The 115,343-nt window shown below is 60.8% G+C and carries 95 protein-coding genes, 1 tRNA gene and 19 pseudogenes (2 of these 115 only partly in view); 62 read left to right on the top strand and 53 right to left on the bottom strand.

What is annotated here, in order from left to right:
• The 3 genes from VHN57_RS20680 to VHN57_RS20690 all read right to left on the bottom strand — a co-directional run.
• Positions 1–574, bottom strand: the 5' portion of a protein-coding gene (locus tag VHN57_RS20680) for a GntR family transcriptional regulator (protein WP_423285159.1). The gene continues 44 nt to the left of window position 1, outside the view; the window shows 574 of its 618 coding nt (coding positions 1–574); its start codon is at positions 572–574; its stop codon lies beyond the left edge, outside the window.
• Positions 575–790: 216 nt separating this feature from the next.
• Entirely contained in the window at positions 791–1,222 is a 432-nt protein-coding gene (locus tag VHN57_RS20685; protein WP_185706651.1) for a helix-turn-helix domain-containing protein, read from the bottom strand.
• A 193-nt stretch (positions 1,223–1,415) separates the two neighbouring features.
• A complete protein-coding gene (locus VHN57_RS20690) occupies positions 1,416–1,865 on the bottom strand; it encodes a hypothetical protein (RefSeq protein ID WP_423285161.1) in 450 nt (149 codons plus the stop codon).
• A gap of 103 nt (positions 1,866–1,968) precedes the next feature.
• Between VHN57_RS20690 and VHN57_RS20695 the strand changes: the two genes are divergently transcribed.
• Positions 1,969–2,259, top strand: a complete 291-nt coding sequence (locus tag VHN57_RS20695; RefSeq protein ID WP_423285163.1) for a hypothetical protein — start codon at positions 1,969–1,971, stop codon at positions 2,257–2,259.
• Here the strand turns inward: VHN57_RS20695 and VHN57_RS20700 are convergent.
• Positions 2,246–2,719 carry a sigma factor-like helix-turn-helix DNA-binding protein gene (locus tag VHN57_RS20700; protein ID WP_048939328.1) on the bottom strand — a complete coding sequence of 158 codons (474 nt, stop codon included), beginning with the start codon at positions 2,717–2,719 and terminating at the stop codon, positions 2,246–2,248. The two genes, VHN57_RS20695 and VHN57_RS20700, sit on opposite strands and share 14 nt — an antisense overlap.
• A gap of 883 nt (positions 2,720–3,602) precedes the next feature.
• Here VHN57_RS20700 and VHN57_RS20705 point away from each other — a divergent pair.
• From VHN57_RS20705 to VHN57_RS20715, 3 genes and pseudogenes are all read left to right on the top strand, one after another.
• Positions 3,603–3,800, top strand: a pseudogene (locus VHN57_RS20705) (transcriptional regulator domain-containing protein); the annotation flags it as partial.
• A gap of 34 nt (positions 3,801–3,834) precedes the next feature.
• Positions 3,835–4,350, top strand: a complete 516-nt coding sequence (locus tag VHN57_RS20710; RefSeq protein ID WP_423285165.1) for a hypothetical protein — start codon at positions 3,835–3,837, stop codon at positions 4,348–4,350.
• A gap of 311 nt (positions 4,351–4,661) precedes the next feature.
• Positions 4,662–5,477 (top strand): helix-turn-helix domain-containing protein, encoded by an 816-nt coding sequence (locus VHN57_RS20715; protein ID WP_423285167.1) that lies wholly within the window; start codon positions 4,662–4,664, stop codon positions 5,475–5,477.
• 589 nt (positions 5,478–6,066) lie between these two features.
• On the opposite strand, the gene VHN57_RS20720 is transcribed toward VHN57_RS20715, so the two are convergent.
• On the bottom strand, positions 6,067–6,417 hold the full coding sequence (locus VHN57_RS20720; RefSeq protein ID WP_423285169.1) for a hypothetical protein: 351 nt from the start codon (positions 6,415–6,417) through the stop codon (positions 6,067–6,069).
• A complete protein-coding gene (locus tag VHN57_RS20725; protein WP_423285171.1) occupies positions 6,414–7,112 on the bottom strand; it encodes a nucleotide-binding protein in 699 nt (232 codons plus the stop codon). Before VHN57_RS20725 ends, VHN57_RS20720 begins: the two co-directional genes overlap by 4 nt.
• Before the next feature lie 214 nt (positions 7,113–7,326).
• Between VHN57_RS20725 and gmd the strand changes: the two genes are divergently transcribed.
• The 3 genes from gmd (at position 7,327) to VHN57_RS20740 (ending at position 10,037) form a co-directional block, all read left to right on the top strand.
• Positions 7,327–8,364 carry a GDP-mannose 4,6-dehydratase gene (gene gmd / locus VHN57_RS20730; RefSeq protein WP_423285173.1) on the top strand — a complete coding sequence of 346 codons (1,038 nt, stop codon included), beginning with the start codon at positions 7,327–7,329 and terminating at the stop codon, positions 8,362–8,364.
• Positions 8,364–9,212 (top strand): GDP-mannose 4,6-dehydratase, encoded by an 849-nt coding sequence (locus tag VHN57_RS20735; RefSeq protein WP_423285175.1) that lies wholly within the window; start codon positions 8,364–8,366, stop codon positions 9,210–9,212. The genes gmd and VHN57_RS20735 overlap by 1 nt, the downstream gene beginning before the upstream one ends.
• Positions 9,213–9,377: 165 nt before the next feature.
• On the top strand, positions 9,378–10,037 hold the full coding sequence (locus VHN57_RS20740; protein WP_423285177.1) for an ABC transporter ATP-binding protein: 660 nt from the start codon (positions 9,378–9,380) through the stop codon (positions 10,035–10,037).
• A gap of 138 nt (positions 10,038–10,175) precedes the next feature.
• On the opposite strand, the pseudogene VHN57_RS20745 reads toward VHN57_RS20740, so the two are convergent.
• Positions 10,176–10,775 (bottom strand): annotated as a pseudogene (locus VHN57_RS20745) (IS5 family transposase); the annotation flags it as partial.
• An 80-nt stretch (positions 10,776–10,855) separates the two neighbouring features.
• Here VHN57_RS20745 and VHN57_RS20750 point away from each other — a divergent pair.
• Both VHN57_RS20750 and VHN57_RS20755 read left to right on the top strand, forming a co-directional pair.
• On the top strand, positions 10,856–11,944 hold the full coding sequence (locus tag VHN57_RS20750; protein WP_069336548.1) for an IS5 family transposase: 1,089 nt from the start codon (positions 10,856–10,858) through the stop codon (positions 11,942–11,944).
• 43 nt (positions 11,945–11,987) lie between these two features.
• A pseudogene (locus VHN57_RS20755) lies at positions 11,988–12,784 on the top strand (IS630 family transposase); the annotation flags it as partial.
• Between the two features lie 12 nt (positions 12,785–12,796).
• Here the strand turns inward: VHN57_RS20755 and VHN57_RS20760 are convergent.
• The 3 genes and pseudogenes from VHN57_RS20760 to VHN57_RS20770 form a co-directional block, all read right to left on the bottom strand.
• Positions 12,797–12,961, bottom strand: a pseudogene (locus VHN57_RS20760) (IS3 family transposase); the annotation flags it as partial.
• 41 nt (positions 12,962–13,002) lie between these two features.
• Positions 13,003–14,226 carry an IS256 family transposase gene (locus tag VHN57_RS20765; protein WP_423282641.1) on the bottom strand — a complete coding sequence of 408 codons (1,224 nt, stop codon included), beginning with the start codon at positions 14,224–14,226 and terminating at the stop codon, positions 13,003–13,005.
• Positions 14,118–15,251 (bottom strand): annotated as a pseudogene (locus tag VHN57_RS20770) (IS3 family transposase). Before VHN57_RS20770 ends, VHN57_RS20765 begins: the two are co-directional and overlap by 109 nt.
• A 125-nt stretch (positions 15,252–15,376) precedes the next feature.
• On the opposite strand from VHN57_RS20770, the pseudogene VHN57_RS20775 reads away from it, so the two are divergent.
• Positions 15,377–15,634 (top strand): annotated as a pseudogene (locus VHN57_RS20775) (transposase); the annotation flags it as partial.
• A 127-nt stretch (positions 15,635–15,761) separates the two neighbouring features.
• On the top strand, positions 15,762–16,241 hold the full coding sequence (locus VHN57_RS20780; RefSeq protein ID WP_423285179.1) for a hypothetical protein: 480 nt from the start codon (positions 15,762–15,764) through the stop codon (positions 16,239–16,241).
• A gap of 99 nt (positions 16,242–16,340) precedes the next feature.
• Here the strand turns inward: VHN57_RS20780 and VHN57_RS20785 are convergent, their stop codons facing one another.
• Positions 16,341–17,429, bottom strand: coding sequence for an IS5 family transposase (locus VHN57_RS20785; RefSeq protein ID WP_423286078.1), 1,089 nt, complete (start codon positions 17,427–17,429; stop codon positions 16,341–16,343).
• 169 nt (positions 17,430–17,598) lie between these two features.
• On the opposite strand from VHN57_RS20785, the gene VHN57_RS20790 reads away from it, so the two are divergent.
• On the top strand, positions 17,599–18,162 hold the full coding sequence (locus VHN57_RS20790; protein WP_423285181.1) for a glycosyltransferase 61 family protein: 564 nt from the start codon (positions 17,599–17,601) through the stop codon (positions 18,160–18,162).
• Positions 18,163–18,231: 69 nt separating this feature from the next.
• Here VHN57_RS20790 and VHN57_RS20795 read toward each other — a convergent pair.
• From VHN57_RS20795 to VHN57_RS20810, 4 genes and pseudogenes are all read right to left on the bottom strand, one after another.
• Positions 18,232–18,441: pseudogene (locus tag VHN57_RS20795) on the bottom strand (transposase); the annotation flags it as partial.
• Positions 18,442–18,840 (bottom strand): annotated as a pseudogene (locus tag VHN57_RS20800) (transposase); the annotation flags it as partial.
• Positions 18,841–18,986: 146 nt separating this feature from the next.
• Positions 18,987–20,119 (bottom strand): IS3 family transposase gene (locus VHN57_RS20805; protein WP_148564904.1). Its coding sequence is split into 2 segments (ribosomal slippage): positions 18,987–19,858 and positions 19,858–20,119, totalling 1,134 coding nucleotides; the frame shifts between segments, so codons are not numbered across the junction.
• Positions 20,120–20,219: 100 nt separating this feature from the next.
• A pseudogene (locus tag VHN57_RS20810) lies at positions 20,220–20,456 on the bottom strand (IS5/IS1182 family transposase); the annotation flags it as partial.
• On the opposite strand from VHN57_RS20810, the gene VHN57_RS20815 reads away from it, so the two are divergent.
• Positions 20,445–20,687, top strand: coding sequence for an integrase core domain-containing protein (locus tag VHN57_RS20815; protein ID WP_423286080.1), 243 nt, complete (start codon positions 20,445–20,447; stop codon positions 20,685–20,687). The pseudogene VHN57_RS20810 and the gene VHN57_RS20815 overlap by 12 nt on opposite strands.
• Before the next feature lie 253 nt (positions 20,688–20,940).
• Here VHN57_RS20815 and VHN57_RS20820 read toward each other — a convergent pair whose 3' ends face one another.
• A complete protein-coding gene (locus VHN57_RS20820) occupies positions 20,941–21,885 on the bottom strand; it encodes a glycosyl transferase family 90 (RefSeq protein WP_423285183.1) in 945 nt (314 codons plus the stop codon).
• A gap of 31 nt (positions 21,886–21,916) precedes the next feature.
• Entirely contained in the window at positions 21,917–22,864 is a 948-nt protein-coding gene (locus tag VHN57_RS20825) for a UDP-glucuronic acid decarboxylase family protein (RefSeq protein WP_423285185.1), read from the bottom strand.
• A gap of 380 nt (positions 22,865–23,244) precedes the next feature.
• Between VHN57_RS20825 and VHN57_RS20830 the strand changes: the two are divergent.
• Positions 23,245–24,181, top strand: a pseudogene (locus VHN57_RS20830) (IS630 family transposase).
• Here the strand turns inward: VHN57_RS20830 and VHN57_RS20835 are convergent.
• Positions 24,148–25,134, bottom strand: coding sequence for a right-handed parallel beta-helix repeat-containing protein (locus tag VHN57_RS20835; RefSeq protein WP_423285187.1), 987 nt, complete (start codon positions 25,132–25,134; stop codon positions 24,148–24,150). The pseudogene VHN57_RS20830 and the gene VHN57_RS20835 overlap by 34 nt on opposite strands.
• A 262-nt stretch (positions 25,135–25,396) precedes the next feature.
• On the opposite strand from VHN57_RS20835, the gene VHN57_RS20840 reads away from it, so the two are divergent.
• From VHN57_RS20840 to VHN57_RS20855, 4 genes are all read left to right on the top strand, one after another.
• Positions 25,397–27,553 carry a glycosyltransferase gene (locus tag VHN57_RS20840; protein ID WP_423285189.1) on the top strand — a complete coding sequence of 719 codons (2,157 nt, stop codon included), beginning with the start codon at positions 25,397–25,399 and terminating at the stop codon, positions 27,551–27,553.
• Positions 27,554–27,590: 37 nt separating this feature from the next.
• Positions 27,591–28,724, top strand: coding sequence for a glycosyltransferase family 4 protein (locus VHN57_RS20845; protein ID WP_423285191.1), 1,134 nt, complete (start codon positions 27,591–27,593; stop codon positions 28,722–28,724).
• Entirely contained in the window at positions 28,721–30,031 is a 1,311-nt protein-coding gene (locus tag VHN57_RS20850; protein WP_423285193.1) for a glycosyltransferase family 4 protein, read from the top strand. Before VHN57_RS20845 ends, VHN57_RS20850 begins: the two co-directional genes overlap by 4 nt.
• Before the next feature lie 64 nt (positions 30,032–30,095).
• Entirely contained in the window at positions 30,096–31,337 is a 1,242-nt protein-coding gene (locus VHN57_RS20855; protein WP_423285195.1) for a polysaccharide biosynthesis/export family protein, read from the top strand.
• Between the two features lie 42 nt (positions 31,338–31,379).
• Here the strand turns inward: VHN57_RS20855 and VHN57_RS20860 are convergent, their stop codons facing one another.
• Positions 31,380–32,510, bottom strand: coding sequence for a lipopolysaccharide biosynthesis protein (locus VHN57_RS20860; RefSeq protein WP_423285197.1), 1,131 nt, complete (start codon positions 32,508–32,510; stop codon positions 31,380–31,382).
• Positions 32,511–32,886: 376 nt separating this feature from the next.
• Here VHN57_RS20860 and VHN57_RS20865 point away from each other — a divergent pair, with 376 nt between their 5' ends.
• Positions 32,887–33,894, top strand: coding sequence for an FkbM family methyltransferase (locus tag VHN57_RS20865; protein WP_423285199.1), 1,008 nt, complete (start codon positions 32,887–32,889; stop codon positions 33,892–33,894).
• Between the two features lie 16 nt (positions 33,895–33,910).
• Here VHN57_RS20865 and VHN57_RS20870 read toward each other — a convergent pair whose 3' ends face one another.
• Positions 33,911–36,064: a glycosyltransferase gene (locus VHN57_RS20870; protein WP_423285201.1), complete on the bottom strand. Its 2,154-nt coding sequence runs from the start codon at positions 36,062–36,064 to the stop codon at positions 33,911–33,913.
• Between the two features lie 487 nt (positions 36,065–36,551).
• On the opposite strand from VHN57_RS20870, the gene VHN57_RS20875 reads away from it, so the two are divergent.
• The 3 genes from VHN57_RS20875 (at position 36,552) to VHN57_RS20885 (ending at position 38,095) form a co-directional block, all read left to right on the top strand.
• Positions 36,552–37,292 carry an ABC transporter permease gene (locus VHN57_RS20875; RefSeq protein ID WP_423285203.1) on the top strand — a complete coding sequence of 247 codons (741 nt, stop codon included), beginning with the start codon at positions 36,552–36,554 and terminating at the stop codon, positions 37,290–37,292.
• Positions 37,293–37,425: 133 nt separating this feature from the next.
• On the top strand, positions 37,426–37,602 hold the full coding sequence (locus tag VHN57_RS20880) for a hypothetical protein (RefSeq protein WP_423285205.1): 177 nt from the start codon (positions 37,426–37,428) through the stop codon (positions 37,600–37,602).
• 106 nt (positions 37,603–37,708) lie between these two features.
• Positions 37,709–38,095, top strand: coding sequence for a helix-turn-helix domain-containing protein (locus VHN57_RS20885; RefSeq protein ID WP_423285207.1), 387 nt, complete (start codon positions 37,709–37,711; stop codon positions 38,093–38,095).
• A 53-nt stretch (positions 38,096–38,148) separates the two neighbouring features.
• Here the strand turns inward: VHN57_RS20885 and VHN57_RS20890 are convergent, their stop codons facing one another.
• Positions 38,149–39,372: an IS256 family transposase gene (locus VHN57_RS20890; protein ID WP_423282641.1), complete on the bottom strand. Its 1,224-nt coding sequence runs from the start codon at positions 39,370–39,372 to the stop codon at positions 38,149–38,151.
• Positions 39,373–39,442: 70 nt separating this feature from the next.
• On the opposite strand from VHN57_RS20890, the pseudogene VHN57_RS20895 reads away from it, so the two are divergent.
• A pseudogene (locus VHN57_RS20895) lies at positions 39,443–39,985 on the top strand (IS630 family transposase); the annotation flags it as partial.
• A 229-nt stretch (positions 39,986–40,214) separates the two neighbouring features.
• Here the strand turns inward: VHN57_RS20895 and istB are convergent.
• Entirely contained in the window at positions 40,215–40,955 is a 741-nt protein-coding gene (gene istB, locus VHN57_RS20900; RefSeq protein ID WP_423285209.1) for an IS21-like element helper ATPase IstB, read from the bottom strand.
• Between the two features lie 11 nt (positions 40,956–40,966).
• Positions 40,967–41,686, bottom strand: a pseudogene (locus VHN57_RS20905) (Mu transposase domain-containing protein); the annotation flags it as partial.
• 58 nt (positions 41,687–41,744) lie between these two features.
• Between VHN57_RS20905 and VHN57_RS20910 the strand changes: the two are divergent.
• Positions 41,745–42,968: an IS256 family transposase gene (locus tag VHN57_RS20910; RefSeq protein ID WP_423282641.1), complete on the top strand. Its 1,224-nt coding sequence runs from the start codon at positions 41,745–41,747 to the stop codon at positions 42,966–42,968.
• A gap of 33 nt (positions 42,969–43,001) precedes the next feature.
• Here VHN57_RS20910 and istA read toward each other — a convergent pair.
• Positions 43,002–43,823 (bottom strand): annotated as a pseudogene (istA, locus tag VHN57_RS20915) (IS21 family transposase); the annotation flags it as partial.
• Positions 43,824–44,045: 222 nt separating this feature from the next.
• On the opposite strand from istA, the pseudogene VHN57_RS20920 reads away from it, so the two are divergent.
• Positions 44,046–44,276, top strand: a pseudogene (locus VHN57_RS20920) (transposase); the annotation flags it as partial.
• Between the two features lie 113 nt (positions 44,277–44,389).
• Here the strand turns inward: VHN57_RS20920 and VHN57_RS20925 are convergent.
• The 4 genes and pseudogenes from VHN57_RS20925 to VHN57_RS20940 all read right to left on the bottom strand — a co-directional run bounded on the left by VHN57_RS20925 (position 44,390) and on the right by VHN57_RS20940 (position 50,797).
• Positions 44,390–45,478, bottom strand: a complete 1,089-nt coding sequence (locus VHN57_RS20925; RefSeq protein ID WP_423286078.1) for an IS5 family transposase — start codon at positions 45,476–45,478, stop codon at positions 44,390–44,392.
• Between the two features lie 75 nt (positions 45,479–45,553).
• A pseudogene (locus VHN57_RS20930) lies at positions 45,554–45,796 on the bottom strand (IS630 family transposase); the annotation flags it as partial.
• A gap of 325 nt (positions 45,797–46,121) precedes the next feature.
• The gene (locus VHN57_RS20935; protein WP_423285211.1) at positions 46,122–47,204 is read right to left on the bottom strand and encodes an IS5 family transposase; all 1,083 of its coding nucleotides are present in this window, start codon (positions 47,202–47,204) and stop codon (positions 46,122–46,124) included.
• A 182-nt stretch (positions 47,205–47,386) separates the two neighbouring features.
• Positions 47,387–50,797, bottom strand: coding sequence for a glycosyltransferase (locus VHN57_RS20940; protein ID WP_423285213.1), 3,411 nt, complete (start codon positions 50,795–50,797; stop codon positions 47,387–47,389).
• Positions 50,798–51,080: 283 nt separating this feature from the next.
• Here VHN57_RS20940 and VHN57_RS20945 point away from each other — a divergent pair, with 283 nt between their 5' ends.
• Genes VHN57_RS20945 through VHN57_RS20970 form a run of 6 tightly spaced genes read left to right on the top strand, consistent with a single transcriptional unit; the run spans position 51,081 to position 56,631 of the window.
• The gene (locus tag VHN57_RS20945) at positions 51,081–52,271 is read left to right on the top strand and encodes a hypothetical protein (RefSeq protein ID WP_423285215.1); all 1,191 of its coding nucleotides are present in this window, start codon (positions 51,081–51,083) and stop codon (positions 52,269–52,271) included.
• Positions 52,272–52,314: 43 nt separating this feature from the next.
• Positions 52,315–52,893, top strand: coding sequence for a dTDP-4-dehydrorhamnose 3,5-epimerase (rfbC, locus tag VHN57_RS20950; RefSeq protein WP_423285217.1), 579 nt, complete (start codon positions 52,315–52,317; stop codon positions 52,891–52,893).
• A gap of 12 nt (positions 52,894–52,905) precedes the next feature.
• Positions 52,906–53,982 (top strand): dTDP-glucose 4,6-dehydratase, encoded by a 1,077-nt coding sequence (gene rfbB / locus VHN57_RS20955; RefSeq protein WP_423285219.1) that lies wholly within the window; start codon positions 52,906–52,908, stop codon positions 53,980–53,982.
• Positions 53,979–54,866, top strand: a complete 888-nt coding sequence (gene rfbD / locus VHN57_RS20960; RefSeq protein WP_423285221.1) for a dTDP-4-dehydrorhamnose reductase — start codon at positions 53,979–53,981, stop codon at positions 54,864–54,866. Before rfbB ends, rfbD begins: the two co-directional genes overlap by 4 nt.
• Before the next feature lie 21 nt (positions 54,867–54,887).
• Complete coding sequence (gene rfbA, locus VHN57_RS20965; RefSeq protein ID WP_423285223.1) at positions 54,888–55,757, top strand: glucose-1-phosphate thymidylyltransferase RfbA; 870 nt, start codon at positions 54,888–54,890, stop codon at positions 55,755–55,757.
• A gap of 55 nt (positions 55,758–55,812) precedes the next feature.
• A complete protein-coding gene (locus VHN57_RS20970) occupies positions 55,813–56,631 on the top strand; it encodes a class I mannose-6-phosphate isomerase (RefSeq protein WP_423285225.1) in 819 nt (272 codons plus the stop codon).
• A gap of 279 nt (positions 56,632–56,910) precedes the next feature.
• Here VHN57_RS20970 and VHN57_RS20975 read toward each other — a convergent pair whose 3' ends face one another.
• The 3 genes and pseudogenes from VHN57_RS20975 to VHN57_RS20985 form a co-directional block, all read right to left on the bottom strand.
• Positions 56,911–58,404, bottom strand: a complete 1,494-nt coding sequence (locus tag VHN57_RS20975) for a phosphomannomutase (protein ID WP_423285227.1) — start codon at positions 58,402–58,404, stop codon at positions 56,911–56,913.
• Positions 58,405–58,451: 47 nt separating this feature from the next.
• A complete protein-coding gene (locus tag VHN57_RS20980) occupies positions 58,452–59,537 on the bottom strand; it encodes a mannose-1-phosphate guanylyltransferase/mannose-6-phosphate isomerase (RefSeq protein ID WP_423285229.1) in 1,086 nt (361 codons plus the stop codon).
• A 272-nt stretch (positions 59,538–59,809) separates the two neighbouring features.
• Positions 59,810–60,097 (bottom strand): annotated as a pseudogene (locus tag VHN57_RS20985) (integrase core domain-containing protein); the annotation flags it as partial.
• 59 nt (positions 60,098–60,156) lie between these two features.
• Between VHN57_RS20985 and VHN57_RS20990 the strand changes: the two are divergent.
• Entirely contained in the window at positions 60,157–61,380 is a 1,224-nt protein-coding gene (locus tag VHN57_RS20990; RefSeq protein ID WP_423282641.1) for an IS256 family transposase, read from the top strand.
• Positions 61,381–61,413: 33 nt separating this feature from the next.
• Here VHN57_RS20990 and VHN57_RS20995 read toward each other — a convergent pair.
• The 7 genes and pseudogenes from VHN57_RS20995 to VHN57_RS21025 form a co-directional block, all read right to left on the bottom strand.
• Positions 61,414–61,719: pseudogene (locus VHN57_RS20995) on the bottom strand (DDE-type integrase/transposase/recombinase); the annotation flags it as partial.
• A gap of 80 nt (positions 61,720–61,799) precedes the next feature.
• Complete coding sequence (locus VHN57_RS21000; protein ID WP_423285231.1) at positions 61,800–62,189, bottom strand: transposase; 390 nt, start codon at positions 62,187–62,189, stop codon at positions 61,800–61,802.
• A 105-nt stretch (positions 62,190–62,294) separates the two neighbouring features.
• Positions 62,295–62,744, bottom strand: coding sequence for a transposase family protein (locus tag VHN57_RS21005; RefSeq protein ID WP_423285233.1), 450 nt, complete (start codon positions 62,742–62,744; stop codon positions 62,295–62,297).
• Positions 62,745–63,008: 264 nt separating this feature from the next.
• Positions 63,009–64,859: a DUF4214 domain-containing protein gene (locus tag VHN57_RS21010; RefSeq protein ID WP_423285235.1), complete on the bottom strand. Its 1,851-nt coding sequence runs from the start codon at positions 64,857–64,859 to the stop codon at positions 63,009–63,011.
• Positions 64,860–65,060: 201 nt separating this feature from the next.
• On the bottom strand, positions 65,061–66,398 hold the full coding sequence (locus VHN57_RS21015; RefSeq protein ID WP_423285237.1) for an HlyD family type I secretion periplasmic adaptor subunit: 1,338 nt from the start codon (positions 66,396–66,398) through the stop codon (positions 65,061–65,063).
• Positions 66,399–66,406: 8 nt separating this feature from the next.
• On the bottom strand, positions 66,407–68,137 hold the full coding sequence (locus tag VHN57_RS21020; protein WP_423285239.1) for a type I secretion system permease/ATPase: 1,731 nt from the start codon (positions 68,135–68,137) through the stop codon (positions 66,407–66,409).
• A gap of 354 nt (positions 68,138–68,491) precedes the next feature.
• Positions 68,492–69,445 (bottom strand): tyrosine-type recombinase/integrase, encoded by a 954-nt coding sequence (locus VHN57_RS21025; RefSeq protein WP_423285241.1) that lies wholly within the window; start codon positions 69,443–69,445, stop codon positions 68,492–68,494.
• A gap of 195 nt (positions 69,446–69,640) precedes the next feature.
• On the opposite strand from VHN57_RS21025, the gene VHN57_RS21030 reads away from it, so the two are divergent.
• Positions 69,641–70,807: a nucleotide sugar dehydrogenase gene (locus VHN57_RS21030; protein WP_423285243.1), complete on the top strand. Its 1,167-nt coding sequence runs from the start codon at positions 69,641–69,643 to the stop codon at positions 70,805–70,807.
• Here the strand turns inward: VHN57_RS21030 and VHN57_RS21035 are convergent, their stop codons facing one another.
• Together VHN57_RS21035 and VHN57_RS21040 are read right to left on the bottom strand one after the other, a co-directional pair.
• Positions 70,808–71,629 carry a phosphotransferase family protein gene (locus VHN57_RS21035; RefSeq protein WP_423285245.1) on the bottom strand — a complete coding sequence of 274 codons (822 nt, stop codon included), beginning with the start codon at positions 71,627–71,629 and terminating at the stop codon, positions 70,808–70,810.
• A 31-nt stretch (positions 71,630–71,660) separates the two neighbouring features.
• Positions 71,661–73,133, bottom strand: a complete 1,473-nt coding sequence (locus VHN57_RS21040; protein WP_423285247.1) for a mannose-1-phosphate guanylyltransferase/mannose-6-phosphate isomerase — start codon at positions 73,131–73,133, stop codon at positions 71,661–71,663.
• Between the two features lie 243 nt (positions 73,134–73,376).
• On the opposite strand from VHN57_RS21040, the gene VHN57_RS21045 reads away from it, so the two are divergent.
• From VHN57_RS21045 to xth, 19 genes and pseudogenes are all read left to right on the top strand, one after another.
• Complete coding sequence (locus tag VHN57_RS21045; RefSeq protein WP_423285249.1) at positions 73,377–73,631, top strand: type II toxin-antitoxin system ParD family antitoxin; 255 nt, start codon at positions 73,377–73,379, stop codon at positions 73,629–73,631.
• A 118-nt stretch (positions 73,632–73,749) separates the two neighbouring features.
• Positions 73,750–73,881, top strand: coding sequence for a hypothetical protein (locus tag VHN57_RS21050; protein WP_423285251.1), 132 nt, complete (start codon positions 73,750–73,752; stop codon positions 73,879–73,881).
• Positions 73,882–73,893: 12 nt separating this feature from the next.
• Positions 73,894–74,640 (top strand): replication initiator protein A, encoded by a 747-nt coding sequence (locus VHN57_RS21055; protein ID WP_423285253.1) that lies wholly within the window; start codon positions 73,894–73,896, stop codon positions 74,638–74,640.
• 856 nt (positions 74,641–75,496) lie between these two features.
• Positions 75,497–76,474, top strand: coding sequence for an ArdC family protein (locus VHN57_RS21060; protein ID WP_423285255.1), 978 nt, complete (start codon positions 75,497–75,499; stop codon positions 76,472–76,474).
• Positions 76,471–76,899 carry a DUF2958 domain-containing protein gene (locus VHN57_RS21065; RefSeq protein WP_423285257.1) on the top strand — a complete coding sequence of 143 codons (429 nt, stop codon included), beginning with the start codon at positions 76,471–76,473 and terminating at the stop codon, positions 76,897–76,899. Before VHN57_RS21060 ends, VHN57_RS21065 begins: the two co-directional genes overlap by 4 nt.
• A gap of 108 nt (positions 76,900–77,007) precedes the next feature.
• Complete coding sequence (locus VHN57_RS21070) at positions 77,008–77,568, top strand: ParB/RepB/Spo0J family partition protein (RefSeq protein WP_423285259.1); 561 nt, start codon at positions 77,008–77,010, stop codon at positions 77,566–77,568.
• A 98-nt stretch (positions 77,569–77,666) separates the two neighbouring features.
• On the top strand, positions 77,667–78,818 hold the full coding sequence (locus VHN57_RS21075) for a tyrosine-type recombinase/integrase (protein WP_063976798.1): 1,152 nt from the start codon (positions 77,667–77,669) through the stop codon (positions 78,816–78,818).
• Positions 78,811–80,559, top strand: coding sequence for a site-specific integrase (locus VHN57_RS21080; RefSeq protein WP_063976797.1), 1,749 nt, complete (start codon positions 78,811–78,813; stop codon positions 80,557–80,559). Before VHN57_RS21075 ends, VHN57_RS21080 begins: the two co-directional genes overlap by 8 nt.
• On the top strand, positions 80,556–82,397 hold the full coding sequence (locus VHN57_RS21085; RefSeq protein WP_063976796.1) for a site-specific integrase: 1,842 nt from the start codon (positions 80,556–80,558) through the stop codon (positions 82,395–82,397). The genes VHN57_RS21080 and VHN57_RS21085 overlap by 4 nt, the downstream gene beginning before the upstream one ends.
• Positions 82,398–82,401: 4 nt before the next feature.
• Positions 82,402–82,887 (top strand): hypothetical protein, encoded by a 486-nt coding sequence (locus VHN57_RS21090; protein ID WP_063976795.1) that lies wholly within the window; start codon positions 82,402–82,404, stop codon positions 82,885–82,887.
• 52 nt (positions 82,888–82,939) lie between these two features.
• Positions 82,940–84,400, top strand: coding sequence for a chromosome partitioning protein ParB (locus VHN57_RS21095; RefSeq protein ID WP_423285261.1), 1,461 nt, complete (start codon positions 82,940–82,942; stop codon positions 84,398–84,400).
• A gap of 189 nt (positions 84,401–84,589) precedes the next feature.
• On the top strand, positions 84,590–85,018 hold the full coding sequence (locus tag VHN57_RS21100; protein ID WP_423286082.1) for a DUF5990 family protein: 429 nt from the start codon (positions 84,590–84,592) through the stop codon (positions 85,016–85,018).
• 354 nt (positions 85,019–85,372) lie between these two features.
• A complete protein-coding gene (locus tag VHN57_RS21105; protein WP_048939321.1) occupies positions 85,373–85,672 on the top strand; it encodes a DUF736 domain-containing protein in 300 nt (99 codons plus the stop codon).
• 158 nt (positions 85,673–85,830) lie between these two features.
• A complete protein-coding gene (locus VHN57_RS21110; protein WP_278393292.1) occupies positions 85,831–86,061 on the top strand; it encodes a DNA-binding protein in 231 nt (76 codons plus the stop codon).
• Positions 86,058–86,639, top strand: coding sequence for a S26 family signal peptidase (locus tag VHN57_RS21115; protein WP_423285263.1), 582 nt, complete (start codon positions 86,058–86,060; stop codon positions 86,637–86,639). The genes VHN57_RS21110 and VHN57_RS21115 overlap by 4 nt, the downstream gene beginning before the upstream one ends.
• A complete protein-coding gene (locus tag VHN57_RS21120) occupies positions 86,627–87,274 on the top strand; it encodes a lytic transglycosylase domain-containing protein (protein WP_423285265.1) in 648 nt (215 codons plus the stop codon). Before VHN57_RS21115 ends, VHN57_RS21120 begins: the two co-directional genes overlap by 13 nt.
• Positions 87,275–87,506: 232 nt before the next feature.
• On the top strand, positions 87,507–87,842 hold the full coding sequence (locus VHN57_RS21125) for a hypothetical protein (RefSeq protein WP_423285267.1): 336 nt from the start codon (positions 87,507–87,509) through the stop codon (positions 87,840–87,842).
• Between the two features lie 287 nt (positions 87,843–88,129).
• Entirely contained in the window at positions 88,130–90,094 is a 1,965-nt protein-coding gene (rlxS, locus tag VHN57_RS21130) for a relaxase/mobilization nuclease RlxS (protein ID WP_423285269.1), read from the top strand.
• Between the two features lie 49 nt (positions 90,095–90,143).
• Positions 90,144–90,940, top strand: a pseudogene (gene xth, locus VHN57_RS21135) (exodeoxyribonuclease III).
• Between the two features lie 380 nt (positions 90,941–91,320).
• Here xth and VHN57_RS21140 read toward each other — a convergent pair.
• From VHN57_RS21140 to VHN57_RS21155, 4 genes and pseudogenes are all read right to left on the bottom strand, one after another.
• Positions 91,321–92,102, bottom strand: a pseudogene (locus VHN57_RS21140) (IS5 family transposase).
• Between the two features lie 645 nt (positions 92,103–92,747).
• On the bottom strand, positions 92,748–93,923 hold the full coding sequence (locus VHN57_RS21145) for a Shedu immune nuclease family protein (RefSeq protein ID WP_423285271.1): 1,176 nt from the start codon (positions 93,921–93,923) through the stop codon (positions 92,748–92,750).
• Positions 93,924–93,992: 69 nt separating this feature from the next.
• Positions 93,993–95,372 (bottom strand): DUF6538 domain-containing protein, encoded by a 1,380-nt coding sequence (locus VHN57_RS21150; protein ID WP_423285273.1) that lies wholly within the window; start codon positions 95,370–95,372, stop codon positions 93,993–93,995.
• Positions 95,373–95,551: 179 nt separating this feature from the next.
• Positions 95,552–95,638 (bottom strand) — tRNA-Leu (locus tag VHN57_RS21155).
• 158 nt (positions 95,639–95,796) lie between these two features.
• Here VHN57_RS21155 and VHN57_RS21160 point away from each other — a divergent pair.
• Together VHN57_RS21160 and VHN57_RS21165 are read left to right on the top strand one after the other, a co-directional pair.
• Positions 95,797–96,549: an alpha/beta fold hydrolase gene (locus VHN57_RS21160; RefSeq protein ID WP_284112812.1), complete on the top strand. Its 753-nt coding sequence runs from the start codon at positions 95,797–95,799 to the stop codon at positions 96,547–96,549.
• The gene (locus VHN57_RS21165; protein WP_284112811.1) at positions 96,549–97,442 is read left to right on the top strand and encodes a tetratricopeptide repeat protein; all 894 of its coding nucleotides are present in this window, start codon (positions 96,549–96,551) and stop codon (positions 97,440–97,442) included. Before VHN57_RS21160 ends, VHN57_RS21165 begins: the two co-directional genes overlap by 1 nt.
• A gap of 4 nt (positions 97,443–97,446) precedes the next feature.
• Here VHN57_RS21165 and VHN57_RS21170 read toward each other — a convergent pair whose 3' ends face one another.
• Complete coding sequence (locus VHN57_RS21170) at positions 97,447–98,154, bottom strand: SIMPL domain-containing protein (protein ID WP_284112809.1); 708 nt, start codon at positions 98,152–98,154, stop codon at positions 97,447–97,449.
• Between the two features lie 102 nt (positions 98,155–98,256).
• On the opposite strand from VHN57_RS21170, the gene VHN57_RS21175 reads away from it, so the two are divergent.
• The 3 genes from VHN57_RS21175 (at position 98,257) to VHN57_RS21185 (ending at position 99,888) form a co-directional block, all read left to right on the top strand.
• A complete protein-coding gene (locus tag VHN57_RS21175) occupies positions 98,257–98,691 on the top strand; it encodes a VOC family protein (protein WP_284112808.1) in 435 nt (144 codons plus the stop codon).
• Positions 98,692–98,695: 4 nt separating this feature from the next.
• Positions 98,696–99,418, top strand: coding sequence for a hydroxyacylglutathione hydrolase (gloB, locus tag VHN57_RS21180; RefSeq protein WP_423285277.1), 723 nt, complete (start codon positions 98,696–98,698; stop codon positions 99,416–99,418).
• A gap of 68 nt (positions 99,419–99,486) precedes the next feature.
• Entirely contained in the window at positions 99,487–99,888 is a 402-nt protein-coding gene (locus VHN57_RS21185; protein WP_284112806.1) for a hypothetical protein, read from the top strand.
• A gap of 16 nt (positions 99,889–99,904) precedes the next feature.
• Here the strand turns inward: VHN57_RS21185 and VHN57_RS21190 are convergent, their stop codons facing one another.
• From VHN57_RS21190 to ruvA, 4 genes are all read right to left on the bottom strand, one after another.
• A complete protein-coding gene (locus tag VHN57_RS21190) occupies positions 99,905–101,683 on the bottom strand; it encodes an AMP-dependent synthetase/ligase (protein WP_423285279.1) in 1,779 nt (592 codons plus the stop codon).
• Between the two features lie 177 nt (positions 101,684–101,860).
• Positions 101,861–102,883: a Holliday junction branch migration DNA helicase RuvB gene (ruvB, locus tag VHN57_RS21195; protein ID WP_284112805.1), complete on the bottom strand. Its 1,023-nt coding sequence runs from the start codon at positions 102,881–102,883 to the stop codon at positions 101,861–101,863.
• A 58-nt stretch (positions 102,884–102,941) separates the two neighbouring features.
• Positions 102,942–103,247: a GIY-YIG nuclease family protein gene (locus VHN57_RS21200; RefSeq protein WP_284112804.1), complete on the bottom strand. Its 306-nt coding sequence runs from the start codon at positions 103,245–103,247 to the stop codon at positions 102,942–102,944.
• A 75-nt stretch (positions 103,248–103,322) separates the two neighbouring features.
• Positions 103,323–103,928 carry a Holliday junction branch migration protein RuvA gene (gene ruvA, locus VHN57_RS21205; protein ID WP_037513240.1) on the bottom strand — a complete coding sequence of 202 codons (606 nt, stop codon included), beginning with the start codon at positions 103,926–103,928 and terminating at the stop codon, positions 103,323–103,325.
• 141 nt (positions 103,929–104,069) lie between these two features.
• On the opposite strand from ruvA, the gene VHN57_RS21210 reads away from it, so the two are divergent.
• Genes VHN57_RS21210 through VHN57_RS21220 form a run of 3 tightly spaced genes read left to right on the top strand, consistent with a single transcriptional unit; the run spans position 104,070 to position 106,671 of the window.
• Positions 104,070–104,645 carry a hypothetical protein gene (locus tag VHN57_RS21210; protein ID WP_004209285.1) on the top strand — a complete coding sequence of 192 codons (576 nt, stop codon included), beginning with the start codon at positions 104,070–104,072 and terminating at the stop codon, positions 104,643–104,645.
• A gap of 38 nt (positions 104,646–104,683) precedes the next feature.
• The gene (locus VHN57_RS21215) at positions 104,684–105,319 is read left to right on the top strand and encodes a DUF1345 domain-containing protein (protein ID WP_284112802.1); all 636 of its coding nucleotides are present in this window, start codon (positions 104,684–104,686) and stop codon (positions 105,317–105,319) included.
• A gap of 50 nt (positions 105,320–105,369) precedes the next feature.
• Positions 105,370–106,671, top strand: a complete 1,302-nt coding sequence (locus tag VHN57_RS21220) for a methyltransferase family protein (RefSeq protein WP_284114161.1) — start codon at positions 105,370–105,372, stop codon at positions 106,669–106,671.
• Between the two features lie 18 nt (positions 106,672–106,689).
• Here VHN57_RS21220 and VHN57_RS21225 read toward each other — a convergent pair whose 3' ends face one another.
• Positions 106,690–108,063, bottom strand: a complete 1,374-nt coding sequence (locus VHN57_RS21225) for a glutamate--cysteine ligase (protein ID WP_004209288.1) — start codon at positions 108,061–108,063, stop codon at positions 106,690–106,692.
• 101 nt (positions 108,064–108,164) lie between these two features.
• Positions 108,165–108,911 (bottom strand): 16S rRNA (uracil(1498)-N(3))-methyltransferase, encoded by a 747-nt coding sequence (locus tag VHN57_RS21230; RefSeq protein WP_423285283.1) that lies wholly within the window; start codon positions 108,909–108,911, stop codon positions 108,165–108,167.
• 95 nt (positions 108,912–109,006) lie between these two features.
• Here VHN57_RS21230 and ubiA point away from each other — a divergent pair, with 95 nt between their 5' ends.
• Positions 109,007–109,915 carry a 4-hydroxybenzoate octaprenyltransferase gene (gene ubiA / locus VHN57_RS21235; protein WP_284112799.1) on the top strand — a complete coding sequence of 303 codons (909 nt, stop codon included), beginning with the start codon at positions 109,007–109,009 and terminating at the stop codon, positions 109,913–109,915.
• Positions 109,912–111,378, top strand: a complete 1,467-nt coding sequence (locus VHN57_RS21240; protein WP_423285286.1) for a phospholipase D-like domain-containing protein — start codon at positions 109,912–109,914, stop codon at positions 111,376–111,378. The genes ubiA and VHN57_RS21240 overlap by 4 nt, the downstream gene beginning before the upstream one ends.
• On the opposite strand, the gene VHN57_RS21245 is transcribed toward VHN57_RS21240, so the two are convergent.
• Both VHN57_RS21245 and smc read right to left on the bottom strand, forming a co-directional pair.
• Positions 111,375–112,481 (bottom strand): pyridoxal phosphate-dependent aminotransferase, encoded by a 1,107-nt coding sequence (locus tag VHN57_RS21245; RefSeq protein WP_284112797.1) that lies wholly within the window; start codon positions 112,479–112,481, stop codon positions 111,375–111,377. The two genes, VHN57_RS21240 and VHN57_RS21245, sit on opposite strands and share 4 nt — an antisense overlap.
• Before the next feature lie 76 nt (positions 112,482–112,557).
• A protein-coding gene (gene smc / locus VHN57_RS21250; protein WP_423285288.1) for a chromosome segregation protein SMC crosses the window boundary here: on the bottom strand, positions 112,558–115,343 show its 3' portion. Its footprint extends 658 nt past the window's final position; only the last 2,786 of its 3,444 coding nucleotides appear in the window; its start codon lies beyond the right edge, outside the window; its stop codon occupies positions 112,558–112,560.

Below are 115,343 nucleotides of genomic sequence, written 5' to 3' on the forward strand. Positions count from 1 at the left end.
GCTCTTGGTGATAGCGGGCCATGGCTCGGCGTGCCGCGCCGATCGGCGCCCTGTCGATCGTGGCGAGGAGCAGCGAGAATTCGCCGACGACATCGGGGAGCAGGCGGTGCTCCAGGGCCCGCGCGCGTGCCAATGCGCGTGAGACTGCTGCCACTGCCTGCTCCAGCTCCTCATTTTGCGGGACGGATGCCAGGATGCCGAATAGCCTTTCGGACGCTGCGGCCACTTGTCCGGGCTCCAGGGCCTCATGCTTGAGCGCGCCGAGTCCTTTCCTTGCGCTCTCTGGCAAAGGACGCTCGAGAGCGAACTGGATCAAATGGCCATGCCAGCGATAGAGCCCGGCGAGCCGGTCGGCATCGAGCGACCGGACGCGAAAGCCGCCGCCCGGAAGCAGAACGACAAGACGCTCGCCCACCAGCCGGTTCAGGGCATCACGGACGGGTGTAGCGCTCGCGCCGAACTGATAGGTGAGACGGGTGAGCTTGAGCATCGCGCCGGGCGCGAAGGCGCCCTCGACAATTTCATGTCGGATGCGACGATATATATAGTCTGCCGTGATGGGCTCGGGCGCCATCCTACCTCCATCCTGCGCATGGGGACCTCTGCGCCCCGCACTCTGGTTTGCAGGGCCCCTGCCGGTTTCGCCTCCGCTTGCGGGTATCGGCTTGGCGCGCCGGCTGCCCGCCCGCGGGATCGCGCGTGCCGTTCCTGCTGGCGCTGGCCTTGTATCGGGGCATGTCGACGCTGACGCCTCGCCTGAGGCATGCAGGCGCCCGGCAGGGACTGCGCTCTATGCCGACCTGTCGATCCCGTCGCCCGGGCAAGCACCGCCCCAGATGCTGACGAGTCGGTCAAGTAGCCGGCCAATCTTCGCCCTGCCTTCCCGCGTCAGGCTGACGCGTACATAGCGGTGATCGCGCCCTCGCCGGCTTCGCTCGGCTCCGTTTTCCGGGCTCGGGCCGCGGCGGCAGAGGACGAGGCCATCCCGCTCCAGTTCACCGACCTTGCGATGCGCGGTCGACGCCGGCACCTGCGAGGCCAGGCACAAGCTCCAGACGTGCAGCGTGCGATGCTCGCACTCGGCGAGGTAGAGCTGGGCGAGCATGTCGAGGCGCGGGGTGGATACGAAGTCACTGCCGAAGCAATCACTCGTCGCCTCGCGCATGCTGGCGAGAATCCGGCATGCCTGGGCGCGCAGTTCCCCATCCGTCGAACCTGTCATCTGGCCTCCTCCCTACCCTGTCCCTCCCGGACCATGCGCAATCGCCCGTCACTCCGATATAGCACCCAGACGTGATGCCGAGCGGTCATGGTCGGAGCCAGAGCGTCACGGCGGCCTGCGATGTCGCCCACTGGACGCTGGCTGGGCCGCGTCATGGTCTGGGTACTGTCTCGTGCCGAGGTGAGGGCGCTCGTCATCGGCTGGCGAGGCTCCACGGCGGATCCCGGTGGCCCTGACGGCGGCGTCGATGATGCCGCTCCGTGCCGATGATGAGGAGGAGCAGCATGGGATAGGACAGCTTGCCGACGATCCACCAATAGGCCAGCGGCAGGATGTCGGCGTCGAAGGCACGCGCGGCATGGGCAGCGAGTGCCAGGCACTGGATCGCCGCAACCCAGAGCGGCCAGAAGCGATTCGCCCTCAGTGCGATCCCGAGCAGTGCGGCGAGGAGCGCCGCATCGATCCAGACGATCGACCACTGCACATTGCGAAAAGACAAGGCCACCTGCATGTTGGTAAGGCTCGTTGCGATCGTGGCCACCAGCATCGCCGCTGCCGCGAGACGCTCGGGGGCACCGCCACGCCAGCCGGCATGGATCGCCAGGACGGCGACCAGCAGGAGGAAGGCCGCGATCGGGGTCATCGATGTCGCGGACGTGCCGCATCATCGCCGCCGCTCATCCGTCGGCTCCGGATGGCTCCAGGCCGAACGCGCTCGCCGGCGGCTTGAGGACGTCGCCGAACGCTTGCACGTCGATCCCGAGCTTGCGACCAAGCATTTCAAGCATGCGGTGGGCCTCGGCGACATGTCCCAGCGCGCTCGATGTCAGCAACTGCGCGTTGCTGATGGCGGTCAGGACCTGATGGCCCGCCACGGGGGACAGGTTGCGGCCGACCTGTGCGAGGATCGCGGAGGTCGAAAGCTCGCCGCCTTTCGCAAACAGGGCCTGGAGCAGCTTCTCATAGGCGTGCAGGTCGCTCGCGAGGGCCGCGACGCCTGGGCCACCGGCAGGCGGGGCGGCCTTATTCGCCAGTGAAGAACCTGGAAAGGACCTCGAGGCCGATGGCCAGCATTCCGAAGCTTGCGGCGGCGGCAAGGACGAGGAGGATGAACCAGAAGAGGCGGTGGATAGGTCCGAGTGCATTGCGATCTACTCCCTTGTGACGAAAGGGAAGCAGCACCTGCCATTCGCCGACCTGCAACCCTTGACCCGGCACTGGGGGATCGCTCGCGCCGATGGCTACCCCCGCCAATTCGCCCCCCGATTTCCCGGGGGGCGTCATATTCTTGCCACCGAACAGCATTTCGGCCGCCCGGCGTCGGTTGGGTGCGCCCAGGATCGCTACCGCCTCTGAAATATAGGAGTCCACCGTGCCGACGCCGATGCCGAGCTCTCCCGCAATCTCCTTGGATGTCCGGAGCTGGAAGACGTGCCACAGGCATTCGCGATGGCGGGGCGCAAGCCGGTCGGCAAGGGCTTCAGCCTCCTCCGTCACTGCATCGATCCTTCAAGGACTGATTTGGGGAGAGTGGCGGACGCTGCCCGCGCGATGGACGCGGCGGGGGCCGCGAGGATCATCTTGATTGCCGTTCGCACCAGCGTTGCACCTCCCTCCACTCCTTCATGATAGAGCGGCTCGCAGCACCTTTCCCAACGCATCCAATCCCTTGCCGTTTATGGTCAATTCTGGCCACAGGGATAGATAGATCGCGAGTCTGCGGTTTGCCACCCCGACGCGAGGGGAAGACGCACGGTCGCGGCGGGTCGCCGATCCGTTTGATCGGTGCGCGTCGTGCGCACGAAATCAGTGATTCGCCGCGTTCATCCCCTATGTACGGCACCTCGCAATCCCGCATCTTTGCGGCGCTGCGGCTCGATGCCCCGGACCCATCCGCCCGCCAGTCCGCGGCGTTTCTGCGCGTTCCCGGGCGACGAGATCCTTCACCTGGCTCTTGCAGCGGCCTGTAGACTTGCGCAACCTCGAGGCGAGGGCCGGCTGGGGACTGCTCCGCGGCTCAAGACTTGGATTTCCATCATCTCCGTCCCCCATACCCTCATGCCCGCCGCGCCGCCGCGCACGCGATGGCCTCTCCCTGCTCGTCCGGTCGGCCCGCTGGAAATCCCCGCCACGATCTTCGGGGGGTGACCGCCGCGCGCGAAGGCCGCGATGACCAAAGGATGCGCTGTCGTTGCCCGGCTTAGGCACCGCCATCGCCTGGGGCATCGAGATCGACTGCCCTTGCGGAAAGGGGGCATATGCATAGGTCTGGTGATCACCGCTTCGGCTCCCCGAATGTGCGTATCCCTTCCGCATCGCCTCGGCGCCCGTGCGGGGCCCATCCCGTCATGCTGGCGCCTCCGCCGCCCGCCGCCTGGCGATGATAGCCGGGCCGCTGGCTCGCCGTATCGAGGCACTGGTGCGTCGCGGGCGCGCCGGTCTAGCCTGGGAGGTGACGCGGCGCGACCCCGCCTATCGCGCCGACTGGGAGCGCGCGGTCGTCGCTGACAATCTACCATCCGGGCGAGACGACCGCCCGTTGGTCTCGCGCAAGGCTGCCCTGGCGCACCAATGGGGGTTGCACTTTCGCCGAAGATCCAGGGGAGGATTCTATGCAGGTGGTGCCGGTCTGGTCTGCCATCCTCGATCCGTGCGTCCTGCGCGCCCGGATCGCAACTGGGGAGGCCAATGCGTCCTGTCGCTTCGATGCGCCGGCCCGCCGGGCGCGCAGCATCCCGGGGACAGAAGGCGAGCATATCGCCTTCGACTGCCTGGGGGAGGTGGCGCGGATCGATCTTGTCGGGGAGAGGTTGCCCGCCGAACCAGTGCTGCTGAGCTTCGAAATCATCGCCGACGAGCGGCTTGGCTCGCAGTTGGCCGCGCTCCAGCGGATCTACTTCCATGCCGGGGCGGGCGGGCAGGCGAATCGGCTGCGGCGCCAGCATCTGTCGCTTCTCGCCGCAGATGCACGCGCCGCAGGGGCGAACCTGCGGGACGTCGCCGAGCTTGTCCTGGGGCCAGGCAGCTGGCCCGGAGATGGCGAGCACCGCAAGTCGCTGGTCCGCCGCCTCGTGGCGGCAGGCACCCTGCTATGCCAGAAGGGACCTGCCGCAATCCTGCAATCCTGACCCGACGGGAATGGTCGAAGGGTGTTGTCCATCTTCCGCTTCGATTGACGGGGGGTACATGTCTGCATCTGGTTCTGCGCTGGCGCATTGCCTTTCTGTCCTAAATCTCCTGCCCGGAGGGATGACGGGGCAGCGGAGGCTTCCGTGGAAGGTTCGAGGGGCGCATCGCGTAGGGGCCACGACCGCGCTCTAGGGCTCGCTGCCCTCGCCCCCGAGCCCCTTGCGGGTCTCGGCCTTCGGTGACGATCGCTTGCGGCAATGCGATAAGCGGCGCACTTAATGGCGCGCTTCAGGGCGCGCAAGCGGGCATCTTGCCCGGTGCAGGGCGCGCATCGCCCGCACAGGTCACGCGCAAAAGCCGTTCCGGCGCTCCGCATCCGACCGGCGCGCCGGTGCTGCGCGACAGTGTGGAAGCCGGCACGTTCGAACATATCTTCTTTGTCAGCCCGGCCAGAGGCGAAACCCACAGATTATTGCGCGCGGCCCAGCGTATCCTGGACGCAGGGCGTCAGCTGCGCCGTGAAGCGCGCTGCGACGGCCGCATCCTCACCACCGCTGAACAGCGCCTCACCACGCTCACCGCCGCCAGCGTGCGCGTGCTGGAGGAAATCCTCACCCTCGCCCGCCTCAACAAAGGCCGGGTCTTCCCCAGCTATGATTATCTGGCCGACGCGACCAGCCTGGGCCGCGCTACCGTGGCCCGTGCGCTGCGCATTCTGGAAAATATCGGCTTTTTGGTGCGCCAGCGGCGGTTCAAGCGAGTGGAGGGTGAAGGCCCCGGCCCCCGCTATGCCCAGACATCGAACGTCTATCGCGCCTTTTTGCCCGATATTGTCCAACGCTATCTGCCGCGCTGGATGCGCCCTGCCCCCCTGCCTGATGATCAGGTCCAGCGCGAAGCCGACCGGCAGGAAGATATGGCGGCGATGGGCGCGACCCTGTGTCCACACGAACGGCGGAAGGCGATGGAAAAGGGCCAGCTTGCCAAGATTTTGGCGCGGATCGAGGCTGCACTGGATGCCCGCGATGAAGACACTTCGCGTGAGTCTCAAAACCATCCGCAACCGCTTATGAATTCATTTATAAAGAAAAATCAGCAGAGTTGGCCTGGTCGGCCAACATCCTAGCCTCTCACGAGGCGATCACGATGCAAGGTAAAGCGTCATGGAAAAACCATCCAGAACCGCAAGGCCTGAAGCGCCGCTACGCGGCGCATATGCTCCCCAACGGGAGCAGGCGGCATGGGCAGAGCGGAATAATACCGCATCGATGGTCGACAGGCTGCGATCTGCAATGCCAGACATCAATATATCAAAGAACGCCTGAAGATATCGGATAGCTACTAGATATCTTTCTCTAATCTAGCGTGTATATAAACTTGAGCGAGACTTGGCTTGAAGCAAGCATTGCTGCCATGAACCCGATCGAAGATGCCGCCCGCGCTCTGCGCGGCATTCATGGTGACAAGCCTGACGATATGTCGGCAGGCTTGCGTGGCCGCACTAACGCTGATCGGGTAGCGCACACCATGCCGCTAAGGCTGAAGCAGGTCGGTCGATAGGAACAGAGTGCTCCAGTCGCCCGATATCCTCGCCATTCGGACCGATTGGCCTTCAATAAGGATCGGCGGCGAAAGTCTGATCATAACCTATTATGCCCGGACCAACCGATCACACCACTCAATATCTGGTAGCCACTAGATAGCTACCAGATATCCTATTGCTCACGTTGCCGATCTAGCGCCGCCAGAGCTTGCTCTAGCACAGCGCCCAAAGGCAATCCCATATCGTCGGCGATGCGATATAGTTCGGTGATGGTTTCTTCGGTCGCCTTGATATTGATCTGGCGGTTGCGCCCGGTCACATGGCGGCGCGGTTGCCGGGCAGGGGAGGGGGCAGCCGTTTCAACTGTCTCACTCCTTGTCTCACTCACTAAAGGCGCCGCCGCTTTCCGGCTCGGAAAGCCGCTGCTCTCCGCGATTTTCTCGATCGCCGCAGCCGGCACCGGCTTGGCGACATTGTCGGACCCGAAATCATCTAGATCACCGAAGGGATTGGCTCTGCTCATCCTGCCACCTCATCTGCCTTGACGGCGCTTTTCCTGCTGGCGCGCAGCGTTTCGATCACCTCGACCGCAAACTGCTCGGCATTGGCGATCGCCTTGTCCAGATTGGACACGTCCCTTGGGTCCAGCTCCTCCAACGTCTGGCGGAAGGAAAAAATGGCGCAAAATGCCTCGCGCTCATGCAATTGCGTCGTGAACATCGGCACGCCGGCGTCGACCAGCCCATCCTGAATATGCCCCATGGTCCGGGTACGGATGATCGGGCTGGTCCGCGACAGCAGCACGCCATAGGGGACCGCCCTGCCGGTCATTTTCTCATGCTGTTTCAGCACCCGTATCGCCCGGCTCGCCTGTTCCGCGTCTAGCTGCGATCCCTGCATGGGAATGACCACCAGATCGGCCTGGCTGACAGCCAGCAGCACGATTTTGGCGGCCGTCCCTTCGAGATCGACGATGACGAAGGGCGTCTTCGCCGCCGCTTCCTCTATCCGATCCAGAATATTATCCTCATCGACATCGGCGACGATCGACAGGTTGTCGGGCAACTGTGCATCCTTGCCCCAGGCGGCGATGGGATGATTGGGATCGGCGTCGATCACCGTCACCCTAGCGCCCCGCGCCAGTTGAGATGCAAGAAGCAGGGCGGCCGTGGTTTTCCCGACGCCGCCCTTGGGGCTGATGAAAGCGATGGTAGGCATGGGGTAGCAGTATAGCTAGCCCCTATCGTCAGGCAATCCGATAGCTATCTGGTATCTGGAAGATATCTTTCCATGTGATCGCTGCGTTGATGACGGGCTTTTCGGCATAGTTTGGCCGTTGAAGTGCAAAAACGGCTATATGCGCTTCGCGCTTGCCCTCTGGCCATTACGATTTATTAGCTCTACTAGACGGTCAATCCAGCAAGGGACGAATATGTCAAAAAACGCTATAGTTACCGGAATCAGCGGTCAGGATGGAGCCTATTTGGCGGAGAACCTCTTGAACCGGGGCTATACCGTATATGGGACCTATAGACGCACCAGTTCGGTCAATTTCTGGCGTATTGATGAACTTGGCATTGCGGATCACCCGAATTTGAAGCTGGTCGAATATGACTTGACGGACATGGGCTCGGCCATAAGGCTGATCGAAACGTCGCAAGCGACGGAAATCTATAATCTCGCCGCACAAAGTTTCGTCGGCGTTTCCTTCGACCAGCCGATCACTACGGGTCAGATCACGGGTCTTGGCGCGGCCTATCTTCTCGAAGCAATTCGGACGGTGAACAAGGATATCCGCTTCTATCAGGCATCTACGTCGGAAATGTTTGGCAAAGTGCAGGCTATTCCACAGGCTGAAGATACGCCTTTCTATCCGCGGAGCCCTTACGGCGTGGCAAAGCTCTATGCCCATTGGTTGACTGTCAACTATAGGGAAAGTTTTGATATTTTTGCGACCAGCGGCATCTTGTTTAACCATGAATCGCCGCTGCGTGGACGAGAGTTCGTAACGCGCAAGATTACCGATACCGTAGCCAAGATTGCACATGGCAAGGCCGATATTCTTGAACTTGGCAATCTCGATGCAAAGCGCGACTGGGGCTATGCCAAGGATTATGTCGAAGGCATGCGCCTAATGCTTCAGCATGACGTACCCGACACCTATGTGCTTGCAACCAACCGTACCGAAACGGTTCGTCATTTCGTTGAACTCGCCTTTGCCCAGATCGGAGTTATGCTTGAATGGGCAGGCAAGGAAGAAAATGAAATCGGTGTTGATCCCAAAAGCGGTCAGACGCGGGTGCGCATCAATCCGGCTTTCTACCGACCTGCCGAAGTCGACTTGCTGATCGGCAATCCGGGCAAGGCGGAACGGGACCTGGGATGGAAGCCGGTTGTGGAACTGGAGGAACTGGCGCGTCTCATGGTAGAAGCTGATATGCGCCGCAACGCTGCGGGGTGGTCCTTCTGATGCGGGTGGCGTTGACTGGGGCGACCGGATTTACCGGTCGCTTTGTTGCCGCTGCGCTGAAGAGGGCTGGGGCTACGCCGGTCGCGCTGACCGCGGACCTGTGTGATAAGGAGGCTGTTGATAAAGCGGTAGGTGAAGCCGAGTTTGACCGGGTGATCCACCTGGCCGCGCGTGCCTTTGTTCATGCCGCTGATTGGCAATCCTTTTACATTACCAATCAGTTGGGAACCTTTAATCTTCTCGATGCCATTGCACGTAAGAAGGAAGGTGCGCGCTGCATCATCGCTTCGAGCGCTCAGATATATGGGCCTCATGCGGAAGGACTGATTACCGAAACCGCGGCGGCCAATCCGGCAAATCATTATGCAGTCAGCAAATATGCCATGGAACTGGGATCCAGTCTGTGGGCGGACAGGCTGGACATCGTCATCACGCGCCCCTTCAACTATACCGGGGTAGGTCAGGAAGCCAAATATCTGGTTCCCAAGATCGTGGATCATTTTCAACGCCGTGCGCCAGTTATCGAATTGGGAAACACTTGGGTTAAACGTGATTTTGGGGATGTGCGTTCGGTTGCCGATGCTTATGCCGGGTTGGTGATGGCGCCAACCGTGCCTGTTGTGGTGAATATTGCGACTGGCAGCGTATCTTCGATTGGTAACATGATCGAAAAGTTGACGGCGTTGAGTGGTCACGAGATCAAGGTTGAGGTTAATCCGGCCTTTGTTCGCAAGGGCGATGTGGAGATTCTGGGCGGCGACGCAACTCTGCTGCGCAACACCCTGCCTGATTGGCAGCCGCACTTGATCGACGAAACGCTTGCATGGCTGTATGAAGCGGCGGCATGATGAAGATATTGCAAAAATGATCCGATCATTGGCAATCCAATAGGCTTGTCGAAATCATAATGGACAATCAGGGGCCATGAATATCTGTTCTGGGGTAAATGGCATTACAGCAGTCGGATGGGTTTTTATCTATTTCTATGATCGATGCAATTTCATGGTTGGACAATGATAACATTCAGAAATGTTTCAAAAACATATCATATTCGTAAGTTCCAGAAGAATGTCTTCAGTGATCTGAATTTCGACATTCCCACTGGCACAAGCTTGGGGATATGCGGCGCGAATGGCGCTGGCAAATCGACTCTCATGCGTCTCATTTCCGGGGTGGAATCACCAACGTCCGGGAGAATAGAACGTAGCGTCACCTGCTCTTGGCCGATTGGATATGCAAGTTGTTTTCAATCAAGCCTGACAGGGGCTGACAATGCGCGTTTTATCGCAAGAATATACGACAAGGATATCGGTGAACTTCTCGCCTATGTCGAAGAATTTGCTCAACTAGGCGCATATTTCTATCAGCCAATCTACAGCTATTCTGCGGGTATGTTAGCGCGACTGGCGTTTGGAGTATCCTTGGCGATAGAATTTGACTGCTATTTGGTGGATGAAGTTACAGCTGCTGGTGATGATCGGTTCAGGCAACGCTGCGAAGAAGCATTACATTATCGCCGTGAAACAGGAACGTTGCTGATGATCAGCCACGATCCGGGGACTTTACGTGCCTATTGTGAGCGCGGCGCAGTTTTGCATCAGGGACAATTGCTATTCTATGATAGCATTGATGAGGCGATTGACGTCCATATGCATAATCAGGCTGCGCATTAGAAAGGCTTCTAATCGACGGCCTGCTGATTGGAAATACCATGGCGGCAGCAATGGGCTTCTCTGCGGGATAATGTCTCCTTGCTCGGGCATGAGCGTTCAGCGCAGTACAGGCCACTCTTTAAGAGCCTGTCTTGAATCTCATGCGTAACGAGCGATGCGCCTGATGAGGACGACGGCAGCAGCGGCATATAGGAGTGCAGTTGCGGATTTGATGGTTCGCTCGAAGTCCTTTGCCAAGCGTCGATTTCGATTGAGCCATGCGAAGGTTCGTTCGACCACCCATCGTCTGGGATGGACGACGAACCCGGTCTGGTCGGCGAATTTCCGAACGATCTCTATCGTGACGGATGTGGCTTCCCGGACGCGATCGCTGTTGTAGGCGCTGTCGGCATAGGCATGCTCGACCAAGGGGTGCCGCTGGCGTGACTGCCGGAGCAAAGGCACTGCGCCGTCTCGGTCCTGCACGTCAGCGCCATGAACCAGCAGTTCGAGCGCACGACCGTCGGTATCGACCATGGCGTGGCGCTTGCGGCCCATGATCTTTTTCCCTGCGTCATAGCCGCGCGGACCACCCGCTTCAGTGGTCTTGACGCTCTGGCTGTCGATGGCCGCCGCTGACGGCATCGGTTCTCGGCCCGTTCGGACACGGTCGATCTGGACAAGATGGTGATTGAGACTTTCGAATGTCCCATCGTCACGCAGAGTGCAGAACCAGCGGTAGACCGTGCGCCATGGCGGAAAGCTGGACACCTCGAAAAACCCGTGGCGCCTGAGGGCCTGAAGTGATTCACTGCCTTTGCGCGATAGCGGAGGCGATGATGGCAGGGCAGCCGGGTTTCTTCGATCTTTCGGACCGATATGAGGCATTGAGCGCTGCGGGCGATCCGCTGGAGCGTCTGGCGGCCGTCGTGGACTTCGAGGTTTTCCGAGGACCGCTGGTAGCCGCGCTGCGCCGTAATCCTCGCGGCAAGGGTGGCCGCCCGCCGTTCGACCCGGTCCTCATGTTCAAGATCCTCGTGCTGCAGGCGCTCTACTCGCTTTCTGACGAAGCGACCGAGTTTCAGATCAAGGACCGCCTCTCGTTCCAGCGCTTTCTGGGGCTAGGCCTGGATGGCACGGTGCCCGATGCGACGACAGTGTGGCTGTTCCGGGAGCGTCTGGTGAAGGCCAGGGCCATCGACAGGCTCTTTGCCCGCTTCGATGCCGCCCTCACGGACCGGGGCTACCTCGCCATGGGCGGGCAGATCATCGATGCCACCGTTGTACCCGCCCCGAAGCAGCGGAACACCGAGGAGGAGAAGGCTGCCATCAAGGAGGGCCGGATACCCGAGCGCTGGCAGAATAACCCTGCGAAGATCCGGCAAAAGGATCGCGATGCCCGCTGGAGCGTGAAGTACACCAAGGCCAAGGTGAAGGAAGGCGCGGACCCCAAGGCCTTTAAGCCGGTCGACCTGGCCATCCCGATGTTCGGCTACAAGAACCATATCGGCATCGACCGGGCGCATGGCCTGATCCGCACCTGGGATGCCAGCGCTGCCAATGCCCACGACGGCGCGCGATTGCCGACGCTGATCAGCCGGGGCAACACGGCTTCGGGCGTATGGGCTGATACGGCCTACCGCTCGAAGAAGAACGAGGCCTTCCTCGCTAAAGGCATGTTCACCAGCCACATCCACCAGCGCAAGCCGCACCGCCGAGCGATGCCTGAGCGTATTGCACGCGCCAATGCCAAGCGGTCCGCGGTCCGCTCCGCCGTCGAGCACGTCTTTGCCGGGCAAAAGCACCGCATGGGTCTGGTGGTGCGCACCATCGGCATTGCTCGTGCCCGTATCAAGATCGGCATGACCAACCTTGCCTATAACTTCCAGCGCCTGGCCTGGCTCGAGGGGCGAATTGCGCCCGCGTGACGCCAAAGACGGCCTGTGAAGGCGCCGCACCGACGAAAATCAGCAGATCAGACCCCGAAACCAAGGCTCATACTTCCCTCTTGAGCCTTCAAGCCGCCATCATGCCGAAATCAGACGGTTCTTCGAGGTGTCCATCTCGCTCGAAGAGCTGCGCATTGCCTTGTCCGAAGCGGGCCTGACGGTGTCGGTCGCTGGGCTGCACCGCTTCTTCGCGCGGCGGGGCATGACGCGCAAAAAAAGACTGGGCATGCCATCGAGCAAGACCGCCCCGACGTCCTGAGGCAGCGCCACGACTGGTTCGAGAACCAGGTCGATCTGGAGCCGGAACGCCTGGTGTTTATCGACGAGACGTGGACCGCCACCAACATGACCCGCAGCCACGGGCGTTGTGCCAGAGGCGAGCGGTTGCGGATGGGATACCCGCATGGCCATCGCAAGACCACCACGCTGGTCGCGGGCCTCCGCATGAGCGGCATGGTCGCGCCGATGGTGCTGGACGGTCCAATCAACGGTGACTGGTTCGAAGCCTATGTCGCGCAGGTTCTCGTACCGGAGTTGCGGCCTGGCGACGTCGTCATCATGGACAATTTGTCGAGCCATAAGCGCCCTGCTGTCCGCGACCGGATCGAGGCGGCAGGGGCAACGCTGCGCTTCCTGCCACCCTATAGCCCCGACTTCAACCCGATCGAGAAGGCCTTTGCCCGCCTCAAGGCCATGCTCCGAAAAGCAGGCGAGCGCACCGTCAGCGGCCTGTGGGGCCTTATCGGCAGGCTCGTCGACATCTTCCAGCCCGCCGAATGTGCCAACTACTTCAGCTCGTGCGGATATGATCCAGACTGATCGAAAACCGCTCTAGAGCCGGGCGGCTTTGTTGCGCATGAGCGCGGGTTGAGCAATGGCCTGCGCAGCGGAGCCCGTAGGGCGTAGCGAAGCAGGCCATTGCTTATTCAGTTCAGCGGCGAAGGCCGCTGGGGTGTCGTATCCAAGGGATGAGTGCGGCCTCTCCTGGTTGTAATCGGGACTATCAGGAATTTCGTGTGCGGCGAGGCGGTTGACCATCAGGCCGTCATGGCCCTGATGAAACGTTCGCCGAAGAGCACGGCAAATTGCGCCTTCGCCATGTTCCATTCGCGCGGTGGCATTTTCCACTCTTTTTCCGATCGGTTCAAGATCAGATAGAGCAGCTTGGTGGCGGCCTCATCACTGGGGAAATGGCCCCGGGCACGAACAGCGCGGCGAAGCTTGGAGTTCAAGGCTTCTATCGAATTTGTGGTGTAGACGATCCGCCTGACCTCATCAGGAAAGGCGAAAAATGGGATGACCTCGGGCCATGCTCGGCGCCAACTCTGGCCGATGGCGGGATAGCGCTGCCCCCAGAAGCTTGCTTCGAAGGCTGTCAGCGCTTCCTCGGCGGCCACTGCATCAACGGCACGGTAGATGGCTTTCAGAGCCATTCCGAGCGCCTTGCGATCCTTCCACGCGACGAAATCCATCGAGTTTCGCAGCAAGTGTACGATGCATGTCTGGACCATCGCTTCGGGGAAGACCGCATTGATGGCGTCGGGAAAGCCCTTGAGGCCATCGACGACGGCCAGCATGATGTCCTCGACGCCGCGGTTGCGCAGTTCATTCATGACGCGCAGCCAGAATTTGGCGCCTTCATTCTGTTCCAGCCATAGCCCCAAGATTACCTTGGTGCCGTCGGCCATGACGCCCAGGGCGATGTGGATAGCTTTATTGCGGACCATGCCCTCATCGCGGATCTTGACCCGGATCGCATCGAAGAAGACCAGCGGATAGGCCGGGTCCAGCGGGCGTTGCTGCCAGGCCGCGACTTCCTCCAGCACAGCGTCGGTGATCGTGCTGATCAGATCGGGCGAAGCATCAATGCCATATAGTTCGCGCAGATGACCCGTGATCTCCCGGGTGCTCATGCCGCGCGCATACATCGAGATGATCTTGTCGTCGAAGCCGGGGAAGCGCCGCTGGTATTTGGCGATCAGCTGCGGATCGAAACTGCCGGCTCGATCGCGCGGCACCTCGATCTCGATCCGCCCGCTGTCGGTCGTCACCGTCTTGCGACCATAGCCATTGCGGTTGTTGCCGACCTGGTCATTGTGCCCGAGATGATGATCCATCTCCGCGTTGAGGGCCCGTTCGGCAAAAGCCTTCTTCAGGGAATCGAGCAAGCCGCCCTGGCTGAGCGCCGCCGCCGCGTCAGTGCCGGCCAGCAACTGATCGAGAATGTCGTTCGGTATCGAGGGTTCTTTCCGTCGTGACATATTGGGTCTCCTTGTTGCCCATTATGCCTCGCCGCACACGAAATTCCTGATAGTCCCTTGTAATCCTCTGCCCAAGCGGCGATCACCACCCGGGCATGGTCGAGGCTCAGGAACAGGGTCTCGTTCAGCAGCTCGTCGCGCATCCGACCGTTAAAGCTCTCGACGTAACCATTCTGCATCGGTTTGCCCGGGGCGATATAGTGCCACTCCACCCCGACCGCCCTGCACCAGGCGAGGACAGCGTTCGAGGTCAGCCCGGTGCCGTTGTCGCTGACAATCATCCCAGGCCTACCGCGCTCGGCGATCAGCTCGGTGAGCTCACGCACCACCCGACGCCCTGAGATCGACGTGTCCGGCACCGCGCGCAGGCACTCGCGGGTTATATCGTCGACGATGTTGAGCACTCGGAACCGCCGTCCTGTAGCTGATCATGGACGAAGTCCAGGCTCCATCGCTGGTTTGATAGCGCAAGCACCGGAGCCGGTGCTCGCGCGCCAATTGCACGGCGCCGGTTGCGCCTGCGTCGGACCGCCAGCTTCTCCTCGCTATAGAGCCGCTGTGTCTTCTTCCGGTTGATCACCACGCCCTCACGCCGCAGCAGAATGTGCAGCCGACGATAGCCAAACCGACGGCGCTGCTGCGCAAGCTCACGCGACTTCAACCGAAGGTCAGCATCATCTTCTCGCTGTGACCGGTAGCGCATGCTCTTCCGGCCAGCGCTGATAACACGGCACGCCCGCCGCTCGCTTGGCAGAGGGCGTTACCAATTTTTTGCGGAAGATCCTCAGCCCGGCATTATCCAGCATCGCCTCGGCAAGCAATCGCTTCAGCTTGGCGTTCTCGTCCTCCAGCAACCGTAATCGCTTGGCCTCCGAAACCTCCAGACCGCCATACTTGGCTTTCCAGTTGTAGATCGTCGCTTCCGATACCCCGTGGCGACGAGCCAGGTCGGCAGTCTTCGCGCCAGCCTCCTGTTCCTTCAGCACGCCGATGACCTGCTGTTCTGTGAACCTTGCTCGCTTCATTTGTCCGTCCTTCCATCAGGCCAGACTCTAATCAAGCTTGGAGGAAAATCCGGGGGGCACGTCACCCTCTGTCGGATACAGACGAGATATGAGGGACCAAATCCAGTAATATTCCAGCGTGGCTGCCATTAGGCGCAGCGCGTGTCGATGATCGCCGCGTGCTGAACAGCATCTTCTGGGCGCTGCGAGGCGCGCCGTGGCGCGACCTGCCCGAACGCTACGGGCCACGTACCGCCTGATACAATCGCTTCGTGCGATGGCGGAACGCAGGTGTCTGGGATAGGATGATAGATGCCATCACTGCTGCCCACGACAGCGACATCCAGATGATCGACAGCATCACGGTTCGCGGCCATGTCTCGGTAGTGAGCGGAAAAGGAGGGCTTGTGCGCAGAGAAGCGTTCTCATGGCCGTATCGGACATTGCAGTTCGAATATCCCTTCCTTAAGCAGCTTACTGCAAGCTAGGCTCGCTCTATGAAGGTTCTTTTGCAATAATGGAAATTCAACTGTGACAGGATTTGCACACATCGCTATTCATGACCTCGCGGCTTCACAAGCGATGTCATCAATGACCGGCTTTGGCGCGCAAGGTTTTCGTGAATGGCGTGCTGCTGAAAAAGCCCCCCCCCCTTCTTCATTGCAAACGATAACTGACAATCCGGATATGGTATCCTGGTTCTCTCATGTTAACTCTATAGAGAAAACAATTGATAAAATCGGATGCTATGAAATTCGCGACGTAAAAATGCGTAATCACGGCCTCCTTTTTCATGGTGACCAATATATAAGAGAATCATCCCATATTGCTGATGTCGCATATGATTATGCCATGAACAGTTTAAATTCGTCATCTCTTAATAAAATTAATTCTGAAAAAACCGGTATTTCCATTATTGGGCCGGGGTATCGTGTATATGGTCACTGGCTTGTAGATTTCATTCCGCGGATCAAGATGGACACCTCGAAGAACCGTCTGATTTCGGCATGATGGCGGCTTGAAGGCTCAAGAGGGAAGTATGAGCCTTGGTTTCGGGGTCTGATCTGCTGATTTTCGTCGGTGCGGCGCCTTCACAGGCCGTCTTTGGCGTCACGCGGGCGCAATTCGCCCCTCGAGCCAGGCCAGGCGCTGGAAGTTATAGGCAAGGTTGGTCATGCCGATCTTGATACGGGCACGAGCAATGCCGATGGTGCGCACCACCAGACCCATGCGGTGCTTTTGCCCGGCAAAGACGTGCTCGACGGCGGAGCGGACCGCGGACCGCTTGGCATTGGCGCGTGCAATACGCTCAGGCATCGCTCGGCGGTGCGGCTTGCGCTGGTGGATGTGGCTGGTGAACATGCCTTTAGCGAGGAAGGCCTCGTTCTTCTTCGAGCGGTAGGCCGTATCAGCCCATACGCCCGAAGCCGTGTTGCCCCGGCTGATCAGCGTCGGCAATCGCGCGCCGTCGTGGGCATTGGCAGCGCTGGCATCCCAGGTGCGGATCAGGCCATGCGCCCGGTCGATGCCGATATGGTTCTTGTAGCCGAACATCGGGATGGCCAGGTCGACCGGCTTAAAGGCCTTGGGGTCCGCGCCTTCCTTCACCTTGGCCTTGGTGTACTTCACGCTCCAGCGGGCATCGCGATCCTTTTGCCGGATCTTCGCAGGGTTATTCTGCCAGCGCTCGGGTATCCGGCCCTCCTTGATGGCAGCCTTCTCCTCCTCGGTGTTCCGCTGCTTCGGGGCGGGTACAACGGTGGCATCGATGATCTGCCCGCCCATGGCGAGGTAGCCCCGGTCCGTGAGGGCGGCATCGAAGCGGGCAAAGAGCCTGTCGATGGCCCTGGCCTTCACCAGACGCTCCCGGAACAGCCACACTGTCGTCGCATCGGGCACCGTGCCATCCAGGCCTAGCCCCAGAAAGCGCTGGAACGAGAGGCGGTCCTTGATCTGAAACTCGGTCGCTTCGTCAGAAAGCGAGTAGAGCGCCTGCAGCACGAGGATCTTGAACATGAGGACCGGGTCGAACGGCGGGCGGCCACCCTTGCCGCGAGGATTACGGCGCAGCGCGGCTACCAGCGGTTCTCGGAAAACCTCGAAGTCCACGACGGCCGCCAGACGCTCCAGCGGATCGCCCGCAGCGCTCAATGCCTCATATCGGTCCGAAAGATCGAAGAAACCCGGCTGCCCTGCCATCATCGCCTCCGCTATCGCGCAAAGGCAGTGAATCACTTCAGGCCCTCAGGCGCCACGGGTTTTTCGAGGTGTCCAGATTGCACAGGAAATCTATGGGAAAAATCTTGAAGGGGCATTTATTCCTCTCCCTATAGACACGCCAAGTTGGGCTCTGACTTTAATTGAGACCATGACAGGATTAAGAAAAGAAAATATTCTATATTATGATATTAATAATGATATTATTGTATTCAGTAAAATAGTGGTTCCGAGCTATATTCATGGAAGTTATCACTTCCATCCTGCTATGAAAGAATTTTATCCTATATCTGATTCTCTAGCTCCAAATAGGAAAATTTGTATATCACGTGAGAATTTTGAGGGAAATACCGATGGAGTTCTTAAAAAGCTAATTGATAGAGTTTATTTTGAGACTTATGCGGTATCCAGAGGATATGAATTAATAAAGCCTGAATTACTTAGATTTTCAGAACAGATTGAAATTTTCAAAGGCGCAAAAAAAATAGTTGGAGAGTATGGATCTGCCCTTCACAATTCTTTATTTTCATCTAATTCTACTGTAGTTGGAATGATAAGATGTCCAAATGACGTTCAACTCAGAATCAGTGCACTTCAACGTCATTCGACTGTCCTACTGCTGCCGGAAAAAGAATGGATCGCCGACACAGGGGCACAAGCTTACAGCCTTTCCCATGAAAGTATCGAAAAGTTCTTTGATGCGATGGATCTTTGATCAACCGCATCGAGGTGACACTGAATTATTCCCGCCTCCATAAAGGCTGAAAGACTGTCTTGAATCCCATGCGTAACGAGCGATGCGCCTGATGAGGACGACGGCAGCAGCGGCATATAGAAGTGCAGTTGCGGATTTGATGGTTCGCTCGAAGTCTTTTGCCAAGTGTTAATTTCGATTGAGCCATGCGAAGGTTCGTTCGACCACCCATCATCTGGGATGGAAGACGAACCCGGTCTGGTCAGCGAATTTCCGAACGATCTCTATTGTGATGGATGTGTAGCCGAACATCGGGATGGCCAGATCGACCGGCTTGAAGGCCTTGGGGTCCGCGCCTTCCTTGACCTTGGTGTACTTGACGCTCCAGCGGGCATCGCGGTCCTTCTGCCGGATCTTCGCAGGGCCATTCTTCCAGCGCTCGGGTATCCGGCCCTTCTTGATGGCCGCCTTCTCTTCCTCGGTATTGCGCTGCTTGGGTGCCGGCACCACGGTAGCGTCGATGATCTGCCCGCCCATGGCAAGGTATCCACGGTCCGTGAGCGCGGCATCAAAGCGGGCAAAGAGCGTATCGATCGCCTTCGCCGTCACCAGACGCTCCCGGAACAGCCGCACTGTCGTTGCATCGGGCACCGTGCCGTCGAGCCCGAAACCCAGAAAACGCTGGAGGGAGAGGTGATCCTAGAAGTGGCTCGGTTTGTCTGAACAGCCTTTGACGTTTGATAAGTGGATCGTCTGCGGTTTGGTTGTTCAAGCTGCTGCCTGCGGGGCGTCATGGAGGTCGGGCGTAGCCCGGCCGGAGTGACGCCCCGCAAGTCGCGGCCAATTCACGCTGCCACGGCCTGTGGCAGATTGTCAAAGTAGGTTTGATCGGGCGTACGTCCGCCGAGGCTCGAGTGAGGTCTCCGGGCGTTGTAGAAGCCCAGGTATCGGCCGATCGAACTGCGCGCTTCGCTGACGCATGCGTAGGCGTGCAGGTAGACTTCCTCGTACTTCACTGAGCGCCACAGCCGCTCGACCACGACATTGTCGCGCCAGGCGCCGCGGCCGTCCATGCTGATGGCAATCTTTTCTCGCATCAGCACACTGGTGAAGGCCTGGCTCGTGAATTGGCTGCCTTGGTCCGTATTGAAAATCTCCGGTTTGCCATAGCGCGCCAGGGCTTCCTCGAGCGCTTCCACGCAAAAGTCGGCCTCCAGCGTGATCGAGATCCGGTGGCTGAGAACCTTGCGGCTGAACCAGTCGACGATGGCGACGAGATAGACGAACCCCTTGGCCATGGGGATGTAGCTGATGTCTGTCGCCCAAACCTGATTGGGCCTCACGATCGGAAGCTTGCGCAGGAGATAGGGGTAGATCTTGTGTCCTGGTGCCGGCTTGGAAGTGCTGGGACGGCGATAGACCGCCTCGATCGCCATCTTCTTCATCAGGCTCGCGACATGGCAGCGGCCGATCGTGATGCCCTCCTGACGAAGAAAGTCGCGCATCATCCGGCTTCCTGCGAACGGGAACTCCAGATGCAACGCGTCGATGCGACGCATGATTGCGAGGTCTTCGGATGAAACCGGCCGCGGCAGATAATAGACACTGCCCCGGCTGATCCCCAGTTCCTTCGCCTGCCGCTTCACCGGCAAGGTGTGCGTTCGATCGATCATCGCTTTGCGCTCGGCAACAGACCTGCCTTGCCGAGCGCGCCTTCCAAAAAATCATTGGCCAGCGTCAGTTCGCCGATCTTGGCGTGAAGCGTCTTCACGTCGACGGCCGGTTCGTCCGACGCCTTCTCCGAGCCGAACACGCCCGCCGCCCCTTCGAGCAACTGCGTGCGCCACGTCGTGATCTGGTTGGGATGCAGATCATAGTCGTGCGCCAGCTCTGCCAGCGTCTTCTCGCCCTTGATCGCGGCAAGCGCCACCTTCGCCTTAAATGCCGGGCTGTGGTTGCGCCGGGGTCGTCTGCTCATTCTCTGCTCCTGTCTCGCAGCCTTCCTGGCTGCTCCGAGGCAGAAAATCCAATTATCTCAGTGTGCAGATTCTCCAGGCCACCTCTCCTTGATCGGGAACGGTCGCTTCGTCCGAAAGCGAGTACAGCGCCTGCCGCACGAGGATCTTGAACATGAGGACCGGATCGAAGGGCAGACGGCCGCCCTTGCTGCGAGGACTACGGCCCAGCGCCGCTACCAGCGGTCTCCGGAAAACCTTGAAGTCCACGACTGCCGCCAGACGCTCCAGCGGATCGCCCGCCGCGCTCAACGCCTCATATCGGTCCGAAAGATCGAAGAAACCCGGCTGCCCTGCCATCATCACCTCCGCTATCGCACAAAGGCAGTGAATCACTTCAGGCCGTCAGGCGCCACGAGTTTTTCGAGGTGTCCAGTCTACCTGCACGCCTACGCCTCGGTCAGCGAAGCGCGCAGTTCGATCGGCCAATATCTGGGCTTCTACAACGCCCGGAGACCTCACTCGAGCCTCGGTGGGCGTACGCCTGATCAAACCTACTTTGACAATCTGCCACAGGCCGTGGCAGCGTGAATTCGCCGCGACTTGCGGGGCGTCATGGAGGTCGGGCGTAGCCCGGCCGGAGTGACGCCCCGCAGGCGACAGCTTGAACAACCAACCCGCAAACGATCCACTTATCAAACTTGAAAGGCTGTTCAGACAAACCGAGCCACTTCTAATTCTCGATAATCTGAATTATCTAATCATTGTTATAATGGTAACTGATTAATGATTATTATCAAATATATCAGATTAAAAATCTGAAAGTGATTTTCAATGCGTCATATTACGACGTGAATATATTAGATGCCGCTATTCTCATTTCATCAGAAAAACGCATTGTTTGTGCGAATTCCATTCCTTGTCTAGAAATTTCTTCGCATTCCGCCTCGTGCGACAGGCACCATTCAACAATTTCGCCAATATTTGACAGGTCTCTGGCAAGCGGCACATAATGGACCCATGGCGACAGTCTCGGCCAAAACCATTGTTGCCATTCGCTTTCAACGCGCAGGACGCAGCACCCAAGCCGCAATTTCATGATGAAATTCCAGCTGTTCGAATTTCCATCGATGTCGAGAATGTAGCGATATTGCGCCATGTCATGCATGGGTATGAAAGGTTTGAACAGATTTTCTCTGGTTAGGCGTTCGTGGATCAGGGCTTCCTGCTCACTATCCAGCGCCTGGACCACGGCGTTGAGACCTACATCGGCAATATCGCCTAGGCCGGAGACGCCGACGCAAAGCTGATAGCGGGGCAGTTGGTCAATGTCCTCAAGGCGCTGATAGAAGAGGCCCGTCGTCGATCCGCGCCATATGATCTTGTTTTGCCGCATGTTCCATGGCGTGGTGCCAATGAAAGCATCTTCATATCCCTGACTGGTGAAATAATAGAGATCTGGAACCAATATGATTTGGTCCCAGGATCTCCGGGTTTCCCATGATACGCTTGGAATATTCACAGGTACATCTTCTGCCTGAAACACAAAATCAACAGGCCTGTCATGCACCTTCACCTGATTGGGAAGGGCATGATGAAGGTGCCGCAGATAATCGATGGTCGAAAGAACACGATCATGCGGAAGGCCGCCGGATATGTCGGTCACAGCAAAATTCAATGTCTTTGCCGCCAGCGTGCCGGAAACAGCTATCGTCAGATATGGATTGCAATGTGGACCAGTAATCTCCTGCAATTGCGTAAGCTGTAAAATCGAGACGCCGTCGAGCATTGAAATTCCTATAAGATTCTTGAAGCGTTCGTCAGGATACGAATTTCTTGAAATAGTCGATCGTCTTGGCGAGGCCTTCTTCCAATGGAACTACAGGGGTCCACCCCAACGCGCTTTTCGCCAGGCCAATGTCCGGGCAGCGCTGGGTCGGATCGTCCTGCGGTAGAGGTTTGAATGTCAGTTCGGAAGTGGAACCTGTCATGGCTATAATGCGCTCGGCCAGTTCCTTAACGCTGATTTCGTATGGATTGCCCAGATTGACGGGACCCGCCACAGCATCGTCGCTATCCATCAGGCGACGGAAGCCTTCGATGAGATCAGACACGAAGCAAAAGGAACGGGTTTGGCTACCATCGCCATAAAGCGTGATCGGATCGCCTCGCAACGCCTGCATGATGAAGTTGGAGACAACTCTTCCGTCCTGCGGATGCATTTTGGGGCCGTAGGTGTTGAAGATGCGGGCAATCTTGATCTTCACGTCGTGCTGGCGATGATAATCCAGGAACAATGTTTCGGCCACGCGCTTGCCTTCATCGTAACAGGCGCGCGGACCCAATGTATTGACGTTGCCGCAATAATCTTCCTTTTGGGGATGGACCTGTGGTTCACCATAGATTTCGCTGGTACTTGCCTGGAAAATCTTCGCCTTCACCCGCTTCGCCAAGCCCAGCATGTTGATCGCGCCCATGACGCTGGTCTTCGTCGTCTGGACAGGATCGAACTGATAATGAATCGGCGATGCGGGGCATGCGAGATTGTAGATATCGTCTACTTCCACATAGAGTGGGAACGTGACGTCATGACGAATAGCTTCAAACCTTGGATGACTGATAAGGTGATCGATATTTTGCTTTCGGCTTGTGAAGTAATTGTCGACGCATAACACGTCATGACCTTCTTCAATGAGCCGTGTACAAAGATGTGATCCGAGAAATCCGGCTCCACCAGTAACTAATACTCTCTTTTTCGAATAGGCCATGTGAAACCGTTCCTGGTTTTTCAATGTTAGATAATTTTTTTATTTAGTTTGTCATCAAAAAGAAACAACTATATTTTTGATCACGCTCTGGAAATCCATTTTGGAGATAATGCTTCGCTACAGACCTTCCATGCCGAAATTTGGGGGGGGTGACAACCATCCTGATCCAACGGTTACGGTTCTATCCTGAAATTGAGGATGCAATAATGGGCAGAGGAGGTTTCCCTTGAAGGCGGTTGCGCCATGAAGGCGCGTGATGCGGGAGATATGTTGGCCCTGATTCCGTTAGAGCGGTTTCCACACGAACTGAATCGGCAGGGGTTCCCTTCGCTGCGCTGATGTGATTCACGCTGTCTGCTGGTGACAGGAGGCCAGCATGGATGGCACGAACGCTTTCACAGGACCTGCGGGACAGGGTCATTGCTGCGATTGATGCGGGTTTGAGTTGTCGGGCTGCGGCTGACCGGTTTGGTGTCAGCGCATCGAGCGCGATCCGCTGGCGGCAACGCGCGCTGGAACTGTTGCCAAGCCACGTGGCGGAGACCGGCATTCGGACAGGATTGAGGCGCATGGCGGTTTCATCCGTGAACTGCTTGCCGAACAGGGCGACATTACCCTTGTCGAAGTTCAGGCTCGATTGATCGAGCGGGGCGCCCCGGTCGGGATCGGCACGCTGCATCGCTTTTTCGTGCGCCACGGCATCACGCGGAAAAAAAGACCGGGCACGCAATCGAGCAAGACCGTCCCGACGTCCTGAAACAGCGTCACCACTGGTTCGACGGTCAGCTCGATCTGGAACCAGAACGCCTGGTCTTCATCGACGAGACTTGGACGGCGACCAACATGACCCGCAGCTATGGCCGCTGCGCCAAAGGCGAGCGTCTGCGGATGGGCTTCCCGCACGGCCATCGCAAGACGACCACGCTGGTGGCCGGCCTGCGCATGACCGGTATGATCGCGCCGATGGTGCTCGACGGCCCGATCAACGGCGACTGGTTCGAAGCCTACGTAGCTCAAGTGCTTGTGCCGGAACTGCGACCGGGCGACATCGTCATCATGGACAACCTGTCGAGCCACAAGCGCGCGTCGGTCCAAGTGCTCATCGAGGCCGCAGGTGCAACCCTGCGCTTCCTTCCACCTTACAGCCCGGACTTCAACCCAATCGAGAAGGCGTTCTCCCGGCTGAAGGCAATGCTGCGCAAAGCAGGCGAGCGAACCGTCAGCGGGCTTTGGGGCCTGATAGGAAAGCTCGTCGATATCTTCCAGCCCGACGAATGCGCCAATTACTTCAAATCGTGCGGATATGAACCGGAATGAGTGGAAACCGCTCTAATACGATGCGGGCCGCACATCGAGGGGGAGGTACCCGAACTGAGATTGAGGTCATTATTTTCGATCGTCATCAGCCCTGTCAGCTCGTCGACATTCAGGGCAAGCATGACCCCGCGGATCGTGTTGCCGGACACTGTTCCGCCAAAGGTGGGTGTATCATACCAGGGCGCGGCTCCGATCATGATACCAAAACCGCATCGCTGCTGCGGGCCGCAATTGATGTAATTGCCTGTCACGCGGGTGACTATGAAATCGCCACTGGTTGCTTTGGGCCATGCGTGCAGCATCAGTTCGGCAAAGGAGCCGCCTCCGGCGCTGCCGCTATGGTAGAACCGGTTGTTCGTCACAATACAATCGGCGCAGCCTCCGAGAATGAGCTGGACATCGCCATTGCCTCTGAACCGATTGTCCGTCACCTGGAACCGCGTGCCTGAATGGATCGTAAGCCCGTCCGCCCAATGCAACTGTATATTATGCGTGCCGTTACTGCTGAACAGATTGCGCCTGATGACGACATCCTCGCCTCGGCCATATTCGATCGCGGTATAGCAGGCCATGTCGCGGAACACTGACCGCGTGATCATGTTTTTGCTGCCGTTGATCCTCAGGCCACCGGCCATTGGCTTATCCTTGTCCGACGTGCAGCGCTGTGCGGATAGGGCAGGGTGGCTCAGTCTGGTTCCTGTAAAGACCATGCCGTCAATCTGGACTCCGCTGCTGTCTATGTCGAACGGCATCACGGCCCCTGTTTTTGATCCGGGGACAATGGCGAGGTGGAAGGATGCGCAGCGGCTTTCGTCGGCAAAACATGGTGGCGCCGCAGCGTTCTTCCCTGCGTCCGCAATATCAATGGGTGCAATATACGGACTGGGGTGGCGATCAGATAGCGTCCCGGCGGGATGGCGATCGTTCCGCCTCTGGGCGTTGCGTTGACGCATGCCTGCAATGCGGGACCGGCATCGCGCCCCGAACCAGCCAGCGCGAATACCGCCGCACAGCCATTTCTACGCGGAGGTTCGGCCGCCCTGCAGGGCGTGACCTGCGCAATCAGCAATATGGCTAGTAAAAGCAAAGCGCGTGGGATAGTCGCCAGAATGACACCTTGATCGGCAACATCCCTACGCTTGCGGGCCGACCGGCACTGGCCCAAAAGGGGTTTGGCCACAGACATTACCTTTGGGGTTCTCTATGGAGCATGGCATGCTTTCTAAAATACTGAGTAATAATCAGAAAGTGAACTATCGCCGCAAGGGTAATCAATGTCGGGACGCGCAGGACTGGCCGGGGGCGGTTAGTGCCTATACGCAGCATCTCGAAGCGAATGGCGCCGATCAGCCGATCTGGGTTCAACTAGGCCACGCCTGGAAAGAGCAGGGGCAGTTGGAGGAGGCGTCGAAAGCCTATCAGATGGCTGTCGATCTGGATGTCGATGATCAGGACGCCAATATCCATTTGGCGGACCTGCTGCGTCGTCTTGGCCGTTTCGAGGAGGCACTTGCTGCCTATCAGCGGGTCAATAATATCGCCCCCAATGTGGAGGCGATCAGGAACATCCGTCTCCTGCGGCAGGATAGCAAGGCGACGGCTGCCGAAGAAATGGGCGGCGGCACGGTATTCTTCGCGATCCAGGATTTGTTTGGCTATCTCAAAGCGCATGTCACCATGTCCGGCATTCAGCGTGTCCAGGCCGGGATTGCGCTGCACGCTATCAAGGACGAGGCAGTCAATGTCCGCTTCATCGTCGGCAATGCCGTCGAACAGGCTTTGCCCGCTGGCGAATTCTGGATGGTCGACAACAGCGAGGTCCTGCGGATCATCGAATATGCGTCGGGCAAGCATGTCGATCACCATACGCTGCAAACCATGGTTGTGGCATGCGAAGACGCGGCGGTCCGCGTGCGGCCGTCGCAAGGCAGCACCATCCTCCTCCTGGGTGCTTTCTGGGGCCTGGGCAACAGCGTCAGAGATTTCATTCGATCCAAGCGCAACGGGGTGCGGATCGGCGCCTATGTGTATGATATCATCCCCGTCACCCACCCCGAATTCTGCGATGAAGCGCTGGTCACCGATTTCTCGATGGCGATCTGCGAACTATGCGCCGTTGCAGACTTCATATTGACCATCTCGGACGCGTCGCGGGTGGCTCTGGGCGAATTCATCGCCCGAAATGGCGGCCGTCAGATCCCGATGATGACCGTGCCGCTGGCGCACCATCTGACACGTTCGGCCGATGAGGCTGTCGAGTGGCCGGAGCAGTTGCGGCGGATCAAAGGGAAACGCTATGCCGTCTATGTCTCGACGATCGAAGCCCGCAAGAACCATCTGTATGTGGTCAATGTCTGGCGGCGTTTGATAGCCGAGGGGGTTGACGTGCCTGACCTTGTCTTTGTGGGTCGGCATGGCTGGAAGATCAGCGGGCTGATGGATGTTCTGAAGGCAACTAACAACCTCGACGGGCGCCTTCACATCGCGCATAATCTTTCGGATAGCGAACTGAACGCGGTCTACGCCAATTGCGACTTTTCCGTCTTCACCAGTTTCGTCGAAGGATGGGGGCTGCCGGTGGGCGAAAGCCTGCTCAATGGCCGTCCATGCATTGCATCGGATACATCCTCCATTCCTGAAGTCGGCGGCGATCTGGTTGATTATGTCGACCCCTTCAACATCACGCAGGGCATAGATGTGTTTCGTCGCATGATAACCGATGGAAATTATCGGAATGCGCGGACGAAGATGATTCAGGATCAGTTCGTTCCCACAACCTGGAATGATGTGGGCAAGGATTTCCTGGAAAAGATCAAAATCTACCAGGATATCGACATCGTGCCTTTTCAGGCCAATCTCGATGAAGGCCAGATGCTGTCCTTCAAGGTTTCGCCGGGAAGCATTGTAAACACAGCGAAATATTTTCATACCCCCAGGCGGATACTGGTCGAATCCACATTCCTGTATGGATCTGAAGATCATGGCATGTGGTTAAGGGGGCCAAAGCCCTTCTTCAGCATACCGACCAACATGTCGCCTGGCTCTTCGGTTCTGGTCTATCTTCAGGTGTCGGTGGCGCCAGGCGCTAATGATTGCATGCTGACGATATTCGATGATGTTTCGGGCGACGAAATGAAATCGGTCAGGATGCATAATGTGAGCCTTGGTCAGGTCATCAGGCTTATGGCTACCATCGGAGATGACGGAGCGATCCATCTGAGGTTTAATGTCGATGGATCCTACCCGAAATATGAAGATGACAAGCGTGACTTCGTCGTTGGCATCGGTGCCATCGGCTATACCAAACCCGACAATCTGCTGGCGCGTCAGGAACTGTACGAAGCTATGAGCCTAGTGGATCTGACATCCTGACATGTTGTCGGCCTGATCGGGCAATGCGACACATGCGATGACGGATCATATGGATCTACCCGTTTGCATTGACGGACGGCTGCTGGATGACGGAGGGGCCGGCACGGGGGTCGGGCAATATGCCCGAGCCCTGTTTCTGGCACTTCAGTCAGCCGATATCCCACCTCTTGTCCTGGCGGACGGCGGTGTTGATGCACGCCGATCGAAATATGCCAAGCGGTTGGCGGCCGTACGCCCATGGACCCGCGCCGCTACGCCGGGGGTGGGGGGGTACCATGCCCGCGATATTTTCCGTGAGGCGCAGGTTTTCTTCAGCCTGTATAAACGACCGCTCTCTGTTCGCCTGCCTGGACGGCCAGGTATAATGCACTGGAGCTATCCGCTGCCTCTACATGTCCGTGGTTGGCGCAACATATATACTGTTCATGATGTCATGCCGCTCGATCCGGCTGTTCCAACCCCGGTGAACGGCCGTCGGCTGCTCGACATGCTCAATAGCCTGTCGGCATCGGGTGGCGAATTTCTGACAGTGTCGCAAGCGGCGCGCATACAGATACTGGCGGCTATGGGATGGCCGCAGGACAAGGTAATGTTGTGCCATCAGGGTATTGATATTGCGCACGGGCGACCAGAACTGCTCCCGACTGGGCTCCGTCCCGATGGCTATCTCCTTTATGTAGGTGCGGTCGAAGCGCGCAAGAACCTGGTCAGCCTGCTGGATGCTTATCGCGCAAGCGGGGTTACAACGCCGTTGGTCATTTCAGGTCCCGATGGATTGGATGCTGCGAACATCGATGACCGCATTCGGGTAACGCCTGGTGCGATGCGACTGGGATTGCAACCACGCGACACAGTGCTTTCGTTGATTTCCGGCGCGCGCGCTCTGATCCTGGTGTCGCTGGCCGAAGGATTCGGCGTGCCTGTTGCCGAAGCGATGGCGCTTGGTACACCGGTCCTGTCTGCCGATGTCCCGGCGTTGGCAGAGGTTGGCGGCGGTGCGACATTGTTGGTCAATCCGCATGATATCGCAGCATTGCGCAACGGCCTGATCGCGATCGACGGCGATACCATGCTGCGCGACCGGCTTGTTATTCAGGGGCTTCAAAGAGCGCGGTATTTCGCATTGGAAGCCTATGCACAACGGCTTTTGAAACTGTATGGAATGGCATGACTGACACATCATCGGCGGATATGCGCATTGGTCTGGACGGCTATAACCTGGCACTGCCGCAGGGAACCGGCGTTGCGACCTATGGGCGTAATCTGGCGGCCGCAATAGCCGAATTGGGCTATCCGGTCGACCTGTTGTTCGGGCTCAATATTCCGCGCAAGGCGGACGATGATCTGCGGGAGTCATTGTTTTTCGGACAATTGGGGGCCGATTCGCCCAGTCGCCTGACCATGCGGCGGCGTATGCGCCGCTGGCGCGTGCACCCTTTCAGCCATGATATGGTCGAAATTTCTGTAACCGGGCGCACGGTGTCATCGGAAGGGAGTAATCGTCTTCCATCCTTTGACCGGCTGTTCAACCGCGCGGAACTTTATGATGTCTGCGCTAGGCATTTCCGGCGATACGGGAAATTCATGACGGTCAGGATGCCGAACCCGCCGGCGATCATGCACTGGACCTATCCCTTGCCGGTTCGCCTGGCGGGCGCGCGTAATATCTATACGCTGCATGATCTGGTGCCGTTACGGCTGCCGCGCGCCAGCCTTGAAGACAAACGCTATTATGACAGACTGGTTCGCGCCTGCGTGGCGCAGGCCGATCATATCGTCACGGTGTCGGAAAAGTCGCGTACCGATATTATAGAACTGATGCAGGCTGATCCGACCAGGATTACCAACTGCTATCAGGCCAGCGACATGCCCTCGCTGCGCGATCCCGCCGCGCTACCCAACCGGCTGCATCAATTGTTCGACCTGGAGATGAGAGGGTATCTCCTCTACTTCGGTGCGATCGAGCCGAAGAAAAATCTCGGACGTGTGATCCAGGCCTATCTTGAAGCGAATATAGCCACCCCACTTGTCATAGTGGGGGCAGAGGCGTGGCATGCGGATCGTGAGCTCAAACTGCTGGGCATGGCGCATGGCCGAAAGTTGCCCGGCGTCGATCGCATTCGACGCATCGACTATGTGCCGCGCATCTTGTTGACCGACCTTCTTCATGGCGCAAAAGCCTGTCTGTTTCCCGCTCTCTATGAAGGATTCGGGCTGCCCGCGCTGGAAGCGCTGACTGCTGGTGTGCCGCTTCTGTCCAGCACGACCGGCGCTTTGCCGGAAGTGACTGGTGCGGCTGCTCTGTCAGTCGATCCATATGACATAAATGCCATAGTGGATGGGATAGGGCGGTTGGACATGGATTCTGACTTGCGCACCCGACTTTGCGTACAAGGGCCTCTTCAGGCACAAAAGTTTTCGCTAACCAGCTTTGCCGACCGCATTCGTCAACTTTACCAGGATGTCGGCAAGCGCTAAGCGCATATCGATATGTATCAGCTTCGGTAGGAAGCTGCCCCCGTAGTAGTATTGGAGTGATGTCATGTATGTTAAGCGCTGGACGCGACGTATCCGCCCAGGAATAATTCTGCTGGCGGCGACCGCGTTGAGCGGTTGCGCGACATTGCCTCGCAATGGCCCGACCGGAAGCCAGATCGCCCGCAGCGCAGAACAGAATGCGCTCGGCTTCAAGATTGTCGATATCGCACCGGAAAATATCGATGCATTGTCCAACGCGCCTAACCCGAACGGCATGCTGGCCACTCTGGCCTCCAATGGCAATATTGACCTTATCGGTCCGGGCGATGTGCTTGCGGTCGAAATCTATGAGGTTGGCGTCACGCTGTTCGGCGGGCGCGCCAATATGGGGGCTTCTGCCAGCAACATCATAGACTATGATGCCGGAACGTCGGCGAACGGCGAAACGGTGGGCGGCAGCGGCGTTGTTGTGGATCGTGACGGCAATATCAGCCTGCCCTATGTCGGAACCATTTCCGTCGCCGGCCTGACGACGGCGCAGGTGCAGGACAGGATTGTCGCGGGTCTCCAGGGTAAATCGCAAAGTCCCCAGGTTATCGTTTCGCTTCGTCGCAACGTGTCCAATGCAGTCGTGGTTATGGGCGACGTCGCAAATCCGGGCCGCCTGCCGCTCACTCTGGCGCGCGAACGTCTGCTGGATGCAATTGCCGAAAAGGGCGGGATCAACCGCGCGGTGCAGACCGGCGTTGCCACGGCGACAGGTACCGGCGCACAGGATGTCACTGTCCGTTTCACGCGGGGCGCGCGTGTTGCGGAACAGCCATTGGACAGCATCGTGGCGGGTTCGCCCAGCGACCTAGTCCTGCTTGGTGGAGACCGGATCGAATTGATCCGCCAGCCACGCACCTTCACGGTTTTCGGCGCTCTTGACCGAATATCGCAGATTCCGTTCGAAAGTCGCACCTTGACCCTTGCAGAGGCTTTAGCTCGTGCGGGCGGCCCCAATGACAACCGGGCCGATCCAAAGGCGGTGTTCATATTCCGCATGGTGCCGAACGCTGATCTTCCGGCTCCCGCCGATGGCTCCGCCTCCGCTTTGACAACACCGGCACCGACCTTCTTTCCCGTGGCCTATCGGATCAACATGATGAAGGCGGAAAATTACTTCCTGGCACAGCGGTTTCCGATGCGGGACAAGGATCTGATCTACATCGGCAACGCATCTGCCAACCAGCCTCTGAAACTGGTCCAGGCCTTGGGTCAGCTCTTTGCGCCGGTACTCTCTGTGCAGAACGCTACACGATAATATATGAATGCCCGGCGGTAATCCGCCGGGCATTCATATTGATCAGGCCGCGTGTTCTTTGACGCCGGCCATGATCAGCCAGCCAATGCCATAGATGAGCAGCAGAGCAAAAAAGGTCGTGGCTACGGTCTTGCCACGCTCTGGGAAGAGGGCCTTCACGGGCATGTTCGGATCGACCACCGGCACGACGAACAACTGCTGGCGTCTCGCATCGTCCTGCGCGCGCTGAAGCGACGCCGATGCGATTTCCAACTGCTTGCCGGCCATTTCCTGCCGGATCTTTATGCCCTCATAGGCGCCCAGGCCAGCTGCCACGTTTCCGGGGCCCTTCGACAATTTGGAGGTTTCGGCTCCGACTTGGCGCGACAGTGCCGCCACGCGGTTGCGCAGGGCGATCAACTGGGGGCTATTGGAGCGGACGGCGGCCGCCATGGATGCCTCTTGCGCGCGTGCGACTGCCAGCTGGGCCTGAAGGTCAGACACCATGCCGGTACGCGAAGTGCCGGTTACTTGCGGGTTGAAGTCCTGCTCGTTCCGCCTGAACTGGGTTATCTGCTGCTGTATCTGGGTCAGATTGGTTTCCGCTTCCCGCACGCGCCGCTCTGCCAGGCTGATGGCGTTGGCATAGTTGCGCTGGTTGAGCGTATTGACCCTAGCCTCGCTCATTTTCAGTAATTCCTGAATGATATGATAGGAATCTTCAGGACGAAAACTACGAACCTTAAGAGTTGTAATGCCAGTTTCAGTACTGACATCAACATCGACCTTGCTCTTGAAATATTTCTGCAGCTGCTCAGGCGTTGGCTGACCAAACCACAGGCGCGATACTATGTCGGATTCGGGCCTGCGGAAAATTGCAGCTAAGTTTATTTTGGATTGCAAGGCATTAACCGAATCATGAGACTCAAGATAATCAGCGACCACTAGCGCATCGCGTTCGGAAGATGCGCCACCTACCATTGTCAAAGCCTGGCTGAGGCCACTTGGAGACGCGGTCGGTGTTTCTGAAGTTCTGACAACAAAATGTGCTTCTGACTCATATTGGTCAGCTGCTGCAATATAATAATAAAGCGCGACCAATAGAGTAGGCATAAGCACAAATAGACACCAGTTGCGATGCCTGCGTAGCCATTCAATCAATTTGGAATCGATTGCTGATGTTGAATGATCCAAAATATGAAACCTTATTTTAAAGGATTATGAATTATTTTAAGTCGAATATAGATATTCATATGTAAAATTTATGCGATACGTTTTTTTCATTAAAATACCGTTGGACGATTGCAGGTGTCAGGCAGCAACCCCTCTTTAGCTGGGAAACGGGACCTGCCATAGGAGGCAATGCCGATCGGCCACCACTATTTTCATGGTTGCTGCGGGCGTGAACCCCGCGCGTCAGGGGGACACCGATCGCATAGCTCCGCGCTTGCCGGCAGCGCTGCAATGTCCGGTATTTGGACGAACCTGAAACGTCATAAATCATTGTCATGCGGCTGCTTCTATAGCGGGATGTCGCGCCATAGAATATAAATTCGTCATGCGCGGTCGCATGTGGATGGCACTGATCGCATTACGTCCGTTCGCGAAGCGGTATCTTCACAGCATAGTCGCTTTGTCGTTGAGTTTGTCCTATACGCTCGCAGGTATGAAGCACATGTCCCTTATTGCCGGCGTCTCGTCCCGCTTTCGTCGAATCTTTGCCAATGATACGGGTATCCGGCTATTCCATCTGGATCATCTGCTGACGCTTCCACGGCAACGCAATGAAGCCGTGATCCGCGAACTTTGCGCCAACGCCTATCTGGGCGGGGAACGGTCTTTGTGCCGGGTGCTGGGTCGATACAAGATGATCATTGATACGACCGATGTGGGTCTGTCGAGCCATTTGCTTCTTGATGGTTATTGGGAAATGTGGCTGACCGAATTGATGGTCGAACTGGTCAAACCTGGGATGAAGGTTGTCGATGTTGGCGCCAACCTTGGTTATTTCTCGTTGCTGATGGCCGATTTGGTGGGAGATTCTGGCCAGGTTCATGCCTTCGAACCCAATATCGAGCTGGCGCGCCGGATGACGCAGAGCCTGGCGCTTAACGGATTTTCGGGCATCGCCACGGTTCATGAACAGGCTCTGGCGGATGCGGAGGCCGACGTGGTGCTGATCGTGCCGGCCGATGAGCCGAAGAATGGCCATCTTCTTCCCGCAGATCACCCCGCAGCGACGGACGATGCGGTCGAAACCCATTTCATGCGGACCCGGCGGCTCGATAGCTATGCGGAACTGCATGATGCCGACCTTATCAAAATTGATGCCGACACGTCCGAAATGACAATCTGGCACGGCATGTCGGGCATTCTGGAACAAGGTCGCCCGCTAACGATCGTGCTGGAATTTGCCCGCATGCGCTATGCAGATCCAGGTGCTTTTATAGATCAGATTGTTTCGGAAGGTTTCAGCCTGTCAGTCATAACACTGGAGAAAGGGGTGCAGCCCATTGATCGGGCCTCGATCCTCGCAGCTTCTCCGACAGAGGATGTGATGCTGTTGCTGGTACGCTGAATAGGTGAAGGGTGAGCTATAATTCACCTGTAATTTCGACCTTTTCGACAATGATATCCGTACCTGAAGGATGCAGCGCGACCCGCACGGGGCCGGGCGCATCGGGCAGGAAAAATGACAGGATCGCGCTACCCCCGACCTTTTCCTGGCGGGAGCAGGACAGAGCACTCATGCTGGCGCTGACGCAAACTGTGTCCTGGGCACCGGTGACATGAACATGCAACTGCATGCCGGGGGCGCCGGACCAATGGAACCACAGCGCAGCGTCCTGCCCCGTGATGCGGCAGCCAGCGCTGGTTGGCGCTTGCCAGTCATTGCCATAGCGCAGTGGCTCACCCCACATAATATCTTGTTCCGCCTGCGGGGAAAGGGACAGGAGCCAGGTTCCGGGGCCGGAGACGGCCACCAGACTGTCTGATGCGCGCGGCTTGACCATCTGCGCCTTCGTCAGCAGTTCCTGTGCGATCTGCCTCCATGTTCGTGGCGCATAGCTGTCTCTGATGGTTCGTTCGGCGGCACTGCGGATCTCGGTATTCAGCAATGCCAAGATCGCGGTCGCGATGCTGTCCGCATCATAAGGATCAAAATATTGGGCGAAACTGCCACCTGCTTCGGGTAGGGAGGAAACCGCCGAAATCGCAGGAACCTTGCCGTAGGACAGGGCTTCCGACACGGGCAGGCCCCATCCTTCGTAAAAGCTGGGATAGAGCGCAAACAGGCAATGTTCATACAGCATGGCGAGCCTGTCGTCCGGTACGCCGTGCAGGATATGCACCATCTTTTGCAAATGGGGGGTGTCGCGCAACATTTGATGCAGCGCGTCATTCAGCCAGCCACGGCCACCTACGCAGACCAGATGCGGCAAGGTTGCTTCATCCATCGTCTCGGCCAGCTGCATCCAGGCGTGAAATGCCCCAATATGATTTTTCCGTGGTTCCAGCGTCGAAACAAGCAGAACATAAGCTTGCGGGTTCAAGCCATAGGTGTGTAAGGTCGCGACATCGGCAGCATCCTGCCGGAAATTGCCGTCGAGCGGGACCACTGGCACGGCATCGGCCGATATGGGCGCGTTCCGTTCTGCCGCCTTATCGAGCAGATCCCGGCGTGTGGCCTGTGAAATGACCAAGTATCCATCGGCCGAATGCAGCAGAGAGCTGAACCATGCCCGATAATCGCGCACCAGCGATTCCATGAACCAGGCCGGCTCGATCAGCGGGATAAGATCGAACACCAGTGGGACATAGATGATGCCTGTGCGTGCGCGTGCGGTACGGACATCGAGCAGATAGTTGCGATCCGACCAGGATGTACCCAGATTGACGAGAGTCGGGCCGGACGACAGTTGGATGGTTCGTGCTATCGCGATCTTCCGGTAAATCCGGAATAGCTGCTCGATCCATATCGGATCGCTTACGTCGTCGCTTTGCTTGGCCAGACGACATAATATCTGAAAATCGACGGATGGCAGCGCGACCCAGCCTCGCCGCGCGCTGGAATAGATGCAGAATAGGGGCCAGACGCCAACCTCATCGTCCATCAGGGCCAAAGAAATCTCGATCTGCACTCGTTGGATGCCGGTAGGCAGCCGACGCTGCCCGAAGAAAGCAAGCAGGTCGGTGACGTCGAACATCATGGAATAGTCCGGCAAAAATGCCGGATCCTGACCGCTGGACATGATCGTTTCGTCGGGGATGTTGAGGACGGCCATCGCCGAAGCCCAGAAGGCAGGGTCGACATGGTCGTGATCGGGCATCACGCGGGCCAGTTCTGAAATGGCCTGCAAATTGCGGCCGTCCCCCTGCAATGCCTGAAAGAAATAGGTGGCGGCTTCCGCAGGCTGTTGCCAGGCCTTAGCCATATGACCAAGGTGCAGAAGTGGTTCGACGTCTTGCGGCTTCAGACGGACGGCCTCTTCATAGGCATTCCGCGCCCGGTCGATCGCGCCAGCTTCCTTTTCCATGTGGCCAAGCTGGACCCATAGATGGTGCAAATGTGGCTCGCTGGCCAATGCCAGGCGATAATCGGCAGCGGCCCTGATCCAGTCCTGTCGCGTGCGTGCTGCATTTGCGGCTTTGATGTGGTTCGCTGTGCGGCGCCCCACAGGCATGCCGTTGGATTTTGGCCTGATCTGGCGGGATAGGCCAGCCCACCAGCTTTTCCATGTCTGCATAGGACGAGCCTAAGGTGCGAAGCGAAAAGATGATACTGGTTTTTTGCCTATCAGCGCCTTTTCGTTGTTCGTCAGGTAAGTAGGCTTGCACAATCCTGAGGGGGCGGGCAGTCGCGGTCCCCCTTCGCAAAACGACCGGCATTCCGGACACCAGAAGGCGCTTGGCGCATCGTTATGATCGAGGGACTGACGGGGGGCAGGTTACTTAAAATCGCAGATTCCATTCGGGCAAAAGCCTGTATGAATGCTCGCCCATCATACCATCAAATGGAGTGGTATGAGGCTACTCCAGAAGGCAGCTTAGCGCGAAGGCGCACGATCGTTGCCAGATCACATAAGCGTGGGTCAACCCGCGTGTGCCGACGAAGATTTTATAGTGTCGCCCGGATGATCCCGCTATAGGAACAACCGTATGACTATGATTTCAGACGCATCGGGTTCATCCGGAGACCGAGGATTTTGGCGCGGCCTTAGGGTCCAGGGGAACGTGATCGGCGCGCTGCTGATGCGCGAACTTCACACACGCTATGGCCGAGAGAATATCGGCTATCTTTGGGTCATTCTTGAACCACTTAGCCTGGCAAGCGCTGTTGCCTTGCTCCATCTCGGACACGGGTTGCCGCATGGGGGCATCCATCCGGTTCCATTCGCCATTCTCGGATACACGTTGTTCATCATGTTTCGTGGCATGGTGACCCGTTCCGAAGGCGCGTTGGAATCCAACATGCCGCTGCTTTACCATCGCCGTGTCACCATTTTTGACATGATGCTGGCGCGAGGCATATTGGAAGCTGTCGGTTCGATAATGGCATTCACTGTCCTGATGTCGATAGTCAACATAGTAGGATGGGCCACCATTCCCGCCCGGCTTTTCGAATTTTTGATCGGCGTATTTCTGCTGTTCTGGATATCATTCGCCTTATCGTTGATTATATGCGCATGGACGCACGACAACAGGCTTGTGGCAAGGTTTGTGCATCCTATCACATATGTGTTGATGCCGTTATCAGGAGCTTTTTACCAAATATCATGGGTACCTGATGCGTATAGAGACTGGGTTACATTATTCCCTATAGCTGCAGTTTTTGAAATAATTAGATATGGTTATTTCAGAGTTGCTGTCGATACATATTTCAGCATTCCATATGTTACTTTTTGGTGTTTGATTCTCACGTATATTGGTATGACAGCTGTTAAAAATGTCCGGCGTCGCATTCACCTTCCGTGAATTCGACTATCGGGAAGTCGCCATGTTTTGATGCAAGGCGACTTCCTGCATTACAGGTCTTTTCTATGCAACCTGAACCATAATGAGTGACAGGCGTATTGTCACCGAGCGATGATGCTTATCGGAGACGATCATGCCCGACGACATAAGAGCCGCCCTTGAACGTTTCCACGCATTTCTGGCGATGCATTCGGGCGAAGGCGTGATCGATGGCGAAAGCGGCTTTACGGTCGACGACGGTTTATTGATTGCTGGTGAAGTTGAAGGCGCACTTTTACGCATGCACCAGTTGGATGAACCACCCATCTGATCGTTGCCGCTTTAGAGCGGTTTCCACCTGAATTGAATCGGCAGGGGTTCCCTTTGCTGCGCTGATGTGATTCACGCTGTCTGCTGGTGGCAGGAGGCCAGCATGGATGGCACGAACGCTTTCACAGGACCTGCGGGACAGGGTCATTGCTGCGATTGATGGGGGTTTGAGCTGTCGGGCTGCGGCGGACCGGTTTGGTGTCAGCGCATCGAGCGCGATCCGCTGGCGGCAACGCGCGCTGGAACATGGTGAGGCTGTCGCCAAGCCACGTGGCGGAGACCGGCATTCTGGCAGGATCGAGGCGCATGGCGGCTTCATCCGTGAACTGCTTGCCGAACAGGGCGACATGACCCTTGTCGAAGTTCAGGCTCGGTTGGTCGAGCGGGGCGCCCCGGTCGGGATCGGCACCCTGCATCGCTTTTTCGTGCGCCACGGCATCACGCGGAAAAAAAGACCGGGCACGCAATCGAGCAAGACCGTCCCGACGTCCTGAAGCAGCGTCGTCGGGACTATCAGGAATTTCGTGTGCGGCGAGGCGGTTGACCATCAGGCCGTCATGGCCCTGATGAAACGTTCGCCGAAGAGCACGGCAAATTGCGCCTTCGCCATGTTCCATTCGCGCGGTGGCATTTTCCACTCTTTTTCCGATCGGTTCAAGATCAGATAGAGCAGCTTGGTGGCGGCCTCATCACTGGGGAAATGGCCCCGGGCACGAACAGCGCGGCGAAGCTTGGAGTTCAAGGCTTCTATCGAATTTGTGGTGTAGACGATCCGCCTGACCTCATCAGGAAAGGCGAAAAATGGGATGACCTCGGGCCATGCTCGGCGCCAACTCTGGCCGATGGCGGGATAGCGCTGCCCCCAGAAGCTTGCTTCGAAGGCTGTCAGCGCTTCCTCGGCGGCCACTGCATCAACGGCACGGTAGATGGCTTTCAGAGCCATTCCGAGCGCCTTGCGATCCTTCCACGCGACGAAATCCATCGAGTTTCGCAGCAAGTGTACGATGCATGTCTGGACCATCGCTTCGGGGAAGACCGCATTGATGGCGTCGGGAAAGCCCTTGAGGCCATCGACGACGGCCAGCATGATGTCCTCGACGCCGCGGTTGCGCAGTTCATTCATGACGCGCAGCCAGAATTTGGCGCCTTCATTCTGTTCCAGCCATAGCCCCAAGATTACCTTGGTGCCGTCGGCCATGACGCCCAGGGCGATGTGGATAGCTTTATTGCGGACCATGCCCTCATCGCGGATCTTGACCCGGATCGCATCGAAGAAGACCAGCGGATAGGCCGGGTCCAGCGGGCGTTGCTGCCAGGCCGCGACTTCCTCCAGCACAGCGTCGGTGATCGTGCTGATCAGATCGGGCGAAGCATCAATGCCATATAGTTCGCGCAGATGACCCGTGATCTCCCGGGTGCTCATGCCGCGCGCATACATCGAGATGATCTTGTCGTCGAAGCCGGGGAAGCGCCGCTGGTATTTGGCGATCAGCTGCGGATCGAAACTGCCGGCTCGATCGCGCGGCACCTCGATCTCGATCCGCCCGCTGTCGGTCGTCACCGTCTTGCGACCATAGCCATTGCGGTTGTTGCCGACCTGGTCATTGTGCCCGAGATGATGATCCATCTCCGCGTTGAGGGCCCGTTCGGCAAAAGCCTTCTTCAGGGAATCGAGCAAGCCGCCCTGGCTGAGCGCCGCCGCCGCGTCAGTGCCGGCCAGCAACTGATCGAGAATGTCGTTCGGTATCGAGGGTTCTTTCCGTCGTGACATATTGGGTCTCCTTGTTGCCCATTATGCCTCGCCGCACACGAAATTCCTGATAGTCCCGCGTCGTCCCTAGTTCGACGGTCAGCTCGATCTGGAACCAGAACGCCTGGTCTTCATCGACGAAACCTGGACGGCGACCAACATGACACGCAGCCATGGCCGCCGCGCCAAAGGCGAGCGTCTGCGGATGGGCTTCCCGCACGGCCATCGCAAGACGACCACGCTGGTGGCCGGCCTGCGCATGACCGGCATGATTGCGCCAATGGTACTCGACGGCCCGATCAACGGCGACTGGTTCGAAGCCTACGTAGCTCAAGTGCTCGTGCCGGAACTGCGACCGGGCGACATCGTCATCATGGACAACCTGTCGAGCCACAAGCGCGCGTCGGTCCAAGTGCTCATTGAGACCGCAGGTGCAACCCTGCGCTTCCTTCCACCCTACAGCCCGGACTTCAACCCAATCGAGAAGGCGTTCTCCCGGCTGAAGGCAATGCTCCGCAAAGCAGGCGAGCGAACCGTCAGCGGGCTTTGGGGCCTGATCGGAGAGCTCGTCGATATCTTCCAGCCCGACGAATGCGACAATTACTTCAAATCGTGCGGATATGAACCGGAATGAGTGGAAACCGCTCTAAACAAGCTATTCACTTAGAGGCTGTGTCAGAACGCTGACGTAACGGTGGACGGCCGAGTTTCGATATGATTCCGAGGGGTTGCGACACCAACCTGCGGATTCCGACCATCGCGCGCATGTATTCCGATCTGATGCCGCGCAGCGTTCCGATCTGATCGCGCGCAGGTGGATCATCTGATCGTTGGGTGAAGATGTCATTCCTGTTCGTTGTTGGTCAAGCGGCTTGAGCCGGGAGATTCCGGCGCATGGACTCGCCGGAGAGTTCGAGGCGATGAGCGTTGTGAACGAGGCGGTCCAAGATGGCGTCGGCGTAGGTCGGATCTCCGATCAGATCGAACCAGCGGGCCACAGGAAGTTGGCTGGTCACGAGGGTTGAGCGACGGCCGTAGCGGTCTTCAAGGATCTCGAGCAGGTGGTGGCGGGCATTTCCGTCGAGCGGTTCAAGCCCCCAGTCGTCCAGGATCAGCAGATCGACCCTGCCAAGGCTCTTCATGCGTGCAGCGATGCGGCCGTCCCCTTTGGCCAGCGACAGGTCGTCGATCAATCGCGGCAGGCGCGTGTAGAGGACCGAGCGATTGTCGCGGCAGGCCTTGTGGCCGATCGCACAGGCAAGCCAGCTCTTGTCGACCCCTGCGGGGCCGATGATGGCCAGGTTCTCGTGGGCGGCGATCCAGTTTCCTTTGAGCAACGTTTCGAACAGCCGGCGGTCGAGCCCGCGCGCGCTGCGATAATCAACGTCTTCAGGCACCGCATGATGCCGCAACTTGGCATGACGCAGCCGAAGCGCGAGGCGCCGATCGTTGCGCCAGGTTGCTTCATGATCGAGCAGCAGGGCCAGCCACTCGGCATGGCCGAGGCCTGCGGCGTCACCATTGCCGTCCAGTTCGGCAAAGGCATGGGCCATCCCGGTCAGCCCAAGCTGGTTCAGTTGATCAAGGGTTGGGTGTTTGAGCATCGTCGCTCCTCTCAGTGGTAATATTGGGAGCCCCGGATGTTGTCGTGCAGGATCGGCTCGCGTTCCGGGGCTTTGGACACGGGCACCTTGTCGAGCCCCTTTTCGAGGATCGATTTGACGGACGGGTAATTGCGCGCCTGGATCTCCAGCGCGCGCATCGCAGCAGCCTCAAGCCGATCGGCGCCGAAGCGTTTGGCGAGGCCGATAATACCAAGACACGAGCGGTAGCCCTGCTCGGGATGTGGTCGGTCCGCGATAATGCGCTCGACCAGCAGCGACAGCATCGGCCCGATCCGGGCAGCCTCTTCCCGGATTTTGGCCGGCGTCCATTCCAGATAGCGCCGGTGGCTCGAAGGCATATGCTCGGGCACCGTCGTATGCCGGCCATTGCCGCTGCCACGCATATGAACCGCGATGCGCTCGCCGCCCAGGAAGATCTCGACGGTGCGCGCGGTGAAGCGGGCCTCGACCTCACGACGGGCGAAGCGATGTGGCACAGAGTAATGGTGATGATCGAGGGCGATATGGTAATCGAGCCCGACACGGCATCGCTTCCACTCCGCGTGCCCCCAGGGCTCGGCGGGCAGCGGCTTGAGATTGGGCGCGTCGATTTCCTCGAACAACTGGCGGCGGGTGCGACCGAACTGGCGAAGAACCCGCGTCTCATTGAGATCGGCGAGGCACTCGGCGATAGCGGCGTTGAGCTCAGCCAGGCTGTAGAAGACACGGTTGGGGACTATCAGGAATTTCGTGTGCGGCGAGGCATAATGGGCAACAAGGAGACCCAATATGTCACGACGGAAAGAACCCTCGATACCGAACGACATTCTCGATCAGTTGCTGGCCGGCACTGACGCGGCGGCGGCGCTCAGCCAGGGCGGCTTGCTCGATTCCCTGAAGAAGGCTTTTGCCGAACGGGCCCTCAACGCGGAGATGGATCATCATCTCGGGCACAATGACCAGGTCGGCAACAACCGCAATGGCTATGGTCGCAAGACGGTGACGACCGACAGCGGGCGGATCGAGATCGAGGTGCCGCGCGATCGAGCCGGCAGTTTCGATCCGCAGCTGATCGCCAAATACCAGCGGCGCTTCCCCGGCTTCGACGACAAGATCATCTCGATGTATGCGCGCGGCATGAGCACCCGGGAGATCACGGGTCATCTGCGCGAACTATATGGCATTGATGCTTCGCCCGATCTGATCAGCACGATCACCGACGCTGTGCTGGAGGAAGTCGCGGCCTGGCAGCAACGCCCGCTGGACCCGGCCTATCCGCTGGTCTTCTTCGATGCGATCCGGGTCAAGATCCGCGATGAGGGCATGGTCCGCAATAAAGCTATCCACATCGCCCTGGGCGTCATGGCCGACGGCACCAAGGTAATCTTGGGGCTATGGCTGGAACAGAATGAAGGCGCCAAATTCTGGCTGCGCGTCATGAATGAACTGCGCAACCGCGGCGTCGAGGACATCATGCTGGCCGTCGTCGATGGCCTCAAGGGCTTTCCCGACGCCATCAATGCGGTCTTCCCCGAAGCGATGGTCCAGACATGCATCGTACACTTGCTGCGAAACTCGATGGATTTCGTCGCGTGGAAGGATCGCAAGGCGCTCGGAATGGCTCTGAAAGCCATCTACCGTGCCGTTGATGCAGTGGCCGCCGAGGAAGCGCTGACAGCCTTCGAAGCAAGCTTCTGGGGGCAGCGCTATCCCGCCATCGGCCAGAGTTGGCGCCGAGCATGGCCCGAGGTCATCCCATTTTTCGCCTTTCCTGATGAGGTCAGGCGGATCGTCTACACCACAAATTCGATAGAAGCCTTGAACTCCAAGCTTCGCCGCGCTGTTCGTGCCCGGGGCCATTTCCCCAGTGATGAGGCCGCCACCAAGCTGCTCTATCTGATCTTGAACCGATCGGAAAAAGAGTGGAAAATGCCACCGCGCGAATGGAACATGGCGAAGGCGCAATTTGCCGTGCTCTTCGGCGAACGTTTCATCAGGGCCATGACGGCCTGATGGTCAACCGCCTCGCCGCACACGAAATTCCTGATAGTCCCCACGGTTGCGCAGTCGGCCTAGCACCCAGCGCTCGACAATGCCGACACAGGCTTCAACCTTCGCCTTATCGCGCGGCCTCCGGGGCCGCGCCGGCAATACGGCCGTCCCGTAATGACGGGCCATGTCATTGTAGCTGCGGTTCAGCATCGGATCGAAGTGGCAGGCCTTGATCACCGCGACCTTCGCGTTGTCGGGCACCAGCAACTGCGTGACGCCACCGAAGAAGGCGAAGGCGGCATTGTGCCCCTCGATCCAGTCGGCGAACTGCTCGGTCCAGGTCGCACAAGCGAATGACAGGCTTGAGCCGCCCAGCACCGCGACGAACAGATGGGCGTCGCGGATCTCGCCGGTTCGGCGGTTGATCACGACGGGGACCGTGTCGCCCGCATAATCGACGAACAGCTTCTCGCCACCGGCATGGCTCTGACGCATCACCAGCGACAGCCGCCCCTCCCAGCGCCGGAACAGGTCACACCACCGGCTATAGCGATATCCGTCAGGCTGAGCGGCGATATACTCTTCCCACAGGACCTGGAGCGTCACGTGCTTTCGCTTCAGTTCGCGCGCCACCAACGACCAGTCCGGTTCCGGCTGCTTGCGGCGTCCGGGCTTCACGCCCGGAATGCCGTACAGCCTGGCCTCCAGCTCCGCTTCGGTCATGTCATCGGGAACCGGCCACGCAAGACCCGCCAGCCTCAGCCGCCTGATCGTGTCCCGAACAGTCGTTGGACCCACGCCTGTGCGTTCGCCGACAACTCGTGTGGAAAGCCCGGCATCCAGGCTCAAATGCAATATCTCGCGCACTTGGCGCATCGAAACCCTCCTCGTCGGCATCCATTCCTCCGGTCGCTATGCGACCGTAGAAATGACCCAACGATCAGGTTCTCCACATCTCAAACTGCGCGCGATCAGCTCGGAATACTGCGCGGACAATTCTCGGAACGCTGCGCGCGATCAATTCGGAAGCCCGCGCGCCATCAAATCGGAATGGTGCGCGCGATGACCTCGGAATCCGCACCAACCTTGGAAGCCATCATGTGGAACCCGACCGCCCGCGCACATCATAGCCGCGCACAGCTTCGCTATGGAAGCGATCTTACCGATGCAGAATGGCATTTGATTGAGCCGTATTTGCCCGCGCCGTGCCAATGCGGACGGCGACGGCGTTGGCCGATGCGGGAGATCATCGAGGCCATTTTCTATTTGCTGCGGGCAGGTTGTCCTTGGCGGCTTTTGCCTGACAGCTGGACACCTCGAAGAACCGTCTGATTTCGGCATGATGGCGGCTTGAAGGCTCAAGAGGGAAGTATGAGCCTTGGTTTCGGGGTCTGATCTGCTGATTTTCGTCGGTGCGGCGCCTTCACAGGCCGTCTTTGGCGTCACGCGGGCGCAATTCGCCCCTCGAGCCAGGCCAGGCGCTGGAAGTTATAGGCAAGGTTGGTCATGCCGATCTTGATACGGGCACGAGCAATGCCGATGGTGCGCACCACCAGACCCATGCGGTGCTTTTGCCCGGCAAAGACGTGCTCGACGGCGGAGCGGACCGCGGACCGCTTGGCATTGGCGCGTGCAATACGCTCAGGCATCGCTCGGCGGTGCGGCTTGCGCTGGTGGATGTGGCTGGTGAACATGCCTTTAGCGAGGAAGGCCTCGTTCTTCTTCGAGCGGTAGGCCGTATCAGCCCATACGCCCGAAGCCGTGTTGCCCCGGCTGATCAGCGTCGGCAATCGCGCGCCGTCGTGGGCATTGGCAGCGCTGGCATCCCAGGTGCGGATCAGGCCATGCGCCCGGTCGATGCCGATATGGTTCTTGTAGCCGAACATCGGGATGGCCAGGTCGACCGGCTTAAAGGCCTTGGGGTCCGCGCCTTCCTTCACCTTGGCCTTGGTGTACTTCACGCTCCAGCGGGCATCGCGATCCTTTTGCCGGATCTTCGCAGGGTTATTCTGCCAGCGCTCGGGTATCCGGCCCTCCTTGATGGCAGCCTTCTCCTCCTCGGTGTTCCGCTGCTTCGGGGCGGGTACAACGGTGGCATCGATGATCTGCCCGCCCATGGCGAGGTAGCCCCGGTCCGTGAGGGCGGCATCGAAGCGGGCAAAGAGCCTGTCGATGGCCCTGGCCTTCACCAGACGCTCCCGGAACAGCCACACTGTCGTCGCATCGGGCACCGTGCCATCCAGGCCTAGCCCCAGAAAGCGCTGGAACGAGAGGCGGTCCTTGATCTGAAACTCGGTCGCTTCGTCAGAAAGCGAGTAGAGCGCCTGCAGCACGAGGATCTTGAACATGAGGACCGGGTCGAACGGCGGGCGGCCACCCTTGCCGCGAGGATTACGGCGCAGCGCGGCTACCAGCGGTTCTCGGAAAACCTCGAAGTCCACGACGGCCGCCAGACGCTCCAGCGGATCGCCCGCAGCGCTCAATGCCTCATATCGGTCCGAAAGATCGAAGAAACCCGGCTGCCCTGCCATCATCGCCTCCGCTATCGCGCAAAGGCAGTGAATCACTTCAGGCCCTCAGGCGCCACGGGTTTTTCGAGGTGTCCAGATGTCCTTGCGTGCCTCCCACAAGGCCAGAATGTCGACCGCCCGCTCCTCCACTCGGCGGGATCGCATGTCGCCGCCTTGCGGCTTGGGAGCGAAGGCACCGGTTTCCAGACGCTGCGCCTGCCAGCGAATGGCTGTCGATGGCGCAACCCCAAAGCGCGCCGCCGCTCCTCGGCAACTCAGCCCGCCATCAATCGCCGCCAGAAGCCGCGTGCGCAAATCCATCGACAGAGGGTGCCCCATCCATGCCGGCCTCCTTCACCAGCACAGATTCTGAATCACAAATCAGACCGGAGGGAAATCCCTCATCGATTCAAAACGGTCGAAAACCGCTCTAATCCCGACTGGAGGAAATCCGGGGGTCACGTCAAAACCTGCCAGACTGTTGAAGTACAGACCGAAGTTCATCTTCTAGGGCGCCCGTCGACCCATCTGGACACCTCGAATAACCGGGTGATTTTGGTCTGATGGCGTAGGAAGGGGCACGCGGCGCTGATGAAAGGCGGCGTTTCGGCTGCATTGGCGGCGTGATCGCGGTATCGGCCGAGTTCGGGACGCCAATTCCATGTCATGCAGGCGCAGTTCTGCCCTCGAGCCATGCAAGGCGCTGGAAGTTATAGACCAGGTTGGCCATGCCGATCTTGATCCTGGCACGAGCGATGCCGATGGTACGGACGACGAGGCCCATGCGGTGTTTCTGTCCGGCAAAGACATGCTCAACGGCGGCGCGTACCTTTGAGCGCCTTGCATTGGCTCTGGCTATCCGTTCAGGCAGCGGCCGCCTAGGCAAGCGCTTCTGGTGGATATTGCTGGTGAACATGCCCCTCGCGAGGAATGCCTCGTTCTTCTTCGATCGATAGGCGGTATCGGCCCAAACGCCCGAGGCGGTGTTCTCCTTGCTGATCAGATCGGGCAGTCGCGCCCCATCATGGGCATTGGCGGCGCTCGCATCCCAGGTGCGGATCAGGCCGTGAGTCCGATCGATGCCGATATGATTTTTATAGCCGAACATCGGAATGGCCAGATCGACCGGTTTTGTCGCCCTGGGATCGGCGCCTTCCTGGGCCTTGGCCTTGGTATATTTGATCGACCAGCGCGCATCGCGGTCTTTCTGCCGAACCCTGGCCGGCGTCCAGTCCTTGGGGATGCGGCCTTCCTTGATCGCCGTTTTCTCCTCCTGGGTGTTGCGCTGCTTGGGCGCGGGCACGACGGTGGCATCAATGATCTGACCGCCCATGGCCAGATATCCCCGGTCCTTGAGCGCGGCATCGAAGCGCGCGAATAGCCGGTCGATCGCCTTGGCCTTCACAAGCCGTTCGCGGAACAGCCAAACCGTGGTGGCATCGGGCACGGTGCCTTCCAGCCCCACGCCCAGGAAACGCTGGAACGATAGCCGGTCCTTGATCTGGAACTCGGTCGCCTCGTCGGACAGCGAATACAAGCCCTGTAGAACCAGGATCTTGAACATCAGCACTGGATCGAACGGCGGTCGTCCGCCCTTGTTACGAGGGCCGCGTCGCAGCGCGGCCACCAGCGGTCCCCGGAATAGCTCGAAGTCCACCACGGCCGACAACCGTTCCAGGGGATCGCCCGCCGCGCTCAGCGCCTCGTATCGGTCCGAAAGATCAAAGAAACCCGGCTGTACTGCCATCTCTGCCTCCGCTGTCGCGTACCGGCAGTGAATCACCTCAAGCCGTCAGACGCCACCGGTTTTTCGAGGTGTCCATCTGGGGCATGCCTGAACGTGTCGACCGCTCGTTATGGGGTATCAGGCCCTTGTTCCCGTGCGAACAAGGGCAATGACCTCCATCACGCTTCCCGTGGGGGGGGCGATCAATAGGACCAGCTGATATTGGTCGCCTCCAAAACAGACTGTACTTGGCTGTCGAACGATTGCGTGCTGAATTTGTCGTCAGCAAAATCGAGCTGTGTTTTCTGCACGATATTCCACCAGTTTTCGTCTTTTATCAGGCGATTGATGGCGTTGCAGAAATCCTCGCCATTTGAATCCAGCGCGGCAACCGCCAGATTGTCCCTGATCGGGCTGGTGGCGTTGATCTGATCGGCCAGTAGTTCGGTCATCACAATCGGCGTGCCAGTCAGCATCGCTTCTATGACCTTGCAGGGTATGCCCGCCGAATATCGCGTGGGCGCCAGTGCGACGATAGCCTCTTCATAGAGTTCCGAAAGCGCCTGTTCCGATACCATGCCCAGGAAATCGATATGCGCATTGGCATTGTTTTCGCGAAATTCACGCAGGATCGCTTCATCCCAATATCCAACGAAAGTGAGGCGCTGGCCATGTTCGGCCAGCATGCTGCCGACACCTCTCAAAAGCCATTTCAAACTGTCGAAATTGGGCGATAGGGGTGAATGTACCGCGCCGACGAATAACAGGCGTGTCCGATCCTTGCGCGGCTTGCTGGATCGCAAAATGCCGCTTGCAGTATGCGAAATGACTGAAATGTTGCTCAGTCCGATGGACCGGAGGTAATTTTCGTCCCTGTCATTGACGGCGATGAAGTGATCGACGATCGCCGACGCGTTGAATTCTGCGGATACCAGATCCATGATCTCGCCCTCTTCCGGCGGGCGGCCTTGCAATTTTGCCAGTTCGATCGTGCGCTGGACGCTGACGGCTTCCGTGTCGCAAATGACCTTGATGCCCCACTTGTCCTTGTAGACCTTTATCGGATCGTAAAAGCGCGACAGGTTGTGCGAACGGCAGACCCAGATGTGTGAATAGCCCCCGGGCGTCCGGTTAAGCACCGCGTCCAGCGATTCTCCCGGCATCCAGCTACGGTACAGCATAACGTCGCCGAATTCATAATCATCGACCTTGATCGTCGGATTGACGGCCAGGACATCATAGGCAACGCCCATTTTGTGGAACGTCCGCAATATTTCGGCGGCGCGGCCAAAACCCGAACCCAGCCTGCTGTCGGGTACCAGATCCTCGATTACTAGCACGCGGCTTTTGGCGACGCCAAGGCGGGACAAGCCTGCTGCCCCCATTATCTTGTCGATCGTGGGCCTGGCGCGGAATTTGGAATGCTTCTTGAGGAAGCGCTTTCTGTTGCGCAGGATCGTCGGATGACTGACGGTCGCGGGACGACCCTTCATGAAACTCGCATGCTCATAATGGGTGATCGTGATGCCGGTATCGACAAAAATCTGCTTGCCTAGCTCATCGGCTATCCTGGAACATAGATCGACTTCTTCATAATAGCCGGGAGAAAATACTTGATCAAATCCACCCATCTTGTGGAAATCTTCACGCGACAGGCAAAGGAAACACCCGGACACATAGTCAACCGGGTGAATCTCTTCGATGGCATTGTAAATTGACCTTTCCCCCCGGCCAAAGCCGAACGAATTGCCGTCGCCGGCCACGAACGCACCGACTTCCTGGATGGTAAGATCCATCGACAGAATGCGCGGGCCGATGGCGCCGCAATTTGGTGTCTTATAGTAGCTTTCAACCAGATCGGCGAACACATTGGGTTCGAATTCGATGTCGTTATTGACAACCACCACAAGATCGCCGGTCGCCATTCCGGCGCCCAGATTGGCGGCGCCAGGATATCCCAATGCCTTGACTTCGTTGACATATTTGATGCCTGACGTCGTCGCCAGCAAATCGGCGGTTGTATCCGTGCTGCCATTGCTGACGACAACCACTTCCATCGTGCGCCCGGTGCGTCTTTTCAGTTCCGCCGCCCCGAAAAAGGCGAGCTCCAGGAACCGCGCGGTAAAGCTGGCCTGATTATGGACGGGTACGACTACGGATAGAACAGGCGAATCGTCGGTCACCGACGTGAAGTCAAACGGGTGGCGCTGGCTTCGGGCCTCTGCGTCCTTGGCCCGGCGTTCATATAATGCCTTGGCCTGAAGCATGTCTATATTGCGATCCGCCAGCGGACGGGCGGCGCGCATATTTTCGTGGCGGCCGATCAGCAGAAAATATTCCAGCAAGGAAAGGCCGAGCTTGCGCGACTGATCGCCGACCCAGGGATAGCGTGCGCCCAGATATTGCTGATCGAAATAAGGGTTGGGATTTCGCCCTTCCATCACCCCGAACAGCAGGAAATGGTGCGATACGCTGATGACATGCTGGCCATCTGCAACGACGTCGGGGTTGGCGCTCTTGTAAAACCCCAGGTCAAAGTCCGGCAAGAAGGGGACGTCATAAACATATGTGTTGCAGGCGAACGTTTCCAGCAAACAGCTATGGTCGCCATTTCGCACCTGAAGCTGCATCGACGGATTCATGATCCGATAATATTCGGGATCGAACAGGGCCGATGTCCTGAATTCGTCGAACTGACCCAGTGTCACGAAATGGTTGAAAAACGAATGGGTCTGATCCAGTCCGCTGTTCAATATGGCGTAGGCCGTCGGGCAAAACAGCCAGTGCGGACGGATATTATGTCGATCGCCATGCACCAGAAAATCAAGATAGGGGTCGTCATGCGGAACCCACGGATCGATCTGCCCACCCGAAAAGGCCGCTTCCCGCTGCGACAGATAATAGTTGGCATTGAACAGCCAGTGCGAAACCAGTCCGCGATTGAAAGCGATTTTCAGCTTTATCAGAACATCCTGCAGGGTGAATTCTGTAGGCTTTTTCCTGCTCCCGAATATTGCGCGCCGCAAATCCTTGTTACGGGGGCCGCTGATGTTGAAAAACGGCGAAATTTCTGCTTCGCCTGTAACAGTCATCAGAGCGGCGAGAGCCTGTAGTTCGGATTTTTGCGCATAGCGCAGGGTCGGTACATTCTTGTTGAAGCGAATAAACCATTCATCATCGAAACTGATGATATCGTTGATCAATTCGTCATAATCTTGGGGCGCAAAATAATCTTCTGAAATCATTAAAGAAACGAGACGAGCATTGTATGGAACGCTGTCGCTTCCGATTATGTTTTCGAGTAAGTTTATGCCGGAAAGAAGGAAATCTGGCCATGTTTTTGAACGTGGTGAAGATGCGCCAATATCGGAAAGAAATGATGGTATTTTTGATATAATTTCCAAATTTCTATTTTCGAAAAGAATTATCACTCCACCAGCAAGGATATCTTCACATTTCTTGTTGAATTCATCTGAACCGGATATGGCTTTAATAAGATTTATCACTGGATTGCCAATCCAAGGATGATCTTCTTCTGGATTGCGGCCAAAGAATATATTGTAGAGGCAATCTACTGCATCTTCATTGCAAGGTGTGTTCAGAAAATCACTCACGATCAAATTCACCTTCAACTGGGACCGTCCAATGATCCATAGAATGCCTGAAATTCGGTTGGACCGCATTTCCGAAGCAACAGATTGTTCGCATATCAATCCGATCGCATTATGGGAACTCCATTCGTATGGCACCGTTGTTTGAGTTATATTGCACGAATCTTGAACGGCAGCCCGACCCTGCGACGGGTTAAAGGCAGGTTATGTGGCCATGAACAACGAACGTGGCGATCCATAATGATGTGCAATTAATTGGCCGATCGTTTTGAAAAGGTTTTGCGACGTGGAGGCAGAAGATTTCAGCATAGAGAATGAAACGCAGGTTGAAATCGCTGCGCTGTTTCGGGACCGATTGGGCGCTGTTCCAACCGAAAGTTTTTTACGAGATCCCAAATTAGTCTCGATCGTTTCCCCGTTGATCCAGAAACATGCGCAAAATGAGGTTGCAACTCTGGAGCAGCGCATGTCTGTGCCATGCCCGATCCGGAATGATATGGGCCAATTGCGCATGGCTTTTACCAATATTGCGCTGGATGGCTTTGCGGGTTCGGAATTATGGACCCTTGAAATGGCCTCCTACATGCATCGATCGGCTGTTCCGACGATAGTATATTCCCCCCATCTGGGTGCCGTGGCGGAGAAGTTTGCCATCAAGGGGTTCGAGATCACCGATGACCTTGGGATGCTTGAAGCTTTTGCTCCCACGGTGCTGCACACCCATCACCAGCAAGAAACGGCGCAGGCGCGCATCGCGGTTGGCCCGAACTGCCGACAAGTCAATATGATACATGGTCTGCTGCCTCATCCCGAGTGGCCGGGCGCGGATATGGATGCCTATGTGGCGGTGTCCTTGCATGCCAAGGCGAAAACGGCGCTACTTGGCCCGCCTGGATGGGACGACATCACACTGATGCCCAATTTCTTCGATCCCAAACGCTTCGGCAACAAACAGGCGGAGCGGCGCAGCAACGCACTGCTTCATTCCAGTCGCGTAACGGATGTTAACATCCGGCAGATGCAGGGGGTTCTGGAACAGCATGGCCTCACTCTCGACCATATCGGATATGGTGGTACGGTGGAGGCCAGTCCTGAGATGGTCCTGCCGCAATATAATGTGGTCTTTGCGGCGGGGCGATCCGCCATTGAAGCCCTTGCGAGCGGTTGCCACGTCATTTTGTGGGATCAGGGGATCGTCGGACCAGCAATTACGACGGGCAATTTCTGGTACGTCCTTGCCGCCAATTTCTCGGTTGCGTCCTGTATCCTGCCATTTGTCATGGCTGATGATCCCGCGATGGAAAAATGGCTGGCTGAACAGCTTCTTTTGCTGGAAAATCCCATGCCATTGCAGGCGCTGGTTCACGAATATCTGACCGTTGACGTGATTGGTGCGCGGATGCTGGCGATATATGACAGCCTGTCTAATCGCGCATCCGGCAACAAAAATTTTGCGCCACATGCCTCATCTTCATAAATGAGACTTGGCGGAATGCGTGTAGTCGCGCTAACCTGAACTAATGGATCCCACAATTTCTCCTGTTCGCCTGATCGTGCCGCGCCGGCATGGTGATTCCCGCGGTTGGTTTACCGAAGTTTATTCCGAACCGGCTTTTGCAGCGCTGGGCATCGAATGTCGCTTCGTTCAGGACAATCATTCCCTTTCAGTGGCGCCATTCACCCTGCGCGGCCTCCATTTCCAGACCCCACCAAGGGGGCAGGACAAGCTGGTGCGCTGCATCAGGGGGCGTATATTCGATGTTGCTGTCGATGTGCGCAAAGGGTCGCCCACCTACGGACATTGGGTTGGTGCTGAACTTTCCGCCGAAAATGGCCATCAGCTTTTTATCCCGATCGGTTTCGCCCATGGCTTCCTGACGCTCGAACAGGATTGTGAAATCAGCTATAAATGTTCGGATACCTATGCGCCTGCGCAAGATAGCGGCCTGCGATGGGACGATCCGGCCATAGGGATCGACTGGCCTCTGCCTGACGGTCAATCCCCTGAACTTTCGGCAAAGGATAATCTCCAGCCTTTGCTTGCCGATTTTGACAGCCCCTTCTCCTATGACGGCCGCCCACTTCTGCCGCTTAATTAAGGTACCCAACCCATGCGCGTAATCGTCACCGGCGGCGCCGGCTTCATTGGTTCTGCTCTCGTGCGTTATCTGGTGCTGGAAAAGGGCTATGACGTCCTCACCATCGACGCGCTGACCTATGCCGGCTGCGAAGCGTCGCTGAAGGAAGTGGAGGGCAAGAACACCCACCAGTTCCTGCACGCCAATATCTACGATCGCGCGGCGATGGATGCGGCGATTACGGGCTTCAAGCCCGACCGCATCATGCATCTGGCCGCCGAAAGCCATGTCGACCGCTCGATCACCGGCGCTGCCGATTTCATCCAGACCAATGTGGTGGGCAGCTTCACCCTGCTGGAGGCCGCCCGCGCCTACTGGAACGGCCTTGACGGCGACGCCAAGGCCGCCTTCCGCTTCCTCCATGTCTCGACCGACGAAGTCTATGGCTCGCTAGGCGACGAAGGCCTGTTCGAGGAAACCACGCCCTATGATCCCTCCTCGCCCTATTCGGCGTCGAAGGCTGCGTCCGATCACCTCGCCAAGGCGTGGCAGCGCACCTATGGCCTGCCGGTGGTGGTGTCCAACTGCTCGAACAATTACGGGCCTTACCACTTCCCCGAAAAGCTCATTCCGCTGACGATCCTCAACGCGCTCGCGGGCCGCAAGCTGCCGGTCTATGGCAAGGGCGAGAATATTCGCGACTGGCTCTATGTCGACGATCATGCCCGTGCCCTCGACATCATCATCGAGCGGGGCGAGCCGGGCGAAACCTACAATGTCGGCGGCCGTAACGAGCGGAAGAATATCGACGTGGTGCTGCGCATCTGCGCGGTGCTGGACGAACTGGTGCCGACCGACAGCCCGCGCGCGGGGCTGATCGAATATGTCACAGACCGTCCGGGCCATGACGCCCGCTACGCGATCGACGCGACCAAGCTGGAGGATGAACTGGGCTGGAAGGCGCAGGAGAATTTCGACAGCGGCATCGAAAAAACCGTGCGCTGGTATCTGGACAATCAATGGTGGTGGCAGCCGCTGCGTGAACAATATGACGGCCAGCGCCTCGGCCTCGACAAGGCTGACAAGGCCGACGCCAAGGTGCCTGCATGAAGATCGCCGTCACGGGAACGACGGGGCAGGTCGTCACCAGCCTCATCGAACGTGGCACGGCCGCCGGGCATGACATAATCGCGATCGGCCGCCCCGATCTCGACCTTGCCGACCCTGCGTCGGTCGTGCGCGCGCTGACGGCTGCTGCGCCCGACGTGATCGTGTCCGCCGCCGCCTATACCGCGGTGGACAAGGCGGAGAGCGAAAGCGATCTGGCCCATGCCGTCAACGGCGCAGGGCCGGGCGCCGTGGCGCAGGCGGCAAAGGCGCTGGGCGTCCCGCTCATCCACATCTCGACCGACTATGTGTTCGACGGGACGCTGGACCGCCCCTATGTGGAAAGCGATCCGACCGGTCCCACCGGCGTCTATGGCGCGTCGAAACTGGCGGGTGAACGCGCCGTGCTGGACGGTCACGACAACAGCGCCGTCCTGCGCGTGGCATGGGTCTACAGCCCGTTCGGCGGCAATTTCGTCAAGACCATGCTGCGTCTGGCGGCCGACCGCGACGAATTGGGCGTCGTGGGCGATCAAGTCGGCAATCCGACCAGCGCGCTGGCCATAGCGGACGGCATCATAAAGGTGGCTACCAATATGGTATCCGATAGTAGCCCTGCGCTGCGCGGCACCTTCCACATGACTGCGCCGGGCGAAGCCAGCTGGGCCGATTTCGCCGCAGCGATCTTCGCGGCGTCGGCGGCGCGCGGTGGCCCATCGGCATCGGTACGCCATATCGGCACGGCCGATTATCCCACGCCCGCCACCCGGCCCGCCAATTCGCGGCTCGACTGCGGCCTGATCGCCAGCGTCCATGGCGTGACGCTGCCGGAATGGCGCGCATCATTGGACGACGTAATGGATCGCCTGCAACCGGCGGCCCACTGATTATCTGGGGAAGTTGAAGCTATGAAGGGTATCATTCTTGCCGGGGGCAGCGGCACGCGTCTCTATCCGATGACGCTGTCGATCTCGAAACAGCTCATGCCGGTCTATGACAAGCCGATGATTTATTATCCTCTCAGCACGCTGATGCTGGCGGGCATTCGCGAAGTGCTGATCATCTCCACCCCGCGCGACCTGCCGGCCTTCCAGTCGCTGCTGGGCGACGGTTCCGCCTGGGGCATGACCATCGACTATGCCGAACAACCCAGCCCCGACGGTCTGGCGCAGGCCTATATCATCGGCGCGGATTTCGTCGGCAACGAACCGTCGGCGCTGATCCTGGGCGACAATATCTATCATGGCCATGGCCTGCCGGAAATTCTCGCCAGCGCCTCCTCGCGCGCCAGCGGCGCCAGCGTCTTCGCCTATCATGTCAGCGATCCCGAACGCTATGGCGTGGTCAGCTTCGACGATCAGATGAAGGCGCTCACGATCGAGGAAAAGCCCGAAAAGCCGCAGTCCAACTGGGCTGTCACCGGCCTCTATTTCTATGACCATCAAGTCGTGGACATCGCGGCGAACCTGAAACCATCGCCCCGTGGCGAGCTGGAAATCACCGACGTGAACCGCGTCTATCTGGAACGCGGCGAACTCAACGTCGAAATCATGGGCCGTGGCTATGCCTGGCTCGACACCGGCACGCCCGACAGTCTGCTGGATGCGGCAGATTTCGTCCGTGTCCTCGAAAAGCGTCAGGGCTTCAAGATCGCCGCGCCCGAGGAAATCGCCTATCGTCAGGGCTTTATCGATGGTCCACAGCTGGAACAGGCGATCGTCAAGCTCGGCAAGTCGGACTATGGCCGTTACCTGCGCGCCCTGCTGACCGAAGGCTGAGGCCCGGCACTGGCACCGGCTTGACCCTTGCCCCACGGGATACGATAGAAACGCAATGTCTAACCAGAAACTTGCCACCCATTATGTCGAAAAACCATGGGGCCGGACCGACCTGCCGCCGATCTTCGCGGCTGCCGGCGCGGGGCGCCAGATCGGCGAGGTCTGGTTCGAAAGCGCGGACGGGCGCGACCTGCCGCTGCTGGTCAAATATATCTTCACCAGCGACCGCCTCTCGATCCAGGTCCATCCCAATGACGCGCAGGCCGTGGACAAGGGCCTGCTGCGCGGCAAGGAAGAGATTTGGTACATCCTCGACTGCGGGCCGGGCGCGACGCTGGGCATCGGCCTGACCGCCCCCATGACCCCCGACCAGTTCCGCGCCGCCGCGCAGGACGGATCGCTGGAACATTGGATTGACTGGAAGCCGGTCAAGCCGGGCGACTGCTATTTTATCCCGGCGGGCACGGTTCATGCGATCGGCGCCGGCATCACGCTGGCCGAAATCCAGCAGAATAGCGACATCACATATCGCCTGTATGATTATGGCCGCCCGCGTGAACTGCATCTGGACGATGGCGTCGCGGTCAGCCGTCTGCTCCCCTATGACCGTGCCGTCACGAAAGCGCTGCCTGGCGTCGAAACCCGGCTGATCGGCGGCGATGAAGCCCCCTTCTCGCTCGACCTCGTCCACTGGACCGAAGACCAGAGCGTCTCCGTACCTGCCGGCAAGCAACTCTGGTTCACGCCCCTGAGCGGCGCGGGCACGGTGGGTGGCCTGTCATGGGAAAAGGGTGACTGCCTGCTGCTAGAGGGCAACTGCGCCTTCACCCTGACGACAGGCCCGATCTCCGCCCTGCTCGCCATCCCGCGCTGACCGGGAAGGGTTGGAGGACGGTTTGCTTTACCTGCCAAATACGTCATCCCAGCCTGCGCTGGGATGACGAGAATGGATGGCCGTCATTGGCCGTTATCCGCCCCTTCGCCGCAAGTGCATCATTCGCAAGCTACTGATTATAAAAGAAAATAGGACGTTGCGCGTTCATCTCCAATAGGGTGTTCAAAAAAATTGTTAGATATCAATACTATATGCCATGCCAAAGCGCTGCAACTGACTCACTCGCTGTCTCATTATCGGTAAGGCCCGGACCCGCCATCAGGCCGGAACGCTATAGTCCCGCACCAGCGCCAGCGCCAGCGCATTGAGCGAAGCCGCTCGCGCCACGCTGCCGCTTTCGGTGTAGCATCGCAGTTCGGGCGCATTGCCGCTCGGCCGCAGATGGATGATGTCGCCACCGGCAAAGTGGATGCGCAGCCCGTCGGTCCGGTCGATCCCGTCCGCTTCGCCCGCCAGATCCCCGAACATGGCCGTCAGCCGCTTGAGGATCGCGGCCTCATTCCCCTGCTCCAGATGCGCGATCAGCGCCTGGCTCTGCGCCGTGGGATAATTCTGCAACCGCTCGCTGAACGTATAGCGTTCGGGTAATTGCGCCTGAAGCGCCGACAGCGTCACGCCGCGCCGCTTCGCATCCACCAGCACCGACAGGATCGGCAGCACCGCGTCCCGCGTCGGCAGCGCGTCCAAAGTCCGTCCGTCCACTTCGACCGGCGTCGCCAGCAGGAAACCGCCATTGGCCTCATAGCCGCACACGCTCCCCTGCCCCTCAGCTACCAGCGCGTTCATCGCCTCGATGACGAAGGGCGACCCGATCCGCGTCCGCTCCACGGGACTGAACAGCCCCGACAGCTCGACCGCGCTGTTGCAGCTGACCGGCGTAGCGATCGCCGCGATGCTCAATGCCCGCGCACTCAATATGCCCAGCACGTCGCCGCGCATCCAGACACCATGCTCGTCGGCCAGCAGCGGCCGGTCGCTATCCCCGTCGGTCGACAAGATCGCGTCCAGCTTGAGCTCCGCCGCCCATTGCCGCGCCAATGCCTGATCCTCAGGCCGCACCGCCTCAGTATCCACGGGGATGAAGCGATCCGACCGGCCCAGCGACACGGCCGCCCCGCCCAGCGCCTCGACCAGCGCGACCACTATGTCGCGCCCGACCGCCGAATGTTCGTAGACGCCCAATGTCATACCGCTCAGCGCCGCCGCGCCAAAGGCACCGACATAGCGCGCAATATAGGGCTTGGCGGCATCCACTAGCGGCTCGGCGGGTAAGGCGTCTGCCAGCATCCCGGCATCGTCGAACAGGTCGGGCAGGATCACACTCTGCGCCCGGATCGCCATCTCGTCGGGCTTCAGCACTTCGCCATCGGTACGGTTGAACTTTATGCCGTTGCGGTCGTCGGGGATATGGCTGCCCGTCACCATCAATGACGGGATGCCGTGCGCAAAGGCGTGGGCCGCCACGGCGGGCGAAGGTACGAACCCGCAATAGTCGACCGTCCCGCCCATATATCGCACCGCCGCGGCGCAGGCCGCCATGATGCGCGGACTGGACGGCCGCAGGTCGCCCGCGATCGCGACAGCGGTGCCGGGCGCAAACTGCCCGATCACGGACAGATGTTGTAGGAAAGCGGCGGTATAGGCGAAACAGACTCGGTCCGTCATCGCGCTCACCAGACCGCGTGCGCCACTGGTCCCGAACGCGACGCCCGACTGCGCCATCAGGTCGGCGATGGAAACGGATTGCGTCATGTCTCTCTCCACACCACACTTATCCTGCACGGCCAAGCGATGGGTAATCAGTTGCTGGATGTCGCGGCGGCGATGGCCTTGATCGCTTCGGTCACCTTGCGGACCTTCTGGGATTCCCCGCGCTTCAGGATCATGATCTCCCCCTGTGACACGACGACGATCAGGTCGTCGACATCGACCAGTGTGACCCGCGGCCCGTCGCTGTGGACCAGGCAGTTGCGCGCACCCAGCAGCAGAGCGTCGCCGCGCACGGCATTCTCGTCGGTGCAACGGGTGCTGACCGCATGGAGGGAATCCCAGCTGCCGACATCCGACCAGCCCATGCTGACCGGCACGCAGGCAACCTGCGTTTCCCGCTCCATTATCGCATAATCGACGGAATCCGACGGGCAGGCATGAAAGGCTTTGGCGTCGGGGAAGATATGCGCGCCGTCCCGCTTGGCCTGTTCCATCGACGTCTGTACTGCGGCCAGCATGTCGGGCTGATGCTTTTGCATCGCGGCCAGATAGGCGTCGGCGCGGAACAGGAAAATGCCTGCATTCCAGGCATGGTTGCCCTCCGCCAGCATGCGTTCGGCATTGGCGACGTTGGGTTTCTCCACGAAGCGTGCGACTTCATGTACGGCATCGCCGCAAAGCTTGCCCATCTGAATATAGCCATAGCCAGTTTCGGGGCCATCGGGTGTGACGCCGAACGTTACCAGCCACCCCTTGGCGACCAGCGGCAGGGCGCGGGCGATGGCTTCATGAAAAGCGGCTAGGTCGCCGATGACATGATCGCTGGGCATCACCAGCATTGCATCCTCGCCCTGCGCTTCCAGCGCGGCAAGCGCGATGGCGGGTGCGGTGTTGCGGCCGATCGGCTCCAGAATGACCTGATAATCGGCGATACCGTTCTGTTGCAGCTGTTCGTCGATAATGTCGGCATGGGCTGCATTCGACACCAAGATCGGATGGCCCACGGATGCTCCTTTAAAACCCTGTGTCCGCATGGCGGTCAGCTGCAGCATGGTGTCATCGGCCGTCAGGGGTAGCAACTGCTTAGGGCGTTCGGGCCGGGAAACAGGCCATAAGCGTGTGCCAGACCCGCCCGACAGGATGACGGGGACAATATTCAAGGGATCGCTAATCATGTCTCGCCTGAATTAATGAATGATCTTGCCAATTTGCGGTGCGACCCCGCAATCGCTTTGCGCTTCATGGGCGCAAAGCGAAAGCTTGCCAAGCCTTATATAGGCGTCGCGTAGATCTGGGAAAATGTGACGATTCGTTATTCGAATAAATCAGTTCACTAGGGTCTGTGGTCTGCTGCCGGTTTGATGGACACCGAGATAAGGTGTTTTCACCTATCGGAGAGCAGGAATGCAGAGATGATCTGCCCCCACCGAGTGGACCGATTGGTTTGTTAGTGCATTAAGCTCATCGCCGCCATATCCGGACGGAGGTGGAGCGAAGCGGAACCGGAGGCCGGATATGGCGGTGTCGCCGTTTCTGGTGCCGGTGGCCGATAGCCAAGACTGCTGTGCGGGCGTACGGTGTTGTAATGCCGCCGCCAGGCTTCGATCAGCACCCTGGCCTCGGCGAGGCTGTAGAAGATTTCACCATTGAGCAGTTCGTCGCGCAGCGACCCATTGAAGCTTTCATTATAGCCATTCTCCCATGGCGATCCCGGCGCGATGTAGAGCGTCTTCACGCGGGACTATCAGGAATTTCGTGTGCGGCGAGGCATAATGGGCAACAAGGAGACCCAATATGTCACGACGGAAAGAACCCTCGATACCGAACGACATTCTCGATCAGTTGCTGGCCGGCACTGACGCGGCGGCGGCGCTCAGCCAGGGCGGCTTGCTCGATTCCCTGAAGAAGGCTTTTGCCGAACGGGCCCTCAACGCGGAGATGGATCATCATCTCGGGCACAATGACCAGGTCGGCAACAACCGCAATGGCTATGGTCGCAAGACGGTGACGACCGACAGCGGGCGGATCGAGATCGAGGTGCCGCGCGATCGAGCCGGCAGTTTCGATCCGCAGCTGATCGCCAAATACCAGCGGCGCTTCCCCGGCTTCGACGACAAGATCATCTCGATGTATGCGCGCGGCATGAGCACCCGGGAGATCACGGGTCATCTGCGCGAACTATATGGCATTGATGCTTCGCCCGATCTGATCAGCACGATCACCGACGCTGTGCTGGAGGAAGTCGCGGCCTGGCAGCAACGCCCGCTGGACCCGGCCTATCCGCTGGTCTTCTTCGATGCGATCCGGGTCAAGATCCGCGATGAGGGCATGGTCCGCAATAAAGCTATCCACATCGCCCTGGGCGTCATGGCCGACGGCACCAAGGTAATCTTGGGGCTATGGCTGGAACAGAATGAAGGCGCCAAATTCTGGCTGCGCGTCATGAATGAACTGCGCAACCGCGGCGTCGAGGACATCATGCTGGCCGTCGTCGATGGCCTCAAGGGCTTTCCCGACGCCATCAATGCGGTCTTCCCCGAAGCGATGGTCCAGACATGCATCGTACACTTGCTGCGAAACTCGATGGATTTCGTCGCGTGGAAGGATCGCAAGGCGCTCGGAATGGCTCTGAAAGCCATCTACCGTGCCGTTGATGCAGTGGCCGCCGAGGAAGCGCTGACAGCCTTCGAAGCAAGCTTCTGGGGGCAGCGCTATCCCGCCATCGGCCAGAGTTGGCGCCGAGCATGGCCCGAGGTCATCCCATTTTTCGCCTTTCCTGATGAGGTCAGGCGGATCGTCTACACCACAAATTCGATAGAAGCCTTGAACTCCAAGCTTCGCCGCGCTGTTCGTGCCCGGGGCCATTTCCCCAGTGATGAGGCCGCCACCAAGCTGCTCTATCTGATCTTGAACCGATCGGAAAAAGAGTGGAAAATGCCACCGCGCGAATGGAACATGGCGAAGGCGCAATTTGCCGTGCTCTTCGGCGAACGTTTCATCAGGGCCATGACGGCCTGATGGTCAACCGCCTCGCCGCACACGAAATTCCTGATAGTCCCTCTTCACGCCGATCTGCCGCAGCCATTGCTGGACGGCATTGGCGATAAATTCGGCGCCATTATCTGACCGTATATGTGCAGGCGGGCCGCGCGAGATGAACAGGTCCGCCAAGGCCGCCAGCACATCCTCATGCTTGAGCTGTCGCGCAACGATAAGCGCCAGACATTCCCTGCTGACCTCGTCGATGATCGTCAGGATGCGGAACTTGCGGCCGTCATGCGTGCGCCCCTCGACGAAGTCGTAGGCCCACACATGCCCAGGATACTCAGGCCGCAGGCGGATGCATGATCCTGTTGATTGCCACTGAGATGTGACCCGGGGGCGCTATAAGTTTCCACTGAGAATTGGCTCTGAATCACTTTTGCTGCTGGTGATGGTCATACGCCGACCACGCGAGCGCGCAGCAGGTCCAGCTTCGCTCGACCATACATCTGTCGTTTTATCAGCTTGAGGCGAGTGATTTGGCCCTCGGTCTGCCCATTTGACCACGGTGAAATGATCGCGTTGCGTACCGCAATCAGGTCCTTTTCTACACCGTTGACAAAGGAAGCGACAAGGCTGTCCTTGGCCAGCTCGATCCACCCATCAAGTTTCGCGGCTGACTTTGATCTGATCATCGATTGGAAGTCGCCGATTGCTTTGCGTGCCGTCACCAACTCAGGGACACAGTTCTCGATGACGGCAACGAGGATGGCATCTGATTTGCCCAATCCATCCTGAGCGGAGGTCATCAGGCGAGCCAGAACCCGCGCCGAGGGTGTGCGCATAAGGCCGCTTTGGCCGGCCTTTTCAGCGAGGCGGCGCCGTTGAGCCCACTGCGAGACGATCCCTCGCTGTCCAACAAAACCTTCTGATGGAGGTCGTCACATCGATCAACAGCGTGCCGCCGCACCACCCCGCAGCAAAGTGTCCTTGCTCACCGGCACCATTAGACGGTTGGCAAATGCGGCTCCAGGTCTCCCGCCCAATGCGAGGCCCAGATGGTGGACAATTGTCTCAAGACGTTGAGTACGCCGGCCATATCGCGCCAGGACACCTACATCGAACCGTTCGCAGAAGATGCGCCGACCGCACACGACCGCGTCACACCAGAAGCGGCGCGCCTGGATCGTTAGAACGACACGGCGGCCCGCCAACGGTAAATCCGAAGGTCTCCGCACATACCGGCTCTGAACTCGCTGGCTTGGGCGGCCACAATCCGGACAAACGCCTGAAAGGCAGCGAGAACGCAGTTGAATATGGAAATCATCTCCGACACCCTGCAGTGACACCACCGCAAAGCCTTCAGGGGCAAGACGCGCTCGTTGAAATCGCCCGTGCATGACAGATCCTCCCAGTAAAGCGGGGGAAGGATACCATCACCAGCAGCAAAAGTGATTCAGAGCCATTTCTCAATGGAAACCCCGGGTCACATCTCAGTAGCAATCAACAGCCTGACAGAAGACCGCACTCGATCACCAGTTCAGAAGGTCAAAACCCTCTTGCATCACGGGCGGCAACCACAGAAGTCCTGACCCTAAGCGTGTCGACCATCTAAAAATACGGTGCGGACCAACATGCGTTCGCCCGCACCGCGATACTGCGTACTAGCCCAGGAAATCGACCCCTGAGTAAATATGGTCCTGCATCAAACTGAAATGTTCTTCGCTCGATGAGAATCCAAGGAGAAGTTCTCCCTTGGTCATACCGCCTTCAAGAGCAGCCACCCATGCCTGCTTACCGGCGCCATCGGCACCGCGATCCAGCGTATTCATATACATGAATTCGACCAGATCGGCATTGGACAGGCCCGCCGTCTTCTGCGCAAATTCGGAAGAGTTGGCAAATCCTGTGGCGACATCTTTCAGCGTCACGCCATTTTCAAGAGCGGTTACCCAATTTAGCAACCCCTGCCGATCTGGCAGGCGGTCGGCAAAGCTATCGTACAGCGCCGCTACCTGCTGGAAATTGTCGTCAGTGACCCACAATCCCTTGGCAAGTGTATCGGCCGTGAGACCACGATGTTCACCGCTTTCGGAAAAACCGATGACGGCCTCCGCACGGCTCAAACCTGCATCAAGATTGGCAACCCAGTTGGCCTTGCCCGCTTCATCCGAAGACCGCCCAAGCGCAGAGGTGTAAAGAAACTCCACGAAATCAGCAGTTGAAAGCGCACCAGTCTTGCCCAGAAATTCCGGAGATCCGACAAATGCAGCGGCAACATCGGCCTTGCTCAGTCCTTTATCCATCCTGTCGAGCCAGGCATCCAGCCCGACCATGTCCGGCTCGCGGTGCAACACCGTGTCATACAACCGCATGACATAGGCTGCATTGCTATCGACATCGAATGTCAACGTCGCGTCGCGGAACTCGACATTCTCGACAGCCTTGATAGTGTCGCCAGATCCACCGGACGATACGATCGCAGTCATATTTTCCGACGAGACGCCATAACTGCGGGTCAGTCCAGCATAGCTGACAATGTCAAATCCCTCGCCGCCGTCGATTACATCACCATCGGCCAGCGCGCCGATAAAGTCGTTACCGGCACCGCCATAGATTTCATCGGCTCCGCCGCGGCCGAAAATACGATCGTCGCCATCGCCACCATAAAGCATGTCTTTGAAATTTGAACCATTCAACACGTCATTGCCGCCACGGCCATCTAACAACCCGCCACCGGTCGAATCGGCTGTTAACGTAAGAATATTGTCCGCCCCATCAGCACGGACGATAGTGCCATTCAGATATTTCTCGGCATTTGGGTCGTACGGCCAAGTGAGTGGCGTCATCCAATAGACCCCACCGCCGACTACATCGACATTTTCAATCGCAGAAATATTATAATAGTATATCTTCTGACCAGTATATGACGGATAATAAACTGTACCAAAATTTCCGGTTTCTAAATCGAGTTCATAATTTTGGAAAGAAGAGCCAGTAATTGATAGCTTATCCTGACCAGACCCTCCATTTATTACGGATTTTTTTCCATAACCACCAAAGTTACCGGCCAAGACGACTTGATCATTACCTGCCCCAGCATTCATCCCGCCTGAGCCGTACCAGGTAATTACGTCAGATCCGCTTCCGGTCACATAGTCAATGTCATTACCGAAAACGGTAAGTGTATTATTCCAGTTTCCAAGCGAGATCCGTTCGACATTCTGGACATTAAATCGTTGATTTCCTACAGTCAGATCAACCGACGAGCTTGAAGACGATCCGTAAATGTAAACGGGCGAAACCGCAGTGACATCGATTTCATCGTAACCATCACCACCATCGATTATTCCCTTGGGAGGCTGAGGGTACGATATCTGCACGCCGCTAAACACAAAACGGTCGTTGCCACCGCGCCCGTACATGTAATCGGGTCCAAACAGGCCATCGATTACGTCATCGCCTTCAGTGCCGCTTAATGTGTCAGCGCCTGGTGTTCCGGTAATAGTCGCCATAATTTCTCCAAGGCATTGCTAAATGCGCACGCACGATGCCGTGCATGCGTTAAAAAAATTATCGCGACCTTGTATGATATTTTCGAGCTTTCTCACGGAGTTGGTAGCATTTGTCCAGCGAATTCAATGCGCCTGAGCGAGCATTTCGAACTTCCCCATCGCTCCATTGCCACATTATTTCCAGAGGACATCTTACGTTGATCAATGCTCCCGAAACGACGTCCAGAAACTACCGATTAGTGGCTCAAGGAGATAGTCGAGTGCTGTACGCCGCCGCAGGGGAATCAGAATCTGAACCGGCATTCCTGGACGCAACTCAAAGGCCCTACCCCGCACCTTGCGGATCAAACCAATCTGGTCTTCGGAAACCACTACATCAGCGGTAAAATAGGTCTGCCCACTTCTTTCGTCGAATACGCTGTCGGCCGACAGGCGCTGCAATCGCCCTTCCAGATTGGGTAATTGCCGCTCGTGAAGTCCCGAAAATTTGACCAGCGTCTTTTGTCCAATGGTCAGGTCATCTGCGTCATCCGGCGCAATACGTGCCTGAATCAGCAGCGGCTGATTTTCCGGAACGATATCCATCAGCTTCTGTCCACCTGCGATAACACCGCCTGGCGTAAAAATGCTCAGTCCCACAATTTCGCCCGTAACCGGCGCACGGATCGCCGTGCGGGCCAGTTGGTCGCGGGCGGCGCGCCATTTCGGCATTACATCGCCCAACCCAGTCTCGACATCACGTAATTCAGAAGCGGTCCGCTCCCGAAAACTGCTTTCCGCTTCAATCGCCTCTATCTGGCTTTCCCGCGTCGCGCCGCGCGTTTGGGCGACGCTGGCCGCATATTGACCCCGCTGCCCCTCCAGCGCGGCTCTTGCTCGTTCCAGTTCGCGCATACGCGTCTTCGATACGAAACCCTTGTCGGCAACAGGCTTCAATGCAGCTATCTGCTCATCCAATATGCGCAACTGCTCGCGGGCCGCGATACTCTGGCCATCATAACCGCGTCCCTGTTCGCTAGATTGCATTCCACGCTGCGCCAGTGCGTCGCGCCGCGATGAAAGAACCGCGATGCGCGCCGTCAACTCGCTTTGCTGCAATGTCATTGCCACCATCGCGTCGGCCTTGTCTTGCGGATCAAGAGTGGAAAACTCTTTCGGCTGGGCTATCCGGGTCGTGCCCAACTGCTCCGCCTGCAATCTGGCGCGTTGCGCCAACAGCCGGATCGCTTGCGATGTCAGTGCACGCTCCTGCGCCTGCACATCAGGAGCGGCCAACGTCATCAACAGCTGCCCCCGCGCAACCCGCTGTCCTTCACGGACATATAATTTACGCACGACGCCGCCATCGCGATGCTGAACTGATTGACGCTGCCCGGATACGGCCAAGGTGCCGGACGCAGCGGCCCCGGCGTCCAGGCGAGCAAATGCCGCCCAGCCAAGAAATCCCACAAAGAACACAGCGGCTACAGCAATCCCGAAACGAATGTCGCCTTTGGGATTGGCCAGATGAACATCCGAACCGGGCGCAGGCAGGGCCATTGGCTTTCTCATGCCGCACCGGCTGCAGGCGGCGAAGGCATGTGCCGAACGGCAGGTGGCGCCACCTTTGCCAGTATCTCGTCGCGCGGGCCGAACAGCTCTGCGCGACCATCACGCAGCACCATGATTTTGTCGACCACTGGCAGGATACCCAATTTATGGGATACGATCAAAATCGTCTTCCCCCTCGCTTTGAGCGCCGACAGCGCTTGTATCAGGGCAACATCCCCTTCTCGGTCCAGATGGGCATTGGGTTCATCCAATATTAGAATGGCGGGATCACCATAAACGGCCCGCGCCAATGCTATACGCTGCGCCTGCCCTGCCGAAACACCTTTGCCGCCCAGATGCAGACGATGATCATATCCATTGCTCAACCGCGCCATCATGGGGGCAGCACCGACCTGCTCTGCTGCCTGCACAACCGCGGCGTCTATAGCCGCACGATCCATGTTCACCTCTCCGGAAAACCGTGCGATATTCTCTGCAACGGTTCCCGCAAACAGCGCTGAATCTTGTGGCAAATAACCAATATGCTGCGCCAGCTTTTCAGGATCCCAATCGCGCGCATCCGCATCATCAATGCGAACAGTTCCCCGATCCGGCAACTGCGCGCCAGCGATCGTGCGCACCAGCGTCGATTTTCCGCCACCACTGGGACCGATGATCGCAACCACCTCACCTGCCGCAATACGCAGAGAAATGCCCTGAACCGTTGCACCATTACGCGCTTCGTTCAAAACTGTGACACCATCCAGTTCCAGCGCACCACGCGGCGCAGGAAGCTGCGTCTGCGCGGCACCCACGGGCGTCGCGTGCAACAGGCCATTGATGCTGCTATAGCTTTGTCGCGCCTGGACGATCGCTTTCCAGCTGCTGATCAGTTGCTCAACCGGTTGCAGGGCGCGTGCGATTAGAAAGGACGAAGCGAATATCGCACCTCCTGAAATCAAATTATCTGCCGCCAGCCAGGCCCCCAGACCCAATGCAAGAGATTGCAATGCCATCCGGACGAACTTGGTGATCGACAGGATATTGCCACTCGCAAAACCAGCCTCGGTTTGTGCCGTCAGCATGGCTTCTCGCTTGCGCAGCTGCCGGGCAACAAAAGCGCGCCGCATTCCCAGCGCCCTTACACTATCGGCAGCGCCCAGCACGGCGTCCTGATGCGCATAGCTCTCGCTCGCAATCAACTGCGCTGCGTCCAGACGCTTCCGGGTCAATCGTTCATTCGCCCAGGCAAGCATCGGCATCAGCGCGCATCCGACAATGGCGACGACGCCAATCCATGGGTGGACCAGGAAACATACCAGCAGATAGATCGGAACCCACGGTGCATCGAACAATGCCAGCATCCCCGGGCCGGTGAGCGTGCCACGCATCTGATCGAATTCGCGCAATGCCTGCCGCGCAACGGGCAGATCCGGCCGCCCCAGCGTCCCGTCCAATATCATCGGCGCAATGATCGCATCCAGTTGCACGCCTGCACGCGCCAGCAATCGCTGACGTACTCGATCAAGCAGCGCCAGTGAAATTAACGCAAACAGCAATATGATCGTTAGGAAAAGCAGGGTCTGTAAACCCTGTGTCGGCACGACACGATCATACACCTGCAACATGTAAATGGTCGGCGCGATATAAAGCAGATTGATCAGCGCGCTGAACGCCGCGGTGGCGATAAAATGCGTTTTGCAGCGCGAAAGCGCTTCCCCGACTGCCCCTTGGACCCCGCTCTTCATCTTACCGTCACAGTCATCTTATCAGAATCATTTTGCCGCCGGATTGGACGCTCTGGTCAGCAAGGCGCCTTAGAATAGCGCAAGGGGCAAACTCAACCCTGTACATTTTACGCCACATGACAAATGCTGATAATCCTTAATTCTTTTGAAATCAGTGATTTTCTACGTCTGTATTTCTGATAGCGCGAAGCGCCATCTTCGCCTTGAATGCTAAGCTATGATTGCAGCGGGGACGTCTCTTCATTTCTACTTCTGTTTGGCGGCCACCATGGCCCCTGTCAGGCAGAAAATCCACGTATCGAGCTGTCCAGATTCCCTCAAGCCATCTCTTCATTATACGGGCTAATTTAAGGCTCATATCCTTACTCGTTCCACCTCCGCTAGGCTGATCTCGTCGCGGCGCCGGTCATAAAGTTGCGTCGTGCGGGTTGAGCTATGATTGGCCATGGCTGCGGCATTTTCCAACGTCCCGCCATTCTTCAGATAAAAGGTAATGCCCGTCGCTCGAAAACTGTGATTGCCAATCCGCGTCTCGATCCCCGCAGCCCGCGCTCTCCGTCGCACCATCGCATGGGCTTCGGCCTGCCGTAGCGCCCGCTCGCTCAAAGCACGGTTGCGCCGGTCGATAGTGCGGAACAGCGGTCCCCTGCCCTCATCCAGCGAACACACTTCTATATAAGAGAGCAGATAATCTTCGAGCATATGGTGGCAGGGCATCTCATGCCGCTTGCCGCCTTTCTCATGCAGGCGCAGCCACAGCCGCCGTCCCTGCACGAACACATCCTCTCGCTTCATTGCAAGCGCTGCCCCGACGCGCGCGAAGCTATAGATCATCAGGCCGATGAGCGCTCGGTCTCGCAGTCCTGCCGGCGTCGAAACGTCGATCGCATCGAGCAGCGCCCGCGCCTCAGCGACCTCCAGCACTGGCGTCCGTCCGGTTCGGGAGCTATGTGCTGGCCCGCGCACACTGGCGGCGGGGTTGGCCGGGATCGCCTGCCCCGTCACTAGCCAGTCGAACAGATGACGGATCGCGGCCAAGCGCTGCTTGACGCTCGGTGGGGCGAGCGACTGACCCAGCATTTCGATCCAAGCAGCGACATGGATCGGCGCAATCTCGCCCAGCCTGCGCACGCCATGGCCAAAGCACCATGACAGGAAATCCCCCGCCGCTTTCGCATAGGAACGCCGCGTATGAACGTTGCGGATATTGGCCGCGAAAAATTCCAGAAAGCGCATATGCACATGCGGCGACGCTTCCGCAACGATCGGTGGCAGGGGGAGTGATGACAGGTTGATCGTCGGAAGCATGCCAAAAGGACCCGAATGAGGAATAATATGTGATAATGTCCTTTATCACATATATTGAGTGTGGAAGGAGAAATTGCATTGCTTCCCCCATAATGAATGGTTGTAAGACGGTCTTATCCGTCGCAGGGATGCCATATGCCGATCCGGAGTGCCGGACGCGCCCGTGGCGGTGCGTGATGCAAGGAATGACAAAGAATGAAGATCGCTGTTTTCGGCCTGGGCTATGTCGGGCTTTCCAATGCTGTTCTGCTGGCCCAGCATCATGAAGTCGCGGCGGTCGACATCACGCCCGAACGTGTCAATATGCTCAATGCGCGCAAATCGCCGATCGTCGACGTGGAACTGGAAGAGTTCCTTGCCACGCGTCCGCTCAACCTCACTGCCACGCTCGATCCGCAACAGGCCCTGGTCGATGCCGATTATGTGATCGTCGCAACGCCGACCAATTACGACGTCGGCACCAACAAGTTCGACACTTCCTCGGTCGAAGCGGTGATCCAGACAGCCAAGGCGGCCAATCCCGCCGCGACCATCGTCGTCAAATCGACCGTACCGGTCGGCTTCGTGGAAGATGTCCGTCAGCGACTTAACACCAATCAGGTTATTTTCTCTCCCGAATTCCTGCGTGAAGGGAAAGCGCTTCAGGACAATCTCCACCCGTCGCGCATCATCGTGGGCGAACGGTCGGAACGCGCTCGCATCTTCGCCGACCTGTTGTTGCAGGGCGCGGTCAAGAAGAACGTGGAAATCCTGTTCACCGACCCCAGCGAGGCGGAGGCGATCAAGCTGTTCGCCAACACCTATCTCGCCATGCGGGTCGCCTTCTTCAACGAACTGGACAGCTACGCCATCGCTCATGGCATGGATTCCCGCCAGATCATTACCGGCGTCGGCCTCGATCCGCGCATCGGGTCGCATTATAATAATCCCAGCTTCGGCTATGGCGGCTATTGCTTGCCCAAGGATACCAAACAGCTACTCGCCAACTATTCCGAAGTGCCACAGAACCTGATCCGCGCGATCGTCGACGCCAACCACACCCGCAAGGATTTCCTAGCCGACCAGATCATCGCGAAGCGCCCGAAAAAGGTCGGCGTCTTCCGCCTGGTGATGAAGGCGGGTTCCGACAATTTTCGTCAGTCTTCGATCCAGGGCATCATGAAGCGGATCAAGGCCAAGGGCATCGAGGTCGTGATCTACGAACCCGCGATGCAGGAGGATGCGTTTTTCGGGTCGCGGGTCGTGCGCGATCTTGGCGCGTTCAAGCAGGAATGCGACATCATCATCGCCAACCGCATGACCGCGGACATAGAGGATGTCTCGGACAAGATCTTCACGCGAGATCTTTTCGGATCGGATTGATTATGATTCGGCGCGCAGGTTACCGAGCCCGTTTCTGCGCAATGCCCTGTCCAGATAGCGCGTGAAGGCAGGTGTGCGCCCGGCGTCGCGCGCGCGCAGCCAGGCGAGCGCGACGACGGGTCGCCATTGCTCCATGTCGCGCATCGTGACGGCGCCCGACGCCAGATAGCTTTTAGCCAATTGCCCCGCCGCCCAGTCGCGCCAAAGGTTCGTCACCCAGTCGCTCGGTCCGATGCCAAAGCGCATCAGCATTTCGGACCGTACCACATCGGCCGCCGGATGCCCTGCCGCCGCCTTTGACCAATCGATTACGACCATGCCCTGCGGTGTCATCATGACATTGCCCAGATGGAAATCGCCATGGGTCAGGGCGTCGCCGTCCGGCAATGCCTCCAGATAGGCGGTGGCGGCGCGTTGCAGCGTATCGGGGGCGGGACCGTAGGCAATATCGGTCGCTAAAACCTGTTTCAGCGACCGCAAATTTCCTCCACTTGCCCGATGCATGGCTGCATGAAACCTACCCATTTGGTTCATGGCCCACCCTGCCCGCATCGGATTGCGACGGACCCAATCTATCAACGTCATGCCTTCAAGTCGGGGATAGACGATGCCTCGCCGTCCGTCCGATGTTTGTCGCCCGATCGCCGCGGCTGTCGGTACTCTGCATGCCGCCGCATGGGCAGACGCTTCGGCTTCGCGCGCGATCATCTCGTCCGACACGCTGTCGCGGAACAGTTTGAGCGCGTGCCCCCCGCCAATATCGAATAACTCAGCGCTCGCGCCTCTGGCGATGAAGGGATAGGTGGGCGTCGGCTCGTTCATTCGGGCCTGTTATCAGACCTTGTAGCCATGGTCATGCCCGCGCATAGCGGTCCTCGTAACGGATGATGTCATCCTCCCCTACATAGGGGCCGGTCTGCACTTCGGTGAAGACCATGGGGATGCGCCCCGGATTTTCGATCCGGTGCTGCGCGCCGACCGGGATATAGATGGACTGGTTTTCGGTGAGCACCGACACGTCGCCGTCCAATGTGACGCGCGCCGTCCCCTCCACGACGATCCAATGTTCGGACCGGTGGAAATGGCTTTGCAGGCTGAGCGATGCGCCGGGCAGCACGGTGATGCGCTTGACCTGAAACCGCCCCCCGATCAGCAGGCTTTCATGCCAGCCCCAGGGGCGATGATCCTTGGGGAACGTCTCCGCCTGCACTGCGCCCTTGCGTTGCAGCGCCTCGACCACCTTCTTCACGTCCTGCGTGCGCGATTTGTCGGCGATCAGCACCGCGTCGCTCATCGCTACCGCGACGATATTGTCGAGGCCAAGGCCGACAATCTCCAGCCCCTCGCTCTCGGATCGCAGCAGCGTATTGCGGCAATCGATCGCGGTTGCCGCGCCAGACAGCGATACACCCTGTTCGTCGGGTTGCATGTGGCTCCACACAGCATCCCAATCGCCCAGATCCGACCATCCCGCATCATAGGGGACGGCGGATAGATTGTCGGCCCGCTCCATGATGGCGACGTCGATGGCGATATTGTCCGCTTTGCTCCATGGATCGGCCGCCAGGCGCAGGAAGCCCAGATCGGCCTCCGCCTGCTCGACCGCCATTTGCACGCTATCCAGCATGGCGGGCGCGTGCCGTTTGAACGCGGCGATGATGTCCCTGACTGCGAACAGGAAAATCCCGGCGTTCCACAGATAGTTGCCGGTCGCCAGCATCTCCTGCGCGCGGGTGGCATCGGGCTTCTCGACAAAGCTGGTCAGGCTGATCGGTGCGCCTGATCCATCCGGTCGGCTCACGATCTCCAAATAGCCATAGCCGGTTTCCGCCCGTGTCGGCTGTATGCCGAACGTCACCAGATCGCCCCGGTCGATCGCGTCCAGCCCCTTGCCCACCGCTTCGTGGAATGCCGCGACGTCGGGCACCACATGGTCGGACGGCGCGACCAGCATGATGGCGTCGGGCTGCCGTGCCGCCAGATGCAGCGCCGCCGCCAATATGGCAGGCGCGGTATTGCGCCCTTCCGGTTCGATCAGGATGGCGTCGGGGTCGATCCCTTCCTGCGTCAGCTGTTCGGCGATGATGAAACGGAATAATGCGTTGGTCAGCACCATCGGCCGCGTGAAGGTAAAATCGTCCGTCGCGCCGGACAAGCGACGGGCGACGGCCTGGAACAGCGTTGCGTCCCCCACCAGCGGCACGAACTGCTTGGGATAGGATTTGCGCGACAATGGCCAGAGCCGCGTGCCCGATCCACCCGCCAATATGACGGGCGTGATGCGCATATTGGAACCTGCCGCTGTTGGCTGTGCCTTGTTATCCATCGAAATCCCCCTGACACCATTTCATGGCATCTGCCACAATTCTATGTCCAGATTGCTTACCGCGACAATGCGGCATCTGGATTTTTTGCTGCCCGCACCCAATCGACAGCGCCTTCATACCATTGTGTATTCATGGAGTTATTTGGATACCATATGGTATCATAAAGATACCATTTATCTTGCATTGCCCTGTATTATTTATTGGTATAGCTTCCGTCCATCATCCGCCGTCTAGGGACCATCATGGCGCGTAATACCTCCATCGTTATCGGCGATCATTTCAGCCAGTTCGTCAGCGAACAGGTGAGATCGGGCCGTTATGGCTCGACCAGCGATGTCGTGCGCGCCGGACTACGCCTGTTGGAGGAGCGTGAAGCACGGGTCCGTGCTTTGGGCGATACTATGGTGGAAGACACCGCCCTGCCCTTCGATGCGGCTGTGCAGCAGGATGGTGCACAACCGGCAGCGTCTGACATTCCTCCCCCATCTGGGGTATGAACGGCGGGATGACATGGCGACTGACGCGCCGACAGGACGGAAAAAGACGGCAAAGCGCCCAGTTCGTGCTTTCGAGTAGAAATAGGGAAGACATGGTTTTCGGGATGGAGCGACCATAATGGCATCGGCGCAGAATGAATTGTTCCAGCTTGACAGTCCGCTGCTGGGCGAAATCCGTGGCGAGCGATCGCTGATGGCCTTTCCCTTTTTCGCGCTTGCCAAAAATGCGTGGATGAAGCCGCTGGCCTAATCCACTCCCACCGTGTCTATCGAGGTGCGGCCCAGCGCGCGCGGCGTCGCCACCATCTATGACAAGGAAATCGTCGTCTATATCGCCAGCCTCATGGCCGCGAAGATGGAGGCGGGTATGAGCATTTCGCAGGACTTTACCTTCACCGCGCACGACCTGTTCAGCGTTACCGGCGCCAATCACAGCGCCCGTTCCTATTCCCGCCTGGCCGACGCGCTGGAGCGGCTTCAGGGGACGCAGATCCGCACCAATATCGAGGCCGGGGGCGAAGGCGAGGAAGGTTTCTTCTCTTGGCTGTCGGAAGCGCGACTGCAATATGCGCGCACCGCCAATGGCGAAAAGCGGCTGAAATCGGTCAAGGTGCGGCTGTGCGACTGGCTGTTCCGCGCCATTTTGCGTGATAGACAAGTCCTTGATTATGCATCAACTTATTTCCAGCTCGGACCGATTGAGCGGCGCATTTACGAAGTCGCCCGGTCCAGCTGCGTCGATGGTGAGCCGCTCGATATCGACCTCAACCTGCTCAAGCTCCAGACCGGTTTCCAGAACCCGCTATCCAATTTCCGCATCGCCATGCGCCAGATCGCGGCCGCCAACGCCATTCCCGATTATGATATCAGGCTGGTTGAGGATGCGCCCATGGCGGTCGTCCCGGACAGCGAGGATGCGCCGCGCAAGGCCGGGCGTCGTCCCAGCACGGCGCGGGTCGTCATCACCCGCCGGGCGTTGCCCGCGCTGGACGCTGCCCCCGGCCGCTGAGGCCCCTGCCCGCGTCAGGCGCGGCATCTTGCCCGATCGCGTTCCGATGCTGCCTGCGGCCCGCGGCAAATGCTGCATCGTGGCGTGTGGCCGCATCCTGATTCGCGCACCCTGTCCCATTCCTACTCGAAAGCACGAATGGGCGGCCTCTTTCCTACTCGAAAGCACGAATGGAGCGGCTATTCCTACTCGAAAGCACGAACGATTTTCTGCATTCCTACGCGAAAGCACGAACCGTCAGGCCTTTCGATGTAGGATTATTACTGCAAATATCCCTCTCCTGTCGGTGTCATGCCGTCAGATCAACCGACCGGGCGGACCATGCCGTTCCGGATCATCAGGCCGGCGCTGCCGGTGGGGACTTTGGAATGAAGGGGTGGCTGTGACCACATAAAAGAACGCCCGGCACGAAGGCCGGGCATCCGTTGGAGTAGTGGAGCGACGTCGCCAAACGTCGAACCGGGATCACACCCTGTCTTCCTACTCCAGATCGAAACCCGTTTCAAGGATGCGCGCTTCGCGCCACGCACTCTTTTTGTCTGGTGACGGTCCTCCTGTGTGGAGGGACGAGTGGGATCATTTGCCTTTGCAGGATGATGGTCGCCGCCCGGTTCGCGCGGCGGCGTTTCCTGTTTGCCTCTCCCGGCGTGGCGGGTGTGGCCGGCGCTCCCGGCTAGGCCCGTCGCGGCCAAGGACAACCCCGCCCGCTGCGCTCCTGCGGGGTGCTCCACATCCGTTCCGCCCTTGCGGTGTCCTTGCCCGCTGGAGCCGGGCCTCTTGGTCGCATGTCGCCGCCCACCCCCGCCTTTGCGGGGAGGCTTTGTGCCTTTTTTTAGGGTGGTGGAAAGGACAGGCCATGCCGAAATCGTCAAGCCGCAGTGCTGCCCGTGAGGTCGGAAAGGACAGGGACAGCGAACGTGCGAGCCTCTATGACGAGCTGACCACGCGCATCGTCTCGGAACTGGAGGCGGGGCGCTTCCCTTGGGTCCAGCCATGGGGAAAGATCGAAGGGCCGGGCGTCAACGCCGCGCCCGGCCTGCCGCACAACGCGGTGACCGCCCGGCCTTACTCTGGCGTCAACATCCTGATCCTGTGGTGCGCCGTCATCGAAAACAGCTGGCCTTCGCAAGGCTGGCTGACCTTTCGGCAGGCTCGCGAGGCGGGAGGATGCGTCCGTAAGGGCGAGCACGGCGTAAGCGTGGTCTATGCCGATCGCTTCACCCCCAGGGGCGAGGCCGAGCGGGCGACGCGCGATGGCGACGAGCCCCGCGCCATTCCCTTCCTCAAGCGCTTTACCCTCTTCAACGTCGCCCAATGTGATGGGCTCCCCTTAGACCTTGGCAGCGATCCGGTGCCATTGGACGAGAGCGAGATCGAGCCGGTCGCCCGGCAAGTGATCGCCGCTTCGGGCGTCGAGTTCCGCATAGGCGGGGACAAGGCCTTCTATGCGCCCAGTGCCGACTTCGTCGCCGTCCCGCCGCAGGCCGCCTTCTTCGATCCGGTGAACTGGCACAGGACGGCTTTTCACGAATTATGTCATGCGACCGGCCACCCCAAGCGGCTGAACCGGGATATGACCAATCCCTTCGGCAGCAAGGACTATGCCCGCGAGGAACTTATCGCGGAAATGGGCTCGGCCTTCCTGTGCGCCGCGCTCGGCATCGTCCCGACCGTCCGTCATGCCGATTACCTCGGCGCGTGGCTCGATGTCCTGCGCGAGGACAACCGCGCCATCTTTCGCGCCGCCAGCGCTGCCTCCAAGGCCGCCGACTGGTTGCTGTCCCGCCATCGCGAGGTCGAGAGCGCCCGCGCCGAGGAAAGGATCGCAGCATGATCCTGCTTCCCGATGAACTGCGCAAGGCACTGCGCGCGAACGCCATTCGCCACGGCATCGCCCTGCGCGGCGGCATTACCGAACCGGACTTCGTGCCCCTTCTCAAGCTGTTCAACCCGCTGGGCGCGGCGACATGGCTGGCGAGCGAACTCGCCGAGGATGGCGATACGCTTTTCGGCCTTGCCGATCTTGGCTTCGGTTGCCCGGAACTCGGCACGTTCAGCCTCTCGGAAATCGCTGCCATCCGGCCGCCCTATGGCATGGCCATCGAGCGCGATCTCGCCTTCGAGACGGCTCATCCGCTTTCCGTCTGGGCCACATGGTCGCGCCGGTCCGGCTCGATCCTCTGGGCGCAGACGATGCTCCGCCGCCATGGCCCGGCTTCGGGCGAGACGGCTGCGGACCCTGATCTTCCACCGTCCTGACGGCGGATGACGCAAGGCGGCGCGTCATGCCGCCACCCTCAGTGCCGGTCACGTCCTGAGCATCGCAAACAGCGCGACCGGCACCTTTTGACGAAAGGCATATGACCCATGAAACTCGACCATATCCCGCTCGACAGGCTCTATGTCGACAAAACCAACATGCGCTTTGGCCGCAAGGCGCCGGACGTCTCCGACATCCTGCCGACCATCCGGGCGCGCGGCGTCATACAGTCGCTTCTGGTCCGTCCCCCCGATGCCGAAGGCCGCTTCGGCATCATCGCGGGCAGCCGCCGCTTCCACGCAAGCCGTATCGTCGCCGACGAACGGCGGGACGCGGGCGATATCGATCCCGAGGCGCTGCTCCTGCCCTGCGGGATCATGGAGGATGGCGACGATGCCGCCGCCATCGAAGCCTCGATGATTGAGAACATGGCCCGGCTCGACGCCTTAGGTCATGTGTCCAGATTGTCCTTCGATAGAAAGAATAAGAGAATGGTGTGCTTGTTCCAGGCCGCCCGCAGCGCTTACCCGAAGAGCTGGCGGAGGGCGGCCTGGAACAAGCACTTGCGCGGCGGTTGTGGTATTGTCCCGCTTGCGATCGGGGGCGACGAGTCCGTCACACGGACGCCCTTGGGTTTATCGGCGCGCCTGAGCGCGCCGCACATTTAAGCATGGGGCAGAAACTGTCCTTTTGAGCGTAATCATGGGCTCTGAACGGCAATAGGCTGTCCTGCTATCGGGCGCGCACGACGCGCCACGGAGGACAGATGGCGCGTATCATCAGAGCGTTGCCGGGCTATGGCGACATCCCGGCGCACTTCCCGGTCATCGTCGATGATGGGATGGCGATTATCGAGCCTGCGTTCGCGTATCTGCACGAACTGGCGACCATCCCGGGCCGCAGCCACGCGGCCGAGACGATCCGCACCTATAGCGAACATCTACACGACTGGCTCGATAGCCTGGAGCAATCCCGGATCGCCTGGGACGCGGTTGGCGAACGCGAGATAGCGGCGTGGCGCAACCGGATGCTGGAACGCCCGAGCCCGCACACGAAGCGGCCCTATGGGCGCTCGACGATCAACGATCGGGTCCGCACAGTCTGCCGCTTTTATGGCTGGGCGCATCAGCGGAGCTGGATCGTGGAGCTGCCGTTCCATTACATCGACGTGCGTGTGTCGCATCGGCGGCAGTCGATGCTCGCGCATCTCGATGCGCGTCCCGGCATCGTCGCGGCCAATGTGCTGACCGTCCCGGAGGCCGAGCGGCTGCCGCGCGCCCTGCGCGCCGATCAGCTTCGCCGGCTGTTCAGTGCGCTGGCGTCGCCTTACGATCTGATGGCAAGCTGGGCGCTGGTGACGGGAATGCGCCGCAAGGAGCTTTGCGCGCTGGAGCTGTTCCAGGTGCCGGAGATCGCCCACCTGGATGCCGATGAGCATCCGCTGGTCGGGATCGGGCTCAGCATCACCAAGGGCGGCTATCCGCGCACGGTCTATCCGCCGATCCGGTTGCTCGACGCCACGCATCGCTACATCGATGAGGTGCGCGGCCCGCTGATCCGGCGGCTGCGCCGCGCTGATCCATCATGGCATGCACCTTCGGCGCTTTTCCTGACGAGCCGGGGCAAGCCGGTCAGTCCAGTCCGGTTCACGGCTGCGATGAGCGCGGCGTTCAAGGCGGCCGGCGTGGTCGGGACCGGCCATTGGCTGCGGCACTGCTATGCGATGACGATGCTGGCGCAGCTCCAGCGGCAGGCGCGCATGACACCGGAAATCAACCCGCTCAAGGTGGTCCAGGTGCTGCTCGGACACAGGTCGATCGCCAGCACTGCCATCTATCTGCGCTGCGTGGAAATGCATGGTGCCGAACTGGAGGAGAGCATCGCCTGGCTTTACGGCGCGCTGATCGACGATGGCTAGGCGGGCACCGATCAACCGGCGCATGGTGACGCGGGAGGCGAGTGATACCATCGTCCTGTTCCGCGACGCCTGGGGCGAGGTGGACAAGCGGTTCGATCTGGGAAGGCTCGGGCTTCCGGGTGATGTGACGGTGCTGCTGGCCGAAGCGTTCCGGGGGCATCACGCTGGATCGAGCCCGGATACGCAGCGCGGCTGCTATCGTGCGCTGCGCCTGTTCGCGACGTTCGCGCGAGAGGAGGATGCGGTGGCTGGCGCGGCCGACCTCACCTCCACACTGGTCGGGCGCTATATGGACTGGCTCAACCGACAGCCAGGCCCGGATGGCAAGGGCTGGACCGCACCTTCGAAAGCCAATGCGCTGGCGGTGCTGCGCTATCTGGTCGACTGGACCAAGCGGCACGCGCCTGATCGTCTGCCGAGCCGGATCGACTTCCCTTACAATCCCTGGCCCAATCGGTCGCCGACGCCGCGACCCAAGCTCAGCGAGGCGGTGCTCAAAAGCATCCTTCAGGCAGCTTATGAGGAGATCGACGAAGCCTGGGACCGGTTCGAGACCGGGCAACGCATCCTCGCCACGCGCGGCGCGGTGCCCGGTGTTGATGCGCGAACGTGCCGGTTCGTGCGCACAATAGCGCGCGTCGGCAATGGCGTGGTGACGGCAGCGAGCAAGGTCCCCTATGGCGTCTCCACGCTGAGCACGCGTGGCGGGCTGCGGCATCTGTCCGGTTATCTCCATCTGACACTGGAGTATCTTCCGGCCTTCTTCCTCGGGCTCGCGGTTCAGACCGCCGGTAATCCCGACCCATTGCGGCGTCTGCGACGCGACTGCCAGAGCTCGCATCCGCTCGACGAGCATCGGGTGATGATCGACTGGGGCAAGCCGCGTGCTGGTGCGAAGGTGAAGCGGGCGCAGCGCCGTTCGTTCGACCGTCGGCGACCCTATGCGGCGCCCAATCTGATCGATCGGCTGATCGCCATGACCGCGACGCTTGCAAGCCAGGCCCGCGTGCAGGAGCGTGACTTGTTGTTCCTGATGAAGAGCGAGAAGCTCGGCACGGTGCGCCTCGTATCGATGAGCACGCTGGGCAAAGGCATCAAGAAGTTTATCGACCGCGCCAATGACCGGATCGCGATCTGGAACCGGGCCGCACCCGAACGATGGCGCGAACCGCTTCCCGACTTTGCGGCGGCGTTCCTGCGCGGCAGCGCGGCGACCCAGGTCTATACCGCGAGCCAAGGCGATCTGATCGCGGCGCAGGCGCTACTCAACCATGCGCGCATCGACACGACCGAACGCTATGTGCGTGGGCCGGAGGCGGCGCGCATCCAGGCTGAGACGATCGCCCGCGCGCAGGCGCTGATGATCGGATGGGTGATGGGGGAAAATACCGTCTCTCAAGCGCCGCCGGCGGCAATGCCCGCGAGCGTGCCGTTCGGGCATGACTGCCTCAATCTGCTCGGTGGCGACAGGCAGGGCAGGCCCTGTTCTCGGCTCGGGGCGTGTCTGCGCTGTCCGGGCCTGGTGATCCCGCTGGATGCCGAGCATCTGGCGCGCATCCTCCAGGCGATCGCAGTACTGGAGGAAGCACGGACACGGATCGATCCGACGCGCTGGGCACTGATCTACGCCGAGAGCCATCGCATCCTCACGGGCGATATCCTCCCCGACTTCCCCGGCGAGTTGCACGATGCCGCGCGGGCGATCATGGCGGGGCTGCCTGCCTTGCCGGTGCTGGAATGACCCTGTTGCTCGCCCAGGCGGCGGCGTTCGCGCCCGACATCGCGATATCGTCGCGCTCGCGCTTCAGCGACGACATATGGCACCTGGACGGCATCCGGCCCGGTTGTAGTCGGGGCGACTACTCGCTCGACTGGGGTTTTACGGTCGCAACAGGGCGGTTCACCGATCCTGAGCTACTGCTCTGGCTGGCGGCGGCAAAGACCCTGTTGTGGAGCGCGAAGGTCGATCCCCCGCCGGGGCGAAGGCACGTTCATGATGGCACGCTCATGAGACTGTTCAAGGGGCTTCGCCTCCTCATCCGCTGGATGGCAGATCAGGGCTATCGCCGGTTCGCCGACCTTGATCGCGGCGCAAGCGAGCGGTTCATGGCGGCGATGGCCGAGCGCCGAAACCCGAAGGGCGAACTGCTCAAGACGGGCACACTCCATCATTATCGCAGCCTGCTCATCCTGATCTATCTCCAAGGCGCGCGCTACTCGACGGTCGCCATCGGTGATCCGTTCCCGGGCACGACAGGCATGTTCAAAAGGAGTGATCGAGGTTGGCTGCCTTATACCCCCGACGCGATCGCGGTGCCGTTACTGTCGTCGGCGCTGCGGCTGATCGGACCGGCGGCCGATGATATCCTCGCCCTGCAAGGCGAGGCGCAGGCGGCCTATGATGCGGCGCTCGCATCCGGGCTCTCTCCCACCAAGGCCGGCTTCCGCGTCATCGACGCGATCGCGCCGTTCCGGTTCCAGGTGCTGCCTGGCGAGGAGGCCCCCTGGCATCGGGCGCCGGTGACGAGCACCAAGACCGTGCGCTACCTTGCCGACCGGCTCTACGATGCCTGCTTCGTGACGATCGCCTGGCTGGTCGGCGCCCGTCTCTCGGAGATCCTTGGGCTGGAAGCCGGATGCATCGAACGTCACCCTTCCGCTACGGGTGACGAGCGGTTCGCCTATCTTACGGGCCGCATCTTCAAGACCTCACGCGGCTATCATGGTGACGTCCACCGCTGGATCGCGCCCGAGCCGGTCGTGCGTGCGGTCGCAGTGATGGAGAAGCTGACCGATGGGCTGCGGCGCCGGTCGCGACGCGAGGAGTTGTTCCTGATCACATCGAGCACCGGCCTCATCGGTCCTGCCGTCGAGATCGACCTGCCGGCCACTTATACGATCATCCGTCGTCTCAATCTGCTGTTCGCACCGTTCATCGGCCTGCCGCTCCACGAGGGCAAGCCCTGGCACCTCAACACCCATCAGGGCCGCAAGACGTTCGCGCGGTTCGTCGGCAAGCGCGACCGCACCGGGCTCGCCGCGCTCCAGGCACATCTTGGCCATGTGACGCGCGCGATGACCGACAGCGGCTACGTCGGCACCGACTTCCAGCTCGACGAGTTGATCGACCGTCATGCCCAAGAGGAAACGCGAGCGGCGCTGGAGGAGATGCTGACCGCAACCGCGCTCGGCGGCAAGGCCGGGCGCGTCATTGCGGCACGATCCCGGTTCCGCGGCTGCACCCGGAATGGCGACGTGCAGGCATATGTGGACTTCCTCATGGCGGAAACCGACCTGCGGCTCGGCGTGTGCGACTGGGGTTACTGCGTCTATCGCCCCGAAACCTCGGCGTGCTTCGGCGGCGAGGCCGGCCCCAATCCGGTGCTCAGGACCGAGACCACTTGCTCGACCTGCGCCAACTTCGCGGTCACGCCCCGACATCGGTCCGTGTGGGAAATGCGCCGTGCCCGCAATCTGAAACTGCTCGAACAGCCGGTGCTCGATGCCGGCAGTCGTGCGCTTGCTGAGGCCAGGGTCGCCGAATGCGACCGTATCCTCACCCAGCTCGATGAGGGATGATCCAATGCCCAGGAAACCCGATCGTCATGAACAGCGTCGCCAGCAGACCCAGGTCCGGCTCAACGCTGCGTTCGAACGGCTGCGCAAAGGATGCCCGGTCCACCCGCTGCATCAGCGCGGCTATACGCTCACCGTCGCGACCCTCGCGCGCGAATCCGGGGTCGCGCGCAACACGATCTACACCAACCATCGTGATATCATCGACGACCTTCACGCCATCCTCGGCGATCCCATCAAGCCGGTGACGACCTGGCAGGACAAGCTCGACGAACTGCACGGCCTCATCCGCACCATGAAGCAAGAGCAGCGTCGCCTGGTTAGCGAGAACGCGCTGCTGTTGCAGCGCGCCCTCACAGCCGAAGCGGAAGCGCACCGCCACCAACGTCACAACGCTCGGCTGATCGCCGAGCGTGACACGGCGCTCCGCGCCGTGCCAGCGACCACCAAAGCTCGAAGGACAGTGTCACCCGACAACAAGACCAGAAACTGACGGATATCTGCCAAAAAATGCTTCGAAGGACAGTTGACACATGACCTAAGACATGGACGAAGTGCGCCAGTGGGAGAGCTTCACCCGGCTGGTGCGCGAGGGACGCGGGGTCGAGGAGATCGCCATGACCTTCGGCCTGCCCGAACTCTCCATCCGGCGCGTCCTCGCGCTTGGCAACCTTTTGCCGCGCATCCGCGATCTCTATCGCGCGGAGCGGATCGACCGGATCACCGTCAGGCACCTGACACTGGCGAGCAAGAGCCAGCAAAAGGCATGGCTTGCCCTGTTCGAGGACGCCGACGCCTATGTCCCCACAGGCCACCAGCTAAAGGCATGGCTTTTTGGCGGCCAATCGATCCCGGCCCGCTTCGCGCTCTTCGACATCGATGGTTTCAGCGGCGCGACCGTCTCCGACCTGTTCGGCGAGGATCGCTATTTCGCCGATCCTGACGCCTTCTGGACGGCGCAGAACGCAGCGATTGAGGCATCGCGCGCAGCCTATATCGCACAGGGCTGGGCCGATGTCGTCGTGATCCCGCCTGCCGAGCATTTCCATGCGTGGGAATATGAAAAGGCCCCCAAGCGCAAGGGCGGGCGCGTCTATGTCGATGTGCGCGGAACTGGCGAGGTCCTGTTTCACGAAGGCTATGTCACGCGCGCGGAGGCGCGCTGGATCGAGCGCGGCGAAGCCGCCGCGCCGCCCAAGGCCCAGCGGCCCGAGCTAACGTCCACGCTCCAGACCTATGTCGACCTGCACCGCCATGCAGCCGTGCGCGCCGCACTGGTCGGCCATCCCGCGCTTGCCCTGCGGCTCATGGTGGCGCACGCCATCGTCGGCTCGCCTCTATGGACCGTACGTCCCGAACCGCAGATGACGCGCAGCGACGAGGTCCGCGAGAGCATCGAGACATGCCGGGGCGAGGCGGTTTTCGACACGGAACGGCGCATTGTCCTGGATTGCCTCGGCTTCGGCAGCGAGGAACCCAACGTGACGGGCGGAAACGGCGATGACTATGGCGTGGCCGGGCTGTTCCTGCGTCTTGTCGCGCTGCCTGACGAAGAGGTGATGCGCGTCCTTGCCGTCGTCATGGGCGAGACCCTGATGGCAGGCTCGGCAGCGGTCGAGGCTGTCGGCGAGGAGGTCGGGGTCGCCATGGCCGACTGGTGGCAGGCCGACGAAGCGCTCTTTTCCTTGCTGCGCGACCGCGAGGTGCTGGGCCGGATGACGGCGGAGGTGGCGGGGGAAACGGTCGCCAGCGCCAATGCGCGAGAGAAGGCGAAGACCTTGAAGCAGATCATCGCCGATCATCTCGAAGGCGCGGAAGGCCGGGACAAGGTCGAGCGCTGGGTGCCGCGCTGGATGCAGTTCCCGCCCTCTGCCTATACCGACAGGGATGGCGTCGGAACGGTCGCCGCCCATGCCAAGGTCATCGCCGCGCGCCGGATGGCCGCTGGGGATTGCCCTGCGGAATTGGAGGAAGAGGAGAAAAGGCCTTTGCCCCAGGCGGCATGAACGAAGGCGGGCGGGAGCGATCGCGCTCGCCCGCCAGATGCGGGAAAATCGCGCCGCGCGGCCTCGCCCGAGGGGCTCGGCCGCGCGGCTTTGTCGCGTCTCCATCCATGCTGGAACAGGCTCGCATGGCGCATTATGACAGGAGCGCGGCTTTCGGGGGCGGAACGCGCGCAAACAGGGAGAGCGATGATGAAGCGCGCGGACACGGCGGAAATCGCGATGCGGATCATCATCGACCGGCCGGTGCCCGGCGTGTGGCACAGCCTTCAATCCAGGGACGGCGCCCCGCTTGATCCGCAAAGGTCCGGCGATGGTGAACCACTCGCCTTCGACTTCGCCGTGCGGGTCGGGCCCGGTCCCAAATTCTTCGGTGACCAGGTTCGCCGCGAAGGTACCTCGCGCCGTTTCGTCTATGTGCGCGTGGGTCAAGCGGCGGGCGATCATGCCTCGCCCTGGTCCCGCCGGATGAAGGTCGATATCCATGATATCGACCCGGCGCTGCTGGCGCGCGCGGCGGGAGGCGGGATTATCGTCACCACCATTTGCGGCACCGCCAGGGATGGCAGCCCCGCCTGCGCCACGGTCCCCGCGCTGCGCCGGGAGCTTGTCGAGCGCTAGGACGCGGAAAGGCTGGCGGCGGGCGAAGCGATAGGGCGACCTCCCCCGATGGGTTCATCCTGCATGGGGTTCGATCCCGGATCGTGCCAGCAAGGGTCTCCTTTTTCCGATGACTCGTACCGCCCCTGGCCTCTCTTGAAGGCTGGTCTGGCGGCATGCGCGCCTTGTCCTTGCAACGGCTTCGCGCCTGTTTCTTCCCCGCCCCGGCGGGCTCCTCGCGCAACCAAGAAACAGGCGCTTCGCCGCCCTTCGCTCCCGCTGCGGCCGTCCCGGTGCACGGCGGCGCGACGCCGCCCGATCGACCGCCATCGAGGCCGCATCGGGCGGCACTCGGGCAAGAAAAGGAGACATATCATGGCACAGATCGGTAGCTTCACCCGCAACGAGGACGGCATCTACAACGGGGAAATCCGCACCCTCACGCTCCGCGTCAAGGCCACCATCCGGCCGGTCGAGCGCGACCACGACAAGGCCCCGGACCACCGCGTGAGTGCCGGCGGCGTCGAGTTCGGAGCCGGCTGGACCAAGGCTGCCCGCGAGACCGGCGCCGAATATCTCAGCCTCAAGCTCGACGACCCCTCGCTTCCCGCGCCGATCTACGCGACGCTGACCCAGGGCGACAATGGCGAGCACAAGCTCATCTGGTCCCGCTGAAGTCCACGACCCCCGCGCCGAACCGGGCGCGGAGGCCTTTCATGCTGTGTCGAAAATGCCATTGCCGGTTTCGACACTCCCGGCCCGGTATCGCGCCCGCCATCCTCGATATCGCGAACCCATCGCCATGGGTCGCTCTATCGAAAGGATGGCTCATCATGGACGACGACGACCAGATCGCCCGGGCGACCCGCGCCAAGCGCGGCTCGCCCTTCCTCAACACAGAGCAGGCGGCGGCCTATCTCAAGATTTCCGGGCTGCTGCTGCGGCGGATGCGACGCCTTGGCACGGGACCGGTGTTCCGCCGCCATTGCCGCTACGTCCAATATCATATCGACGATCTTGATGCCTGGTCGCGCGAACATAGTGCGCGGGGCATTTCCAAATGAGCGGCCGTCGCAGTCGCTTCAAGGACGCGCCGCTGCTCGCCTGGGGCGAGGCGCTTCGCCTGCGCAAGGAAGTGCAGCGCCGCCGTCGCTGGCGCTTCTTCCTCGTCGGCCTGGGCGCGGGTCTGGTGCTGGGCTCGGCGATCCTTCCGCCCACACCGCGCCTGCTCTGGAATGCCAGTGCGAGCGCCCCGATCGGGCTCTACCAGGTCAGCCCCGGTGCGCCGGTCATGACAGGCGAGATGGTGGTGGCGCGCCTGCCCGAATCCTTCCGGGCGCTCGCGGCTGCCCGGCGATATCTCCCCCGCAACGTCCCCCTCGTAAAGCGTGTCGCGGCCGAGGCCGGCGACGAGGTCTGCGCGCTTGGCGACCAGGTCTTCGTCAATGGACGGCCGGTAGCGATGCGCAAGAAATTCGATGCCATGGGGCGGGTCATGCCATCCTGGCACGGCTGTCGCATGCTCCGGCGGCAGCAACTCTTCCTGCTGATGGAGAGTGCCGATTCGTTCGACGGGCGCTATGTCGGGGTGAGCGAAGGCACCGATCTCATCGGCAAGGCGCAGCTGCTATGGCGTCGCTGAAATGGACGGCTGCCGCCCTCGCATTCGCCGCGCCGGTGCCGATATCGGCCCAGTCCACCGGTCCGTCATCGACCGGGAAGCCTGTATCTACGGTCGCGACATGGCGTCCCTACATCCGAGAGGCATCGCTGCGCTTCGGCGTGCCGGTCGCCTGGATCGAGCGCGTGATGCAGGCCGAGAGCCGGGGCCGCACGGCGCAGGGTGGGCGGCCGATCCGTTCTCCGGCAGGGGCCATCGGACTGATGCAGCTCATGCCCGGGACCTGGTCGGACATGCGCGCGAGACTCGACCTTGGCGTCGATCCGGATGACCCGCGCGACAACATCCTCGCGGGCACCTTCTACCTCCGCCTAATGTACGACCGCTTCGGCTATCCGGGGCTGTTTGCGGCCTATAATGCGGGACCAGCGCGCTATGCCGACTATCTCGCAGGTCGCACGAGGCTTCCGCGTGAGACCGTCGGCTATCTCGCCAGCGTTGCGCCGGATGGACATGAAAGCGACCAGGCCCCGGCAACGGCGCGGTTGGTGGAGGGGCTCTTCGCCGTCCGAAAGATACCGGCATCGCCGCCTTCCGATAGCCTCGATGCACGGCCCCAAGGGTCACTCTTTGTCGCCCTGTCGCAGGAGCAATGACGTGAGATCGCGTGCCCTCGAGAGGGAGGAAGCTCGTCTCGATAGGCCCAGTGTGGCGGCTGGCGCAGCGACTATCAAGGCCCGCGGGTACCCCCCGATTTGCTGCGCAAATCGGCTCCCCCCACGTCCGCTTCGCGGCTCTTCGCTTCGCTCATCGGCCCTGGCAGCCGCTGCGCCAACCGTCGTCGAAACGCTGTTCTCGATGATGGGAACGACAGCGAAGGAGGTCATAATGGGCATGGTTCAGCACATCGAAACGGCGTTTTCCGGACGCAATGACAGGGTGGTGTCGGCGCTGATCGCAGGACTTGCGCGGGAGTTTGGGCGCGGCGCGGCTGAAGGCCTGGCGCGTCATTTCCTGGAGGCCGAGAAGGTGGATTTCCGGTGGGATGCACGGAGCGAGGAGAGCTGGCTGGGCCTCTATGAGGACCCCGATAAAGCCGAATTTGAACTGGACCGGATCGCCATCTGTGGCTGCCTTGATGGGTCGTGGTTCACTGCCATCATGCTCGTGGATGGCGACGGGAATGCCCATGGCATGACCGGGTGCCGTGTCGCCCCGGATTGAACGGAGGCGCGCGACGGGATGCTCCATGCGCACTGACCAGCGAAGAGCTCGGGTGGAGAGGCGTCGTTGGTTCGGCGTCGTCTCTCCCCCTTTTTTGAGGCGGGAGGAAAAGGGAGAAGGGAGAAAGGGGAAACAAGATAAAGGCAGTGTCTCGCGCCCCCTGCCAAGCCTTTGTCTGCACATCCTTTCTTCACGAGACAGGCACGCGCGCCCACGAGACAGTCACGGCATGAGTGACGGAAATCAGCCATTTTCTGCCCGAAATCGCGAGACTGAGGCACGTTGTGATGTCTGACGACGATTTTACCCCCAGGCTCGGCAGCCAGCGCGGCAAAGACGGCAAGAAGGTCGTCAAATATGGCGGCCGCATCCGCGCTGCCGCACGCCTTGCCGGCACGAAGACCGGAGTCCGCACGCGACGGTTCGACGGCAGTCGGATCGGGCGCGGCGCCAGCACGGGGCGGTTGCTGTCGAGCCGCGACCGGCTCGCGGGCTTTCGCAGGCGCCGTGCCGTGGTGAAGGCGAGCCTGATCCGCCTGGCTGGCAAGGGCGGCCAAGCCGCCCGCGCGCACATGCGCTACATCCAGCGCGACGGGGTGACGCGCGAGGGCTTGCCGGGCGAACTCTACGGTCCCGAGGCCGACCGCGCAGATGGCGGTGATTTCCTGGAGCGGACCGCCGGCGACCGCCATCAGTTTCGCTTCATCGTCTCCGCCGAAGACGGCGCGGAATATCCCGATCTCAAGCCCTATGTCCGGCGACTAATGACCCAGGTCGAGCAGGACCTCGGCACGAAGCTGGATTGGGTCGCGGTCGACCACTTCAACACAGAGCGTCCGCATACCCACATCGTACTGCGCGGGGTCGATGACCAGGGCGACAATCTGGTCATCGCGCGCGAGTATATTTCGCACGGACTTCGCGAACGCGCCTCAGAGCTTGTGACGCTCGATCTCGGCCCTCGTACCGACCGTGAGATCGAGGCGCGCCTGCGCCATGACGTCGACCAAGAACGGCTGACTGCGATCGACCGCCGGCTGGTCCGCCGCATGGACGTCGACCGAACGGTGTCACCGGCGGACAATGATCCGTTCCAGCAGTCGGTCGCGGCGGGACGGCTGCGCAAGCTCAAAGCGATGGGCCTCGCCGACGATGTTGGTGGCGGACGCTACAGGCTCGCCGAGGGGCTAGAGGAAACGCTTCGCCGAATGGGTAAGCGCGGCGACATCATCCGCCTGATGCAGCGTGAACTGACCGCCCGCAGGCTTGACCGTGCCGGCGTCGAGCAGGTCGTGGCAAATGACATTCGAGAACCGATCGTCGGACGGGTGATTCAGCGTGGCTTTTCCGATGAGCATCGCGACCGGCATTATCTGATGGTCGACGGAGTCGATGGCCGGGTCCATTATGTCGATATCGGCCGAGGCGATGCCACGCCATCCGTTCCCGAAGGATCGACGGTACGAGTCGCGCCGTCGCGGATCGAGGCGACCCAGGCTGATCGCACTGTCGATGCGGTCGCCCGCGCCAATGGGGGGCGCTACTCGATCGACCTGCACTTGGCGCACGATCCGGGCGCCAGCGAGGCGTTCGCAACCAATCATGTCCGGCGGCTTGAGGCGATGCGGCGCGCGGGCACTGGACCCGAGCGCCTGGCGGATGGGAGCTGGACGATTCCCGACGATCATCTCGTTCGCGCCGATGCCTATGCGAGAGCCCAGCAGCGCGACAGGCCAGTCACGCTGGAATTGCTGTCGCGGTCTCCGATCGACGACTTAACCGGGAAGGATGCGCCGACCTGGCTCGATCGGGAGCTTGTCGAGGGCAGTCATAGTGCCGTACGCGATGTGGGATATGGGCGGGAGGTACGGACCGCGCTCGCGGCGCGGCGGCAGTGGCTGATCGAGCAGCAATTGGCGGACGACGAACAGTCCGGGTTTCGATATCGGGACGGCGCGCTGGACACGCTGCGCCGGCGTGAATTGCAGAACGCCGGCGAGCGGCTCGGCGACGATATCGGGAAACGGTTTGAACCTGCGCGGATCGGCGAGCGAATCGAGGGAAAGATCGCCCGGCGCATCGATCTGGAAAGTGGGAGTTTCGCTGTTGTCGAGCGGTCGCGGGACTTCACGTTGGTGCCGTGGCGCGACGTGCTCGAGCGCAACATCGGCAAGGCCGCTTCGGGCATCATGCGCACGGATGGAATAAGCTGGCAATTCGGGCGCGGCCGAGCGGGGCCGACCATCTCCTGACGCATGAGGATCGGCGGAACGACTCGTTGCACAATGCACTTCTCCTTGCGTGAAGATCGCGACCTACAATGTGAACGGCATCAATGGCCGCCTCGCCCTGCTGTTGCGCTGGCTGGAAATGGTCGAGCCGGACGTGGTCTGCCTGCAGGAATTGAAGGCCCCCGACGCCTCGTTCCCAGAGGCTGCCATCCGGGATCTTGGCTATGACGTAATCTGGCAAGGGCAGCCTCGCTGGAATGGCGTCGCGATCCTTAGCCGGGTCGGGGACATCCACGAGACCCGTCGCGGCCTTCCAAGAGATCCTGGCGATGACCAGAGCCGATACATCGAGGCGGCTATCAACGGTGTGCTCGTCGCGGGCCTCTACCTGCCCAATGGCAATCCCTGGGCAGGCCCCAGGTTCGACTACAAGTTGCGCTGGTTCGAGCGCTTACACGACCACCTCGCAGGCCTCTACGCGCTTGATGCACCCGTCGTCGTCGCCAGAGACTTCAACGTCATGCCGACCGACCTCGCCGTCTACGCGCCCGAGCGCGGGCGCGATGATGCGCTGTTCGCGCCGGAGGCCAGGCAGGCTTATGCCGACCTGGTCGCGCAGGGATGGACCGACGCCTTGCGCCATCTCCATCCCGGCGAGCTGATCTACACCTTCTGGAAATATTGGCGCCGGTCCTTCGAACGGGACGCGGGGTTGCGCATCGACCACATCCTGCTCAACCGGCCGGCTGCCACTCGTCTTGTTGGGCGGATGTCGACCGCCGCCCGCGCGGCTGGGAAAAGACCAGCGACCATGCGCCGGTATGGGTCGAGCTTGCCGACAAGGCCAAGCGTCGTGGAAAGACCTAGTCGTCTTCTTTCGAAACCTTAGCATACCAGTCTGCATAACGGCCAGTGCGGGCGAGATGACGGTTGAGGTCAGGCGCGCCGTCTTCACATCAGACCGGACCGCGTTTTTCAGCTGTCGCTTCATTCAAAGACGCGAGACTAGCCAAGCTCAGCCCTTTCTCGTGGAGACGCGCCGCAGCGGCGTCCGCAATTACTTCGAAAGTGTTCGGGGCCTCTTCCGCAGTCCGCTTGAAATTATCCTTCACCCCCGTAGATGAGTTGAATATCGCGAATGATCTCCGTGAGCACCAGCCACAATCGGGCGTTGTCGACCAAGTCTTCACATTTCTGCAAGGTGGTATGCAATTGGACGCTGACGAACTTGTGTTGGTACACGCGGACTAGGCCGCGTTGACAAAGTGTGGCAACCATCTGCGAATGGCGGCGAGGTTCAGGAAGCTTGCGAAGGATAGGGCTGTTTTGTCGTAACGGGTTGCGATCCGGCGGAACTGCTTGAGTTGGCCGAACATGCGCTCGATGCGGTTGCGGTCACGATAGCGGCGGAAGTCGCAGTGAATGGGTTCGCGGCGATTGGCCTTGGGCGGGATGATCGGCAGGATGCCGTGCATCAGCAGATTTTCGCGGACAGCATCACCGTCATAGCCCTTGTCGGCCAACAGCGCCTTGGGCTTGGCGACGGGGATCGCCATCAGGGCATCGACAGCGCCATAGTCGGACGCTTCACCGCCCGTCAGGATGAAGCCGATAGGGCGTCCCTGATTGTCACAGCGGGCGTGGACCTTGCACGTAAAGCCGCCGCGTGATCGACCAAGAGCCTGCGCAAAGGCCCCCCTTTTCCGCCCACCGCCGATACGTGGCCGCGGACTATGGTGCTGTCGATCATATGCTGCCAGTCGTCGGTCAGTCCCAATTCCACCAATGTCGCCAGGATCGCATCCCACACGCCTTGCTCGGCCCAGCGCCGGAACCGCACATAGACTGAGTTCCACAGACCATAGCGTTCGTGCATATCCCGCCACGGACAGCCGACCCGCAAAACATGCAGCATGCCGTTGAGGAAACGCCGGTTATCATGGGCAGGACGGGACTTGCGACCGCGCTCCGATGGCAGCAGTCCCGCGATCACATCCCATTCCTCATCCGTCAGATCGCCCCGGCCCATCGTCGCTCCTCGCAAAGAGAAGCTCTGAATCAGAAATCAGGCCGATTGGGAATCCACTTTGTCAACGCGACCTAGCGCGCGCCCTTTCTTGCTCACTTCTGTACTATCAAAGCCGTCGACAAAAATCATAGGCTCTCTCTGCCCTCATCATAGGCACGCGGTATCGCTACCAAGGATGCCGGCTCTTCTCACGCTGGCCTGTAGTCTGAATAATCCACAGCGCTGAACGGAGCCGCCATTAATTTGCGGTCTTGGGGACCCAATCACCGCGTCCATAGTCGTCCAGCCTTTTCCACGAATTGAAATCATGCTAATGATGCCGTTGGCGCATTCATAAGTCTATGATTTGAATGTGAAATCAATCGTTTAGGTCGTCCGACCGAAAGCTCTTCTGGGACTCACATCGCCAAACACCGATACCGTTGATCTCGATGGAGAAAATATGGTCCCGATCGAGGACTCGAACTTCGATGCCCGGCGCTCTCCTCTTCTGGGCACCATTTGTTCTCATGGCATTGAAAATGCTGGGGGATCGTCGGAAAGACGGTCCCCAGAGAGCGTCTGCTACCCCAAACTGCTACGGGAAAATGGCCCATCGTCAGGCCGAAAATCTCGGAAAATCGTGCCTGTTGAGGGCCGTGGCTGCTAGGCAGGACGAGATGCGTCTCGTGTGATGAACTGTGCTCGTTCGAGTAACTCATCAAACGTGATTATCTCTATCGACCGCAAATCTTGCCGATACAGTTCGAACGTGTCCTGCATGATTTGCCTCTCGCGGGGGGTGGGAGCACGCTCAAACTCGTCGCGGGAGCCAATCACAAGGATTGTTTTGGCGTTGCGGGTCCGTGCCGTAAGCGGCGTTGCGCCGTCACGAGTGAAGTGTTTGCCTGACTCCGCGAAACTCAACCACTCGGCCTTTTGCTCAAGTATCTGGGAAACTGCGCCGGTGAACTTGTCGCTAAAAGCATGCGTGCCCGCACGGCTATCACCTCCCCTGACAGTCTTGAAGATGGGAGTGTCTGGCCGCTTAATTTCAACCAATGCGGTGTAATCGGTGAACTGCATGAGAAAATCGATGACACTCCGCTCTCGGTTGTCGGCACCTCCGGTGGATACGGTCATCTCCCGGTCGAATGGGCGCATGACCCGATAGTGAAGCCCGTAACCAAACACCCACGGCTCGCGCTCGAAGAACTCCTGCCATCGGCGTTCGGACCATTCCTTCGACTGCATCTCTCTTTCAAACTCTTCGAGCGCTGTCCGCCGTCCGAGGAGGACATTGATCTCTTCGGGGGTGAGCGTCTTGCCGAGAGCGCTTAAAAGCGCCGCTTTGTCACCGGCGTTCATGGATCGGAGTTGTTCGATCAGGCTCCTGTCGGCGGCATCGACGATGGCTCTACGACGAGCCCCCCCCGAAACATCCTCAATGTGGAACCCGTCCGGGTTTGAAAGGTCGATGAAATCAACGTCGTCGAGGAAGTTCATCAAGCGGTGATATTCGTCCTGCCTCAACGTGAAACAGTGTTCGTCGTAGCCCTGAACCCAGTCCCCACCATTTCGAGATTGGAAGGTCTGTAGCGTAATACGACGTATTGCTTTGTCATCCTGCGAGACCAGTGCGGTGACTTGTGTCTTGCGTTTCGCGCCCGACATACGGAGCCGCAGCGCGCCCTCAATCTCTCCGATATGAAGAACGTCGGAGCCTTCCAGAACCATGACGACGTTCCGCATCGGCTCGGTATTGTGAGGGAAGGTGAAGACCTTTGAGATGTAGGTCTTCCCCTCCCGCCGCAGTCTGAAGAACTCTTGGTTGTCGCTCATTCCCGGATAGTGAGGGGGTGATTTCAGAATGACAAGTGGCCGCGTTACGCGGGCGGAGGCTTCTGGCCTTTAGGGAAATAGATGCCTGACATCGACGTGCGCAAATGTCATCTTCCGCATCGCGTCATTGAGCACATCCACCCGATAGCCACTACCATAGTTTTCGTGAACGGCGGTGCGAGACGAGCCCGTCGTCCAACCGCCGAGCAGCAAAGCGATGTCGTGGTCAATTCGTGCCGCACGAAGCTCATCTCTGAAATTGTGCCGGAACGAATGGAATGAGGTGCGGCTTCGCTGTGCCCCGCACGCGCGGAGGAACTGGGTGAACCATTTGCTAAAGGCAACGGGCCGTGACCCAGTTGATCCCGTTTCTATATCGTCGAACAGCTTTTTCTCGCCCGCTTTCCGCTTCGCTTCGGCGAAGTGGAGGAGCCCACAGTCAATGAGGGTAGGGTGGACCGGGATGAGCCGGTCGCTGGCCGTGGTCTTCAACTGTTTGTCGGTGCTCCCCACCAGCGAACGCAGGCTCACGACCATACAATCGACCCCATCAACTGGGCGGATGTCAGTCGAATCAAGCTGGCAGATTTCGCCAAGCCGCGCGCCAGTAAACAGCGCGATAAGCGGCACCCAGAATCGCGCGTTGCGCGGTCGCTGGTGGCCGACCTTATTATAGCCTCGCTCTCCATCGACGCAGCCGCGATAGAGCGGCGCGTGGAAGATGGCATGGAGTTGTTCGCGGTCGAAGGGTAAGCGCTTATCCCGCTTGTTGATCGGATCGGGCAGGCGCAGCCCGCGTGCCGGATTTCGGAGGAGCAATTCCTCATTGACGGCCCAGTTCAAAAAGCTGCTCATGTTCGACATCAGTGTGTTGGCATTCGCCGCACTGATGACCTTGATGTCGCCGCGCAAGCGAGAGCGCTCAGCCGCCTCGCGCGGCGAGAGTTTCGGAAAAAGCTTGCCCGCGTTGGCGGGAAGGAAGCGCAGCACATCGAGCATGTCGCGGCAGTGCGTGCGCGAGATCGACGCGATCGGCACCGCCTCCCCAATCACAGCAATGGCGAGCTTTCTGCTCGTCTCATACGCCTCCCGCGTGCTGGCGGTCCACCCGCGCGTCGGGTCGTCGATATAGTTGCGATATGCCTCGGCGAGCGTGAGGGGACTTTCAGGTTCGACACTCACACGGGACGGAAGCGCGATCTGAATCGTATGCTCCGCAGAATCGTCCATCAACGGTCGAACAAGCGTCGCATCAACGGGCAGGCCCGCCATCGCGCGAGCATGCTCAATCTCCATCTCAATCCGAGCGATGACACCGGGCAATCGACGCAAGGCCACAGCCAAGCTGTCCGTGCGCAATGAGCGCCAGATTTCGAGCCGATTCAGCAGGCGCTGAGCGTCAACCGGGACGGTGTGCCGATAGTAGAGTTTATGGCCGCGTCGAAGCATGCCACGAGGTAAATCCCGTAGCAGCTTACCGTAGCAGCCACGGCCCTCAACAGGCACGATTTTCCGAGATTTTCGGCCTGACGATGGGCCATTTTCCCGTAGCAGTTTGGGGTAGCAGACGCTCTCTGGGGACCGTCTTTCCGACGATCCCCCAGCATTTTCAATGCCATGAGAACAAATGGTGCCCAGAAGAGGACTCGAACCTCCACGACCTTGCGATCGCCAGCACCTGAAGCTGGTGCGTCTACCAATTCCGCCATCTGGGCACGGGGTAGGAGTGCGCCTCTAACGGCGGCCTCCAGACCTGTCAACGCGGCAATGCGTTTTTTTTGAACTTTCACGGGAAAGGGCTATTTTTGCCGTCAAAACATGGCAATCCGGGGCCATGCCGTGCCCCGGTCCACAGCGATGGAGCCTTTGAAACTTGAACGCGCCCGAATCTTCCCCCCAATTTCTTGCGCGTGCCGACGGGCTGCGCCTCGCCTATCGCCATCGTCCGGGGCAGGGGCCGACCATCATCTTCCTGCCGGGCTACATGTCCGACATGGAGGGAAGCAAGGCGCTCGCGCTCGACGCCTGGGCCGCCGAGCAGGGCAGGGCGATGCTGCGGCTCGACTATGCCGGTTGCGGCGCCAGCGAGGGTCGGTTCGAGGATGGCACGCTCGCCAGCTGGCGTGACGATGCGCTGGCCCTGATCGACGGATTGACGCAGGGGCCGCTGCTGCTGGTCGGATCGTCGATGGGCGGCTGGCTGGCACTGCTGATCGCGCTGGCCCGCCCGGACCGGATCATGGGGCTGGTCGGCATCGCCGCCGCGCCCGACTTCACCGAGTGGGGCTTTACCGACGCCGACAAGGCGCTGCTGGCGACCGAGGGGCGGATCGAGGAACCCACGCCCTATGGCGACCATCCCTATGTGACGACGCTGGCCTTCTGGCAGTCTGGCCAGGCGCATAGGCTGCTGGACGACACAATCGCGATCGACTGCCCGGTCCGGCTGCTCCAGGGCCAGTGCGATACGGATGTCCCCTGGGAAATCGCGTTGCGCGCGGCTGATCGGCTGCGTTCATCCGATGTGCAGACGCTGCTCATTAAGGATGGCGACCATCGCCTTTCCCGCGACGGCGACATCGCCCTGCTGATCCGCACCGTCGCCGCTCTTCTGGACAATCGCTGATGCCCGTCATCCTCCCCCTCCTGATGTTCATGCAGGCCTATGATCCCGAGATCGAGGCGGTGATGCGCAACAGCCGCAAGAAGAAGGAGGATGCCGCAGCGGCGGCCGCCTCCGCAGCGTCAGTCCAACAGGCCGCTGCCGCGCGATCGGCGCCGGACGCTGACGGGCGCATCCCGGTTCCGGCCAAATTTGCCGGACCGTTCCAGGCCTGTCTCGACCAGGCGCTGGAATCGCCGGACAAGGCAATCACCTTCGCGCAGAATTGGCGGATCGACGGCGGCAGCTTCTACGCCCGCCACTGCATGGGCTTTGCCCTGTCGCGGGCCGAACGATGGGGGCCGGCGATCGTCGCCTTCGAACAGGCAGCCGAGGAAGCCGAGCGCGGCGGCGAGATCGTCCAGAGCGCACGCCTCTGGGGCCAGGCCGGCAATGCCGCCCTTGCCAGCGGCGACGCGAAGAAGGCGCGGGAAGATTTCGACGCGGCACTGGCACGCGGCCTGCCCGACGGCATGGAAAAGGGCGAACTGCATCTCGACCGCGCCCGCGCGCTGGTGGCGCTCGGGGATGTCGATGGCGCGCGCGGTTCGCTCGACACCGCGCTGACCCAGGCGCCCAAGGATCCGCTTGCCTGGCTGCTGTCGGCCACGCTGGCGCGCCGCACCGGCGAACTGTCACTGGCCCAGGCGCATATCGCCCGCGCCGTGCAATTGTCGCCCGATGATGCCTCGGTCGCGCTGGAGGAGGGCAATATTGCCGTCCTGACCGATCATGCGGATATCGCCCGCTCGGCCTGGCAGCGGGCGGTGAAGCTGGCCCCGGATGCACCGGCCGGCAAGGCAGCGGCCGACAATCTGGGCCGACTGCCGGCGCCGGCATCACCTCCGGCGAAGTGAGCTGCTATTTCAGATAGAAATCCACGGTCGTGACGACGCGCACCTTCTTGTAGGGCGTATCGCTCGATCCGTCGCCGCCCTCGCCGTCGCGCGGATCAATCGAGAAATAGCCCTGGGTCGCGCTCTTGATGCCGCCGACGCCCGCGCCTGAGTCCTTGGCGAACTGCTCGGCCGCTGCGCGCGCATCGCGTGTCGCCGCCGCCACCATCGGGGGTTTGAGGTCGTTGAGCCTGGTGAAGCTGTAGCGCATCCCCGATCCTTCCTGCAGCGTCACGCCGCGCCGGACCAGGTCGAACTGTTGCGCGACGGCACGCTGGGCGCGAGCAATGTCGGTCGTGCGCAGCAGCATGCGCTGGGTGATGGTGATATTGTTGATGCCATTGTTGAGATATTGGTTCACCCCCGCGCCGACCGGGGTCAGCGCATCGGGCTTGAAGCCAAGGCTGGCGAAATAGGCTTTCAGTTCCTGGGTATTGGCGTCGATCTCTGCGCGCACCGTCGGCAGGTCGGTGCCGGTCGCCGAATAGCTGATCGACCAGGTGGCAAGGTCGGCGGTCACGTCCTTCTCGGCCAGGCCCCGCACCGTGACCGACCGGTCGGCCGCCCTTGCGCGCTTGAGGCCGTCGCCCAGCAGATAGCCGCCCGCGACCACCCCAACCGCCAATAGGGCCGCCGAACCCAGAAGCACCTTGTCCCGCATTTCCAGAGCCATGATCGCTTTCCTCTTCCGCCAGACCGATCCCGGTCCTATCTAGGGAGCTATCTGCCAATCTACCGATGAACCGTTGCTTTATGGCGACGAACGGAGAAAGCCTTGCTCAAATATCTGCACACGATGATCCGCGTCACGGATCTCGACAAGACTATCGGCTTTTTCGAGCTGCTCGGCCTCCGGGAGGTCAAGCGCTTCGACAGCGAGGCGGGCCGCTTCACCCTCGTCTATCTGGCCGCGCCGGGCGACGAGGACGCGCAGGTGGAACTGACCTATAACTGGCCGCCGCAGGATGGCAGCCCGGCGGAAATCTATGATGGCGGCCGCAATTTCGGCCACCTCGCCTATCAGGTCGACAATATCTACGAGACCTGCCAGCGGCTGATGGACGCCGGCATCACCATCAACCGCCCGCCGCGCGATGGCCACATGGCCTTCATCCGCACCCCCGACAATATCTCGGTCGAACTGCTGCAGGATGGCCGGCTCGACCCGGCCGAACCCTGGGTGTCGATGCCCAATATCGGGGCCTGGTAAGCCGATGCTGCAGGTCGTCCGCGTCCCCGTCCTCTCGGACAATTATGTCTGGCTGTTGCATGATGATGCCAGCGGCCAGACGGTCGCGGTCGACCCGTCGGTCGCCGAGTCCGTGCTGGCTGCGGCTGCGGAACGCGGCTGGACCATCGACCAGATCTGGAACACCCATTGGCACCCCGATCATGTCGGCGGCAATGCCGGCATCAAGGCTGCGACTGGCTGCATCATCACCGGCCCGGCGGCCGAAGCGGCAAAGATCGACACGCTCGATCGACAGGTGGGGGAGGGGGACAGCGTCCGCATCGGCGATCATGTCGCCATGGTGATGGCCGTTCCCGCCCATACCGCCGGCCATATCGCCTATCATCTGGCCGATGACGCGATCCTCTTCGCCGGCGACACGCTTTTCGCCATGGGCTGCGGCCGCCTGTTCGAAGGGACGGCGGCGCAGATGTTCGCCAATATGCAGCGGTTCAAGGCGTTGCCGGGCGACACCATCGTCTATTGCGCCCATGAATATACGGAGAGCAACGGCCGCTTCGCGCTGACGGTTGAGCCGGACAATGCCGCGCTTCAGGTGCGCATGGTGGATGTCCTTGCTGCCCGTGCGCGGGGCGAACCAACCGTGCCCACCACCATCGCGCTGGAACGCGACACCAACATCTTCATGCGCGCACAGGACGTCGCCCAACTGGCGGAGCGGCGCGCCGGCAAGGACGCATTTTAGGCGCGGTCCTCGACGGATTCCGCGTTATCATGGCGTCCTGTCTGCAAGGACATGGATGGAGAGAGGCGATGCGCGCATGGATATGTCTGGCCCCGCTGGCGCTGGCGGCCTGCAGCGGCACTTATGAGCCGACGCCGCTGACCGAGAAGCAGGCGGCTAAGATGGACAAGGCGCTGGCCGGACTGGTGCCGGGCGAGAAGGTGACCTGCGTCAATCGCGAGCCGCAGACCAATTTCACCGTCATCAGCGGCAATACGCTGCTCTATCGGGTCAGCAAGAAGCTGATCTACAAGAACGAACTGATCGGTAGCTGCAATGGCCTGGCCCGCGGCGACACGATGATCGTGCGCACCTTCGGTTCGCAATATTGCCGGGGTGACATCACGAGCAGCGCGGATCTGACGATCGGCATTCCGACCGGCAATTGCGCGCTGGGCGATTTCATTCCCTATCGTCCGCCGGCTCCGTAAGTCCGATTGGACGCGCTTATCCCTTGTAGAGCGCGTCCAGCCGATCCTGATAGCGTTTGCGGATGACATGGCGCCGGATCTTCATCGACGGCGTCAGTTCCTCATTCTCGATCGCGAACGGCTCATCCGCCAGGATGAAGCGGCGCACCCGCTCGATCACCGACAGATCGTCATTGACCCGGTCGACCGCCGCACGCAGCGCCGCCAGATAGGTCGGATCATCGGTGATGCCCTTGATCGGCCGGCCATTGGCCGCCGCCCATTCCATCGTCCATTCCGAATCCGGCACAAGCAGGCCGACCAGATGCGGGCGACGATCGCCATAGACCATCGCCTGGCCGATCTCAGGCTGCAGCGTCAGCATGCCCTCGACCTTCTGCGGCGACACATTGTCGCCCTTGTCGTTGACGATCAGATCCTTCTTGCGGTCGGTGATACGGATGCGGCCGCGATCGTCGATCTCGCCAATGTCACCGGTGTGCAGCCAGCCATCCTTCAGCACCTTCTCGGTCTCGGCCGGGTTGCGCCAATAGCCGTGCATCACCAGCTCGCCGCGCACCAATATCTCGCCATCCTCGGCGATCTTGACCTCGACCCCGTCCAGCGGCGGGCCGACCGTGTCCATCGCGATGCCGGCGGCGGGGCGGTTGCAACTGATCACCGGGCCGGCCTCGGTCTGGCCGTAGCCCTGCAGCAGCATCAGCCCCATCGCCTCGAAGAACAGGCCGACATCCGGGTTCAGCGGCGCGCCGCCCGACACCAGCGCCTTCATCCGCCCGCCGAAACGGGCACGAATCTTGGGGATCAGGGTGCGCGACAGCAGCGCCTTCATCGGCAGGTCGACGATCGACGACTTGCCCTGCTGCTCCTTGGCGGCGATGCGCAGTGCCTGGTTGAGCAGATAGGTGGGGAATTTGCCCTGCTTCTCGATCGACTTGATGATGCGGGTGCGCAGCACCTCAAACAGGCGCGGCACCACGACCATGATGGTCGGCCGGGCTTCCTCGATATTGCTGGCCAGCTTCTCCAGCCCTTCGGCATAATAGATCTGCCCGCCCAGCAGCATCGGCAGGAACTGGCCGCCGCTATGCTCATAGGCGTGGCTCAGGGGCAGGAAGGACAGGAAAACCTCGTCGCCCCAGCCGAAATCCTCTAGCACCACCTGTCCCGCGCCTTCGACATTGGCCAGGATCGCGCCATGATGCTGCATCACGCCGCGCGGGGCGCCGCCGGTGCCGCTGGTATAGATGATGCACGCCTGGTCGCTGCGCGCCGCCGTCTGCGCCAGCGCACAGGCATCGACATCGGCCGGATGGGCGGCGATCAAATCGGACCACAGACGGCAGGTATAATTGCCCTGCGCACCGCGGATCGGCTCCATCGGAATGACCAGGCTGACCTGCGATCGCAGCACGGCGGGCATCAGCGTCGTCGCCAGCTTGGCGGTCGACACGATTACCGCGCGTGCGCCGCTGTCGGTCAGGATATGCTGATGGTCGCGCGTCGTATTGGTGGTGTAGGTCGGCACGGTGATACAGCCGGCTGCCATGATCGCCAGATCGGCGATGCAGAATTCCGGGCGATTTTCGCTGACCAGCATCACCGGGTCGCCGGGCTTCAGCCCTTCCGCCTTCAGCCCGGCCGCCATCGCTGCCACCTGGCGCGCCACTTCGGCCCAGCTCAACGATTGCCATGTCCCCTGCGTCTTGCGCCACAGCAAGGGGGCGTCGCCCTTTTCCTTGGCGCGGGCAAAGAACATGGTGACCAGATTGGGGAAACGTTCGATCGCCCTCACAGGCTCAACTCCTCTTACATCGGCGCGTCTGCCGCGCGCCTGCAGCGCCAGCTGGCTATAGCCCGGCCTTGCCGTAACGGCCATGCACAATAACGGGTTTCGGCGCATATCGCTGCGTCGAATCGGGAAAGCGCGCGCTCTAGAAAGGCTGGCCGAATGGCGCAAGCGCCAATGGGATCAGTCGAACAGCCCGTCCTGCGACCCGGCCGGGGGATTGAGGCCCAGATGCTTCCAGCCCGGCCCGTTGAGGCAACGGCCCCGCGCGGTGCGGGCGATCAGTCCCAATTGGATCAGATAAGGCTCGACCACTTCCTCGATCGTGTCGCGCGCTTCGGACAGACCGGCCGCCAGCGTTTCGACCCCCACCGGCCCGCCACGATAGATGTCGGCGATCATGTGGAGATAGCGCCGGTCCATCAGGTCGAGGCCGAGATGATCGACCTCCAGCCGTTGCAGCGCCGCATCCGCCACCTTGGCATCGACGGTCGGGGCGCCGGCGACATTTGCAAAGTCGCGCACCCGGCGCAGCAGTCGCCCGGCGATGCGCGGCGTCCCGCGCGACCGGCGGGCAATCTCGATCGCGCCGTCCGACGTGATCGCCAGGTCCAGCAGCCGCGCCGCGCGCCGCACCACCAGTTCCAGTTCCTCGACGGTATAGAATTGCAGGCGCACCGGAATGCCGAACCGGTCGCGCAGCGGCGTCGTCAGCAACCCCTGGCGCGTTGTTGCGCCGACCAGGGTGAAGCGCGGCAGGTCGATCCGCACCGAGCGGGCCGACGGTCCCTCGCCGATCATCAGGTCGAGCGCCCGGTCCTCCATCGCGGGATAGAGCACTTCCTCGACCGCCGGATTGAGCCGGTGAATCTCGTCGACGAACAGGACATCGCCCTCGTCCAGATTGGTGAGCAGGGCGGCCAGGTCGCCCGACTTGGCGATCACCGGGCCGGACGTGGCGCGGAAACCCACGCCCATTTCCTTGGCGACGATCTGTGCCAGCGTCGTCTTGCCCAGGCCCGGCGGGCCGAAGAACAGCACATGGTCCAGCGCCTCGCCACGGGTGCGCGCCGCCTGGATGAAGATACGCAGATTCTCGCGCGCCGCCTGCTGCCCGACAAATTCGTCGAGCGACTTGGGCCGCAGCGCCGCATCGACATCCTCGGCACGACGGGCCGGGGTGATCAGGCGATCCTCTTCGCTCATCAGCGGATATCACTCATTTCGTCATGCTGAACTTGTTTCAGCATCCATCCTGCCCCCGTCACGGACTTAAGGGGGGCAATCCCAATTCCATCGCCAGATCGCTCCATTGCGGATTGTCGGCTTCGATGAGATTGATTTTCCATTGGCGATGCCACCGTTTCAGCTGCTTTTCGCGAAGGATGGCCTGTTCCATCGTATCGCAGGCTTCGTAACGGACAAGCCGATGCACGGCATATCGAGCGGTAAAGCTCGGCATCCTGCTTGCGCGATGCTGCATCATCCGGCCCAGCAAGTTGGAGGTCACGCCGATGTAGAGCGTGCCATATGGCTGGCTTGCCAGAATATAGACGCACGGCTGCTTCATTGATGCCTCCGTTCGGTGCAGCCGGCGCCATGGATGCTGAAACAAGTTCAGCATGACGGCCTTGGCGGAAGGCCGTCACTTCGCCGCCTTCCGCAGCGCCAGGCGGACCAGCGCGTCAAGGCTGGCGCCGTCGCCCAGTTCCTCTTCGGCGGCGGCCACCGCGCCGCTCGCCTCGGCCGGCTTGAAGCCCAGATTCTGCAACGCCGACAGCGCGTCGGCGGCAAAGCTGCCGGTCGGCAGCGCGACCACGCCCGGCATGCCGGGCGCACCGGCCGGGGCGGCGCCGATCTTGTCCTTCAGCTCATTGACGATGCGCTGGGCCAGCTTGGGGCCGACACCGTTGGCGCGCGCGATCATCGCCTTGTCGCCCATCATGATCGCGCGATGCAGCTCCAGCGGTTCCAGCGCCGACAATATCGCCAGCGCCACGCGCGATCCCACGCCCTGCACATGGGTCAGCAGCCGATACCAGTCGCGCTCCTCCGCTCGGGCAAAGCCGACCAGCCGGATCGAATCCTCGGCCACCAGCATCTCGGTATGGATGGTCACCGCCTCGCCCACCGGGCCGAGCGCCGCCAGCGTCCGCGACGATGCGCCGACCAGATAGCCGACCCCGCCGACATCGATGATGGCATGGTCGATGCCCGTGCTGTCCAGCCGTCCTTTGAGTTTCGCGATCATCGCCATTGCCCCATGGTCATGATCTGTTCTTTACAGCCTCTTGCGCCCCGCGCCAGACAAAAGCGCATGGCCGCTCGGGCACCAAATGGCGGCCCGTGCGTAATGCCGGTCGATTGCCATCCGCCAGAGGACCAAGAGACGATGCTGATGACCGCGCCGATGCTGACCCCCAAGGATTTCGAATTTCCCGCGATCATGCTGTCGGGCGTGGTCGATCATGGCATGTATCTGCATTTCAAGAATTGCCTGTCCACCGCGCCGCAGCAGGGGCTGGTGGTAGTGGAAATCTCCACCCTGGGTGGCGATCCGGAGATCGCGCGGATGATGGGGGAGGATATCCGCTTCCATTCGGACCTCTATCCCGAACGGCGGCTGGTCTTCCTCGGCAAGACCGCGGTCTATTCCGCCGGCGCCACCTTCATGAGCTTCTTCGCCACCGAAAACCGCTACCTGACGCGCGGCACCCGGCTGATGATCCATGAGCGGCTCATCACCAAGAATATCCATCTCGAAGGGCCGCTCTCCACCTGCATCGCTACGCTCAAGGCCTCGCTCCACGAGATCGAGGCATCGATCGCGATCCAGAATGAGGGCTTTGCCAATCTCATCCTGGGGTCGCAGGTGACGATGGAGGAGGTGCTGCAGCGCGCGCCGGAAAACTGGTATCTGGAAGCCAATGAGGCGGCCGCGCTCGGCCTCGTGGCGACCGTACTCTAAACGCTTGCGCGGCGGCATTTTCAGGCCTTTGATGCACCATGGCCAAGACGCAGAAGCGATCCACCCTCTTCCCCTGGCGCTATGGCATGTTCCTCATGCTGCTATTGTCGATCGCGCCATTGATGCTGTGGCTGCCCTGGCATGAGGCGGTGATGGGCGGGTTCGACCTTGCCGCCATCGCCTTCTGCCTCGCCGCCGTGCCGCTCATCGATTCCGATCCGGCCCAGATGCGGCGCAAGGCCGTGCTCAACGACGTGAACCGGCAACTGATGCTGCTGCTGACCGGGGTAGTGTGCATCGTCATCCTGGTCGCGGTCGGCGTCGCCGCCAGCGCGCCGGGCCATCCCGGTGCGGAAAGCGTCGTGCTGCTGCTGGCCACGCTCGTCATCGCCTGGCTCTTTTCCAACCTCGTTTATGCGATGCACTATGCCCATGCCTTCTACCTCGCCGACGACAAGGGCAAGGATGCGGGCGGCCTGGATTTCCCGGACACGGACGAGCCGGTCTATTGGGACTTCCTCTATTTCGGCTTCACCCTGGGCATGACCTTCCAGACATCCGACGTGTCGATCACCTCGACCGGGATGCGCCGCACGGTGACGCTCCATTGCCTCGCCGCCTTCGTCTTCAACCTCGGCATCCTCGCCTTCACCATCAACGTACTGGGCGGCTGAGGCGATGGCTTCATGGCTTGCTTACCAATATCGGCTATAAGCCCGATCCCATGAGCAAGAGCGTCGATCCCTGCCCCAAATCCGCCGTCAGCCATGGTGTCGGCATTGCCGGCCTCGTCGGCCTCGGCCTCTGGACCCTGGTGGCGCGCCATTATGGCATGAACGGGCCGAATGCGGGTCTGGCCGCGGTGGTCGCCTGCGGCATACCGATGGTGCTCTGGTCGCTGCTGGTGGACAAGGTGCATCGCAACCCCAGCACCGGCGTCGACTGGAACGCGCCGGCCCGTTCGGTCCGCAGCATGCTCGACGTCAGTCTGGTGAAGATTGCGGGCCTGTGGGCGACATGGCTGGCCATTGCCGTCTGCTACTGCATCGGCCGCTGGTATTGGACTGGCAGCTATCGCTTCGCCATGGACCTGCTGATGGCGGCGGCGCCCTGGCTGCTGTTGCTGTCCATTCCCTATGTTATCTGGCTCGACCGCCGGCTGGTCGAACCGCGCGATGCCTGTTTCGCCTTCGGCCAATGGGTCATTGGCGGCGCGGCCGGCAAGGCGGACATGGCGCAGGTCGCCAACCATGCCCGCGCCTGGGCGGTGAAGGGCTTTTTCACTGCCTTCATGATCAGCATCGTGCCGGGCAATTTTTCCAGCGTCATCGACTGGCGGCTCGAGGACCTGCTGCACAATCCGGTCGCGCTGACCGGTTTCCTGATCGGCATCATGTTCATGATCGACGTCTGCATGGCGACGGTCGGCTATCTGCTGACGATGAAGCCGCTGGATTCCCATATCCGCACCGCCAATCCCTATCTGGGCGGCTGGCTCGCGGCTTTGCTCTGCTATCCGCCCTTCGTCATGATGGGGGCGGGCGGGCCGTTCGACTATCATGGCGGCGGCGCCGAATGGGATGTCTGGACGCAGGGCATGCCGGCGCTGCAATGGGGGCTGGGTGCCTTGCTGGTGCTGCTGACCGCCATCTATGCCTGGGCGACGGTCGCCTTCGGCATCCGCTTCTCCAACCTCACCCATCGCGGCATATTGACCCATGGGCCCTATCGCTGGACCCGCCACCCGGCCTATCTGACCAAGAATCTCTTCTGGTGGTTCTCGTCGCTGCCCTTCCTCACCACCACGGGCAGCCTGACCGACATGGTGCGCAATTGCGCGCTGCTGGGTGTCACCAACGCTGTCTATTATTGGCGGGCCAAGACGGAGGAGCAGCATCTGTCCGCCGATCCCGCCTATCAGGCCTATAGCGACTGGATGGCGCGCAATGCGCCGGTGCCGCGCTTCTTCGCCTGGGTCGTCGGCCGCAAGCCGGATGCACCGCGGGAAACCCAGCCCGCCGAATGACCGGCGGGCTGGGTAGGATCAGAAGCTTTCCTCGGCATAGACGCGGCTGACATCGCCGCCCCATTCGCCATGATAGCGGTCGAGCAGCCGCTCGGCCGGGGTCTTGCCGGTGGCGATCACTTCGTCGAGCGCCGACAGATAGCCGGTCTCATTGTCGCCTGCAGCGTTGAACCGCTGGCGCGCGGCCAGACCTGAGCGGGCGATATCCAGCACCTGCGGCGCGATGTCGCGCAGCGTGCGCCCGCCCGACACCGGCGCGTCGAGGCCCAGCTTCGGCACGGAATCGCGCAGCACCTGCCGCTCCTCCATGCTCCAGTCCTTGACCAGATCCCAGGCGGCGTCGAGCGCACCCTGGTCATAGAGCAGGCCGACCCACAAAGCCGGCAGCGCGCAGATGCGATTCCACGGCCCGCCATCGGACCCGCGCATTTCCAGGAAGCTCTTGAGGCGGACTTCGGGGAAGGCGGTGGAGAGATGATCCTCCCAATCCTTCTCGGTCGGCTTCTCGCCCGGCAGCACCGACAGCTTGCCGTCGAGGAAGTCGCGGAACGAAAGCCCCGCCGCATCGATATATTTGCCGTCGCGGTAGACGAAATACATCGGCACATCGAGCGCATAGTCGGCATAGCGCTCGTATCCGAAGCCATCCTCGAACACGAAGGGCAGCATGCCGGTGCGCTGCGGGTCGGTGTCCGACCAGATATGGCTGCGATAGGACAGGAAGCCGTTGGGTTTGCCCTCGGTGAAGGGCGAATTGGCGAACAGCGCGGTGCCGAGCGGCTGCAGCGCCAGCGAGACGCGGAACTTCTGCACCATGTCCGCCTCGCTGCCATAGTCGAGGTTGGTCTGGATGGTGCAGGTGCGCAGCATCATGTCCAGACCCATCGATCCCACGCGCGGCATGTGCCGCAGCATGATGTCGTACCGGCCCTTGGGCATGATCGGCAGCTCGGCGCGGGTCTTGTCCGGCCACATGCCAAGGCCCAGGAAGCCCAACCCCAGCATGTCGCCGACATATTTGACCTGTTCCAGATGGCGGCCGGTCTCGGCGCAGGTCTGGTGCAGATTGTCGAGCGGCGCACCGCTCAGTTCCAGCTGGCCCGCCGGCTCCAGGCTGATCGTGCCGTCGGCGCCGGATAGGGCGATGATATTCTCGCCCTCGAACACCGGGCTCCAGCCATAGCGGGTCAGGCCGATCAGCAGCGTGTGGATGCCGCCCTTTTCCTCATAGGCCGGGGCGTGATGGTCCTTCGTCGAATAGACGAATTTCTCGTGTTCGGTGCCGATCCGCCAGCGATCCTTGGGCTTGGCGCCCTTGGCAAAGGCCGCGATCAGCTGGTCGCGGCTTTCGATGACGGGATCATGTCCGCCCGAGTCTGTTCTGGTGCTCATGCCCCGCCCTTAATCTTTCCCCTTTGCGCGTCAAATCGAGGCGCGAATGCGACAGATAAGGCAGGCCTATGTCCGCTTCAATTGGTTGCGGAAGAAAACCATTAGCCCCAGTCGCCATTCACCATCATCCAGGCCGACGTGGCGGCGATTGCGGCCGTCTCCGCGCGCAGGATTCGCGGGCCCAGCGACACCGGCACTGCGCCCGGCGTCGCCCGGATCGCGTCGCGCTCGGCGGGGGCGAATCCGCCCTCCGGCCCGACCAGGAAGGCCGCCGGGCCGGGATGGGCGCGCAAGGTTTCGTCCAGCGATGCCCCGCCGGTCTCGTCGGCGAAGAACAGGTGCCGCTCGGCCGACCAGCCCTTCAGCAACGCGTCGAGCTTCACCATTTCGGTCAGCTCCGGCAGCGCGGTACGCCCGCATTGTTCGGCCGCCTCGACCAGATGGGCGTGCAGCCGGTCGAGATTGAGCTTGTCGACCACCGCCCGCCGGGTCAGCACCGGCTGCAGTCGCGCGACGCCCAGCTCGCACGCCTTTTCCGCGATCAGGTCGATCCGCCCCTTCTTGATCGGCGCGCAGCACAGCCAGAAATCGGGCACCACCTCCGGCGGCTTGGTTTGCTGCACGCATTCCAGCACCAGGTCGCGTTTGCGAATGTCGCGCGCCCGTGCCGCCCACTCGCCCGACTTGCCGTCGAACAGCAGCACGATATCGTCCGGCTTCACCCGCATCACGCTGATGAGGTAATGGGCGCCATTGCCGTCGACCGGCACGGCGACCCCTTCGCCCAGCAGCGTTTCGACATGCAGGCGCGGGGCGCTCTGCGGCGGCCAGGCGGGGGTAGCGGTCATTTTGTCTCGTCCATTCCGGCCGCGCTTGTCGTCGGCCCGTTCTTCCCTAAAGAGGAAAGCGCGTTCCCGACAAGCGCGGGACGAACGGAGTTGCAGTGAATCAGTCGATCGTCCCCGACAGCGAAGCGCGCGGCCTGCTCGCGCGCCTGCCGGAAACCCCGCGAATCCTGGCCTCGCTGGCCCGACTCGACAGGCCGATCGGCTGGTGGCTGCTGTTCTGGCCGGGCGCCTGGGCGGTGGCACTGGCGGGCGGTGCCTTTGTCCGCTGGCCGCTGATCCTGTGGCTGCTGCTCGGCAGCATCGCGATGCGCGGCGCGGGCTGCGTCTTCAACGACATCGTCGATCGCGATCTCGACGCGCGGGTCGCGCGCACCGCCGCCCGGCCGCTCGCCAGCGGCGCGATGTCGGTCAAGACCGCCTGGGCCGGGCTGCTCGCGCTCTGCCTGATCGGCCTGATCGTGCTGTTCCAGCTCAGCGGCTATGCCCAGGTCGTGGCGCTCGGCTCGCTGGCGCTGGTCGCCGCCTATCCCTTCATGAAGCGGATCACGGGATGGCCGCAGGTCTGGCTCGGCATCGTCTTTTCCTGGGCGGCGCTGGTCGGCTGGAGCGAGATTGCCGGCGCGCTGACCCTGCCGGGCCTGTGCCTCTATGCCGGCTGTATCTTCTGGGTGCTGGGCTATGACACCATCTATGCGCTGCAGGACCGGGAGGATGACGCGCTGATCGGCATCGGCTCCAGCGCCCTGTCGATGGGCCGCCATGTCCGGGGCGGGGTGACGCTCTGCTATCTCGTCGCGCTCGCGCTCTGGGCCAGTGCCATCTGGCAGGTCCGGCCGCAGCTTCTGGCGCTCGTCGCGCTGGCGCCGATGGCCGCCCATCTGCTCTGGCAGGTCGGCACGCTGAAGGAAGACGGCACCGATCCGCTCGTCAAATTCCGGTCCAACCGTTTTGCAGGATTGCTGATGTTCCTTGCCTGTCTGGTCGTCGGGAGTGCCGGCGCATGAGCATGACCGGTCTGCCCACCCCCGACGAGGATTGCTGGCGCATCGAACAGGCGGTGCGCGCCAGCGTGATCGTCGATGCCGACGCCTATTTCCGCCATGCCCGCGCCGCGATGCTGAAGGCGAAGAAGCGGATCATGCTGATCGGCTGGGATTTCGACGCCGCGATCAGCCTGATCCGCGAGGACCAGGCCGATGATGGCGCGCCGGTGGTGATCGGCGACTTCATCAGCTGGCTGGTGGAACGCACGCCGGACCTGGAAATCTATCTGCTGCGCTGGGACATGGGCGCGATGAAGTCGATGGTCCGGCCGACCAACCTCTTCACCACGCTCAAATGGATGGCCCATCCGCGCGTCACGGTGAAGCTGGACGGCCATCATCCCCCCGCCGCCTCGCATCACCAGAAGATCGTGGTGATCGACGATTGCTTCGCCTTTTGCGGCGGCATCGACATGACCGGCGACCGCTGGGACACGCGCCATCATCGCGACGAGGATCCTGCCCGTCGCCATCCCGACGGCTCTCCTTATGGCCCCTGGCATGATGCGACGACCGCCTTGCAGGGGCCGGTGGCGATGGCGCTGGGCGATCATGCCCGTGCCCGCTGGGTCGGCGCCGGCGGCGATGAACTGGCCCCGGTCGAGGGCGAATATGATTGCTGGCCCGACGCGCTGCCGGTCCATTTCGAGCATGTCGACGTCGCCATCGCCCGCTCCGCGCCGAAGATGGACGATCAGGAGGAGCTGATCGAGATCGAGCAGCTCTATCTCCACCAGATCGCGGCTGCCCGGCACTGCATCTATGCCGAAAGCCAATATTTCGCCTCGCGCCGCATTGCCGAGGCGATCGCCAAGCGGCTCGGCGATCCGGATGGACCGGACATCGTCACCATCAACCCGCTCCAGGCCGATGGCTGGCTGGAACAGCAGGCGATGGATACCGCCCGCGCCCGCCTGTTCGAGGCGCTCAAGGAGCGCGACCCGCATGGCAAGCTGCGCATCTATCACCCCTTCACCACGCGCGGCGCCCCCATCTATGTCCATGCCAAGATATTGATCGTCGACGATCGGTTGATCCGCGTCGGCTCGTCCAACATGAACAACCGCTCGATGCGGCTCGATACCGAATGCGACGTGGTGATCGACACCGCGCTGCCCGGCAATGACGGCCGGCAGGATGCGATCCTGGCCATTCGCGACGACCTGATCGCCGAGCATCTCGATTTGCCGCGGGAGCGTGTGTCGGCGGTGATCGCCCAGCGTGGCCTGATCGCCGCGATCGAGGAATTGCGCACCAAGCCGGGCCGCACCCTGCGCCCCTATGAGGTGCCGGACCTCGCCGATGTCCAGGCCTGGCTCGCCGACAATGAGGTGCTCGACCCCGAAGGGCCGGACGAGATGTTCGAGGCGGTCAGCGAGCGCGGCCTGTTCCGCCGGATGAAGGGCTGGTTCGGCCGCAGCTAAAATAGGGCGAGGGCAGTCGCGATCCGCTCCGCCGCAATCGCGAAGCCGTCGGCCTGCTGCGCGAAGCCCAGCCGCATATGATCCGGTTGGCCGAAACAATCACCCGGCGCCAGCAGCACGCCCTGCGCTGCCAGCGCCTCGCACAGCGGCCGGCTGTCGCGCCCGTCGCCCAGCCAGGGGAAGGCGGTGGTGCCGCCCTGTGGCCGCACCCATTGCAGCCTGCCCTCGGCCTCGTCGATCAGTTGGTCGAGGACAGCGATGTTGACAGTCGCAACGGCCTTCAACCGATCGGTGATGGCCGCGCTATGCTCCAGCGCATGGGTCGCCAGCCGCTCCAGCAGGGGCGAACTGCTGATCGTGAAATAACTGCGCGCGTCGATGATCCGGGCGCGCTGGGCGTCGTCGGGCGCGATGATCCAGCCCATCCGCAGGCCGGGCAGTGACAGCGCCTTCGACATGTCGCTGGTGACATAGGCGTTGGGGATGCCGGCGGCCGATTGCTGCGGCGCGCCGAAATAGAGCGGATGATAGACCTCATCGACCAGCAGCGGCACGCCGCGCTCGGCCAGCGCCGCCGCCAGCCGTGCGATCTCCGCGCGCGGCATCACCGATCCGCTGGGATTGTGCGGCGTGTTGACCACCACCCCGGCGGTGTCGCCATCGACCAGCACCAGGATCGCATCCACATCCTGCGCAAAGCCGGTTTCGCGGGTCAGCGCATAGTGCCGCGTCCCCAGCCCCCAGGCCTGCGCCACCGCCTTATAGGCCGGATAGCCTGGATCAGGCATCAGCATATGCGCGCCCGGTCGCGCCGCGAGGCAGAAGAAGATCGACAGTGCCTCCGACGATCCGGTGGTCACCACCACCCTGTCAGCTTCGCTGTCATGAAAGGCGGCGATCGCCGCGCGCAACGCCGCGCTTCCCTCCGGCGGGGCATAGCTTAGCACCACATCGTCGATTGCCAGCGGCGTGTCGCCCAGCGCGCAAATCTCCGCCACGCTCCAGCGCGGCCCGGTGCTCGACGCCAGATTATAGGCGATCGGCGGCGTCGCGAAATCATAGGTCGACAGCCAATGGTCGAGGGCAAAGGGCGGCAGGTCCATGGCACAACTCCGTGATCAGGCCGTCAGCTTCGCCAGCCGCCGCGCGGGAGCAAGGACCGGTTGCGCGGCGCTGGCCCTATTGCGCCGCCAGCAGCGCCTCGGCGCCGTGCAGGTTGACTGATACCAGCCGGCTGACGCCGCGCTCCACCATGGTGACGCCGAACAGCCGATGCATGCGCGCCATCGACACCGCATTATGGGTGACGATCAGGTAGCGGGTCCGGGTCTGGGCGACCATCGCGTCGAGCAGGTCGCAGAAGCGCTCGACATTGGCATCGTCCAGCGGCGCGTCGACTTCGTCCAGCACGCAGATCGGCGCCGGATTGGTGAGGAACAGGCCGAAGATCAGCGCTACCGCGGTTAGCGCCTGTTCGCCGCCCGACAACAGGGTCAGCGCCGCCAGCTTCTTGCCCGGCGGCTGGGCCATGATCTCCAGCCCCGCCTCCAGCGGATCGTCGCTGTCGATCAGTTCCAGATGCGCCTGGCCGCCATTGAACAGGGTGGTGAAGAGCCGACGGAAATGGCCGTCCACCGCCTCGAACGCGGCCAGCAGCCGCTGCCGCCCCTCGCGGTTGAGGCTGCCGATCGATCCGCGCAGCTGGTTGATCGCCTGGGTCAGTTCCGCGCTTTCCGACCGGCTGGTCGCCTGGATGGTTTCCAGCTCCTCCAGCTCCTGCGCCGCGACCAGATTGACCGGGCCGATCCGCTCGCGCTCGGCCGAGAGGCGGTCATGCTCGGCCTGCTCGCTCTGGGCGATGCGGATGTCGGCGCTGGGAAAGCCCAGTTTCTCCGGCAGCACCGGCGGCGGGCATTCGAAGCGCTCGCCCGACAGGCGATTGGTCTCGATCCGCCGCTCGTCCGCCGCCTCCGCCCGCGCCACCGCCGTCGCCCGCGCCTCGCGCGCGCCGGCCAGCGCCTCGCCGGCATCGGCCGCACGCCTCTCGGCCGCTTTCAGCGTCGCCTCGGCCTCGATCTCGGCGCGGTGGGCCTGCTCGGCGCGCTCGACCTGCGCCTCACGCTCCTCGGTCAGCGTGGCGATCGTGGCGCCCAGCGCCTCGGGCTGGCCCTCGATCGCGGCGCGCTCCTGCACCACCGTCTCGCCGCGCGATGCCATGGCGGCGATGCGCTTGGCCGCTTCGCCCGCACGCGTGTTCCATCCCTTGGTCTCGGCATCGGCCGCCGCCATGCGTTCGCGGTCGCTCGACAGTGCGCGGTCGGCCAGCGCCTGGTCGGCCTGCAACTGGCTGACGGCCATGCGCGCCTTCTCGCTCGCCTGCGACAGCGCCGTCACCTGCGCGCGCGTCTCCGCGCCATCGGGCAGGGCGGCCCGCGTGGCCGATGCTTTGTCATGCTCGGCCTGCGCCGCTTGCTGGTCGCGCCGCGCCTCGGCCAGCCGTTCCTCGATCGCCTCGCGCTTGCCGCTCAGCCGCTCCAGCGCGCCGGCCGCCTCATCCGCCGCGCGCAGCGCCGCGCGCAGCCGCTGGTCCGCATCGCTCAGTTTGGTGCGCCCAGCCGCCAGCGCATCCACCGCCGCCTTCTCGCGCGCGCCAGCCTCGGTCTGTTCTGCCTGTGCCGTCTCGACCGCCTGCGCCGCTGCCGGACGCGCAGCATCGATCGCCTCCAGCCGGTTGATGCGGATCAGCCGTTCGGCGGCCGCCGCACCGCCCTCGACCGCGACATAGCCGTCCCAGCGCCGCAATTGCCCATTCAGCGTCACCAGCCGCTGGCCGACCTGCAGCGCCTGGCCGCTATCCTTCTCCACCACCGCCACCTGCGCCAGCCGCCGCGCCAGCGCCGCGGGCGCGGTCACATGCGCGGCCAGCGGGCTGGCGCCGTCGGGCAAGCCGGGATCATCCTTCAACGCCTCAGCGCCCGCCCAGCGACGTGGCCCTTCCGCCCCGATCGGCGCCTCCAGATCGTCGCCCAGCGCGGCCGCCAGCGCCCGCTCATAGCCCGGCGCCGCCTTCAACTGGTCAAGCGCCCGCGCCCGGCCGCTACCCCCGGCATCGATCGCCTTGCGCAGTGCCGTCGCCTCGCTGTCCAGCGCCGCCAGCGCCGCCCGCGCCGATGCCAGCGCGGCCTCCGCTGCCGCCCTCGCCTCGCTCGCCACCTGCCGCTCCGTCTCGGCCGTCGCGATCGCCACCTCCGCCGCCTCGCGATCGTCATTGGCGCTTATCTGCGCTGCCGCCGCCTCGTCGCGCTTCGCTTCCAGCGGCGCGGCATCGGGCAAGGCCGCCGCCTCCCCCTCCAGCCGCCGCATCGCCTGTTCCGCCCGGCCCAGCCGGTCGCGCGCCGCCGCCAGCGCCGCCTCCGCGACGCGCAGCTCGGCCTGCTCGCCCGCCTGCTTGGCCATCGCCCTGGCCAGCTCCAGCTCGGCATCGCGCGCGCCATCCTCGGCGCGGGCGATACGCGCGGCGAAATCGGGACGCATTGCCTCGGTCTCGGCGATCCGGGCCTTCAGGCTCGCAACCTCGGCCGTCAGCCGCGCGATCGCCTCGGCCGCGTCATTGGCCAGCGTCCCCTCGCGCTCGCGATCCTCGTCCAGCCGCGCCGCCTGCTGCGCCAGGTCATGCAGCCGCCGGACGACCCCGTCGCGCTCGGCCTTCAGCGTGTTGAGCTGGTGGCCGGATTCGCTGGCGGCATCGCGCGTCGCCAATGCCTCGGCCCGCCGCTCGGCCAGCGCGGTCACGGCCGCGCCGCTATGGACATTGGCCGCGGTCAGCGCCTCCTGCGCCGCGCCCACGGTTGCCTCGGCCAGCTTCGCCTCGGCCCGCGCCGCCTCGGCACTCGCATTGGCCTCGCGCCAGCGGGCGAAGATCACCCGGCCCTCGCCAATGCGGATCTGTTCGGACAGGCGGATAT

This window comes from Sphingobium salicis subsp. salicis, from assembly GCF_049472635.1.
Classification (GTDB): domain Bacteria; phylum Pseudomonadota; class Alphaproteobacteria; order Sphingomonadales; family Sphingomonadaceae; genus Sphingobium; species Sphingobium yanoikuyae_A.

Excerpts from the sequence above, each read along its gene's own strand:
- VHN57_RS20685 (WP_185706651.1), bottom strand. The coding sequence starts at position 1,222 with ATGACAGGTTCGACGGATGGGGAACTGCGCGCCCAGGCATGCCGGATT.
- VHN57_RS20690 (WP_423285161.1), bottom strand. The coding sequence starts at position 1,865 with ATGACCCCGATCGCGGCCTTCCTCCTGCTGGTCGCCGTCCTGGCGATC.
- VHN57_RS20710 (WP_423285165.1), top strand. The coding sequence starts at position 3,835 with ATGCAGGTGGTGCCGGTCTGGTCTGCCATCCTCGATCCGTGCGTCCTG.
- VHN57_RS20720 (WP_423285169.1), bottom strand. The coding sequence starts at position 6,417 with ATGAGCAGAGCCAATCCCTTCGGTGATCTAGATGATTTCGGGTCCGAC.
- VHN57_RS20725 (WP_423285171.1), bottom strand. The coding sequence starts at position 7,112 with ATGCCTACCATCGCTTTCATCAGCCCCAAGGGCGGCGTCGGGAAAACC.
- gmd (WP_423285173.1), top strand. The coding sequence starts at position 7,327 with ATGTCAAAAAACGCTATAGTTACCGGAATCAGCGGTCAGGATGGAGCC.
- VHN57_RS20735 (WP_423285175.1), top strand. The coding sequence starts at position 8,364 with ATGCGGGTGGCGTTGACTGGGGCGACCGGATTTACCGGTCGCTTTGTT.
- VHN57_RS20740 (WP_423285177.1), top strand. The coding sequence starts at position 9,378 with ATGATAACATTCAGAAATGTTTCAAAAACATATCATATTCGTAAGTTC.
- VHN57_RS20750 (WP_069336548.1), top strand. The coding sequence starts at position 10,856 with ATGGCAGGGCAGCCGGGTTTCTTCGATCTTTCGGACCGATATGAGGCA.
- VHN57_RS20765 (WP_423282641.1), bottom strand. The coding sequence starts at position 14,226 with ATGTCACGACGGAAAGAACCCTCGATACCGAACGACATTCTCGATCAG.
- VHN57_RS20785 (WP_423286078.1), bottom strand. The coding sequence starts at position 17,429 with ATGGCAGGGCAGCCGGGTTTCTTCGATCTTTCGGACCGATATGAGGCA.
- VHN57_RS20790 (WP_423285181.1), top strand. The coding sequence starts at position 17,599 with ATGACAGGATTAAGAAAAGAAAATATTCTATATTATGATATTAATAAT.
- VHN57_RS20820 (WP_423285183.1), bottom strand. The coding sequence starts at position 21,885 with ATGCTCGACGGCGTCTCGATTTTACAGCTTACGCAATTGCAGGAGATT.
- VHN57_RS20825 (WP_423285185.1), bottom strand. The coding sequence starts at position 22,864 with ATGGCCTATTCGAAAAAGAGAGTATTAGTTACTGGTGGAGCCGGATTT.
- VHN57_RS20835 (WP_423285187.1), bottom strand. The coding sequence starts at position 25,134 with ATGCGTCAACGCAACGCCCAGAGGCGGAACGATCGCCATCCCGCCGGG.
- VHN57_RS20840 (WP_423285189.1), top strand. The coding sequence starts at position 25,397 with ATGCTTTCTAAAATACTGAGTAATAATCAGAAAGTGAACTATCGCCGC.
- VHN57_RS20845 (WP_423285191.1), top strand. The coding sequence starts at position 27,591 with ATGACGGATCATATGGATCTACCCGTTTGCATTGACGGACGGCTGCTG.
- VHN57_RS20850 (WP_423285193.1), top strand. The coding sequence starts at position 28,721 with ATGACTGACACATCATCGGCGGATATGCGCATTGGTCTGGACGGCTAT.
- VHN57_RS20855 (WP_423285195.1), top strand. The coding sequence starts at position 30,096 with ATGTATGTTAAGCGCTGGACGCGACGTATCCGCCCAGGAATAATTCTG.
- VHN57_RS20865 (WP_423285199.1), top strand. The coding sequence starts at position 32,887 with ATGTGGATGGCACTGATCGCATTACGTCCGTTCGCGAAGCGGTATCTT.
- VHN57_RS20870 (WP_423285201.1), bottom strand. The coding sequence starts at position 36,064 with ATGCAGACATGGAAAAGCTGGTGGGCTGGCCTATCCCGCCAGATCAGG.
- VHN57_RS20880 (WP_423285205.1), top strand. The coding sequence starts at position 37,426 with ATGCCCGACGACATAAGAGCCGCCCTTGAACGTTTCCACGCATTTCTG.
- VHN57_RS20885 (WP_423285207.1), top strand. The coding sequence starts at position 37,709 with ATGGCACGAACGCTTTCACAGGACCTGCGGGACAGGGTCATTGCTGCG.
- VHN57_RS20890 (WP_423282641.1), bottom strand. The coding sequence starts at position 39,372 with ATGTCACGACGGAAAGAACCCTCGATACCGAACGACATTCTCGATCAG.
- istB (WP_423285209.1), bottom strand. The coding sequence starts at position 40,955 with ATGCTCAAACACCCAACCCTTGATCAACTGAACCAGCTTGGGCTGACC.
- VHN57_RS20910 (WP_423282641.1), top strand. The coding sequence starts at position 41,745 with ATGTCACGACGGAAAGAACCCTCGATACCGAACGACATTCTCGATCAG.
- VHN57_RS20925 (WP_423286078.1), bottom strand. The coding sequence starts at position 45,478 with ATGGCAGGGCAGCCGGGTTTCTTCGATCTTTCGGACCGATATGAGGCA.
- VHN57_RS20935 (WP_423285211.1), bottom strand. The coding sequence starts at position 47,204 with ATGGCAGTACAGCCGGGTTTCTTTGATCTTTCGGACCGATACGAGGCG.
- rfbC (WP_423285217.1), top strand. The coding sequence starts at position 52,315 with ATGGATCCCACAATTTCTCCTGTTCGCCTGATCGTGCCGCGCCGGCAT.
- rfbB (WP_423285219.1), top strand. The coding sequence starts at position 52,906 with ATGCGCGTAATCGTCACCGGCGGCGCCGGCTTCATTGGTTCTGCTCTC.
- rfbD (WP_423285221.1), top strand. The coding sequence starts at position 53,979 with ATGAAGATCGCCGTCACGGGAACGACGGGGCAGGTCGTCACCAGCCTC.
- rfbA (WP_423285223.1), top strand. The coding sequence starts at position 54,888 with ATGAAGGGTATCATTCTTGCCGGGGGCAGCGGCACGCGTCTCTATCCG.
- VHN57_RS20970 (WP_423285225.1), top strand. The coding sequence starts at position 55,813 with ATGTCTAACCAGAAACTTGCCACCCATTATGTCGAAAAACCATGGGGC.
- VHN57_RS20975 (WP_423285227.1), bottom strand. The coding sequence starts at position 58,404 with ATGACGCAATCCGTTTCCATCGCCGACCTGATGGCGCAGTCGGGCGTC.
- VHN57_RS20980 (WP_423285229.1), bottom strand. The coding sequence starts at position 59,537 with ATGATTAGCGATCCCTTGAATATTGTCCCCGTCATCCTGTCGGGCGGG.
- VHN57_RS20990 (WP_423282641.1), top strand. The coding sequence starts at position 60,157 with ATGTCACGACGGAAAGAACCCTCGATACCGAACGACATTCTCGATCAG.
- VHN57_RS21000 (WP_423285231.1), bottom strand. The coding sequence starts at position 62,189 with ATGCGCACACCCTCGGCGCGGGTTCTGGCTCGCCTGATGACCTCCGCT.
- VHN57_RS21005 (WP_423285233.1), bottom strand. The coding sequence starts at position 62,744 with ATGCACGGGCGATTTCAACGAGCGCGTCTTGCCCCTGAAGGCTTTGCG.
- VHN57_RS21010 (WP_423285235.1), bottom strand. The coding sequence starts at position 64,859 with ATGGCGACTATTACCGGAACACCAGGCGCTGACACATTAAGCGGCACT.
- VHN57_RS21015 (WP_423285237.1), bottom strand. The coding sequence starts at position 66,398 with ATGGCCCTGCCTGCGCCCGGTTCGGATGTTCATCTGGCCAATCCCAAA.
- VHN57_RS21020 (WP_423285239.1), bottom strand. The coding sequence starts at position 68,137 with ATGAAGAGCGGGGTCCAAGGGGCAGTCGGGGAAGCGCTTTCGCGCTGC.
- VHN57_RS21025 (WP_423285241.1), bottom strand. The coding sequence starts at position 69,445 with ATGCTTCCGACGATCAACCTGTCATCACTCCCCCTGCCACCGATCGTT.
- VHN57_RS21030 (WP_423285243.1), top strand. The coding sequence starts at position 69,641 with ATGAAGATCGCTGTTTTCGGCCTGGGCTATGTCGGGCTTTCCAATGCT.
- VHN57_RS21035 (WP_423285245.1), bottom strand. The coding sequence starts at position 71,629 with ATGAACGAGCCGACGCCCACCTATCCCTTCATCGCCAGAGGCGCGAGC.
- VHN57_RS21040 (WP_423285247.1), bottom strand. The coding sequence starts at position 73,133 with ATGGATAACAAGGCACAGCCAACAGCGGCAGGTTCCAATATGCGCATC.
- VHN57_RS21045 (WP_423285249.1), top strand. The coding sequence starts at position 73,377 with ATGGCGCGTAATACCTCCATCGTTATCGGCGATCATTTCAGCCAGTTC.
- VHN57_RS21050 (WP_423285251.1), top strand. The coding sequence starts at position 73,750 with ATGGCATCGGCGCAGAATGAATTGTTCCAGCTTGACAGTCCGCTGCTG.
- VHN57_RS21060 (WP_423285255.1), top strand. The coding sequence starts at position 75,497 with ATGCCGAAATCGTCAAGCCGCAGTGCTGCCCGTGAGGTCGGAAAGGAC.
- VHN57_RS21065 (WP_423285257.1), top strand. The coding sequence starts at position 76,471 with ATGATCCTGCTTCCCGATGAACTGCGCAAGGCACTGCGCGCGAACGCC.
- VHN57_RS21070 (WP_423285259.1), top strand. The coding sequence starts at position 77,008 with ATGAAACTCGACCATATCCCGCTCGACAGGCTCTATGTCGACAAAACC.
- VHN57_RS21075 (WP_063976798.1), top strand. The coding sequence starts at position 77,667 with ATGGCGCGTATCATCAGAGCGTTGCCGGGCTATGGCGACATCCCGGCG.
- VHN57_RS21080 (WP_063976797.1), top strand. The coding sequence starts at position 78,811 with ATGGCTAGGCGGGCACCGATCAACCGGCGCATGGTGACGCGGGAGGCG.
- VHN57_RS21085 (WP_063976796.1), top strand. The coding sequence starts at position 80,556 with ATGACCCTGTTGCTCGCCCAGGCGGCGGCGTTCGCGCCCGACATCGCG.
- VHN57_RS21090 (WP_063976795.1), top strand. The coding sequence starts at position 82,402 with ATGCCCAGGAAACCCGATCGTCATGAACAGCGTCGCCAGCAGACCCAG.
- VHN57_RS21095 (WP_423285261.1), top strand. The coding sequence starts at position 82,940 with ATGGACGAAGTGCGCCAGTGGGAGAGCTTCACCCGGCTGGTGCGCGAG.
- VHN57_RS21100 (WP_423286082.1), top strand. The coding sequence starts at position 84,590 with ATGAAGCGCGCGGACACGGCGGAAATCGCGATGCGGATCATCATCGAC.
- VHN57_RS21105 (WP_048939321.1), top strand. The coding sequence starts at position 85,373 with ATGGCACAGATCGGTAGCTTCACCCGCAACGAGGACGGCATCTACAAC.
- VHN57_RS21110 (WP_278393292.1), top strand. The coding sequence starts at position 85,831 with ATGGACGACGACGACCAGATCGCCCGGGCGACCCGCGCCAAGCGCGGC.
- VHN57_RS21115 (WP_423285263.1), top strand. The coding sequence starts at position 86,058 with ATGAGCGGCCGTCGCAGTCGCTTCAAGGACGCGCCGCTGCTCGCCTGG.
- VHN57_RS21120 (WP_423285265.1), top strand. The coding sequence starts at position 86,627 with ATGGCGTCGCTGAAATGGACGGCTGCCGCCCTCGCATTCGCCGCGCCG.
- VHN57_RS21125 (WP_423285267.1), top strand. The coding sequence starts at position 87,507 with ATGGGCATGGTTCAGCACATCGAAACGGCGTTTTCCGGACGCAATGAC.
- rlxS (WP_423285269.1), top strand. The coding sequence starts at position 88,130 with ATGTCTGACGACGATTTTACCCCCAGGCTCGGCAGCCAGCGCGGCAAA.
- VHN57_RS21145 (WP_423285271.1), bottom strand. The coding sequence starts at position 93,923 with ATGAGCGACAACCAAGAGTTCTTCAGACTGCGGCGGGAGGGGAAGACC.
- VHN57_RS21150 (WP_423285273.1), bottom strand. The coding sequence starts at position 95,372 with ATGCTTCGACGCGGCCATAAACTCTACTATCGGCACACCGTCCCGGTT.
- VHN57_RS21165 (WP_284112811.1), top strand. The coding sequence starts at position 96,549 with ATGCCCGTCATCCTCCCCCTCCTGATGTTCATGCAGGCCTATGATCCC.
- VHN57_RS21170 (WP_284112809.1), bottom strand. The coding sequence starts at position 98,154 with ATGGCTCTGGAAATGCGGGACAAGGTGCTTCTGGGTTCGGCGGCCCTA.
- gloB (WP_423285277.1), top strand. The coding sequence starts at position 98,696 with ATGCTGCAGGTCGTCCGCGTCCCCGTCCTCTCGGACAATTATGTCTGG.
- VHN57_RS21185 (WP_284112806.1), top strand. The coding sequence starts at position 99,487 with ATGCGCGCATGGATATGTCTGGCCCCGCTGGCGCTGGCGGCCTGCAGC.
- ruvB (WP_284112805.1), bottom strand. The coding sequence starts at position 102,883 with ATGAGCGAAGAGGATCGCCTGATCACCCCGGCCCGTCGTGCCGAGGAT.
- VHN57_RS21200 (WP_284112804.1), bottom strand. The coding sequence starts at position 103,247 with ATGAAGCAGCCGTGCGTCTATATTCTGGCAAGCCAGCCATATGGCACG.
- ruvA (WP_037513240.1), bottom strand. The coding sequence starts at position 103,928 with ATGATCGCGAAACTCAAAGGACGGCTGGACAGCACGGGCATCGACCAT.
- VHN57_RS21210 (WP_004209285.1), top strand. The coding sequence starts at position 104,070 with ATGCTGATGACCGCGCCGATGCTGACCCCCAAGGATTTCGAATTTCCC.
- VHN57_RS21215 (WP_284112802.1), top strand. The coding sequence starts at position 104,684 with ATGGCCAAGACGCAGAAGCGATCCACCCTCTTCCCCTGGCGCTATGGC.
- VHN57_RS21220 (WP_284114161.1), top strand. The coding sequence starts at position 105,370 with ATGAGCAAGAGCGTCGATCCCTGCCCCAAATCCGCCGTCAGCCATGGT.
- VHN57_RS21225 (WP_004209288.1), bottom strand. The coding sequence starts at position 108,063 with ATGAGCACCAGAACAGACTCGGGCGGACATGATCCCGTCATCGAAAGC.
- VHN57_RS21230 (WP_423285283.1), bottom strand. The coding sequence starts at position 108,911 with ATGACCGCTACCCCCGCCTGGCCGCCGCAGAGCGCCCCGCGCCTGCAT.
- VHN57_RS21240 (WP_423285286.1), top strand. The coding sequence starts at position 109,912 with ATGAGCATGACCGGTCTGCCCACCCCCGACGAGGATTGCTGGCGCATC.
- VHN57_RS21245 (WP_284112797.1), bottom strand. The coding sequence starts at position 112,481 with ATGGACCTGCCGCCCTTTGCCCTCGACCATTGGCTGTCGACCTATGAT.